General features: G+C 68.9%; 107 protein-coding genes, 2 tRNA genes and 4 pseudogenes (2 of these 113 cut by a window edge). 31 read left to right on the forward strand and 82 right to left on the reverse strand.

Features of this window, described 5'->3' with window-relative positions:
* From AC0KTM_RS16990 to AC0KTM_RS17005, 4 genes are all read right to left on the reverse strand, one after another.
* Positions 1-409, reverse strand: the beginning of a protein-coding gene (locus AC0KTM_RS16990; RefSeq protein WP_238956469.1) for a molybdopterin-dependent oxidoreductase. 1,082 nt of this gene lie to the left of the window's left edge; the window shows 409 of its 1,491 coding nt (coding positions 1-409); its start codon is at positions 407-409; its stop codon lies off the left edge, out of view.
* An 11-nt stretch (positions 410-420) separates the two neighbouring features.
* Positions 421-921: an oxidoreductase gene (locus AC0KTM_RS16995; RefSeq protein ID WP_472416213.1), complete on the reverse strand. Its 501-nt coding sequence runs from the start codon at positions 919-921 to the stop codon at positions 421-423.
* A gap of 134 nt (positions 922-1,055) precedes the next feature.
* Positions 1,056-2,234, reverse strand: a complete 1,179-nt coding sequence (locus AC0KTM_RS17000) for a phosphatidylserine decarboxylase (RefSeq protein ID WP_472416215.1) — start codon at positions 2,232-2,234, stop codon at positions 1,056-1,058.
* A gap of 327 nt (positions 2,235-2,561) precedes the next feature.
* The gene (locus AC0KTM_RS17005; RefSeq protein WP_225328564.1) at positions 2,562-2,975 is read right to left on the reverse strand and encodes a ChaB family protein; all 414 of its coding nucleotides are present in this window, start codon (positions 2,973-2,975) and stop codon (positions 2,562-2,564) included.
* 131 nt (positions 2,976-3,106) lie between these two features.
* Between AC0KTM_RS17005 and AC0KTM_RS17010 the strand changes: the two genes are divergently transcribed.
* Entirely contained in the window at positions 3,107-3,523 is a 417-nt protein-coding gene (locus AC0KTM_RS17010; protein WP_225328565.1) for a MarR family winged helix-turn-helix transcriptional regulator, read from the forward strand.
* 9 nt (positions 3,524-3,532) lie between these two features.
* On the opposite strand, the gene AC0KTM_RS17015 is transcribed toward AC0KTM_RS17010, so the two are convergent.
* From AC0KTM_RS17015 to rpsB, 3 genes are all read right to left on the reverse strand, one after another.
* Complete coding sequence (locus AC0KTM_RS17015) at positions 3,533-4,939, reverse strand: amidase (protein WP_472416218.1); 1,407 nt, start codon at positions 4,937-4,939, stop codon at positions 3,533-3,535.
* A gap of 88 nt (positions 4,940-5,027) precedes the next feature.
* The gene (gene tsf, locus AC0KTM_RS17020; RefSeq protein WP_472416220.1) at positions 5,028-5,843 is read right to left on the reverse strand and encodes a translation elongation factor Ts; all 816 of its coding nucleotides are present in this window, start codon (positions 5,841-5,843) and stop codon (positions 5,028-5,030) included.
* A 12-nt stretch (positions 5,844-5,855) separates the two neighbouring features.
* On the reverse strand, positions 5,856-6,701 hold the full coding sequence (gene rpsB, locus AC0KTM_RS17025; protein WP_225328568.1) for a 30S ribosomal protein S2: 846 nt from the start codon (positions 6,699-6,701) through the stop codon (positions 5,856-5,858).
* 339 nt (positions 6,702-7,040) lie between these two features.
* On the opposite strand from rpsB, the pseudogene AC0KTM_RS17030 reads away from it, so the two are divergent.
* Positions 7,041-7,496: pseudogene (locus AC0KTM_RS17030) on the forward strand (M23 family metallopeptidase); the annotation flags it as partial.
* A 6-nt stretch (positions 7,497-7,502) separates the two neighbouring features.
* Here the strand turns inward: AC0KTM_RS17030 and AC0KTM_RS17035 are convergent.
* Genes AC0KTM_RS17035 through dprA form a run of 4 tightly spaced genes read right to left on the reverse strand, consistent with a single transcriptional unit; the run spans position 7,503 to position 11,696 of the window.
* Positions 7,503-8,399 carry a tyrosine recombinase XerC gene (locus tag AC0KTM_RS17035; protein ID WP_472416222.1) on the reverse strand — a complete coding sequence of 299 codons (897 nt, stop codon included), beginning with the start codon at positions 8,397-8,399 and terminating at the stop codon, positions 7,503-7,505.
* 33 nt (positions 8,400-8,432) lie between these two features.
* Positions 8,433-9,593 carry a lactate 2-monooxygenase gene (locus AC0KTM_RS17040; RefSeq protein ID WP_472416224.1) on the reverse strand — a complete coding sequence of 387 codons (1,161 nt, stop codon included), beginning with the start codon at positions 9,591-9,593 and terminating at the stop codon, positions 8,433-8,435.
* A 24-nt stretch (positions 9,594-9,617) separates the two neighbouring features.
* Entirely contained in the window at positions 9,618-10,487 is an 870-nt protein-coding gene (locus AC0KTM_RS17045; protein ID WP_225328571.1) for a siderophore-interacting protein, read from the reverse strand.
* A gap of 33 nt (positions 10,488-10,520) precedes the next feature.
* The gene (gene dprA, locus AC0KTM_RS17050; RefSeq protein WP_472416226.1) at positions 10,521-11,696 is read right to left on the reverse strand and encodes a DNA-processing protein DprA; all 1,176 of its coding nucleotides are present in this window, start codon (positions 11,694-11,696) and stop codon (positions 10,521-10,523) included.
* Positions 11,697-11,809: 113 nt separating this feature from the next.
* On the opposite strand from dprA, the gene AC0KTM_RS17055 reads away from it, so the two are divergent.
* A complete protein-coding gene (locus AC0KTM_RS17055) occupies positions 11,810-12,079 on the forward strand; it encodes a DUF4190 domain-containing protein (RefSeq protein ID WP_238956477.1) in 270 nt (89 codons plus the stop codon).
* A gap of 26 nt (positions 12,080-12,105) precedes the next feature.
* Here the strand turns inward: AC0KTM_RS17055 and AC0KTM_RS17060 are convergent, their stop codons facing one another.
* From AC0KTM_RS17060 to AC0KTM_RS17080, 5 genes are all read right to left on the reverse strand, one after another.
* Positions 12,106-13,617, reverse strand: coding sequence for a YifB family Mg chelatase-like AAA ATPase (locus AC0KTM_RS17060; protein ID WP_238956478.1), 1,512 nt, complete (start codon positions 13,615-13,617; stop codon positions 12,106-12,108).
* Positions 13,617-13,991, reverse strand: a complete 375-nt coding sequence (locus tag AC0KTM_RS17065; protein WP_238956479.1) for a YraN family protein — start codon at positions 13,989-13,991, stop codon at positions 13,617-13,619. The genes AC0KTM_RS17060 and AC0KTM_RS17065 overlap by 1 nt, the downstream gene beginning before the upstream one ends.
* A 113-nt stretch (positions 13,992-14,104) precedes the next feature.
* Positions 14,105-14,926: a formate dehydrogenase accessory sulfurtransferase FdhD gene (fdhD, locus tag AC0KTM_RS17070; RefSeq protein WP_225328576.1), complete on the reverse strand. Its 822-nt coding sequence runs from the start codon at positions 14,924-14,926 to the stop codon at positions 14,105-14,107.
* The gene (locus AC0KTM_RS17075; protein ID WP_472416228.1) at positions 14,926-17,265 is read right to left on the reverse strand and encodes an FdhF/YdeP family oxidoreductase; all 2,340 of its coding nucleotides are present in this window, start codon (positions 17,263-17,265) and stop codon (positions 14,926-14,928) included. Before AC0KTM_RS17075 ends, fdhD begins: the two co-directional genes overlap by 1 nt.
* Positions 17,266-17,310: 45 nt before the next feature.
* Positions 17,311-18,300: an NAD-dependent epimerase/dehydratase family protein gene (locus AC0KTM_RS17080; RefSeq protein ID WP_225328578.1), complete on the reverse strand. Its 990-nt coding sequence runs from the start codon at positions 18,298-18,300 to the stop codon at positions 17,311-17,313.
* Between the two features lie 191 nt (positions 18,301-18,491).
* On the opposite strand from AC0KTM_RS17080, the gene AC0KTM_RS17085 reads away from it, so the two are divergent.
* The gene (locus tag AC0KTM_RS17085; protein ID WP_238956481.1) at positions 18,492-19,262 is read left to right on the forward strand and encodes a GAF and ANTAR domain-containing protein; all 771 of its coding nucleotides are present in this window, start codon (positions 18,492-18,494) and stop codon (positions 19,260-19,262) included.
* Positions 19,263-19,268: 6 nt separating this feature from the next.
* On the opposite strand, the gene AC0KTM_RS17090 is transcribed toward AC0KTM_RS17085, so the two are convergent.
* The 4 genes and pseudogenes from AC0KTM_RS17090 to rplS form a co-directional block, all read right to left on the reverse strand.
* Entirely contained in the window at positions 19,269-19,574 is a 306-nt protein-coding gene (locus AC0KTM_RS17090) for a DUF2469 domain-containing protein (RefSeq protein ID WP_003875077.1), read from the reverse strand.
* A gap of 15 nt (positions 19,575-19,589) precedes the next feature.
* Positions 19,590-20,361 (reverse strand): annotated as a pseudogene (locus tag AC0KTM_RS17095) (ribonuclease HII).
* A 2-nt stretch (positions 20,362-20,363) separates the two neighbouring features.
* Positions 20,364-21,269 (reverse strand): signal peptidase I, encoded by a 906-nt coding sequence (gene lepB / locus AC0KTM_RS17100; protein WP_238956482.1) that lies wholly within the window; start codon positions 21,267-21,269, stop codon positions 20,364-20,366.
* A 94-nt stretch (positions 21,270-21,363) separates the two neighbouring features.
* Positions 21,364-21,705 carry a 50S ribosomal protein L19 gene (gene rplS / locus AC0KTM_RS17105; RefSeq protein ID WP_064877853.1) on the reverse strand — a complete coding sequence of 114 codons (342 nt, stop codon included), beginning with the start codon at positions 21,703-21,705 and terminating at the stop codon, positions 21,364-21,366.
* A gap of 361 nt (positions 21,706-22,066) precedes the next feature.
* On the opposite strand from rplS, the gene AC0KTM_RS17110 reads away from it, so the two are divergent.
* Positions 22,067-23,056: a serine hydrolase gene (locus AC0KTM_RS17110; protein WP_238956483.1), complete on the forward strand. Its 990-nt coding sequence runs from the start codon at positions 22,067-22,069 to the stop codon at positions 23,054-23,056.
* An 8-nt stretch (positions 23,057-23,064) separates the two neighbouring features.
* On the opposite strand, the gene trmD is transcribed toward AC0KTM_RS17110, so the two are convergent.
* The 5 genes from trmD to AC0KTM_RS17135 all read right to left on the reverse strand — a co-directional run bounded on the left by trmD (position 23,065) and on the right by AC0KTM_RS17135 (position 25,679).
* Positions 23,065-23,778, reverse strand: coding sequence for a tRNA (guanosine(37)-N1)-methyltransferase TrmD (gene trmD, locus AC0KTM_RS17115; protein WP_238956484.1), 714 nt, complete (start codon positions 23,776-23,778; stop codon positions 23,065-23,067).
* A gap of 9 nt (positions 23,779-23,787) precedes the next feature.
* The gene (gene rimM, locus AC0KTM_RS17120) at positions 23,788-24,303 is read right to left on the reverse strand and encodes a ribosome maturation factor RimM (RefSeq protein ID WP_225328584.1); all 516 of its coding nucleotides are present in this window, start codon (positions 24,301-24,303) and stop codon (positions 23,788-23,790) included.
* Positions 24,304-24,326: 23 nt separating this feature from the next.
* Positions 24,327-24,569, reverse strand: a complete 243-nt coding sequence (locus AC0KTM_RS17125; RefSeq protein WP_003878715.1) for an RNA-binding protein — start codon at positions 24,567-24,569, stop codon at positions 24,327-24,329.
* An 8-nt stretch (positions 24,570-24,577) separates the two neighbouring features.
* Positions 24,578-25,099: a 30S ribosomal protein S16 gene (gene rpsP, locus AC0KTM_RS17130; protein ID WP_238956485.1), complete on the reverse strand. Its 522-nt coding sequence runs from the start codon at positions 25,097-25,099 to the stop codon at positions 24,578-24,580.
* A 160-nt stretch (positions 25,100-25,259) separates the two neighbouring features.
* Positions 25,260-25,679, reverse strand: a complete 420-nt coding sequence (locus AC0KTM_RS17135; RefSeq protein WP_238956486.1) for a nuclear transport factor 2 family protein — start codon at positions 25,677-25,679, stop codon at positions 25,260-25,262.
* Between the two features lie 59 nt (positions 25,680-25,738).
* Between AC0KTM_RS17135 and AC0KTM_RS17140 the strand changes: the two genes are divergently transcribed.
* Positions 25,739-26,626 carry a D-alanyl-D-alanine carboxypeptidase family protein gene (locus tag AC0KTM_RS17140; RefSeq protein WP_238956487.1) on the forward strand — a complete coding sequence of 296 codons (888 nt, stop codon included), beginning with the start codon at positions 25,739-25,741 and terminating at the stop codon, positions 26,624-26,626.
* A 16-nt stretch (positions 26,627-26,642) separates the two neighbouring features.
* Here AC0KTM_RS17140 and AC0KTM_RS17145 read toward each other — a convergent pair whose 3' ends face one another.
* From AC0KTM_RS17145 to ffh, 4 genes and pseudogenes are all read right to left on the reverse strand, one after another.
* Positions 26,643-27,236: a TetR/AcrR family transcriptional regulator gene (locus AC0KTM_RS17145; RefSeq protein ID WP_238956488.1), complete on the reverse strand. Its 594-nt coding sequence runs from the start codon at positions 27,234-27,236 to the stop codon at positions 26,643-26,645.
* A 1-nt stretch (position 27,237) separates the two neighbouring features.
* Positions 27,238-29,034 carry an N-acyl-D-amino-acid deacylase family protein gene (locus AC0KTM_RS17150; protein WP_338341719.1) on the reverse strand — a complete coding sequence of 599 codons (1,797 nt, stop codon included), beginning with the start codon at positions 29,032-29,034 and terminating at the stop codon, positions 27,238-27,240.
* A gap of 140 nt (positions 29,035-29,174) precedes the next feature.
* Positions 29,175-30,363 (reverse strand): annotated as a pseudogene (locus AC0KTM_RS17155) (metal-dependent hydrolase family protein).
* Positions 30,364-30,405: 42 nt separating this feature from the next.
* A complete protein-coding gene (gene ffh, locus AC0KTM_RS17160) occupies positions 30,406-31,971 on the reverse strand; it encodes a signal recognition particle protein (protein WP_225328589.1) in 1,566 nt (521 codons plus the stop codon).
* Positions 31,972-32,166: 195 nt separating this feature from the next.
* Here ffh and AC0KTM_RS17165 point away from each other — a divergent pair, with 195 nt between their 5' ends.
* The 4 genes from AC0KTM_RS17165 (at position 32,167) to AC0KTM_RS17180 (ending at position 35,702) form a co-directional block, all read left to right on the forward strand.
* Positions 32,167-32,961 carry an alpha/beta hydrolase gene (locus tag AC0KTM_RS17165; protein WP_472416229.1) on the forward strand — a complete coding sequence of 265 codons (795 nt, stop codon included), beginning with the start codon at positions 32,167-32,169 and terminating at the stop codon, positions 32,959-32,961.
* A 101-nt stretch (positions 32,962-33,062) separates the two neighbouring features.
* Complete coding sequence (locus AC0KTM_RS17170; RefSeq protein WP_225328591.1) at positions 33,063-34,826, forward strand: DEAD/DEAH box helicase; 1,764 nt, start codon at positions 33,063-33,065, stop codon at positions 34,824-34,826.
* A gap of 57 nt (positions 34,827-34,883) precedes the next feature.
* Positions 34,884-35,312, forward strand: coding sequence for a DUF6188 family protein (locus AC0KTM_RS17175; protein ID WP_225328592.1), 429 nt, complete (start codon positions 34,884-34,886; stop codon positions 35,310-35,312).
* Between the two features lie 21 nt (positions 35,313-35,333).
* Entirely contained in the window at positions 35,334-35,702 is a 369-nt protein-coding gene (locus AC0KTM_RS17180) for a VOC family protein (protein ID WP_472416232.1), read from the forward strand.
* A 37-nt stretch (positions 35,703-35,739) separates the two neighbouring features.
* On the opposite strand, the gene AC0KTM_RS17185 is transcribed toward AC0KTM_RS17180, so the two are convergent.
* From AC0KTM_RS17185 to AC0KTM_RS17215, 7 genes are all read right to left on the reverse strand, one after another.
* On the reverse strand, positions 35,740-38,202 hold the full coding sequence (locus AC0KTM_RS17185) for a [protein-PII] uridylyltransferase (RefSeq protein ID WP_472416234.1): 2,463 nt from the start codon (positions 38,200-38,202) through the stop codon (positions 35,740-35,742).
* Between the two features lie 45 nt (positions 38,203-38,247).
* Complete coding sequence (gene glnB, locus AC0KTM_RS17190) at positions 38,248-38,586, reverse strand: nitrogen regulatory protein P-II (protein WP_003878721.1); 339 nt, start codon at positions 38,584-38,586, stop codon at positions 38,248-38,250.
* Positions 38,583-40,004, reverse strand: coding sequence for an ammonium transporter (locus tag AC0KTM_RS17195; protein WP_225328601.1), 1,422 nt, complete (start codon positions 40,002-40,004; stop codon positions 38,583-38,585). Before AC0KTM_RS17195 ends, glnB begins: the two co-directional genes overlap by 4 nt.
* 155 nt (positions 40,005-40,159) lie before the next feature.
* Entirely contained in the window at positions 40,160-41,485 is a 1,326-nt protein-coding gene (gene ftsY, locus AC0KTM_RS17200; protein WP_472416236.1) for a signal recognition particle-docking protein FtsY, read from the reverse strand.
* 61 nt (positions 41,486-41,546) lie between these two features.
* Positions 41,547-45,137 carry a chromosome segregation protein SMC gene (gene smc / locus AC0KTM_RS17205; protein WP_472416238.1) on the reverse strand — a complete coding sequence of 1,197 codons (3,591 nt, stop codon included), beginning with the start codon at positions 45,135-45,137 and terminating at the stop codon, positions 41,547-41,549.
* Positions 45,138-45,297: 160 nt separating this feature from the next.
* Complete coding sequence (locus AC0KTM_RS17210) at positions 45,298-45,591, reverse strand: acylphosphatase (RefSeq protein ID WP_225330624.1); 294 nt, start codon at positions 45,589-45,591, stop codon at positions 45,298-45,300.
* Positions 45,578-45,991: an OsmC family protein gene (locus tag AC0KTM_RS17215; RefSeq protein ID WP_225330623.1), complete on the reverse strand. Its 414-nt coding sequence runs from the start codon at positions 45,989-45,991 to the stop codon at positions 45,578-45,580. Before AC0KTM_RS17215 ends, AC0KTM_RS17210 begins: the two co-directional genes overlap by 14 nt.
* 52 nt (positions 45,992-46,043) lie before the next feature.
* Between AC0KTM_RS17215 and AC0KTM_RS17220 the strand changes: the two genes are divergently transcribed.
* Positions 46,044-46,817: a PIG-L deacetylase family protein gene (locus AC0KTM_RS17220; RefSeq protein WP_238956495.1), complete on the forward strand. Its 774-nt coding sequence runs from the start codon at positions 46,044-46,046 to the stop codon at positions 46,815-46,817.
* A gap of 50 nt (positions 46,818-46,867) precedes the next feature.
* On the opposite strand, the gene AC0KTM_RS17225 is transcribed toward AC0KTM_RS17220, so the two are convergent.
* The 5 genes from AC0KTM_RS17225 to sepIVA all read right to left on the reverse strand — a co-directional run bounded on the left by AC0KTM_RS17225 (position 46,868) and on the right by sepIVA (position 51,199).
* On the reverse strand, positions 46,868-48,133 hold the full coding sequence (locus AC0KTM_RS17225; protein WP_238956496.1) for an IS30 family transposase: 1,266 nt from the start codon (positions 48,131-48,133) through the stop codon (positions 46,868-46,870).
* A 103-nt stretch (positions 48,134-48,236) separates the two neighbouring features.
* The gene (gene mutM, locus AC0KTM_RS17230; RefSeq protein WP_238956497.1) at positions 48,237-49,085 is read right to left on the reverse strand and encodes a DNA-formamidopyrimidine glycosylase; all 849 of its coding nucleotides are present in this window, start codon (positions 49,083-49,085) and stop codon (positions 48,237-48,239) included.
* A gap of 4 nt (positions 49,086-49,089) precedes the next feature.
* Positions 49,090-49,797: a ribonuclease III gene (gene rnc, locus AC0KTM_RS17235; RefSeq protein WP_008258944.1), complete on the reverse strand. Its 708-nt coding sequence runs from the start codon at positions 49,795-49,797 to the stop codon at positions 49,090-49,092.
* On the reverse strand, positions 49,794-50,393 hold the full coding sequence (locus AC0KTM_RS17240; RefSeq protein ID WP_238956498.1) for a YceD family protein: 600 nt from the start codon (positions 50,391-50,393) through the stop codon (positions 49,794-49,796). Before AC0KTM_RS17240 ends, rnc begins: the two co-directional genes overlap by 4 nt.
* Positions 50,394-50,461: 68 nt before the next feature.
* Positions 50,462-51,199, reverse strand: a complete 738-nt coding sequence (gene sepIVA, locus AC0KTM_RS17245) for a cell division protein SepIVA (RefSeq protein WP_067168872.1) — start codon at positions 51,197-51,199, stop codon at positions 50,462-50,464.
* A gap of 436 nt (positions 51,200-51,635) precedes the next feature.
* On the opposite strand from sepIVA, the gene AC0KTM_RS17250 reads away from it, so the two are divergent.
* Complete coding sequence (locus AC0KTM_RS17250) at positions 51,636-52,802, forward strand: permease (RefSeq protein ID WP_225329091.1); 1,167 nt, start codon at positions 51,636-51,638, stop codon at positions 52,800-52,802.
* Positions 52,803-52,808: 6 nt separating this feature from the next.
* Here the strand turns inward: AC0KTM_RS17250 and AC0KTM_RS17255 are convergent, their stop codons facing one another.
* From AC0KTM_RS17255 to AC0KTM_RS17280, 6 genes are all read right to left on the reverse strand, one after another.
* The gene (locus AC0KTM_RS17255; RefSeq protein ID WP_472416240.1) at positions 52,809-54,518 is read right to left on the reverse strand and encodes a thiamine pyrophosphate-requiring protein; all 1,710 of its coding nucleotides are present in this window, start codon (positions 54,516-54,518) and stop codon (positions 52,809-52,811) included.
* A gap of 228 nt (positions 54,519-54,746) precedes the next feature.
* On the reverse strand, positions 54,747-55,229 hold the full coding sequence (coaD, locus tag AC0KTM_RS17260) for a pantetheine-phosphate adenylyltransferase (RefSeq protein ID WP_064936260.1): 483 nt from the start codon (positions 55,227-55,229) through the stop codon (positions 54,747-54,749).
* 23 nt (positions 55,230-55,252) lie between these two features.
* The gene (gene rsmD, locus AC0KTM_RS17265; RefSeq protein ID WP_472416242.1) at positions 55,253-55,807 is read right to left on the reverse strand and encodes a 16S rRNA (guanine(966)-N(2))-methyltransferase RsmD; all 555 of its coding nucleotides are present in this window, start codon (positions 55,805-55,807) and stop codon (positions 55,253-55,255) included.
* Positions 55,808-55,817: 10 nt separating this feature from the next.
* Positions 55,818-56,450, reverse strand: a complete 633-nt coding sequence (locus tag AC0KTM_RS17270) for a vitamin K epoxide reductase family protein (RefSeq protein ID WP_472416244.1) — start codon at positions 56,448-56,450, stop codon at positions 55,818-55,820.
* Positions 56,447-57,214: a DsbA family protein gene (locus tag AC0KTM_RS17275; protein WP_238956503.1), complete on the reverse strand. Its 768-nt coding sequence runs from the start codon at positions 57,212-57,214 to the stop codon at positions 56,447-56,449. Before AC0KTM_RS17275 ends, AC0KTM_RS17270 begins: the two co-directional genes overlap by 4 nt.
* A gap of 95 nt (positions 57,215-57,309) precedes the next feature.
* Positions 57,310-58,428, reverse strand: coding sequence for an alpha/beta hydrolase (locus tag AC0KTM_RS17280; RefSeq protein WP_238956504.1), 1,119 nt, complete (start codon positions 58,426-58,428; stop codon positions 57,310-57,312).
* Between the two features lie 145 nt (positions 58,429-58,573).
* On the opposite strand from AC0KTM_RS17280, the pseudogene AC0KTM_RS17285 reads away from it, so the two are divergent.
* Both AC0KTM_RS17285 and AC0KTM_RS17290 read left to right on the forward strand, forming a co-directional pair.
* A pseudogene (locus AC0KTM_RS17285) lies at positions 58,574-58,751 on the forward strand (aldo/keto reductase); the annotation flags it as partial.
* Positions 58,752-58,756: 5 nt separating this feature from the next.
* Positions 58,757-59,602 (forward strand): aldo/keto reductase, encoded by an 846-nt coding sequence (locus tag AC0KTM_RS17290; protein WP_238956505.1) that lies wholly within the window; start codon positions 58,757-58,759, stop codon positions 59,600-59,602.
* Positions 59,603-59,608: 6 nt separating this feature from the next.
* On the opposite strand, the gene AC0KTM_RS17295 is transcribed toward AC0KTM_RS17290, so the two are convergent.
* The 3 genes from AC0KTM_RS17295 to AC0KTM_RS17305 form a co-directional block, all read right to left on the reverse strand.
* Positions 59,609-60,322 carry an HNH endonuclease family protein gene (locus AC0KTM_RS17295; protein WP_238956506.1) on the reverse strand — a complete coding sequence of 238 codons (714 nt, stop codon included), beginning with the start codon at positions 60,320-60,322 and terminating at the stop codon, positions 59,609-59,611.
* A gap of 79 nt (positions 60,323-60,401) precedes the next feature.
* Positions 60,402-62,621 (reverse strand): ATP-dependent DNA helicase RecG, encoded by a 2,220-nt coding sequence (gene recG / locus AC0KTM_RS17300; RefSeq protein WP_472416246.1) that lies wholly within the window; start codon positions 62,619-62,621, stop codon positions 60,402-60,404.
* 2 nt (positions 62,622-62,623) lie between these two features.
* On the reverse strand, positions 62,624-64,273 hold the full coding sequence (locus AC0KTM_RS17305; RefSeq protein WP_225329100.1) for a DAK2 domain-containing protein: 1,650 nt from the start codon (positions 64,271-64,273) through the stop codon (positions 62,624-62,626).
* A 321-nt stretch (positions 64,274-64,594) separates the two neighbouring features.
* Between AC0KTM_RS17305 and rpmB the strand changes: the two genes are divergently transcribed.
* On the forward strand, positions 64,595-64,786 hold the full coding sequence (gene rpmB, locus AC0KTM_RS17310; RefSeq protein ID WP_225329101.1) for a 50S ribosomal protein L28: 192 nt from the start codon (positions 64,595-64,597) through the stop codon (positions 64,784-64,786).
* 15 nt (positions 64,787-64,801) lie between these two features.
* On the opposite strand, the gene AC0KTM_RS17315 is transcribed toward rpmB, so the two are convergent.
* Both AC0KTM_RS17315 and AC0KTM_RS17320 read right to left on the reverse strand, forming a co-directional pair.
* Positions 64,802-65,623 (reverse strand): mycofactocin-coupled SDR family oxidoreductase, encoded by an 822-nt coding sequence (locus AC0KTM_RS17315; RefSeq protein ID WP_238956509.1) that lies wholly within the window; start codon positions 65,621-65,623, stop codon positions 64,802-64,804.
* Between the two features lie 2 nt (positions 65,624-65,625).
* Complete coding sequence (locus tag AC0KTM_RS17320) at positions 65,626-66,516, reverse strand: SDR family NAD(P)-dependent oxidoreductase (protein WP_238956510.1); 891 nt, start codon at positions 66,514-66,516, stop codon at positions 65,626-65,628.
* Between the two features lie 99 nt (positions 66,517-66,615).
* Here AC0KTM_RS17320 and AC0KTM_RS17325 point away from each other — a divergent pair, with 99 nt between their 5' ends.
* The 4 genes from AC0KTM_RS17325 to AC0KTM_RS17340 are packed head-to-tail and all read left to right on the forward strand — an operon-like array spanning position 66,616 to position 70,323.
* On the forward strand, positions 66,616-67,059 hold the full coding sequence (locus AC0KTM_RS17325; protein WP_225329104.1) for a nuclear transport factor 2 family protein: 444 nt from the start codon (positions 66,616-66,618) through the stop codon (positions 67,057-67,059).
* Between the two features lie 5 nt (positions 67,060-67,064).
* Complete coding sequence (locus AC0KTM_RS17330) at positions 67,065-68,255, forward strand: sulfotransferase family protein (RefSeq protein WP_238956511.1); 1,191 nt, start codon at positions 67,065-67,067, stop codon at positions 68,253-68,255.
* Positions 68,248-69,492, forward strand: coding sequence for a hypothetical protein (locus tag AC0KTM_RS17335; RefSeq protein WP_238956512.1), 1,245 nt, complete (start codon positions 68,248-68,250; stop codon positions 69,490-69,492). The genes AC0KTM_RS17330 and AC0KTM_RS17335 overlap by 8 nt, the downstream gene beginning before the upstream one ends.
* Entirely contained in the window at positions 69,493-70,323 is an 831-nt protein-coding gene (locus AC0KTM_RS17340) for an oxidoreductase (RefSeq protein WP_472416249.1), read from the forward strand.
* Between the two features lie 8 nt (positions 70,324-70,331).
* Here AC0KTM_RS17340 and AC0KTM_RS17345 read toward each other — a convergent pair whose 3' ends face one another.
* Genes AC0KTM_RS17345 through AC0KTM_RS17355 form a run of 3 tightly spaced genes read right to left on the reverse strand, consistent with a single transcriptional unit; the run spans position 70,332 to position 72,939 of the window.
* Positions 70,332-71,261 carry an NADP-dependent oxidoreductase gene (locus tag AC0KTM_RS17345; RefSeq protein WP_238956514.1) on the reverse strand — a complete coding sequence of 310 codons (930 nt, stop codon included), beginning with the start codon at positions 71,259-71,261 and terminating at the stop codon, positions 70,332-70,334.
* Between the two features lie 5 nt (positions 71,262-71,266).
* Positions 71,267-71,950, reverse strand: coding sequence for a uracil-DNA glycosylase (locus AC0KTM_RS17350; protein ID WP_225329109.1), 684 nt, complete (start codon positions 71,948-71,950; stop codon positions 71,267-71,269).
* A 41-nt stretch (positions 71,951-71,991) separates the two neighbouring features.
* The gene (locus AC0KTM_RS17355) at positions 71,992-72,939 is read right to left on the reverse strand and encodes a thiamine-phosphate kinase (RefSeq protein WP_238956515.1); all 948 of its coding nucleotides are present in this window, start codon (positions 72,937-72,939) and stop codon (positions 71,992-71,994) included.
* A 45-nt stretch (positions 72,940-72,984) separates the two neighbouring features.
* On the opposite strand from AC0KTM_RS17355, the gene AC0KTM_RS17360 reads away from it, so the two are divergent.
* A complete protein-coding gene (locus tag AC0KTM_RS17360) occupies positions 72,985-73,569 on the forward strand; it encodes a DUF3515 domain-containing protein (RefSeq protein ID WP_238956516.1) in 585 nt (194 codons plus the stop codon).
* A 3-nt stretch (positions 73,570-73,572) separates the two neighbouring features.
* On the opposite strand, the gene AC0KTM_RS17365 is transcribed toward AC0KTM_RS17360, so the two are convergent.
* Complete coding sequence (locus AC0KTM_RS17365) at positions 73,573-74,718, reverse strand: D-alanine--D-alanine ligase family protein (protein WP_238956517.1); 1,146 nt, start codon at positions 74,716-74,718, stop codon at positions 73,573-73,575.
* Positions 74,719-74,749: 31 nt separating this feature from the next.
* Positions 74,750-75,793, reverse strand: coding sequence for an NAD(P)H-dependent glycerol-3-phosphate dehydrogenase (locus AC0KTM_RS17370; protein WP_238956518.1), 1,044 nt, complete (start codon positions 75,791-75,793; stop codon positions 74,750-74,752).
* 155 nt (positions 75,794-75,948) lie between these two features.
* On the opposite strand from AC0KTM_RS17370, the gene cofC reads away from it, so the two are divergent.
* The 3 genes from cofC to mutT1 all read left to right on the forward strand — a co-directional run bounded on the left by cofC (position 75,949) and on the right by mutT1 (position 79,967).
* Positions 75,949-76,620 (forward strand): 2-phospho-L-lactate guanylyltransferase, encoded by a 672-nt coding sequence (gene cofC, locus AC0KTM_RS17375; RefSeq protein ID WP_238956519.1) that lies wholly within the window; start codon positions 75,949-75,951, stop codon positions 76,618-76,620.
* A 122-nt stretch (positions 76,621-76,742) separates the two neighbouring features.
* On the forward strand, positions 76,743-78,944 hold the full coding sequence (locus AC0KTM_RS17380) for an RNA degradosome polyphosphate kinase (protein WP_225329115.1): 2,202 nt from the start codon (positions 76,743-76,745) through the stop codon (positions 78,942-78,944).
* 84 nt (positions 78,945-79,028) lie between these two features.
* Entirely contained in the window at positions 79,029-79,967 is a 939-nt protein-coding gene (mutT1, locus tag AC0KTM_RS17385; protein ID WP_238956520.1) for an 8-oxo-(d)GTP phosphatase MutT1, read from the forward strand.
* A gap of 89 nt (positions 79,968-80,056) precedes the next feature.
* Here the strand turns inward: mutT1 and AC0KTM_RS17390 are convergent, their stop codons facing one another.
* From AC0KTM_RS17390 to leuC, 3 genes are all read right to left on the reverse strand, one after another.
* Positions 80,057-80,704: an HU family DNA-binding protein gene (locus AC0KTM_RS17390; RefSeq protein ID WP_225329130.1), complete on the reverse strand. Its 648-nt coding sequence runs from the start codon at positions 80,702-80,704 to the stop codon at positions 80,057-80,059.
* 210 nt (positions 80,705-80,914) lie between these two features.
* On the reverse strand, positions 80,915-81,511 hold the full coding sequence (gene leuD, locus AC0KTM_RS17395) for a 3-isopropylmalate dehydratase small subunit (protein WP_008259008.1): 597 nt from the start codon (positions 81,509-81,511) through the stop codon (positions 80,915-80,917).
* Positions 81,512-81,537: 26 nt separating this feature from the next.
* Positions 81,538-82,980 (reverse strand): 3-isopropylmalate dehydratase large subunit, encoded by a 1,443-nt coding sequence (gene leuC / locus AC0KTM_RS17400; protein ID WP_225329117.1) that lies wholly within the window; start codon positions 82,978-82,980, stop codon positions 81,538-81,540.
* Positions 82,981-83,065: 85 nt separating this feature from the next.
* Here leuC and AC0KTM_RS17405 point away from each other — a divergent pair, with 85 nt between their 5' ends.
* Positions 83,066-83,767 carry an IclR family transcriptional regulator gene (locus AC0KTM_RS17405; RefSeq protein WP_225329118.1) on the forward strand — a complete coding sequence of 234 codons (702 nt, stop codon included), beginning with the start codon at positions 83,066-83,068 and terminating at the stop codon, positions 83,765-83,767.
* A gap of 52 nt (positions 83,768-83,819) precedes the next feature.
* Entirely contained in the window at positions 83,820-84,332 is a 513-nt protein-coding gene (locus AC0KTM_RS17410; RefSeq protein ID WP_225329119.1) for a pyridoxamine 5'-phosphate oxidase family protein, read from the forward strand.
* 16 nt (positions 84,333-84,348) lie between these two features.
* Here the strand turns inward: AC0KTM_RS17410 and AC0KTM_RS17415 are convergent.
* From AC0KTM_RS17415 to AC0KTM_RS17430, 4 genes are all read right to left on the reverse strand, one after another.
* Positions 84,349-84,421 (reverse strand) — tRNA-Glu (locus AC0KTM_RS17415).
* Between the two features lie 73 nt (positions 84,422-84,494).
* Positions 84,495-84,566: transfer RNA gene (locus AC0KTM_RS17420), tRNA-Gln, on the reverse strand.
* A 151-nt stretch (positions 84,567-84,717) separates the two neighbouring features.
* Entirely contained in the window at positions 84,718-86,184 is a 1,467-nt protein-coding gene (gene gltX, locus AC0KTM_RS17425; protein ID WP_238956521.1) for a glutamate--tRNA ligase, read from the reverse strand.
* Positions 86,181-86,987, reverse strand: coding sequence for a fumarylacetoacetate hydrolase family protein (locus tag AC0KTM_RS17430; RefSeq protein ID WP_225329121.1), 807 nt, complete (start codon positions 86,985-86,987; stop codon positions 86,181-86,183). Before AC0KTM_RS17430 ends, gltX begins: the two co-directional genes overlap by 4 nt.
* Before the next feature lie 229 nt (positions 86,988-87,216).
* Between AC0KTM_RS17430 and AC0KTM_RS17435 the strand changes: the two genes are divergently transcribed.
* Both AC0KTM_RS17435 and AC0KTM_RS17440 read left to right on the forward strand, forming a co-directional pair.
* A complete protein-coding gene (locus AC0KTM_RS17435; protein WP_472416251.1) occupies positions 87,217-88,539 on the forward strand; it encodes an MFS transporter in 1,323 nt (440 codons plus the stop codon).
* A gap of 30 nt (positions 88,540-88,569) precedes the next feature.
* On the forward strand, positions 88,570-89,730 hold the full coding sequence (locus AC0KTM_RS17440; RefSeq protein ID WP_472416253.1) for an MFS transporter: 1,161 nt from the start codon (positions 88,570-88,572) through the stop codon (positions 89,728-89,730).
* Here the strand turns inward: AC0KTM_RS17440 and AC0KTM_RS17445 are convergent.
* Positions 89,727-90,737, reverse strand: coding sequence for a 3-isopropylmalate dehydrogenase (locus AC0KTM_RS17445; protein ID WP_225329123.1), 1,011 nt, complete (start codon positions 90,735-90,737; stop codon positions 89,727-89,729). The genes AC0KTM_RS17440 and AC0KTM_RS17445 overlap by 4 nt on opposite strands.
* Positions 90,734-92,320: a phosphoglycerate dehydrogenase gene (serA, locus tag AC0KTM_RS17450; protein WP_225329124.1), complete on the reverse strand. Its 1,587-nt coding sequence runs from the start codon at positions 92,318-92,320 to the stop codon at positions 90,734-90,736. Before serA ends, AC0KTM_RS17445 begins: the two co-directional genes overlap by 4 nt.
* A gap of 29 nt (positions 92,321-92,349) precedes the next feature.
* On the opposite strand from serA, the gene AC0KTM_RS17455 reads away from it, so the two are divergent.
* Both AC0KTM_RS17455 and wrbA read left to right on the forward strand, forming a co-directional pair.
* Entirely contained in the window at positions 92,350-93,777 is a 1,428-nt protein-coding gene (locus AC0KTM_RS17455) for a phytoene desaturase family protein (protein ID WP_472416255.1), read from the forward strand.
* A complete protein-coding gene (gene wrbA / locus AC0KTM_RS17460; RefSeq protein ID WP_225329126.1) occupies positions 93,774-94,376 on the forward strand; it encodes an NAD(P)H:quinone oxidoreductase in 603 nt (200 codons plus the stop codon). The genes AC0KTM_RS17455 and wrbA overlap by 4 nt, the downstream gene beginning before the upstream one ends.
* Positions 94,377-94,462: 86 nt before the next feature.
* On the opposite strand, the gene ilvC is transcribed toward wrbA, so the two are convergent.
* From ilvC to AC0KTM_RS17475, 3 genes are read right to left on the reverse strand one after another with little or no spacing between them, the layout of a single operon-like run.
* A complete protein-coding gene (gene ilvC / locus AC0KTM_RS17465) occupies positions 94,463-95,464 on the reverse strand; it encodes a ketol-acid reductoisomerase (RefSeq protein WP_472417498.1) in 1,002 nt (333 codons plus the stop codon).
* Positions 95,465-95,497: 33 nt separating this feature from the next.
* Entirely contained in the window at positions 95,498-96,004 is a 507-nt protein-coding gene (gene ilvN, locus AC0KTM_RS17470) for an acetolactate synthase small subunit (RefSeq protein ID WP_225329127.1), read from the reverse strand.
* A complete protein-coding gene (locus AC0KTM_RS17475) occupies positions 96,004-97,806 on the reverse strand; it encodes an acetolactate synthase large subunit (RefSeq protein ID WP_225329133.1) in 1,803 nt (600 codons plus the stop codon). Before AC0KTM_RS17475 ends, ilvN begins: the two co-directional genes overlap by 1 nt.
* A 406-nt stretch (positions 97,807-98,212) precedes the next feature.
* On the opposite strand from AC0KTM_RS17475, the gene AC0KTM_RS17480 reads away from it, so the two are divergent.
* Entirely contained in the window at positions 98,213-98,569 is a 357-nt protein-coding gene (locus AC0KTM_RS17480) for a PH domain-containing protein (RefSeq protein WP_238957346.1), read from the forward strand.
* 12 nt (positions 98,570-98,581) lie between these two features.
* Here the strand turns inward: AC0KTM_RS17480 and AC0KTM_RS17485 are convergent, their stop codons facing one another.
* Entirely contained in the window at positions 98,582-99,442 is an 861-nt protein-coding gene (locus AC0KTM_RS17485; RefSeq protein WP_238956525.1) for a DoxX family protein, read from the reverse strand.
* Positions 99,443-99,696: 254 nt separating this feature from the next.
* On the opposite strand from AC0KTM_RS17485, the gene AC0KTM_RS17490 reads away from it, so the two are divergent.
* Positions 99,697-100,827 (forward strand): PQQ-dependent sugar dehydrogenase, encoded by a 1,131-nt coding sequence (locus AC0KTM_RS17490; RefSeq protein WP_225329129.1) that lies wholly within the window; start codon positions 99,697-99,699, stop codon positions 100,825-100,827.
* A gap of 89 nt (positions 100,828-100,916) precedes the next feature.
* Here the strand turns inward: AC0KTM_RS17490 and gatB are convergent, their stop codons facing one another.
* The 12 genes from gatB to AC0KTM_RS17550 form a co-directional block, all read right to left on the reverse strand.
* Positions 100,917-102,428 (reverse strand): Asp-tRNA(Asn)/Glu-tRNA(Gln) amidotransferase subunit GatB, encoded by a 1,512-nt coding sequence (gene gatB, locus AC0KTM_RS17495; RefSeq protein WP_238956526.1) that lies wholly within the window; start codon positions 102,426-102,428, stop codon positions 100,917-100,919.
* A gap of 10 nt (positions 102,429-102,438) precedes the next feature.
* Positions 102,439-103,365: a MinD/ParA family ATP-binding protein gene (locus AC0KTM_RS17500; protein ID WP_308193083.1), complete on the reverse strand. Its 927-nt coding sequence runs from the start codon at positions 103,363-103,365 to the stop codon at positions 102,439-102,441.
* A 318-nt stretch (positions 103,366-103,683) separates the two neighbouring features.
* On the reverse strand, positions 103,684-104,715 hold the full coding sequence (locus AC0KTM_RS17505) for an ATP-dependent 6-phosphofructokinase (RefSeq protein WP_225330382.1): 1,032 nt from the start codon (positions 104,713-104,715) through the stop codon (positions 103,684-103,686).
* A gap of 44 nt (positions 104,716-104,759) precedes the next feature.
* Complete coding sequence (gene gatA / locus AC0KTM_RS17510; RefSeq protein WP_225330383.1) at positions 104,760-106,241, reverse strand: Asp-tRNA(Asn)/Glu-tRNA(Gln) amidotransferase subunit GatA; 1,482 nt, start codon at positions 106,239-106,241, stop codon at positions 104,760-104,762.
* Positions 106,238-106,537, reverse strand: coding sequence for an Asp-tRNA(Asn)/Glu-tRNA(Gln) amidotransferase subunit GatC (gene gatC, locus AC0KTM_RS17515; protein ID WP_009952003.1), 300 nt, complete (start codon positions 106,535-106,537; stop codon positions 106,238-106,240). The genes gatA and gatC overlap by 4 nt, the downstream gene beginning before the upstream one ends.
* A gap of 61 nt (positions 106,538-106,598) precedes the next feature.
* The gene (locus AC0KTM_RS17520; RefSeq protein WP_225330384.1) at positions 106,599-107,630 is read right to left on the reverse strand and encodes a tetratricopeptide repeat protein; all 1,032 of its coding nucleotides are present in this window, start codon (positions 107,628-107,630) and stop codon (positions 106,599-106,601) included.
* The gene (locus AC0KTM_RS17525) at positions 107,627-108,694 is read right to left on the reverse strand and encodes a vWA domain-containing protein (RefSeq protein WP_225330385.1); all 1,068 of its coding nucleotides are present in this window, start codon (positions 108,692-108,694) and stop codon (positions 107,627-107,629) included. The genes AC0KTM_RS17520 and AC0KTM_RS17525 overlap by 4 nt, the downstream gene beginning before the upstream one ends.
* Positions 108,691-109,791: a hypothetical protein gene (locus tag AC0KTM_RS17530; protein WP_238956529.1), complete on the reverse strand. Its 1,101-nt coding sequence runs from the start codon at positions 109,789-109,791 to the stop codon at positions 108,691-108,693. The genes AC0KTM_RS17525 and AC0KTM_RS17530 overlap by 4 nt, the downstream gene beginning before the upstream one ends.
* Positions 109,782-110,258, reverse strand: coding sequence for a hypothetical protein (locus AC0KTM_RS17535; RefSeq protein WP_238956530.1), 477 nt, complete (start codon positions 110,256-110,258; stop codon positions 109,782-109,784). The genes AC0KTM_RS17530 and AC0KTM_RS17535 overlap by 10 nt, the downstream gene beginning before the upstream one ends.
* A complete protein-coding gene (locus AC0KTM_RS17540) occupies positions 110,248-111,120 on the reverse strand; it encodes a DUF58 domain-containing protein (RefSeq protein ID WP_225330388.1) in 873 nt (290 codons plus the stop codon). The genes AC0KTM_RS17535 and AC0KTM_RS17540 overlap by 11 nt, the downstream gene beginning before the upstream one ends.
* 8 nt (positions 111,121-111,128) lie before the next feature.
* Positions 111,129-112,130: an AAA family ATPase gene (locus AC0KTM_RS17545; RefSeq protein WP_238956531.1), complete on the reverse strand. Its 1,002-nt coding sequence runs from the start codon at positions 112,128-112,130 to the stop codon at positions 111,129-111,131.
* 6 nt (positions 112,131-112,136) lie between these two features.
* Positions 112,137-112,299 carry the 3' portion of a nuclear transport factor 2 family protein gene (locus AC0KTM_RS17550; RefSeq protein WP_238956532.1) on the reverse strand. The gene runs 770 nt beyond the window's last position, so 163 of the gene's 933 nt are visible here — the last part of the coding sequence; its start codon lies off the right edge, out of view; it ends in the stop codon at positions 112,137-112,139.

Below are 112,299 nucleotides of genomic sequence, written 5' to 3' on the forward strand. Positions count from 1 at the left end.
AGGTGACGATGTCGTCCCACGCCTCACCGAAGATCGACCACGACGCCGGCCAGTACCGGTGCCACTGGCCGGTGGCGAACAACAGGATGTAATACGACAGCCCGACGAGGACCCAGCCGATCACCGAGAAGAAGTGCCAGTGCCGACCCATGCCCAGTTTCTTGTGGCCGGGCAACGAAAACAGCGAGTTGTAGTCCTCCTCCTCGTCGAGGGTGTCGTAGAGCTTGTTGATCGGCATTTCCTTGACCGTGAAGCGCGCCCACTCGGTGCCCGGCTTGCTGTCGTCGTGCCAGTACAACTTCGGGTGCGTGGACAAGATCTCGATGCCGCTGCGGATCACCAGCGTCAAAAACAGGACATTGAGCCAGTGGTCGATGCGCAGCCACGCCGGATAGTCGAGCACTGTCATGTCGTCACCGTTCAGTCGTGCCAGTTCTGTCGTTGCGGGTATGCCACGTTGATGCCGGACAGCACCGTGGTGTGTACGGCGATGAAGCCCCCGGCGAACGCCATGGCAAACGTCCCCGGCGCGAGGTCCCAGCGGCCGGTCACCGCCACCAAGCCCGGCAGGCTGACAAACCGGCTGACCAGATAGATCACCAGAAACGCCGCGCACATCAGGCTGCCGGCGAACCAACCCGATTGCGGCACAAGGGGTTTGACGGCAAACACCATCGCGGTGACCGCGCCCAGGCAGGCGGCGATCAGCACGGCAACATACACCCAGAAATAGAGCGGCAAACCCGGCCGGGTCGCCGCCACATAGGCATGCACCGCCACCAGGCCGATGAGCAGCGATGCGCCCAACGCGGTTACCGCGCGCGGCAAATCGAAGGCGACGTAGCCGTTGAGCGTGAGCAGGGGCGAGGACAGCACCTTGTGCCACGCTTTGAGCCCCAGTCGCCCCAAAAGACCGGCCATTGCGGCTGACTACCCCGCCTGATCGGCGCACAAACGGCGACAACGCGACCGCGACCGGCTCACTGCGCGGCGCGGGCGAAGCCCACTGCCCCCGCGGGCAGGGCCTTACCCGATCGGTGGCGTGATAATCACCCTCACTGCGCTTTTCGTGCCGCGGCGCAGCGCGCCACCGGCGAACCGACCAGCCGGAATTCCTCGCTCTTGTCGAGCTGGGGATCGACCCCCTCCTGGAAAAGGATGATGATGTCCGAGCCACCGAACTGGAAGTAGCCGAACTCCTCCCCTTTTGCCATGTGTTTGCCGGGCACCGCGGTGAGGACCACCGACGACACGTGGGCCATGCCGACCGGAATGACCGCCACGATGCCGATATCGCCGCAGTCCGACTGCGAGGTGTCGATGGTGACCACGCCGCGGGTCTGGGAGAACTCGTAGCCGCTGCTGGCGCTGTCGCTGGAGGCGAACTCGTGGTCTTTTAGGCCGACCCGCATGAAGACTTTCCCGTTGATCCGGAAGGACTCCCTGCCCAGTCCCGCGACCGGCAGGTGGTAGCGGTGATAGGCGTGCACCGGCAGCATGTAATGGACGAAGGTGCCGCGCGCGAAGCTCTCGCTGTATTGGCTGCCTTCGATGAGTTGCTTGATATTGCCGTACTTTTCGTTCTTGACGGTGGTCGCCGGGATGCTCGAGTCGGCGTCGATGTCGTAGGCGTGCTGGTATTTGCAGTCGGCCGGTGAGGTCACCACCAGGTTGGTGGCCGGCTCGGCGATCGGGCGCAGGCCCCCGTTGATCTCCCGCGCGATGAACTGGTTGGCGGTCAGCCATCCGCTCGGCGCGTTCGGCGCACCGTCGACCAGTGACTCATGGATGCGGTACTCCGGCGCATTGTCGATGAACGACTGCAGGGCTTCGGGGCTGAACGACTCCGGCGTGTCCAAAAAACTCCCCCACTGCCGGGCGAACTCGGTCAGCCATTCCCGGAAGTCCCCGGACCCCTGCGCGGGCTCGTCGCCCTGGTCGACGAGGAAGTAGAAGTGCGCCATGCGATCGCTGACCTCTTGCGCCTGCCGGTTTTCGTTCTTCCAGGCGTCGGCGTCCGACTCCTGCGGCACCCATCGGATGAAGCGCTTCAGGTAGGCCTCGTACTCGCCGACGTCGCGCGGCCACTCGAGCGCCGCATACAGGTCCGGGTTCAGTTCGGACCCGGCCCGCTCGCGCGCGGTCTGCAGCGACCGCTCGAGCCGATCGGCCAGGCCCTGTTCCTTGTCGAGGACGTCGCGAAGCGCCTTGATGACGGTGTCCGGCTCGCTCATATCACTGCTCCTTTGTCGTGGCCATAGGGCTCGACGCGCACCGAGCGCTTCGGAGCCACGTCGGCCGCGTACCCCCGCTCCCGGGCGGCAAACGGGCTGCGAGTCGCGGCGGTTCGCGCCCGGTTCGCGGCGCCGAACATTGAGTGTTTGGTTCGGCGCCTAGCGGGGTGGGCACGGCGCTCGGGTGGATCTGATGCGTCGGCTTCACCTACTCCACCCGTATCGCTGCTCGCCGCCAAACAACAAGGCGCGCCGGCAATTTGGTGTTCCGGCCCCGCGGTCGGCTTACGAGCGAACTCAAGGCCTGCGTCGCCGGACGATTCCCGCTCAGCGGCCGCGGACCCGGCGATTGTGCTTCTTGATCGCGTCGACCAGCTCCGACTTGTTCATCGTCGACCGGCCCGGAACGTCGAGCCGGCGGGCCACGTCGAGCAGATGCTTTTTGCTCGCGTTGGCGTCGACGCCCTCGGCCGACTCGCCGGACGGTCGTAGCCCACCACGCTCGGCGCGCTCGTCGGACGGGCCCTTCTGCTCCTTGGGTTCCCAGTGGTCCCCGACCTTTTCGAAACTGTGCTTGACGGCGGCGTAGGCCACTCGGTGGGCCCGCTCCTCGCTGCCGTACTGATCTGCGGCCGCATCGTGGGATTTCGCGAACGTGCGTTGGGCTTTGGCGTTGGAACGCCGCAAAGTGCTGGGCAATTCACTCTTTTTGGGCGCTCCGCCTTTCGTCGTCTTCGGCATCGAACCTCCTCGTGCGCCACAAGCGGTGCAGGAAACGTGTTACCGCAGTCGGTTACCCCGTTGCGGGCCGGGCAATCGCCGTCCGGGAAATGTGCGCGTCGGGCCGACGGAAATATGTCAACATGGTTGACATGAATCAGGACGACGCCCCGCTGGGTTATTTGCTCTACCGGGTGGCGACGGTGCTGCGGCCAGAGGTTGCCGCCGTGTTGAGTCCGCTGGGCCTGGCCCTGCCCGAATTCGTTTGCCTGCGCATCCTTTCGATGTACCCGGGAATGTCGAGCGCCGAGTTGTCCCGCCACGCGGGCGTCACCCCGCAGGCGATGAACACGGTGCTGCGCAAACTGGAAGACGTCGGCGCGGTGGCGCGGCCCTCGTCGGTGTCGTCCGGGCGCGCGCTACCGGCCAACCTGACCGGCCAGGGCCGCGCCCTGCTCAAGCGCGCCGAGGCGGCGGTCCGCGGCGCCGACGCGCGGATCCTGAGCAAGCTCACCGACACGCAGCAGCGCGAATTCAAAAGGATGCTCGAAAAACTCGGGACCGATTAGCGGGCCCCATCACCCGGCGTCCTGGACGCGCGCCCAGGGCCGCGCCTCCTCGAGCTCGTAGGCCAGTTCGAGCAGCAGCGACTCCTGCCCCATACCGGTCGACAGCATCATGCCCACCGGCATGCCGTGCGCGGACTGGGCCAACGGCAGCGAGATCGCAGGTTCACCGGTGACGTTGTGCAGCGGGGTGAACGACACCCACTCGATCAGCCGGGTGATGACCTGCTGATAATCGGTCGGCGCCAGGACCCCGATGCGGGGTGTCTCGTCGGCAAGGGTCGGCGTGAGCACCGCGTCGTAGGTGCCGAAGAACCGCGCGGTGCGCCGCCGCGCCCCCCGCAGGCGCATGATCGCCGACGGGAGCCGGTGCAGGTGGCGGCTGGTGTGTCGGGCAAGGCCCAGCGTCAGGCAGTCCAGCTTGGCGCGGTCGAACGTCGCGCCGAACATGTGCCGTCCGCTGCGCACTTGGGCCAGCGCCAAAAAGCCCCAATACAGCACGAAATCGTCGACGAAGCTGGCCGCCACCGGCGGTTGGTCGACGTGTTCGACCCGGTGGCCCAGCTCCTCGAGCAGGCCGGCCGACTTCAGCGTCAGCTCCCGCAGCGCGGGACTGCACTCGCGCTGTATCGAGCGGGTCACCACCGCGATCCGCAACCGCTGCCGGCCGGGGCCGGTGACGTCCCCGACCGGGGCCAGCTTGGGGTTGCGCCAGATCCGCTCGGCCTCCCGGTAGAACGCGGCGGTATCGCGCACCGAACGCGTCACCACGCCGTTGACGACGACGCCGACCGGCATCCGGCGCAGCGTCGCGTCCAGCGGTAGTCGGCCGCGCGACGGTTTGAGCCCGACCAGCCCGTTGCAGGAAGCCGGGATGCGGATGGAGCCGCCGCCGTCGTTGGCGTGCGCGATGGGCACCACACCGGCGGCGACGAACGCCCCCGACCCCGACGATGATGCGCCGGCACTGTATTCGGTGTCCCACGGGTTGCGGACCGGGCCCAGCCGCGGGTGTTCGGCCGACGCGCTGAACCCGAATTCCGACAACTGTGTCTTGCCCAGCGAGGTCAACCCGGTGGCCAGGTACAGCTGGGTGAACACGCTGTCGGTGAGGGCGTCCCGGCGCGTCCACGCATCGGTGCCGTGCATCGTGGGCTGGCCCGCGACGTCGACGTTGTCCTTGATGAACGTCGGGACGCCGCAGAAGTAGCCGCTCACAGCGTCCGACACGGCGGCCCGCGCTTGCTGAAATCCCGCGTACGCCAACCCGTTTAGGGCCGGGTCGACGGCTTCGGTGCGGGCGATCGCCGCCTCCACCGCCTCGGCCCGGCCGACCCGCCCGGAGCGGATGGCCTCGGCGAGGCCGACCGCGTCGAGATCGCCGAGCGCGTCGTCGCCGAAGGCGTGCACGTGTCGCATAGCAGTGACGCTAACGCGCCCACGCGACCGCCGGGAGGTTTCCCGGCTTGTTCGGCGGCGGGCCGGCTTGTTCGGCGGCGGGTGGCCGTTAGGCCTGACCCACCTCGAAGCGCACGAACCGCGTCACCGTCACACCCGCGTCGTCGAGCAAGGCCTTGACCGTCTTCTTGCTGTCGGACACCGAGGGCTGCTCGAGCAGCACGGCGTCCTTGAAGAAGCCGTTCAACCGTCCTTCGACGATCTTGGGCAGGGCCTGCTCCGGCTTGCCCTCCGCCTTGGCGGTTTCCTCGGCGATGCGGCGCTCGCTGGCCACCACGTCCTCGGGCACGTCGTCGCGAGACAGGTAGCGGGCCTTGAGCGCGGCGATCTGCAGGGCGACGGCGTGGGCGGCCTCTTTGTCCGATCCTTGGTACTCGACCAGCACGCCCACCGCCGGCGGCAGGTCCGCGGCCCGCCGGTGCAGGTACGCCTCGACGGTGCCGTCGAAGTTCGCCACGCGGCGCAACTCCAACTTCTCACCGATCTTGGCCGACAGCTCGGCGATCGCCTGCTCGACGGTCTTGTCACCGATCGCGGCGGCCTTGAGTTCGTCGAGGTCCTTGGCCTTCGACGACACGGCCGCGGCCACGATCTGGTCGGCCAGCGCCTGGAACTCCGCGTTCTTGGCGACGAAGTCGGTCTCGCTGTTCAGCTCGATGAGCGCGCCGCCCTGGGTTGCGACCAGGCCCTCGGCCGTGGCCCGCTCGGCACGCTTGCCGACGTCCTTGGCGCCCTTGATCCGGAGCGCCTCGACCGCCTTGTCGAAGTCGCCGTCGCTTTCGGCAAGCGCGTTCTTGCAGTCGAGCATGCCGGCACCGGTGAGTTCCCGAAGCCGCTTGACGTCGGCAGCGGTGAAGTTCGCCAATGTTCAGCCTTCCTAGGAGGATTCAGTAGTTGGTTCGGAGGTGCCCGCAGCGGCTTCGGTGGGGGCAGCCGATGGAGCGGTCGCAGCGGCCGAGGCCAGCAGTTCCTGCTCCCATTCGGGCAGCGGCTCGGCGGCCTCTGCCTCGGGCTTGCCGTCGCCGCGGCCGACCCCGGCGCGCGCTTGCAGGCCCTCGGCGACCGCCGAGGCGATGACCTTGGTCAGCAACGCGGCCGAACGGATCGCGTCGTCGTTGCCCGGAATCGGGTAGTCGACCTCGTCGGGGTCGCAGTTGGTGTCCAGGATCGCGATGACCGGGATGCCGAGCTTGCGGGCCTCACCGACCGCGATGTGCTCCTTGTTGGTGTCGACGACCCAGATCGCCGACGGCACCTTGGCCATGTCGCGGATACCGCCGAGGCTGCGGTCCAGCTTGTTCTTCTCGCGGGTCAGCATCAAGATTTCCTTCTTGGTGCGGCCCTCGAAGCCACCGGTCTGCTCCATCGCCTCGAGCTCCTTGAGGCGCTGCAGCCGCTTGTGCACGGTGGAGAAGTTGGTCAGCATGCCGCCCAGCCAGCGCTGGTTCACGTACGGCATGCCGACGCGGGTAGCCTCGGCGGCGACGGACTCCTGAGCCTGCTTCTTGGTGCCGACGAACAGCACGCTGCCGCCGTGGGCGACGGTTTCCTTGACGAATTCGTATGCCTGGTCGATGAAGGTCAGCGTCTGCTGCAGGTCGATGATGTAGATGCCGTTGCGGTCGGTGAAGATGAACCGCTTCATCTTGGGATTCCAGCGACGGGTCTGGTGCCCGAAGTGGGTGCCGCTGTCAAGCAGCTGCTTCATGGTTACGACGGCCATGGTTGTGCCTTACGTGTGTCGGTTGTCGCCTGGCATCGGGTGAAGCCGGGCCCTGGCGCCTGCTGCGATGCCGGACCCGGCCGGGAAACCCGGTCGAGACCGCCCGGCATGCGATTGCGTTCTCCTCGTGGAACCGGAGACGCGACGCGGACGCGCGAAGTCAGCCCGCGGACGAGCTGCGACCAGCAGTTTACACCGGTTCGGCGGGTGCTTTTGCCACGCTTCCCCAAGCGGGGGCGTCGTCCACAGAGCCGGCCGGGCCGGGTGGCCGCGCCGGGCGCGCCGCGGTGAACTGCCTGGATGCGGTGGATCGCGCTGGCGTTGAGTGCGGCCCTGGTCAGCGCGGTGCCCGCGGCCGCCGACGACGATCGCCTGGACTGGCCGCTGCGCCCGCCGCCGGCCGTCACCCGTTCCTTCGACGCCCCGGTGCAGGATTGGCATCCCGGCCATCGTGGTGTGGACCTGGCCGGCGCCGCCGGCCAGCCGGTGTACGCCGCGGGCGCGGCCACCGTGGTGTTCGCCGGGTTGCTGGCCGGACGGCCGGTGGTGTCGCTGGCTCATCCCGGGGGTTTGCGCACCAGCTACGAGCCGGTCCGGGCGGCCGTGCGGGCCGGGCAGTCGGTAACGGCCGGGACCGTGATCGGCGCGTTGGTGCCCGGCCATCCGGGGTGTCGGGCCGCGGCGTGTTTGCACTGGGGCGCGATGTGGGGTCCGGCGTCGGGGGCGCGCTATGTCGATCCGCTGGGCCTGCTGAAGTCGACCCCGATCCGACTCAAACCGCTACAGCCGCCGGGCGGCGCTTCAGGCCCGGGGATGGGCCTGATCGTGCACCGCGCGCAGCCGGGACACGGCGACGTGCGTGTAGAGCTGCGTGGTCGCCAGGCTGGAATGGCCGAGCAATTCCTGGACCACGCGCAGGTCAGCCCCGCCTTCGAGGAGGTGCGTGGCCGCGCTGTGCCGCAGGCCGTGCGGGCCCATGTCCGGTGCGCCGTCCACCGCGGCGACGGTCTGGTGCACCACCGTGCGGGCCTGGCGGACGTCGATGCGGCGCCCCCGCGCGCCCAGCAGCAGCGCCGGGCCCGATTCGGCGGTCGCCAGGGCGGGGCGCCCGTCGGCCAGCCACGCGTCGAGCGCTTCGGCGGCCGGCGCCCCGAACGGCACGCTGCGCTGCTTGTTGCCCTTGCCGAGGACGCGCACCAGGCGATGCCGGGTGTCCACGTCGTCGATGTCCAGGCCGCACAGCTCGCTGACGCGGATCCCGGTGGCATAGAGCATCTCGACGATCAGCCGGTCCCGCAGCGCCATCGGATCACCTTGTTGCGCACCGGATTTGGCGGCGGCCATGGCGTCGCGGGCCTGATCCTGGCGCAGCACCGCGGGCAGGTTGCGATGCGCCTTGGGGACCTGGAGGCGCGCGGCCGGATCCCCGGTCAGCAGGCCGCGCCGGGTGGCCCAGGCGGTGAACGCCTTGACCGCCGAGGTGCGTCGGGCCAGGGTCGTGCGGGCGACGCCGGCGGCGGCCGCGGCGGACAACCACGCGCGCAGCAGCGGCAGGCTCAATCCGTCCAGGCCGGCCTCGCGCTCGCCCGCGAACGCGAGCAGCGAGCGCAGGTCGCCGAGGTAGGCGCGCCGGGTGTGCGCCGAACGCCCGCACTGCAAATCCAGGTACTCGTCGAACTCGTCGAGGATCTCCCGCACTCCCCCACGCTCGCAGAAACCGGCCGGCCTGCCTCAGCCGACGCGCCGAAGCGTGTCCGGGGTGAGATCTTTGAGCGTCGGATAGCCGTCCACCGCCATGATGAGGTCCGCCTCGGCGAGGATCGAGCGCAGCACGTGCACGATGCCGTCGTCGCCGCCGAGCGCCAGGCCGTAGGCGTACGGCCGGCCGATACCCACGGCCGTCGCGCCCAGCGCGAGCGCCTTGATGACGTCGGCCCCGCTGCGCACACCGGAGTCGAACAGCACGGGCAGCCCGTCGGCCGCCTCCGCGACACCCGGCAGGCACTCGAGCGCGGGCAGGCCGCCGTTGGCCTGGCGCCCACCGTGCGTGGAGCAGTAGATGCCGTCGACGCCGCCGTCCTTGGCCCGCCGGGCGTCGTCGGGGTGGCAGATGCCCTTGATGATCAGCGGCAGGTCGGTCAGCGACCGCAGCCATCCGAGGTCGTCCCAGGTCAACGGGTTTCCGAACGTCGTGATCCACTGCAGCACGGCGGCTTGCGGGTCCTCCTCGGGCGGACGCTGCAGGCCGGCGCGGAAGACCGGATCGCTGGTGTAGTTGCTCAGGCAGAGACCCCGCAGCTGGGGGAAGTTGGCCGTGGACAAATCGCGCGGGCGCCACCCGGGAATCCAGGTGTCGAGGGTGACGACGATGGCCGCAAAACCGGCGGCCTCGGCCCGCTGCACGAGGCTGGCGGCCAGGTCGCGATCCTTCGGCGTGTACAGCTGGAAGAAGCCGGGGGTTTCGCCGAACTGCGCGGCGACGTCTTCCATCGGGTCGGCGGTCAGGGTGGAAACGACCATCGGGACACCGGTGGCCGCGGCCGCGCGGGCGGTGGCCAGGTCGCCGTGGCCGTCTTGGGCGCAGATGCCGATGACGCCGATCGGCGCCATGAACACCGGAGACGGCAACGTCAGGCCGAACATCTGCACCGACAGGTCGCGGTCGGCGGCGCCGACGAACATGCGCGGGATCAGGCCCCAGCGGTCGAACGCCTCCCGGTTTGCCCGCTGCGTGCGTTCGTCGCCGGCGCCGCCGGCGACGTACGACCACACCGACGGCGACATGGCCCGCTCGGCGCGGGCCTCCAACTCCGCGAAGGCCATCGGCAGCGCGGGCGCCACCCCGCCGAGGCCCTTGAAGTAGATCTCGTTCTGGTAGTCCGCGAATGCCATGGAAAGAGAATGCCAGTCGAGCCGTCAGGCGGACGAGTTCGCCGACTCCGCCTCGGACTCTGACTGGGCCAGTTCCTTCTTCCACTGGCGGAACGTCTCTTCGGTGCGGCCGCGGCGCCAGTAACCCGAGATGGACGACGCCCATTTCGCGTCCACGCCCCGCTCCTTGCGGATGTAGGGCCGCAGATTGTGCATGACGGCCTGCGCCTCACCGTGGATGAAGACGTGCACCTGCCCGGGCAGCCAGGGGGAGCTGGTGACGGCCTCGATCAGCGGCGCGTGATCGCCGGCGCGATCCTCGGGCACCAGGTCGGCGCGCCCGCCGCGGTACACCCAATGCACCTCGACGCCTTCCGGAGCGGTCAGCGGGATCTCATCCTCCTGTCCCGCCACCTCGATGAACGCCTTCCCGACCGCGCTGGGCGGCAACGCTTCCAGAGCCGCGGCGATGGCCGGCAGCGCCGATTCGTCGCCGGCCAGCAGGTGCCAGTCGGCGGCTGGGTCGGGCGTGTACGCGCCGCCGGGGCCCATCAGGTAGATCGGCTGGCCGGGTTGGGCCGTCGACGCCCACTGGCCGGCCGTCCCGTGCTCGCCGTGCACGACGATGTCCAGGGCGATTTGGCGGGCCTCGACGTCGACGTGCCGGACGGTGAGGGTGCGCACGGACGGCCGTTTCTCCGGGGGCAGGCCGGCGAAGCTGTCGAGGGTCAGCGGCTCGGGCAAACCGGCCACGTCCACGTCGTCGGCGACGAACGCCAGCTTGACGTAGGAGTCGGTGAACTTGCTGGGCACGAAGGCGTCAAAATTCTTGCCCCGCAGCACCACCCGCACCATGTGCGGGGTGAGTTGCTCGGTACCGACAACCTCGAAGCATTGCAGTGGTCGACCTGCCACGTGTCCTCCTGTCCGATGCCCGACTCGCCTCGACTATACGAGTCGCGGCGTTGATGCAGCGTGGCCTGCGGCGGCCCGGACGATTCGCCAGCGCCCGTCCTGGCGCTGCACCAACCCGGCCAGCTCGAGCATCGCCAGGGGCCCCAGCACCTGCTCGGGCATCAACCCCGACGCGACCGCGATCTCGTCGACCGAGGCGGCGCCGCGGCCCGGCAACGCCTCGTAGACCAGGCGCTCGGCGTCGCTCAGGCCGTCCAACGGCGTGACCGGGCGCGGCTCGTCGGAGGCCAACTCGCCGATGTGGCCGATGAGCTCGACGATGTGCTCGGCGCGGGTGACCAGCTCGGCGCCGTCGCGCAGCAGCGCATGGCAACCCGCCGACGCCGACGACGTCACGGGTCCGGGCACCGCGGCCACCACCCGCCCCAGCGCCCGCGCCCAGGCGGCGGTGTTCGCCGCCCCGCTGCGCAGACCCGCTTCGACCACCACCGCCGCCCCGGCGACGGCGGCCACCAGGCGGTTGCGGGTCAGGAACCGGTGACGGGCCGGGCGGACACCGGGGGCGTATTCGGTGAACAACAGCCCGTGCTGGCCGACGCGGTGCAGCAGCGCGGTGTGACCGCTCGGGTAGGGGACGTCGAGCCCGCCCGCGAGGACCGCCACGGTGATCCCGTCGCCGTCGAGCACGGCCCGGTGGGCGGCGCCGTCGATGCCGTAGGCGCCGCCCGAGACGACGGCGACGTCGCGTTGCGCGAGGTCGCCCGCCAGTTCTCCGGCCATCTGCTCGCCATACGCCGTCGCGGCCCGCGTCCCCACCACGGCGGCCGCCCGGTGCGCGACCTCGTCGAGCCGGGCGGGGCCCTGCGCCCACAACACCATCGGCGCAACCATCGGCGGGCCGCCGCGCCGTCGTGGTTCGGCGCCGCGGAATGCGGCGAACGCCAGCAGCGGCCACTCGTCGTCGTCGGGGGTGATCAACCGCCCGCCCCGCCGGGCGATCGTCTCGAGATCGGTTGCCGACGTGTCGATGTCACGCCTGGCCTCGGTGTGGCGGGCCACATCGTCGTCGACCGCTCCGCGCCGGACCCGCTCGGCCGCCTCGACGGGGCCGACACGGCGCGCCAGGGCGGCGAGCGCGGCGCAGGGCGGTTCGGCCACCCGGGACAGATAGGCCCACGCCCGCTGCGCGGCACTGTCGACCGCGGTCATCGCCGGGTTCCCGGCGCCAAGGATTCGCCAAGAATCCGACCAGCCGCGCGCACGAATGTGATGTCGTCCGCCACCGGGCGCCGCACACTCACCCGCACCGAACGGAGCGCACCATGATCCTGCCGATGGCGCACACGGCATCCGAGCGCCCCATAAACCCCTGGGCGGTCGCGGCGTTCGTGCTGAGCCTGGTCAGCTGGATCGGCTTTCCCACCCCCGTCATCAGCATCGGTCTCGCCTGCATCGCGTTGCGGGAGATGGAACAGCGGGGCGAAAGCGGGCGCGCCATGGCGCAATTCGCCCGCGCGTTCGCGATCCTGGTGAGCGTCGCGATCGCGTTGCGCGGCGGGCACACGGATTGGCTGACGATGGTGCGCCGGTGACCGGGGCGGCCGGGCGGTCGCGGCGCTCACCGCTGCGCCCCCGCCTGCCGGAAGCTCAGTGCGGTGGCGACCTCGTCGAGCCCGGGCGAGGTGTGGCCGGCCAGGTCGGCCAAGCTCCACGCGACCCGCAACGTGCGATCGAGGCCGCGGATGCTGAGCAGTCCACGGTCCAGCGCTCGTTGCAGCGGCTCCATCGCCGCGCTGCTGGGACGGAATTTTCGGCGCAGCAGGGTCCCGCTGACTTCGGCATTGGTGCGAAAGCCGTGCGGCAGCCAGCGCTGCGCGGCGGCCGCACGCGCGGCCGCCACCCGCTCACGCACCTGTGCGGTGGATTCGCCGTCGCGAGCCGAGAACGCCGTTGCCCGCACGGGATCCATCTGCACCCGCAGGTCCACGCGGTCCAGCAGCGGCCCGGACAACTTGCCCAGGTAGCGGCGTTTGGTCGCCGCCGGGCACATGCAGTCCTGCGGATTCGGCGGCGCGCACGGGCACAGGTTGGCGGCGAGCACCAGCTGGAACCGGGCCGGATAACACGCCACGCCGTCGCGGCGGGCAAGACGAATCTCGCCGTCCTCCAACGGTGTTCGCAAGGCCTCCAGGGCGCTGACCCGGATCTCGGCACACTCGTCGAGGAACAGCACCCCGCGATGGGCCCGGCTGACAGCGCCCGGGCGCGCCATCCCGGAGCCCCCGCCGACCAGCGCCGCGACACTGGAACTGTGATGGGGCGCCACGAACGGCGCCCGGGTGATCAACGGCGTGTCCCCCGACAGCAACCCGGCCACCGAGTGGATCGCGGTGACCTCCAGCGACTCGCTCTCCGAAAGCGGCGGCAGTAGGCCCGGAAGACGTTGGGCGAGCATCGTTTTGCCCACTCCCGGCGGGCCGGTGAGCATGAGGTGGTGCGCCCCGGCGGCGGCCACCTCCACCGCGAACCGCGCCTGCGTCTGCCCGACCACGTCGACCAGGTCGACCACCGGCTCCTCGGGTGTGCGGTCCGGATCGATCCTGTGGTCCAGGGCGCCGCTGCCGCCGAGCCACTTCTTCAGCTGCCCCAGGGTCCGCACGCCCCACACGTCGATGCCGTCCACCAGGCTGGCCTCGGCCAGGTTGTCCGCCGGGACCACCGCGGCCGGCCACCCGTCGCGTTTGGCGGCGAGCACGGCGGGCAGCACCCCGCGCACCGGCCGCACCCTTCCGTCCAGCGACAGCTCGCCCAGCAACACGGTTTTCTCCAGCCGGTCCCATGGGTTCCTTCGCTGCGCCGTGAGCACCGCCGCGGCCAGGGCGATGTCGTACACGCTGCCCATTTTCGGGAGCGTCGCCGGCGACAACGCCAGCGTGAGCCGCGCCTGCGGCCAGTCGTTGCCGCAGTTGGTGACCGCGGCCCGGACGCGGTCACGCGACTCCTGCAGCGCGGCGTCGGGCAGACCCACCAGGTGCACGCCCGGCAGTCCGGACGTGATGTCGGCTTCGATCTCGACGATCTCGCCGTCCACACCGCGCACCGCGACGGAGAACGCGCGCCCCAGCGCCATCAGCCGACGCCTTGCAGGTGGGTGATCTCCGGGGTACGCCGGCGTCCGACCCGCACGCCGATCACGTCGATGCGGATCGCCGCCCACCGCCGGTCCTGGCCGGCCAGCCACAGCCCGGCCAGCCTGCGCAGCCGCCGGACCTTGCGCGGGGTGACCGCATGCGCCAGTCCCCCGTAACCATCGCCGGTGCGGGTCTTGACCTCGACGAACACCACCGTGCCGGCGCGGTCGCAGGCGATGATGTCGAGTTCGCCGTAGCGGCAGCGCCAGTTGCGGTGCAGGATCCGCAATCCCGTGCGCGTCAGGTGATCCACGGCGAGCGCCTCGCCCATCGCCCCCAGTTGGATCCGGGTCATCGTCGTTTCGGTTGTCATGCGGGCCACGGTGCCCGCCGGGGCCGACGGGTCGGGCCGCCGTCGCGGGCTGCGGCCGCCCGCGCCCGCGGGTTATCCCCAGTGCGGCGTCCATCCACAGGCGGCGGAGAACCCTAGGTGATCCGGTCGGCCCTGGTGTAGATGTTCATCGAGTCCTCCCGCAAGAACGCCACCAGCGTCAGGCCGGCCTCCTCGGCCAGCGAAACCGCCAGCGACGACGGCGCGGACACGGCCGCCAGCACCGGAATCCCGGCCATCACGGCCTTCTGGGTCAGCTCGAACGAGGCCCGCCCGCTGACCAGCAACACCGAGGCTTCCAGCGGCACCCGCCGGTGCTCGAGCGCCCAGCCGATCACCTTGTCGACGGCGTTGTGCCTGCCGACGTCCTCACGCACCACCAGCATCGTGCCGTCGACCCCGAACAGCGCCGCCGCGTGCAGGCCCCCGGTGCTGTCGAAAACCTTTTGCGCGGAACGTAGTTGGTGGGGCATCGCCTTCAGTGTGGCCGCCGCGAGGGTGGCGGGATCGGCACCCGGGGTGAACCGGCTGCTCAGCCGCACCGCGTCCAGCGACGCCTTGCCGCAGACCCCGCACGACGAGGTGGTGTAGAAGTTGCGGGTGACATCGAGGTCGGGTTTGGCCACGCCGGCGGTCAGCGTCACGTCCAGCACGTTGTACGTGTTGGCGCCGCCGTCGTCGCGGCCCGCGCAGTAACGGATGCTGTGCACATCGTCGCGGCCGCCGATGACCCCTTCGGTGAGCAGAAAGCCTTGGGCGAGTTCGAAATCCGATCCCGGCGTGCGCATCGTCACGGTGACCGCCGCCCCGTCGACCCGGATCTCCAACGGCTCCTCGACGACCAGGGTTTCCGGTCGGGTGATCGCCTCCTCGGCGGTCAGATGCGTGACCCGCCGGCGCGACGTTACGTGCCCCACTACGCGGCTTCACCGCCGGCTGCGGGCTCCACGCGGATGACGACGGCCTTCGACACCGGGGTGTTCGATTTCGCCGCCGTGTGATCCAGCGGGACAAGCGAGTTGGTCTCGGGATAGTAGGACGCGGCGTTGCCGACCGGAGTCGAATACGCAACCACCAGAAAGTCTTTCGCGCGCCGTTCCTGAAGCCGGCCGTCGGCGTCCGTCCACTCCGACACCAGGTCGACGCGCCCGCCCGCGGTCAGGCCCAGCGCGTCGATGTCGGCGGGGTTGATGAACACCACGCGGCGCCCGCCCTTCACCCCGCGATAACGGTCGTCGAGCCCGTAGATCGTGGTGTTGTACTGGTCGTGGCTGCGCATGGTCTGCAGCACCAGCCGGCCCGGGGGCACCGGCACCCACTGCAGCGGGTAGACGGCGAAGTTGGCCCGCCCCGTGCTGGTGTGGAATTCGCGCGTGTCACGCGGCGGGTGCGGAAGCTGGAATCCGTCGGGCTGGCGCACCTTGCGGTTGTAATCGGCGCACCCGGGGACCACCGCGGCGATCGCGTCGCGGATGGTGTCGTAGTCCGCGGCGAAGCTCTCCCACGGAACCGGGTGCGCCGCACCGAGAAGCGTGCGGGCCAGCTGGCAGACGATTTCCACCTCGCTGCGCACCTGGTCGCTGGGCGGGTGCAAGCTGCCGCGGGACAGGTGCACCATCGACATCGAATCCTCCACCGAGACAACCTGTTTCCGTCCCCCGCGAATGTCACGGTCGGTGCGGCCGAGGGTGGGCAGGATCAGCGCGGTATTCCCGTGCACGAGATGGCTGCGGTTGAGTTTGGTCGAGATCTGCACGGTGAGCGCGCAATTGCGCAGGGCGGCCTCGGTGACGACGGTGTCGGGGGTGGCCGACGCGAAGTTGCCGCCCATGCCCATGAACACCTTCGCCCGCCCGTCGCGCATGGCCCGGATCGCGGCCACGGTGTCATACCCGTGCTTGCGGGGACTGGCGATACCGAACCGGCCGTCCAGGGCGGCGAGAAACTCCTCGGGCATCTGCTCCCAGATGCCCATCGTGCGGTCGCCCTGCACGTTCGAATGTCCGCGCACCGGGCACACCCCGGCGCCCGGCTTGCCGATCATGCCCCGCAGCAGCAGCAGGTTGGTGATCTCGCCGATGGTGGCGACCGCGTGGGCGTGCTGCGTCAGGCCCATCGCCCAGCACACCACCGTCCGCCGCGACGCCCTCAGCATGTCGGCGACACGGTCGAGCTGCGGCCGTTCGATGCCGGTGGCGGCGAACACGTCGTCGAGGTCGATGTCGAGCGTCCGGCGCCGGTATTCGTCGAACCCGGCGCAATGCGCCTCGACGAACGCGGTGTCGACGACGGTGCCGGGGGCGCGCTCTTCGGCCTCCAGCAGCAGTCTGCCCAGCCCGGCGAACAGCGCCATGTCACCGCCCAGGCGGATCTGCACGAATTCGTCCGCGATCGGGATGCCGTGGCCGACGACGCCGTGCACCTTCTGCGGGTCCTTGAACCGGATCAGCCCGGCCTCGGGCAGCGGGTTCACCGCAATGATGTTGGCGCCGTTGGCCTTTGCGTTCTCCAACACCGAGAGCATCCGGGGGTGGTTGGTGCCCGGGTTTTGTCCGGCGATCACGATCAGGTCGGCGAGCTCGACGTCCTCGACGGTGACCGAACCCTTTCCGATGCCGATCGACTCGGTGAGCGCCGAACCCGACGACTCGTGGCACATGTTGGAGCAGTCCGGCAGGTTGTTGGTGCCGAAAGACCGGACCAGCAGCTGGTAGCAGAACGCGGCCTCGTTGCTGGTGCGGCCCGACGTGTAGAACACCGCCTCATCGGGGCTGTCCAGGGCGCCCAGCTGCTCGGCGATCATCCGATAGGCGGCGTCCCAGCCGATCGGGCGGTAGTGGTCGTCACCGGGACGCAACACCATAGGGTGGGTCAGCCTGCCCTGCTGGGACAGCCAGTACTCGGGCTTCGCCGACAGCTCGGCGACCGAATGCCGGGCGAAGAATTCCGGTGTGACGGTGCGTTTCGTGGCCTCTTCGGCGACGGCCTTCGCGCCGTTCTCGCAGAATTCGGCCAACTTGCGACCGCCGTGCTCCTCGGGCCACGCGCACCCGGGACAGTCGAAGCCGTTGCGCTGATTGAGCCGGGCCAGCGCCGCCGCGGTGCGCAACGCGCCCATCTGCTCGAACCCACGCTGCAGCGAGACCATCACCGCCCGAACGCCCGCCGCCTCGCGCTTGCGGGGGGTGACCGTGACCGCGTGTTCGTCGTAGTCGGCGGCGGCGGGGCCGGACACGGCCGAACGGTGGGACCTCACAGCATCAAATTACCGCTTCGCGGGCGGGCCGCGCGCTCTCCGGTTTCAGACCGCTGCAGCCAACGCCGCCAGCGCCTGCGCCGAGGTGTAGACCGGCCGCCAGCCCAGCTGGGTCTTGGCCTTGGTGGTGTCCATGACCATCGACGTGCGCGCGGTGTGCAGCCATTCCAGCATCGCCGGCATCAGCGGAACGCGCGAAATCGCCGCCGAGGCCGCCGAGGCCGCGACGGCGGGAACCCGGACCGACCGCGCGCCCAGCGCCTTGGCCACGTCGGCGACCGCCACCACACCGTCACCGGCGATGTTGTACGCGCCCGGCGGCGCCGGGGCGGTCGCCGCCAGCGCGATCGCGGACGCGACGTCGTCGTGATGAACCAGCTGCAGCGGGAAACCCGGATCCGGCACCACCGGTTTCAGCAGGGGAACGGCCTTGAGCGCCTTGACGATGGCGCGGATCGGGCCGGGCAGCTGATTCCAGGGCATGGCGTCGGCCAGGGCGGTCGCGCTGGGCCCGGCGACCACGCACGGCCGCAGGACGAAGACCTCCAGCGGCGAATCCTCGGTGATGTCGGCGAGCATCGCCTCGCACGCGGCCTTCTGCGCGGAGTAGTAATGCTCGTCGGACCCCCGCACCGGCGCATCCTCGGTCAGCGGGACGGGGTTGTCGGAGTGGTAGCCGTAGGCCGCCACCGACGAGGTGTACACCAGGCGCCGCGGCCGCTCGGCGGCCACCGTCGCCTCGAACACGTTGCGGGTGCCTTGCAGGTTGACGCGGGCGCTCTCGTCGCGCGAACCCATGATGATGAAGGCCAGGTGGATCACCACGTCGGCCTGCGCGACGACGGCGTCGACGGCCTCGCGGTCCAAGATGTCGCCCCGCTGATAGGTAGTCTTGAGCCAGCCGCGTGACGACGGGTCAAACGGGCGACGCGCCATCCCGATGATGGCGTCGACGGCAGGTTCGCGCTCCAGCGCCGTCACCGCGGAGATGCCGATCTCCCCGGTGGGCCCGGTCACCGCGACGGTCACACCCATGTAGACGTCCTTCCCTCCCGTTCTCAGCCGAAACTTTGCGCGGAAATGCCGACGCGGTCAAAGGCGACCGACGGGACGCTCACCGATTCGCTGCGACCGGACCAAACCGCGTGTAAGGGTGGGGCCGGCGACCGATAATCTACGGCGACCGTAAGGTCACAGCGCCAACATCGCAGGAAACGAGGCACAGCATGGCGGACAACGCGAAAGCCCGCGCGGTCGCGCCCCCGACGGGTGGGGAGAAGGCCGACCCCTCGACCGTTTTCGCAGCTCTGGCCGAAATCATCTATCGGGGCTCGGACGCCAACGAGATGTACGCCGCCATCTGCGTCGCCGCCACCCTGGCCATCCGCGGCTGCGACCACGCCAGCCTGATGGTGCGCGAGAACGACCGATACATCACCGTCGGCGCCAGTGACCGGCTGGCGCAGCACGTCGACGAGCTGGAACGGCGCGCCGGCGACGGCCCGTGCATCGACGCGATCGAGGAGGAGACGCCCCAGATCGAGCCCGACCTGACCACGCCGTCGCTGTGGCCCAAGCTGGCGGCGGTCCTGGTCGCGGAGACACCGGTGCGGGGGGCGATGGGATTTCGCCTCCTGGTCGACAAACGCAAAGGGGCCGCGCTCAATCTGTTCAGCGACACCCCGAACATGTTCGACGCCGAGTCCGCCGGGCGGGCGGCGGTGCTGGCGGCGTTCGCCAGCGTCGCCATCAACGCGGTCGCCAAGGGGGAAGACGCCGCGAGCCTGCGACGGGGACTGCTCAGCAACCGGGAGATCGGCAAGGCGGTCGGCATGCTGATGCTGCTGCACGACATGAGCGAGGACGACGCCTTCGACCTGCTGCGCCGCCACTCCCAGGCGCTGAACATCAAGCTGGCCGAGGTCGCGCGCGCGGTCATCGAGCAGCGAGGTCAGCTGCCCGCCCTCGCCGACACGCAGCCCCCACCGAGCGCCTGACGGCGGCTATTCGGGGAGCCGCAGCTCGGGCTTCTCGACCTCTTCGATGTTGACGTCCTTGAACGTGACGACGCGCACCTGCTTGACGAACCGCGCCGGCCGGTACATGTCCCACACCCAGGCGTCGGACAACCGCAATTCGAAGTAGACCTCGCCGTCGGCGTTGCGCGGCGTCATCTCCACGCTGTTGGCCAGGTAGAAGCGCCGCTCGGTTTCCACGACGTAGCTGAACTGGCCGACGATGTCCTTGTATTCGCGGTACAGCGAGAGCTCCATCTCGGTTTCATACTTTTCGAGATCTTCTGCGCTCATCTGTCACTCATCCGCTCAGACGTCCTTCTCCCACATGCTGTCCCCGGGACCCTGGTCCCATCTTTCCTCACCGATATCCGTCGCGCTGCAGCGGTGGGTCCGGGGCGCAGTCCGCCACCAGCTTGGCACCCGAGGAGTTCGCGACGCGCCGCACGTTGATGAACGAATAACGATGCTCCGGGCAGGGGCCCAGCTGCGCGAGCGCCGCGCTGTGCGCCGGCGTGCCGTAGCCCTTGTGCAGGGCGAAGCCGTAACCGGGGTGATCGGCCTCCATGGCCACCATCAGCCGGTCCCGGCTGACCTTCGCCAGCACGCTGGCCGCCGCGATGCACGCCGCGACGGCATCGCCGCCGATGACCGGCAGCGACGGGACCGCCAAACCGGGGACGCGGAAACCGTCGCTCAGCACATACCCCGGCCGCACGGACAGCCCGGCGACGGCGCGGCGCATCCCCTCGATGTTGGCGACGTGCACGCCGCGCCGGTCCACCTCGGCCGGCGGGATGAACACCACGTGGTAGGCCAACGCATAGCGGCGAATCAGGGGGAACAACTTCTCCCGAGCGGCCTCGGTGAGCTTCTTGGAATCGTCAAGCGCGGCAAGGCTTTCCATTCGCCCCGGACCGAGCACGCAGGCGGCGACCACCAGCGGGCCGGCGCAGGCGCCGCGCCCGACCTCGTCGACGCCGGCCACCGGGCCCAACCCGCTGCGGTAGAGCGCCGACTCCAGGGTGCGCAACCCTGACGACTTCCGGATCACCGTCCGCGGCGGCCACGTCGTGGCCATGACTACCGGGTCTGCTGCGGGTTCACCGACTCCACGCCACCCCATCGGGACGGCGGCCACACGATGAACCTGGCCTTGCCGATCACGTTGGACACCGGCACGGTCCCCGAGGTGGGATCGCCCGTGCACAGCACGCCCTTGAGCGCCTCGGCCGGCACGCTGTTGCAGTGGGCGCGCGAATCCGCCGAGTGCGTCCGGTTGTCGCCCATCACCCACAGCCGCCCGGCCGGAACGGCGACCGGCCCGAACTCACTGCCCAGGCACGGGTAGACCGACGGGTCGGCCGCCATGGTGTTGCGATCCAGGTACGGCTCCTTCAGCGGCTTGCCGTCGACCGTCAGCCCGGTCTCGGCGCGGCACGCCACCGTCTGTCCCCCGACCGCGATAACCCGCTTGACCAGGTCGTTTTCGTCGGGGGGCACGAAGCCGATGAAGGACAGCGCATTCTGCATCCAGCGCAGCACGGTGTTGTTCGACCGGATCGACTTGTAGCCGAGGTTCCATGGCGGCGGCCCCTTGAAGACGATGACGTCGCCGGGGCTCGGCGCGCTGAACCGATAGCTGACCTTGTCCACCATGATCCGGTCGCCGACGCAGCCCGTGCAGCCGTGCAACGTGGGCTCCATGGATTCCGACGGGATCAGGTAGGGCCGCGCCACGAACGTCAACATGACGTAGTAGAGCACGATCGCGATCACCGCCAGCAGGGCGAATTCGCGCAGCGTGGAGTGCTTGGAGGCTTCGGCCTCGCCCGGCTCGGGCGCCGGGTCCGCGGCGCCTGGTTCGGGGACCGGCCCGTCGGCCGTACCGGCGTCGTCGGGGCGCGTCTCCGGATTGCGCGTAGAGACCTTCGGATCTGATTCGCCAGCGCGGGACTGGGGGTTGGATGAATCCGCGGTGTCGGTCACGAGATCAGCGTAGCCAGCGCGGGATGTGGCCCGGCAAGCCGGCGAGTGATCCGCGTCGGAAACCGAATCACCAGCGCCGCCAAGGCGTCCCGGCTCAGCGCTTCTCCTTGATCTTGGCCTTCTTGCCGCGCAGCTCGCGCAGGTAGTACAGCTTGGCGCGGCGGACATCGCCACGGGTGACGACCTGGATGTGGTCGATGTTGGGCGAGTGCACCGGGAAGGTCCGCTCGACGCCGACGCCATAGCTTTCCTTGCGGACGGTGAAGGTCTCGCGGATGCCACCGCCCTGGCGGCGGATCACCACGCCCTTGAACACCTGGATGCGCTCCTTGGCGCCCTCGATGACCTTGACGTGCACGTTGATGGTGTCGCCCGGGCCGAAAACCGGGATGTCGTCGCGCAGCGACGCCTGATCGACGAAGTCCAGCCGGTTCATCTGAGAGACACTTCCTTGAGGTCGCGGCCGACGGCAGCTACCCACACGCGGGTGTGGGGCGGTCGCCGAGCCGATGGGCTTTCTGGCGTATCTCGCAGCAGGCGGGAAAAGGCGCAGGCGGCCTGCAGCCGCTGGAGACAACTGGTCAATTGTGCCAGACGGTGCGCGTGCCGCGAAAATCACACGAAGTCGGCGGTTCGCGGCGAGCCGAACGCGCTGGTGAATGGTACATATGACTGGGGTCAGAACGCGCTACCCGCACCGTTGCGTGATGGCCGGGACAGGTGGCGCGAGTGATCCCGCCGTTGCACCGTGTCCACGTCAAGTCGAAGTCAAGTCGAAGTCACGCCGGAGGAGTCGCATGCGGGTACGGCCGCTGACGCTGCTCACCGCCACCGCGGCGGTGACGTTGCTGGTCGCCGCCGGGTCCGAGGCGCTGGTTCAGGCCAAGGTCTACAGCCTGCCGATCAACGCGCCCGTACGGGTCATCCCCCAGCGGCCGGCACCGGCGCCACCACCGCAGTCGGCGGCGCTGATGCTCGAGGCCGCCACGCCGCCGCAGGAGCCGCCGCCGCCCCTGGCGCTGCCGGGCGCGGGGTTCGCCCAGCTGCAGGCCCGCGTCCAGCAGGCCACCGACGAGGCCGCCGCCAGCGGCGCCGCGCTGTCGGTCGCCATCCTCGATCGCCGCACCCACCAGTTGGTTTCCAACGGCAACGGCCAGGTCGTGGGCACCGCGTCGGTGGCGAAGCTGTTCATCGCCGACGACCTGCTGCTGCACGAGGCCGAGGGCAAGGCCGCCCTGAGCGCCGACGACCGCCAGGCGCTCGACATCATGCTGCAGTCCTCCGACGACGGCGCGGCCGAGCGGTTCTGGGGGCAGGGCGGCGGGTCCGCCATCATCTCCGAGGTGGCGGCCCGTTACGGCCTGGCGTCCACCACCCCGCCCAGCGACGGGCGCTGGTGGAACACCATGAGCTCGGTGACCGACCTGATCCGCTATTACGAGATGCTGCTGGACGGGTCCGGTGGCCTGCCCGCCGATCGGGCCAAGATCATCGTGGGCGACCTCGCCCAGTCCACTCCCAACGGCCTCGACGGCTACCCGCAGCGGTTCGGCATCCCCGACGGCCTGTACGCCGAGCCGGTCGCGGTCAAGCAGGGCTGGATGTGCTGCATCGGCAGCGACTGGATGCACCTGTCGACGGGCGTGATCGGGGCCGACCACCGCTACATCATGGTGGTGCAGTCTTTGCAGCCCTCCGACGACGCCACCGCGCGGGACACCATCACCCGGGCGGTCAAGACGATATTTCCCGAGGGCCGCATCGACGTGCCGGCGCGCGGCCTCTAGCGGAGCGGTTAGTCGCCGGGCTCAAGCCGACGGCCCGGCTCAAGCAGCTCGGGGCGGCGTTCGCGGGTGCGCTGCAGGGAGATCTCCCGGCGCCACGCGGCGATTCGCGCATGGTCACCGGAGAGCAGCACCTCGGGGACCTCTAGCCCCCGCCAACTCGGCGGCCGGGTATAGCTGGGGCCCTCGAGGCGGCGGTCCAGGGCGGGCGAGTGCGAATCATCAAGGCGCGACGCGGGATTGCCGAGGACGCCGTCGAGGAGCCGCAGCACGGCCTCGATCATCACCACCGCCGCCGACTCCCCGCCCGGCAACACGTAGTCGCCGATCGAGACCTCTTCCACCCGCATCCGCCGCCCGGCGTTCTCGATGACCCGCTGGTCGATGCCCTCGTAGCGGCCGCACGCGAACGCCAGGTGCTTCTCGGTGCTCCAGCGCGCGGCGGTGGCCTGGGTGAACAGGGTGCCGGCCGGCGTCGGGACGACCAAAAGTGTTTCGCCGGAGCAGATTTCATCGAGCGCCTCGCCCCACACCGGCGCCTTCATCACCATCCCCGGGCCACCGCCGTAGGGCGCATCGTCGACCGAGCGGTGCACGTCATGCGTCCACCGGCGCAGGTCGTGCACGGCCAGATCGACCAGCCCGGACTGGATCGCCTTGCCGGGCAACGATTGCCGCAGCGGATCCAGGTAGTCCGGAAAGATCGTGACGACGTCGATTCTCATCTCGCGGGCCTACAGATCCAGCAGGCCTTCGGGCGGATCGATCTCGATGGTGCCGTCGCGCAGCGACACCGAGGTGACGATCGCGGTCACGAAGGGCACCAACACCTCGCCGGATTCGCGCCGGACCGCCAACAACTCCCCCGCGGCGGTATGCAGGACCTCGGCGACGACACCGACGTCCTCGCCCGTGATCGTCCGCACGTGTAGGCCTTCGAGCTGATGGTCGTAATAGGTGTCCGGCTCGTCGATCTCGGGCAGGTCCTCGGAATCGACGACGAACAGGGTGCCGCGCAGCGCGTCGGCGGCGTCGCGGTCCGTGACGCCGGCCAGCCGCACCAGCAGCCGCCCGCCGTGCTCGCGCGCGGTCTCGATCACGCAGCTGCGTTCCGCACCCCCACGGGAGGGCTTGGCCCGCAACGTGTTACCCGGCGAGAACCGGGCGGCGGGATCGTCGGTGCGGATTTCGACCACCAGCTCACCGCTGATGCCGTGCGCTTTCACCACGCGCCCGACGGTCAACTCCAAGGGAGTTCCATGAGAGCGCCGGCCTACTGGTCGGTGTCCACCACGTCGACGCGGATGCCGCGACCGCCGATGCCGGCGACCAGCGTGCGCAACGCGGTCGCCGTGCGACCGCCGCGGCCGATCACCTTGCCCAGGTCGTCGGGATGGACGTGAACCTCGACCGTGCGCCCCCGGCGACTGGTCACCATGTCCACCCGGACGTCGTCGGGGTTGTCGACAATCCCGCGAACCAGGTGCTCAACTGCGTCAACGACAACCGTGCTCATCGCCGCGGTCAGCTTTCGGTGGTCGACTCGGCCTGCTCGCCGCCCTCGGCGGGCGCCTCAGCCGGCTTGGTCTCGGCGGTCTCGGCGGCAGGCTCGGCGGCGGGCTCGGCCTCGCCCTCGGCGGCCTTGGCGGCCTTCTTGGCCGGGGACTTCTTCTTCGGCTTCGCGGCCTCGGTGGTCGGTCCGCCTTCGGCCTCGGCCAGCGCGGCGTTGAACAGCTCGAGCTTGCTGGGCTTGGCGGGCTTGACCTTCAAGCGGCCCTCGGCGCCGGGCAGGCCCTTGAACTTCTGCCAGTCGCCGGTGATCTTCAGCAGCTTGAGGACGGGCTCGGTGGGCTGGGCGCCCACGGACAGCCAGTACTGGGCGCGCTCGGAGTCGATCTCGATGAGGCTCGGGTCTTCCTTCGGGTGATACCGGCCGATGACCTCGATGGAGCGACCGTCGCGCCGGGTCCGTGCGTCGGCGACGGCGATGCGGTACTGGGGATTGCGGATCTTGCCAAGCCGGGTGAGCTTGATCTTGACAGCCATGGTTAAGCGACTTCTCCTGTGTGTGTCACGCTGCAATTCAGCGATCGGGGCGGGAATGCCCGGATCCGGTTTTGCCTCGCGTGTCTGACCACGAAGCGATGCGTGATCGCTCGGCGGACAGCCGCCTATTGTGCCAGACCAGTGGCGGCGATCAGAAATCTCACATCACCTTCTGGAAGACCTTGGTCTCCACCCGCCGCGTCATCCGCCAGCCCTCGGGGGTGCGCGCGAACTCGTCGTCGTACCAAAGGCCGCAGAACAGCACCTGATCCTGTTCGCCGCCGAGCACCATCGGGTTGAAGCAGATCACCCGCGACGACGCCGTCTCCCCGTCGATGCGCACCGAGAAGTTGCCGAGCATGTGCGCATACACCGGGAAGTTGGGCAGCACCTCGGAAAGCCACTTCTTGACCTCGGGATAGTGGCCCTCGATGCCGCCCAAGGCCGTGTAATCGATGTAGGCGTCAGGGGTGAACACCCGGTCCAGGTCGTCGAAGCGGCGGTTGTCGATCGCGGTGGAGTAATCCACCAGAAGCTGCTGGATCTCCAGGCGGTCGGATATCTCGGCCAGGCTCAACATGCATCGGACAGTAGACGAAAATCCCCGCCGAAAAGGGCCGGAAGTTAGACTTTCGGCCCATGCGCAAGCTCATGGCCTCGGTGTCCAGGATGGCCGCGGCGCTGGTCGTCGCCGGGGCGTGCGGTGCTACCGCGCCCACGTCCTGGGCCGACAGCAGCCAACCGGTCGGCTCGATTCCCATCCCCGACGGCCCGGCGCAGACCTGGATCATCGCCGACCTGGACAGCGGTCAGGTGCTGGCCGGCCGCGACCAGAACGTCGCCCACCCGCCGGCGAGCACCATCAAGACGCTGTTGGCCCAGGTGGTCCTGGATTCGGTGAGCCTGGATTCCACGGTGGTCGCCGACGTCGCCGACACCCAGGTCGAATGCAACTGCGTCGGCGTCAAACCGGGCCGCACGTACACCGCGCGCCAACTTCTCGACGGCCTGCTGCTGGTCTCGGGCAACGACGCCGCCAACACGTTGGCCCACATGCTGGGCGGCCCGGAGGTCACGGTCGCCAAGATGAACGCCAAGGCGGCCTCCCTGGGCGCCACCAACACCCATGCGGCGACGCCGTCCGGTCTGGACGGCCCCGGCGGGTCCGGTTCGTCGACGGCGCACGACCTGGCGGTCATCTTCCGCGCCGCGATGGCCAACCCGGTGTTCGCGCAGATCACCGCCGAACCGTCGGCGATGTTCCCCGGCGAGAACGGCGACCACCCCATCACCAACCAGGACGAGTTGCTGCAGCGCTACCCCGGCGCGATCGGCGGCAAGACCGGGTTCACCAACGCCGCCCGCAAGACCTTCGTCGGCGCCGCCGCGCGCGGTGGCCGCCGGCTGGTGATCGCCATGATGTACGGGCTGGTGAAAGAGGGCGGGCCGTCGTATTGGGATCAGGCGGCGACGCTCTTCGACTGGGGATTCGAGCAAAGCCCGCAGGCCGGCATCGGCTCGCTGTAATCGCCGCTCGCGCAACTCAATTCGGCAGCGCCGCGGTCAGCAGCGTCATCAATACCGGGATCCGCTGCGCCGCGATCTCCGGTTGGGGCAGCACCCCTTCCACCACGGCGGCGCCGTCGAACACGTTGGTCATCAGCGCCACGAACACCGGGAAGGTGTCGTCCGGAAAGTGCTCGGCTCCCGGCAGCGCCCGGGCGGCGTCGTGGATCTTCGCCGCATACTGCCCCAGCTCGTGTTGCAAAGTCTCCCTGAGCTTTTCGTCGGTGCGGGCGGCGACCAGGAGTTCGTAGATGACGGCATTGGTGGCGCCGCTGGTGATGTCGCGCAGGATCACCAGCGCCGCCTCGAGCGGCGGCTGGTCGGCGGGTATTTCGGCGACTCGCTTGGTGAAAGCCTCCACCTGGCGACGCAACACCTCGGACGCCGTGGCCGCCATGAAATCGCCCATGGTGTCGAAGTGCCGGAACAGCGCGCCGACCGACACGCCGGCCCGCTTGGTGATCACCGCGGCGGATGCCCTGGCGTAGCCGACCTCGATGATGGTGGCGATGCAGGCGTCGAGGAGTCGCGCGACCGTTTCTTCCCGGCGCTGTTGCTGAGTCCTCGCCATGTCAGGCGCTTCGCCTCGCGGCGCCCTGCGGCCGACGGGTGCGCTCACCGGCCCGCAGGTAACGGCCCGACTTGACCGTTTGCCCGTAGCCGTCCCGGAATTGGCCCCCGCCGAACACGACGACACCGCCCACGCCGGTGGCGACGACGGCGTGGTCGTTGCGGTTGACCATGCGGCGCAGGCCGCCGTAGAAGGGCACCGCTTCCTCGTGGTAGCCGTCGACGGACTCGTCGAGACCGGCCGGGTCGATCACGACGAAATCCGCACGATCGCCTTGCCGCAGCGTGCCGGCGTCGATGCCGAACCAGTCGGCCAGTTCGCCGGTGAGCCGGTGCACCGCGCGCTGGGTCGAGAGGAAGGGCGCGCCGGCCGCCTGCGCGTCCTTGGTGCGCTTGAGCATGCGCAGTCCGAAGTTGTAGAAGGCCATGTTGCGCAGGTGCGCGCCGGCGTCGGAGAAGCCCATGTGGATGCTGGGGTCGGCGGCGAGCTTGTCGAGCTGCTTGGGCCGGTGGTTGGCCACGGTGGTGGTCCACCGGACGTTACGCTCGCCGTTCTCGACGAGCACATCGAGGAACGCGTCCAGCGGGTGCAGGCCCCGCTCGTCGGCGATCGCGCCAAAGCTCTTGCCGATCAACGACTTATCGGGGCATTCGACGATCACCGCGTCGTGGAAGTCGCGGTGCCACAGCGACGGCCCGAGCTTGACGCGGTCGAACTCGCGGCGGAATCGACGGCGATAGGCCTCGTCGGCCAGGAGTTCGTTGCGCTGCAACTGATCACGCAGATGCAGCGCGGCGGTGCCCGCGCCGAACTCCTCGAACACCGGCAGATCGATTCCGTCGGAATACAATTCGAACGGCACCGGCAGATGCTGGAATCGCACGCTGGACCGCAGCAGCTTGTTGAGGACCCGGGTGCCGAACCCGAACGTGTGCACGGCGAGCGGCATCGACTTGGCGTCCGCGGAGACCAGCATGCTCATCCGGACTCCCTTGCCGCGACCGAAGATTCGGCTGCTGGTCAAGAAGAACATCAGCGACAGGATCGGGTTCTCCAGGTTCGGCGCGCTCTGCAGAATCCGGCCGCGCCTGCGCAGGACCTTGATCAGTCTGCGTCGTTCCCGCCAGGTCGCGAACGTGGACGGCAGGGCGCGGGACCGGAAGCGTTCGCCGTCGAGTTTGTCGATGGCCGCGTCCATCCCGGACATGCCGAGCACCCCGGCGTCGAGCGCCTCGTCGAGCAGCGCCGCCATCTTGTCCAGCTCGTCGTCGGTGGGCCGGACCGCGGGGTCGGTGGCCCGTTCCAGTCCGAGCACCGAGGTGCGCAGGTCCGAATGACCAAGCAGCGAACCGACATTCGGGCCGAGCGGCAGGGCATCGATCGCCTTGACGTATTCCGCCGCCGTCGACCAGGTCCTGCCCGAACTCAACGCGCCGAACACGTATTCGCGGGGCACCGCTTCCACCCGGCTGAACAGATCGGCGGCGTCCTCGGAATCGGCGTAGACCGTCGACAACGAGCAGTTGCCGAGCAGCACGGTGGTGACGCCGTGGCGCACCGACTCGCGCAGGCCGGGGTCCAGCAGCACCTCGGCGTCGTAGTGGGTGTGCACGTCGAGGAAGCCGGGCACGACCCACTTGCCGGCCGCGTCGATCACCTCGGGGCAGCCGGTCTCGTCCAGCGGCTCGGCCGACACCGCGGCCACGACGCCATCGCGGATGCCGAGCGTGCGGGTCAGCGGCGCGCTGCCGGTGCCGTCGAACCACAATCCGTCACGAACGATCACGTCGTAGGCCATTGGCTTCCCCCAAGTCGCGGTTGCCCGAACGCTAACATAGATAGCAAGCACTCGCAATCTTTTCCGAGCGCGGCAGCGGCGCCCCCGCCTGCTGGTAAGTCTGCGTCACCGAGCCGCGGCGACGACGGCGACGCGCCCGGCTACGCCGGTGAACGGAAAATCTTGCCGCGCAACATGATCAGATCGGGATTGTTCAGCACGGCGGGCCCCGACCGCGGGTCGCGGGCAAAGCACAGCAGGTCGGCCGACGCGCCGTGATCGAGCCCCGGGCGTCCGAGCCAGCCCCGCGCGTCCCAACACGCCGCGCCCAGCGCCTGCGTCGGGCTCATCCCGATGCCCTTGAGCGCTTCGACCTCGTCGGCGATGCGGCCGGGGGCGACCATGGTGCCGGCGTCACTTCCGGCGTAGATCGGCACGCCCGCTTCCCGGGCCGCCGCGATCCGCGACAGGCCGCGCGCATGCAGGTCGCGCATGTGGGCGGCGTAGGCCGGATACTTGGCGGCGGCCTCGGCGATCCCGGGGAAATTCTCGATGACGTTGACCAGCGTCGGCACCAACACGGTGCCGCGCTCGACCATCAGCTCGATGGTGTCGTCGGTCAGCCCGGTGCCGTGCTCGATGCAGTCGATGCCGGCGTTGATCAGGCCGGGCAGCGCGTCCTCGCTGAAGACGTGCGCGGTGACCCGGGCGCCGTGGGCGTGGGCGGTTTCGATCGCGGCCTTGAGCACGTCGTCGGACCACAGCGGCGCGAGGTCGCCGACGCCGCGATCGATCCAGTCGCCGACCAGCTTGATCCAGCCGTCGCCGCGGCGCGCCTCCTCGGCCACCGCCTCCGGCAGTTGCCACTCGTCTTCCAGCTCGCGCGAGAAGCCCGCCGCGTAACGCTTGGGTCTGGCCAGATGCCTGCCGGCGCGGATGATGCGGGGCATGTCGTCGCGCTCGTCGAGGCTGCGCGTGTCGGTGGGCGAACCGCAGTCCCGCAACAGCAGCGCGCCGACGTCGCGTTCGATCTCGGCCTGGGCGACCGCCTCGTCGAGGGGGATCTCGCCGTGCTGGCCGAGGCCGACGTGGCAGTGGGCGTCGACCAGCCCGGGCACGATCCACCCGCCGTCAAAGACGGTGTCGGCGCCGGCGACCGGTTCGGTGCTGATCCGCCCGTCGACGATCCACAGTTGGATCTCGGTCTCGTCGGGCAGTGCCACGCCCCGCACGTGCATGCGCACGGCGGCGGCTACCTGCTTCCGGTCCAATGGTGACGACCCGCTTCGCCCGGTCCCCCGCAAGCGGGAGGTGCCCCCGCCGCCGCGCTCGCGATCGTTCCGGTCCAATGGTGACGACCCGCTTCGCCCGGCTCCGCCGCGCTCGCGATCGTCACGACTTGCCCGGGAACTTCAGCTTGGACAGGTCGAAGTCGGCCAGCCCGGGCGGCAGCTCGTTGAGACCCTCGGGCATCTGCGACAGGTCGGGGAACCCGGCCGGCATGCCCGGCATCCCGGCGCCCAGCGGGTTGCGCACCTTGGGCGGGGTCGGGCCGCGTCCGCCCTTCTTGGCTTTTTTGCCCGCCTTGCCCTTGCCCGATTTGGCTTTGCGCGTCGCCGACTTGCGGCCCATCCCGGGGATGCCCATGCCGCCGAGCATCGACGACATCATCTTGCGGGCCTCGAAGAAGCGGTCGACCAGCTGGTTGACCTCGGACACCGTGACGCCCGAACCGTTGGCGATGCGCAGCCGGCGCGACGCGTTGATGATCTTCGGATCGGCGCGCTCGGCGGGCGTCATGCCGCGGATGATGGCCTGTAGGCGGTCGAGTTGACGGTCGTCGACCTGGGCCAGCGCGTCCTTCATCTGCCCGGCCCCGGGCAGCATGCCCAGCAGGTTGCCGATCGGCCCCATCTTGCGGATGGCGAGCATCTGTTCCAGGAAGTCCTCGAGCGTGAGCTCGCCGCTGCCGATCTTGACCGCGGCGGCCTCGGCCTGCTCGGCGTCGAAGACCTGCTCGGCCTGCTCGATCAGGCTGAGCACGTCGCCCATGCCCAGGATGCGGCTGGACATCCGGTCCGGGTGGAAGACGTCGAAGTCCTCCAGCTTCTCGCCGGTGGAGGCGAAAAGGATTGGCACACCGGTGACCTCGCGCACCGACAGCGCCGCCCCACCGCGGGCGTCGCCGTCGAGCTTGGTCAGCACCACACCGGTGAAGCCGACGCCCTCGCGGAAGGCCTCCGCGGTGGTGACGGCGTCCTGGCCGATCATCGCGTCCAGGACGAACAGGACCTCGTCGGGGTCGACGGCGTCGCGGATGGCCGCGGCCTGGGCCATCAGCTCGTCGTCGATGCCCAGCCGGCCGGCGGTGTCGACGATGACGACGTCGAAATGCTTGGCGTTGGCTTCGGCGATCCCCGCCGCGGCGACCGCGACCGGGTCGCCCGGCCCGGATTCCGGAGACTCACCGGGGTGCGGCGCGAACACCGGCACGCCGGCGCGCTCACCGACGACCTGCAGCTGGTTCACCGCGGCCGGGCGCTGCAGGTCGCAGGCCACCAGCAGCGGGGTGTGGCCCTGCCCCCGCAGCCAGGCGGCCAGCTTGCCGGCCAGCGACGTCTTACCGGAACCCTGCAGACCGGCGAGCATCACGACGGTCGGCGGCGTCTTCGCGAACGCCAGCTGCCGGGTCTGTCCGCCCAGGATGCCGACGAGTTCTTCGTTGACGATCTTGACGACCTGCTGCGCCGGGTTGAGGGCACCGGAGACCTCGGCGCCTTTGGCGCGGTCCTTGATCCGGGTGACGAAGGCGCGCACCACGGGCAACGACACGTCGGCTTCCAGCAGCGCCAACCGGATTTCGCGGGTGGTGGCCTCGATATCGGCGTCGGTCAGTCGACCCTTGCCGCGTAGCCCGGCAAGGGCGCCGGTCAATCGGTCGGACAGCGATTCAAACACCCCGCCAGCCTAGTGGTGATCGCCAGCCCCGCGCCGCGGGGCGCAGCGGGTCACCACTCATCGGGCCGAGTGAGCCCGGTGGGGCGGACTCGTCGTCGCCCCTCGACGCGACACTGCAACCACGCACACGACACGCCGCGAACGATGTTCGTAATTTCAGTCACGCGGGGACGGCGAGCGGGTTTGAATGGTCGAGTGCTCGAGGTGATCGACAAAGGGTCCTGCACCGAAGCGCATCCAGTGCCGCTGCTCTTCGTCCACGGCGGGTGGCACGGCGCATGGTGCTGGGAACACTTCCAGGACTTCTTCGCCGACGCCGGCTACCGCACGGTCGCGGTGAGCCTGCGCGGGCACGGCACCAGCCCCACGGCGAAGCCGTTGCGCAAGGTGTCCATCGCCGACTACATCGAGGACGTCCGTTCGGTGGCCGACGACCTGGGCGGCGGGCCGATCCTGATCGGACACTCGCTGGGCGGCTTCGTGATCCAGCGCTACCTCGAAGACCGCAGCGCCCCGGCCGCGGTGCTGGTGGGCTCCGTGCCGCCGCAGGGCGTGCTCACCTTGGCGTTGCGGGTCTGGCGCCGCCGGCCGTCGATGACGATGGAATCGTGGAGCGATCCCACGCTGCTGAAATTCCTCGCCACCCCGGCGCTGGCCCGCGAGTACCTGTTCTGCCCCGACACGCCCGAGGACGTCGTCGAGGCCTGCCGGCAACAGGCCGGGGCCGAGAGCGTTCGGGCCGCCATGACCGATCCGATCATCCGCCGCGTCAAAACCAAGCGGGTGACGACGCCGATCCTGGTCCTGGGCGCCGAGTACGACGGCTTCGTTAGCGTCCGCGAGGTGCGTAACACGGCGCGCGCCTACGGAACCGAGCCGGAATTCTTCCCCATGGGCCACAACATGATGCTCGAACCGGGCTGGGCCGACGTCGCCGAACGCATCCGCGACTGGCTGCAAGCCCACGAACCGGTGACCCACGCGCGATAGCGAGTCGAGTCGCTCCAACACCGAAAAGCGTTGGCGTGCTAGATTTCACAGCCGCCACTCAACCGAGCTGGCCGTGTCGAACAGCAACGATTGGGGGGCCTGTGTCGATGCCGGCCAGCAGCATCCAAGCGCGGACCGACACCGACCACAGCGACCACAGCGGCACCACCGTGCTGCGCGGCTGGCAGCGCAGGGCGCTCGTCAAATACCTCGCCGGCCAGCCGCGCGACTTCCTGGCGGTGGCCACCCCCGGATCCGGCAAGACGACGTTCGCGCTGCGGGTGGCGGCCGAACTGCTCGCCCAGCGCGCCGTCGAGCAGGTCACCGTCGTGGTCCCCACCGAACACCTCAAGGTGCAGTGGGCGCAGGCCGCGGCGCGGCACGGCATCGCCCTGGACCCGAGATTCTCCAACAGCAACCCGCGGATCGCGCCGGAGTATCACGGCGTCATGGTCACCTACGCTCAGGTCGCCGCGCACCCCACGCTGCACCGCGTCCGCACCGAGCAGCGCAAGACGCTGGTCATCTTCGACGAGATCCATCACGGCGGGGACGCCAAGACCTGGGGCGACGCCATCCGCGAGGCCTTCGACGACGCCACCCGCCGGCTCGCGCTGACGGGCACGCCCTTTCGCAGCGACGACAGCCCCATCCCGTTCGTGACCTACGAGGCCGGTCCCGACGGCATACGGCGGTCGCAGGCCGATCACACGTACGGCTACACCGACGCCCTGGCCGACGGCGTGGTCCGGCCCGTGGTCTTCCTCGCGTACTCCGGGGAGGCGCGATGGCGCGACAGCGCCGGCGAGGAGCACGCGGCCCGACTGGGCGAGCCGCTGTCCGCCGAGCAGACCGCGCGGGCGTGGCGCACGGCGCTGGATCCCGCTGGCGAGTGGATGCCCGCGGTGATCACCGCCGCGGATCTGCGGCTGCGCCAGCTGCGCACGCATGTGCCCGACGCCGGCGGCATGATCATCGCCTCGGATCAGACCGCGGCCCGCGCCTATGCCACCCTGCTGACGAAGCTGACCGGCGAGGCGCCGACGCTGGTGCTCTCCGACGACCCCGGATCCTCCGCGCGCATCAGCGAATTCGCGGCCAGCACCAGCCGCTGGCTGGTCGCGGTGCGCATGGTCTCCGAGGGCGTCGACGTGCCGCGGCTGTCGGTCGGCATCTACGCCACCAGCGCCTCGACCCCACTGTTCTTCGCCCAGGCCATCGGCCGCTTCGTGCGGTCACGGCGCCAGGGCGAGATCGCCAGCATCTTCGTGCCGTCGGTGCCCAACCTGCTGCAGCTGGCCAGCGAGCTGGAAACCCAGCGCAACCACGTGCTCGGCGAGCCGCACCGGGAATCCGAGGGCGACCCCCTCGACGGCGATCCGGCCACCAAGGCGCAGGACGAGAAGACCGACCTCGACAAGGGATTCACCTCGCTGGGCGCCGACGCGGAGCTCGATCAGCTCATCTTCGACGGATCGTCGTTCGGCACCGCCGCTCCGGCCGGCAGCGACGAGGAGGCCGACTACCTCGGCATCCCCGGCCTGCTCGACGCCGAGCAGATGCGCGCGCTGCTGCACCAGCGCCAGGACGAACAGCTGCAGAAGCGGGCCCGACTGCACCAGGAGGCCGGATCGCCGGGGTCCGTCGAACCCCCGTCGGTGACGGTGCACGGCCAGCTTCGGGAGCTGCGCCGCGAGCTCAACGCCCTGGTCTCGATCGCCCATCACCGCACCGGCAAGCCGCACGGCTGGATTCACAACGAATTGCGGCGCCGCTGCGGCGGTCCCCCGATCGCGGCGGCGAGCCGCGAACAGCTGCGGGCGCGCATCGACGCCGTGCGCCGGCTCAACGCCGAGCAGTCCTGAGCCGGGGCGTGCCCGGCACGCTTGTGCATGTGACAAATTGGGGCCAGAGTGGAATCTATGACCGAACAGAAAGTGATCGAGCAGTGGCTCGAAGGCTGTGCGGTGCAGCGGATCATGTTCCGCGACGGTCTGGTACTGAATTTCGAGGACTACAACGAACTTGTGATTACGGCACCGATGCGTCTGACCCTGCCGGCCATCGAAACCTCGCCCGCCGAAGTGATCGCGATCGACCCGAACGACCCGGCGAACCAACTGCGTCCGCTCTTCGATTTCTCCGGGTCAACCTGCACCGGTGCCGTCTGGAACGACGCCGGAGATCTCCATCTCGAGTTCTCCGACGGTCACCGGATCGACGTGCCGTCGAACGACAACGTCACCGCGTGGGAGCTGTATAGCAAGTACCACGGCTACGCCGCCTGCCTCGCGCACGGCAAAATGCGGGTCGTTCGCCTCGATACGGCCGGGGCCGACGGCGACCGCTGAGCCGGCGCGTGGGTGTATTTCATGCGTCGCGTGGACTACGTCATCCAGTATGTCGAATCGCTCAGCAGCTCGGTGGCGTTCTACCGCGACGTGATCGGGCTCGAGGTGCGCATCGAAGGCGATGGCTACGTCGAGTTCGAGATGGCGAACACCAAGTTCTCGCTGTTCGAACGGTCGAACCTTCCGTCGCTCATCGGCCGCGAGGGCGGCGACCCGCCGTGCGGCGAGATCGGGTTCCTGACCGACGACGTGGACAAGGAGGCCGAACGGTTGAGGGCCCTCGGTGTCGAGATCCTCACCGGACCGGTGGACCGGCCATGGCGGGAAAGGACGCTGCACATCGCCGACCCGGACGGCAACATCATCGAGTTCGCCCAGAAGTTGCACTGATCACCGGGCCGTCGTTGGGGCGCCGTCGTAATCGGGACTAATCGCCGACGGGTTCCTCGAGCACCTCGACCGCCGGGCTGCCGAGCGCGGCGAGCAGGCTCTGCTCGACCGCGTCTCGAGCGGCTTGCCCGCCCGATGCGGCCGTCACGCAGAAGACGTCGGCCGCCGTCGACCCGAACGTGTTGACCTTCGCCCAGACGATGTCGGTTCCCGCCCGTTCCAGCGCCCGGGTCAGCAGGGCGAGCAGCCCAAGGCGGTCCATGGCGCGCACCTCGACGATCAACTGGCCGGCGGTGGCCGTATCGACCCACAGGATGCGGGGCGGGGCGGTCGAGCGCGTCACGGGCACCCCGACCTGGACCTCACCGGCCCGCGTGGCCGCCGCGCCGGCGGCGTCGCTGTCGCGCTTCTCCAGTGTGCCCAGCACGTCGACATCACCGGCGAGCGCGCCGGTGAACTGCTGGCGCAGCAGGCCCGCCTCCGGCGGCGCGCCGAACAGCGGCGACACCACGAACTCGACGACCGCGAAGCCCGCGTCGGTGCTGGCCGATGCCGAATGGATGCGCAGCGAGTTCAGCGCCAGCACTGCGGCGGCCTTGGAGACCAGCCCCCGCTGATCCGGGGCGGCCATCACCACGTCCAGCCGCTCGCCGCCGCTGGGCTTGATCTCCACGTGGACCGCGCGTTCGGCGGCAAGCGAAAGGTATTGGGGCGCAGTCGGTTCGGCCTCGGGAAGTGGCTCCCCCGCCATCACCAGCCGGCAGCGCCGAACCAGCTCCTCGACCAGGGACGCCTTCCATTCGCTCCACACCCCCGGCCCGGTGGCCTTGGAGTCGGCTTCGGTCAGCGCGTGCAGCACTTCGAGCAGCAGCGGATCGCCGCTCAGCGATTTCGACACGCGCTCAATGGTTTTGGGGTCGTTCAGGTCACTGCGGGTCGCCACCACCGGCAGCAGCAGGTGGTGGCGGACCAGCTGCGCGAGCGTCTCGGCGTCGGCGGGCGAAAGCCCCAGCCGGGGCCCGATATCCAGGGCCAGCCCCGCGCCGAGCACGCTGTGGTCGACGCCGCGGCCCTTGCCGATGTCGTGCAGTAGCGCGCCGAGCGCGAGCAGGTCGGGCCGCGCCACGCGGGTCGCCAGCGGCGCGGCGTTGACGGCCGTCTCGATGACGTGGCGGTCCACCGTCCATTTGTGGGCGACGTCGCGCGGCGGCAGGTCGCGGATCGCGTCCCACTCGGGCAGCAGCCGGCCCCACAGGCCGGTGCGGTCGAGCGCCTCGACGGTGGCCACCGTCGTCGGGCCGGCGGACAGCACAACCAGTAAGTCGTCCAACGCTTCCTGCGGCCAGGGCACCGGCATCTCGGGCGCGCCGGAGGCGAGGCGGCTCAGCGTGGCGGCGCCGATCGGCAGCCCGGTGTCGGCCGACGCGGCGGCTACCCGCAGCACCAGGCCCACGTCGGTGTCGGGCCGCGCGTCGCGGGCGAGCACGATCTCTCCGGCGTATTCGACGACACCCCCGTCGAGCGGGCGGCGTTTGGGCCGGCGCACCAACGCCGAGACGCCGCGGCGCGGCAGCGCGTTCTCGGCGGTGCGCAGACCGGTCTCGGCGTGGTAGGCGATGGTGCGACCGGCGTCGGACAGCTTGCGGGCCAAGTCGAATCGGTCGCCGATGTGTAACGCGGCGCTGAGTTCGTCGCCGTATTGGGCCAGCAGCTGATCGCGACCGCGCCCCGACACCCGGTGCAGCTCGGTGCGCACGTCGAGCAGCGTCAGGTGGGCATCGTCCAGCGAGCCGCCCGGCGATTCCGGGCGGGCCATGCCGTGGCGGTCGATGAGCTGGGCCACGCCGAGCGCGTCCAGCAACTGCACATCGCGAAGGCCGCCGCGGCCCGACTTCAGGTCCGGTTCGGCCCGCTGCGCGATCCGGCCGCAACGCTGCCAGCGGGCGTTGGTCATCTCGACGAGCTCGTTCATCCGGGAGCGAATCGCGCTGCGCCACTGGCGCCTTGCGCCGGCGATCAATTCGTCGGACAGCCGCGCGTCGCCGGCGATGTGGCGCGCATCCAGCATGCCCAAGGCCGCGATCATGTCGCCATTGGCCACACCCAGGGCCCCGAAGACGGTCCGCACGCTGTGGTCGAGCCGAACGTTGGCGTCCCACAGCGGATACCACAGCTGGTCGGCGACCTTGACCAGCACGTCGTCGGACTTGTTGTCGTGCAACAACATCAGATCCAGATCCGAATACGGCAACAGCTCGTGGCGGCCCAGCCCGCCGATGCCGACGATCGCGAAGCCGCTCTCGTCGTCGATCTCGATCTCGGCCGCCTTGGCCATCAGCCACGATTCGTGCAGATCCAGCCAGGCGTGCCGCAGTTCGGCGGCGTGCAGCGCGCCGCCCTCGGACAGCAGTTGGCGCCGCGCGGCAGCCAAATCGTCTGCCCCGCCGGCACTTCCTGTCCCCGCTAGGTGCCCGGGCGGATCGGAGCCGTTCGGGGTCATGCCCGCGCGGCCCGCCCGGGTCGAATCAGCAATTGACGAAAAGTGTCATAGCGCATCGGTTCCACGCTCGCCGGTGCGCACGCGCACAATGGTTTCCACGGGACTGACCCACACTTTGCCGTCACCGATCTTGCCGGTGCGCGCCGCCCGCACGATGCTGTCCACGACCTTGTCGACGATGGAGTCGTCGACGACGACCTCGATCCGCACCTTGGGCACGAAGTCGACGGAGTATTCGGCACCGCGGTAGACCTCGGTGTGACCCTTCTGCCGTCCGTAGCCCTGGATTTCGCTGACCGTCATCCCCAGGACGCCCGCGTCCTCGAGGCTGGTCTTCACGTCATCGAGCGTGAACGGCTTTACGATCGCGGTGATCAGCTTCATGACTGCTCTGCCTCCACTTTGTCGCCCACTCGGTCCTCCTTCACGCCGTTGCGGGTGTCCGCGACAGCGACCCGGGGCGGGAGCACCGAGCCGGTAGCCACCGCGAAATCGTAACCACTCTCGGCGTGCTCGGCCTCGTCGATACCCGTGGCTTCCGCTTCCGGGTTGAGGCGAAGCCCGATGGTGTACTTCAGGATCAAAGCCAGGATCAGCGTAATCACCCCAGAGTAGATGAGGACGCTGAACGCGCCGATCGCCTGCCGCTCGAGCTGGGCCCAGCCGCCGCCGTAGAACAATCCCTTCGACACCCCGACCACACCGTTGATCGCCGGGCTCTCCGGGGCGGCGAGCAGGCCCACCAGCAGCGTGCCGGCCAGGCCACCGACCAGGTGCACCCCGACCACGTCGAGCGAGTCGTCGAAGCCGAACTTGAATTTCAGGCCGACGGCCAGCGCGCACACCACCCCGGCGACCAGGCCCACGACCAGCGCGCCCAGGACGTTGACCGACGAGCAGGACGGCGTGATGGCGACCAGGCCCGCGACGATGCCCGACGCCGCCCCCAGCGTGGTCGCCTTGCCGTCGCGGATGCGTTCGGTGAGCATCCAGCCGAGCATCGCGGTGGCCGTCGCGACCGTGGTGGTGATGAAGGTCGTCCCGGCGACGCCGTTGGAGCTGGTGGCCGATCCGGCGTTGAACCCGTACCACCCGAACCACAGCAATCCGGCGCCGAGCATCACGAACGGCAGGTTGTGCGGGCGGAACAGCGTGGTGGGCCAGCCGCGCCGCTTGCCCAGCACGATGGCCAGCATCAGGCCCGCCACACCGGAATTGATGTGGACCGCGGTGCCGCCGGCGAAGTCGATCGCGTGCAGCTTGTTGGCGATCCAGCCGCCGTGCTCGGAGGCGAAGCCGTCGAACGCGAAAACCCAATGGGCGACCGGGAAGTAGACGAATGTCGCCCACAGCCCGGCGAACACCAGCCAGGCGCCGAACTTCAGGCGGTCGGACACCGCGCCGGAGATCAGCGCGACCGTGATGATCGCGAACATCAGCTGGAACGCCACGAACACCGTGGCGGGCAGGGTGCCGGCGAGCGGAATGTCCGTTGCCGCAGTGCCTTTGCTCGGGTCGGCGGCCACCGCGTTGACACCGATGAGGCCCTTCAGGCCCCAGTAGGACGTCGGCTTGCCCATGAAGTTGCCGACGTCGTCGCCGAAGGCGACCGAATAGCCGTAGAGCACCCACAACACGGTGACCACGCCCATCGCGCTGATGCTCATCATGAGCATGTTCAGCACGCTTCTGGCGCGCACCATACCGCCGTAGAAGAACGCCAGGCCCGGCGTCATCAACAGCACCAGCGCGGAACTGGCCAGCATCCAGGCGGTATCGCCGGTGTTGGGCTGGCCCAGCATCGGGTATGTCACTCGCAATCTCCTCCGGTCGGGCCGCAATGGGACGTCAGACACGCGTCTGGTGACCTGATCCAGAAGATTGCGCAATGGTTGTTTCGGCGATGGTGCCGTCGTGTTTCGGCGGGATTAACGTCCCGCGCGCCGCCGCGGCGGTGTCAGCCGAGCAGCGCGTCGACGAAGGCGGCCGGTTCGAACGGCGCGAGGTCGTCGGGGCCCTCGCCGAGCCCGACCAGCTTGACCGGCACTCCCAGCTCCTGCTGGACCCTAAAGACGATGCCGCCCTTGGCCGTTCCGTCCAGCTTGGTCAGGACGGCGCCGGTGATCTCGACGACCTCGGCGAACACCCGGGCCTGGGCCAGGCCGTTCTGCCCGATGGTGGCGTCGAGCACCAACAGGACCTCGTCGACCGCGGCGCGCCGGGTCACCACGCGCTTGACCTTGTCGAGCTCGTCCATCAGCCCGACCTTCGTGTGCAGCCGGCCCGCCGTGTCGATGAGCACCACGTCGACGCCGGCGGCGATGCCCTTGTCGACGGCGTCGAACGCCACCGACGCCGGGTCGGCGCCCTCGGCCCCGCGCACCACCTCCGCGCCCACCCGCGACGCCCAGGTTTGCAGCTGATCGGCGGCCGCGGCCCGGAAGGTGTCGGCGGCGCCCAGGACGACGCGCCGCCCGTCGGCGACCAGGACACGGGCCAGCTTGCCGACGGTGGTGGTTTTCCCGGTGCCGTTCACGCCGACGACCAGCAGCACCGACGGATGGTCGGCGTGCGGCAGCGCCCGAATCGAGCGGTCCATGCCGGGCTGCAGCTCGGTGATCAGCACGTCGCGCAGCACGGCCTTCGCGTCGGCCTCGGTGCGCACGTCGCTGCCGGCCAGCCGGGCGCGCAACTGGGTGATGACCGATTCGGCGACGACGGGGCCCAGATCGGCGACGAGCAGGGTGTCCTCGACGTCCTGCCAGGCGTCTTCGTCCAGGTCGCCGCCGCCGATCAGGCCCAGCATGCTGCGGCCGAAGGCGCTCTGCGAGCGGGCCAGCCTGCCGCGCAGCCGCTCCAGGCGGCCCTCGGGCGGCGCGATCTCCTCGATCGCGGGGGCGGCCGGGGCTTCAGGGGCCGCCGGGGCCGCGGGGGGTTCGGGCTCGGGCTCCGGCGCCGGCGCCGGCGGCGTGACGGTCTCGGGTTCGGGGAGGTCGACGTCGGAGATGGTGCGCCGGGGGGCGTCGCGCGGGATGGTGGCGTCGTCGCCCACCCCGGGCAGTCCGGTGGTGTCGAGGCGCTCGGCCGGCGCCACGGTCGGTGTCTGGCTGAAGGTGATGCCCGAGGACGCGGTGTATCCGCCGGAGCGGTCGATCGCCCCGGGTTCGGTCCGGGTCGAGAAGCTGATCCGGCGCCGGCGGTACCGCAGCAGGCCGAGGACCAGCGCGACCAGGACGACGAGAACTATCAGGACCGCGAGCGCGATCCAAAGACCTTGGGACACGCTGACATTGTTTCAAGCGGGCCGGTGCCGGTCGGTCACCGGGGCGTGCCCGCCCCGCTGATCAGGTCGCGACCAGCTGCTCCACCTGCTGGCCGCGCATCCGCTGGGAGATCACCGCGGTGATGCCGTCGCCCTGCATGGTCACGCCGTAGAGCGCGTCGGCGACCTCCATCGTCGGCTTCTGGTGGGTGATGATGATGAGCTGCGAGCGCGCCCGCAGCAGCTCGAAGAGCGAGATCAGGCGGCGCAGGTTGGTGTCGTCGAGGGCGGCCTCGACCTCGTCCATGATGTAGAACGGCGACGGGCGGGCCCGGAAGATCGCCACCAGCATCGCCACCGCCGTCAGCGCCTTCTCGCCACCGGACAGCAGGGAGAGCCGGGTGACCTTCTTGCCCGGCGGGCGGGCCTCCACCTCGATGCCGGTGGTGAGCATGTCGCCCGGATCGGTCAGCCGCAGCCGGCCCTCGCCGCCAGGGAACAGCACGGTGAAGACCTCGGTGAATTCGCGCTCCACGTCGGTGTAGGCCTCGCTGAACACCTGCAGGATGCGGGCGTCGACCTCGTCGACCACGCCGAGCAGGTCCTTTCGGGCGGCCTTGACGTCCTCGAGCTGGGTGGACAGGAAGTTGTAGCGCTCCTCGAGCGCGGCGAACTCCTCCAGCGCCAGCGGGTTGACCCTGCCCAGTTCGGCCAGTTCGCGCTCGGCCCGCTTGGCCCGCCGCTCCTGGGTGGCGCGGTCGTAGGGAATGGGGGCCGGCGCGAACACCTGCTCGCCGCGCTCCTTGGCCTGCTCGTATTCGGCCATCTCCAGGTCGCTCGGCGGCAGCTCGTTTTGCGGGCCGTACTCGGCGATCAAATCGGCGGGCGCCATGCCGAACTGCTCGAGCACCATCTGCTCGAGCTGCTCGATCCGCATCGCCGCCTGGGCGTTGGCCACCTCGTCGCGGTGCAGCGAGTCGGTCAGGGCGGCCACCCGGGCGCCCAGCGCGTTCACCTCGTCGCGCACCGCCGCCATCGCGGTCGCGCGCTGCTGGCGTTCGGCCGCCAGGGCGTCGCGGATCTTGGACGCCGAGTCGACGACCCCGTTCAGCCGCTGCGCCAGCAGCCGGCCGGAGTCGGCCACCGCGGCCGCCACCGCGGCGGCGCGCAGCCGCGCCTCACGTGCTTGCTGGGCCCGCACCCGGGCTTCGCGCTCGGCGGCGGCCGCGCGGCGCAGCGAATCCGCCCGCCCGCGTACCGCGTTCGCGCGTTCTTCGGCGGTGCGCACCGCGAGCCGGGCCTCCACTTCGACGCTGCGCGCGTTGTCGGTGGCGGCGGCGATCTGCTGACGGTTCACGGGTTCTTCCGCCGGTGCGTGCTGGGTCTCCTGGGCGTTGCGCAGCCGGGTTTCCAGTTCGGTGACTTCGGCGACGGTCTGGGTCCGGCCCGCCTCGAGCTCCTCGCGTTGCCGCAGCAACCGGCTCCACTCGTCCTCGGACATGCGGGCTTCCTGGCCGAGCCGGCCCAGCTGTTCGTACATCCCCGAGATGGCGCTGTCGGATTCGTTGAGGGCGGCCAGCGCCTGCTCGGCGGAGTCCTGACGGGCGGCCTGCTCGGTCAGCGCGCCGGACAGCGCCGCGCTCAGCTGGGCAACCCGGGCCTCCGCGGCGGTCAGTTCGTCGCTGGCCTTGTCGATCTCGGACGTCACCTCGAGCGTGGACAGCTTGCGGTCGGAGCCGCCGCTCACCCAGCCGGCACCCACCAGGTCGCCGTCGAGGGTGACCGCGCGCAACCGGGGATGCTCCGCCACCAGGGCCAGCGCCCGGTCCAGGTCGTCGACCACCGCCACGCCCGAGAGCATCGCCGTGATCGCCCCGCGCAGCCGCGCGGGAGTGTCGATCAAGTCGAGCGCCCACAGCGCCCCCGCCGGGGCGGCCTGCGGCGCGGGGTGATCGGCGGGCCAGTCGCCGAGCACCAGCGCGGCCCGGCCGCCGTCGGCCTGTTTGAGCGCGGCGACCGCGGACCGGGCCGCGCCGAAGCTTTCGGCGGCCAGCGCGTCGGCCGCCGATCCCAGCACCGCGGCCAGCGCCGCCTCGTAGCCGGAGCGAACCTTCACCAGCTTGGCCATCGGACCCAAAAGTCCTGTGCCGGAATGGTTTTGGGTGAGCCAGGCGGCGCCGTCCTTGCGTTCGAGGCCGACGGCGAGCGCATCGATGCGGGCCCGCAGCGACGCGACCTGGCGTTCGGCGTCTCGCTCGGCGGACTGCAGTTCGGCCACCCGCGCGTCAGCCAACCGCAGCGCGGCCACGGTGCGTTCGTGGTGCTCGTCGAGGCCCATCTCGCCCTGATCGAGTTCCCCGACGCGCCCCTGCACGGTTTCGAATTCGGCCTTGGCCTGCTGGGCGCGGGCGGCGGCGGCTTCGATGCGTTCGGACAGCCGCGCGACGCTGTCGTCGATCGACTCGACGCGCGCCCGCATCGTCTCCACCTGACCGGCCAGGCGCGCCAGGCCTTCACGCCGATCCGCCTCGGCGCGCACCGCCGCCATGTGGGCGCGGTCGGCCTCGGCGGCCTCACGCTCGCGCTCGGCCAACTCGGCGCGGGCGCCATCGAGCCGGGTGCGCGCCGCGGTCAATTCCGCCAGCAGCCGCTGCTCGGCGACCGCGACCTGCTCGGCCTCGGCTTCCAATGCGTCGGGGTCGGTGTCGCTGGTCGCCACCGGCTCCACGTCGAGGTGCTGGGCCCGCTCGCTGGCGATGCGCACGGTCGCGGCCACCCGCTCGGCCAGCGCGGACAGCGCGAACCAGGTGTGCTGCACCGATTCGGCGCGGCTGGAGAGCTCCCCGACCGCGGTTTCGTGCGCGGTGAGCTCCTCGGACGCCACGGCCAGCCGCGCGGAGGCCTCGTCGTGCTCGCGCCGCATGGCGGCCTCGGCCTCGAAGATGGCCTCGCGCTCGCCCTTGCGGTTGACCAGGTCGTCGGCGGCCAGCCGCAGCCGCGCGTCGCGCAGGTCGGCCTGGATCGTCTGGGCGCGACGGGCCACCTCGGCCTGGCGGCCCAACGGTTTGAGCTGACGGCGCAGCTCGGTGGTCAGGTCGGTGAGCCGGGCCAGGTTGGCCGACATCGCGTCGAGTTTGCGGAGGGCCTTTTCCTTGCGCTTGCGGTGCTTGAGCACGCCGGCGGCTTCTTCGATGAACGCGCGGCGGTCCTCGGGCCGCGATTGCAGAATCTCGTCGAGCTTGCCCTGCCCGACGATGACGTGCATCTCCCGGCCGATCCCGGAGTCGCTCAGCAGTTCCTGGACGTCCATCAAACGGCAACTGCTGCCGTTGATTTCGTATTCGCTGGCGCCGTCGCGGAACATCCGCCGGGTGATCGAGACCTCGGAGTACTCGATGGGCAGCGCGTTGTCGGAGTTGTCGATGGTGACGGTGACTTCGGCGCGGCCCAGCGGGGCGCGCGACGAGGTTCCGGCGAAGATGACGTCCTCCATCTTGCCGCCGCGCAGGGTCTTGGCCCCCTGCTCCCCCATGACCCAGGCCAGGGCGTCGACGACGTTGGATTTGCCCGAGCCGTTGGGCCCGACCACCGCGGTGATGCCCGGCTCGAAACGCAGAGTCGTCGGCGAGGCAAAGGACTTGAAGCCCTTCAGCGTCAGACTCTTGAGGTACACGGCGAGCCAGACTACCGCTCAAAGCACCCCGGGCAGGCTCACCGAGGGGTGTCGGCCGGCCCGAAATATGCCGGCGGTGTCGCCGGGCGACGCACTGGTCACAGTAGTCACATCAGCCACGAGAGAGCGCTGCCTCGCCCCGCGACGGCGCGCGCCCGCGTCACCGCTCGACGAATCCCTCGAAGCGCTCCTGGGGCTCCGACCAATCGGCGACCACGTTGTCGACGCGTCCGGGCTGGGCGGGCCACGTCGCGCCGCCGCGCAGCAGCTCCAGCAGCTTTTCGCCGGCCTCCCGCGGCCCCTGGGCGACCACCAGCACGCGGCCGTCGGCCTGATTGGCCGCGTACCCGGTCAGTCCCAGCTCCAGCGCCCGGCAGCGCGTCCACCAGCGGAAACCGACCCCCTGGACGTTCCCGTGCACCCAGGCGGTCAGCCGGGCGTCAGGATCCGACATCGGTGACCTCGACGTCGACGGTGGTGCCGGACTTCAGGGTGCGCCCGACGGTGCACACCTGGTCGATGGCCCGGTTGACCACGACCAGCAGGCGCTCCTTCTCGTCTTCGGACAAGGCCGACAGGTCCAGCTCCAGCGTCTCCTCGAGCAGCGGATAGCGCTCCTGCTCGCGGTCGGCGGCGCCGGAAACCCTGATGACCGCCTTGTAGTCGTCGCCCAGCCGACGGGCCAGCGGCAGGTCGCTGGACATCCCGCTACAGGCCGCGAGCGCGATCTTGAGTAGCTCGCCGGGCGTGAACACGCCGTCGACGTCCTCGGAGCCGACGAGTACCTGCGCTCCCCGCGAGCTGTATCCCGTGTAGCGGCGAGTCCCGGTGCGCTCCACCCATAGTTCGGCCATGGCTCATTTCTACCGGGCGGCCACGTCGTGACGCGCGGGCATACTGTTTGGCATGGCCACCGTCGTCGCGTTCCACGCGCACCCCGACGATGAGGTGGTGCTCACCGGCGGCACCCTTGCGCGCGCGTCCGCGGCCGGACATCGCGTCGTCGTGGTCACGGCGACCGACGGGCGGGTGCACAACGAGGACGACAACCGGCTCGGTGAATTGCGGTCGAGCGCAAGCATTCTCGGGGCGCAGCGGGTGGAGTGTCTCGGCTACGCCGACAGCGGCTTCGGCCCGCTGTTCTACCCGGATCCGCCCGGGCGCACCCGATTCGGGCGGGCGGATCTCGACGAGGCCGCGGGGCGGCTGGCCACCATCCTTCGCGACGAGGACGCCGATCTGCTGCTGAGCTACCAGCCCAACGGCGGCTACGGCCACCGCGATCATGTGCAGGTGCATCGCGTCGGCAAGCGAGCCGCCGAGCTCGCCGCGATTCCCCGGGTCCTCGAGGTGACGATGCCGCGCGAAATGCTGCTTCGTGTCAGCGATCTCGCGCACCTGCTGCGGCTTCCCGGACCCTACGAACGCGACATCGTCCGGGGAGCGTATGCCCCACGCGCGACGATCACGCACCGGGTCAACGTCTTTCGGTTCGCGCGCCAGAAGCGGGACGCTTTTGCCGCCCACCGCTCCCAGATCGGCAGTTCGGGACTGGCGGCGCGCCTGTTCGGGCTACTGATGCGGTTGCCGCCCCAGGTGTTCGGCGCGCTGTTCAGCCACGAGTGGTTCGTGGATCCGGCGTTGCCCACGGGGACGCTGCGCCGCGACATCTTCGAGTGAATCTGTCTTGCCGCGAGAGTGCAGCTAGCGACGAGTTTCGCGAGGTGGTTTCACGCGGTGGATGCAACGGTGGGTGGTTTGGACAATAGTTCGTTGAGGGCTTCGGCGGGTGTATTCCAGTCCAGGGTTTGGCGTGGTCGTCCGTTGAGTTCGGCGGCGACGTAGTCCAGGTAGCCGGCGCCATAGACCGATAGGTCGGTGCCTTTCGGAAAGTATTGGCGCAAAAGCCCATTGGTGTTCTCGTTGCTACCGCGTTGCCACGGCGAGTGTGGATCGCAGAAGTAGATATCCAAGTCAGTGGCGTCAGCGATGGCGAGGTGGTTGGTCAACTCCTTGCCCTGGTCCCAGGTCAACGAGCGGCGTAGATGGTCGGGCAACTCGGCCATTTTGGCCACGATGGCGTTTTGCACCGCCAGGGCACCGTGGTCATCGGGCAGGTGCAAGAGCATGACAAAACGGGTGGTGCGCTCAACCAGAGTGCCAATCGCGGACCCCGATTTGGTGCTGCCCAGGATCAGGTCGCCTTCCCAGTGACCGGGGACGGCACGGTCGGCGACCTCGGGTGGGCGTTGGCTGATATTGACCATGTCGGGGATACGTCCGTGGCGGCGGGCCCCGGGCTGGTGCTGGGATCGGCGCACCGCGCGTTTGGTCCGCAGGCACCGATGCAGCTCGCGGCGCAACGAGCCGCGGCCCTGAACGTAAATGGCCTGGTAAATGGCCTCGTGGGACACCCGCATCTCCGGATCATCAGGGAAGTCGCGGCGCAGCCGCGCGGCTATCTGAGTTGGGCTATGCAACTGTTTTAACCGAGTCTGCACTTCGGCGTGCAGCCTGTCATTGATCGCGAGCTTGCGGGTCTTGGGGCGCCGCGCCCGATCAGCGGCACGGTCATGCGCCGACACGGCCAGATAGCGCACGCTCGCGGTCTTGCCGCTTTGGCGGGCCCCGAACGCCTCTTTGCGCCGATACCCCGATTTGCAGCCCGTATGGCGGTTACGCAACTCGCAGTTGCTGTCGATCTCACGCTTAATCGTCGATGCTGGCCGGCCCAACCGGCGCCCGATCGAGCGCAAAGATTCCTGGGCATGCACACCGGCCTGGATCTCGATGCGTTCCTGCAAGCTCAACCGCGGCCGGGGACCGCAGATATTCGGTGTCCTGAAACGGGGTTTCACCCCGCCAGCCTCACGGAACCACTGCCGACCCGTGCCTTGCGACACGCCGACGGCCACGCCCGCCGAGCCCGGATCAAGGCCCCGCCGAACACATTCCCAAAACACCGGAACCCGCGACCGCAACGTCCCATTGGCCATCGCAACACTCCTCACTCAGAAGATGTGTTGCATCCATCCCTTGAAATCAAGCGAGTGCAGGCGTCGCTAGTTGCACTCTCGCGGAAGATTCTTGGGCACTCACTCAAACACGCGGGCGCGGTTGACATTTCGGGCACGAGAACGACGAGCGGTTCATGAATTTCTCCCGGCGCATCACGGCGCCGCAGCGGCGGCAGCTCTCGCCTTCGCGGCCGTAGGCGTCCAGTGAGCGGTCGAAGTATCCGGATTCGCCGTTGACGTTGACGTACAGCGAATCAAACGAGGTCCCGCCCTTGGCCAGCGCATCACGCATCACGTCGGCGGCCGCGTCCAGCACGGCGGTCAGCTGCTTGCGGGTCAGCGTGTCGGCGATCCGCGCCCCGTGCACTTTGGCCCGCCACAGCGCCTCGTCGGCGTAGATGTTGCCGATGCCCGACACCACCTGCTGATCGAGCAGCTGGCGCTTGATCTCGGAGTGCTTGCGCCGCAAGACTTTTACGACGGCGTCGGCGTCGAACCGCGGGTCCAGCGGGTCGCGCGCCAGGTGCGCGACGGGTTCGGGGACCACGCTGCCGTCCACCTCGACCAGATCGGCGAGCATCCACCCGCCGAAGGTGCGCTGGTCGGCGAAGCTCAGTACGGTCCCGTCGTCGAGCAGCGCGGAGATCCGCACGTGGTCGGCGCGCGGCACCGTCCCGAGCAGCATCTGCCCGCTCATGCCGAGGTGCACGACGAGCGCCGCGTCGCTGTCGAGCAGCAGCCACAGGTACTTGCCGCGCCGGTCGGTGCCGGTGATCCGGTCATTCAGCAGCCGGGCGGTGAGGTCCGCGGGCCCCGCCTCGTGGCGGCGCACCGCACGCGGGTGGTGCACCCGGACGGCCGTGATCGTCTTGCCCACGACATGGGCGTGCAGGCCGCGGCGCACCACCTCGACTTCGGGCAGTTCGGGCATCGATTCAGCTGCCGGGAACGGTGTCCAGCGCTTCCAGCGCCTTCCAGGTCGCCGCGGCCGCCTTCTGCTCGGCTTCCTTCTTGGAGCGGCCCACGCCGGAGCCGTATTCGGTGTCCGCCACCACGACCACGGCGGTGAATTCCTTGTCGTGGTCCGGGCCGGTGGAGGTGACGACGTAGGACGGCGCGCCCATGCTGCGCGCCGCGGTCAGCTCCTGCAGGCTGGTCTTCCAGTCCAGCCCGGCCCCCAGCGTCGGCGCGGCATCCAGCAGCGGGCCGAACAACCGCAGGATCACTTCGCGCGCCACGCCGATCCCGTGCTCGAGGTAGATCGCGCCCAGCAGCGATTCCATGCCGTCGGCCAGGATGCTCGACTTGTCCGCGCCGCCGGTGTTCGCCTCCCCGCGCCCCAGCAACAGGTGCACCCCGAGGCCCCCCTCGCACAGCTTTCGCCCGACATCGGCCAGCGCCTGGGTGTTGACGACGCTGGCCCGCAGCTTGGCCAGGTCGCCCTCGCTGCGGTCGGGGTGGCGGTGGTAGAGCTCGTCGGTGATGGTCAGGCCCAGCACGGCGTCGCCGAGAAACTCCAGCCGCTCGTTGGTCGGCAGCCCGCCGTGTTCGTAGGCGTAGCTGCGGTGCGTCAGCGCCAAGGACAGCAGTTCGTCGGGCAGCTCAACCCCGAGGGCGTCGAGCAGAGCCTGCCGTGAGCTCACCGCTCACCCCGCGATTCGTCCGAATCGGGGGTGAACATGCCCGCCAGCTTGGCCCACCGCGGGTCGATGCTGTCGTGCTGATGGCCGGGCTCGGCGGACAACGCCACCCCGCATTCGGGGCACAGCCCCGGGCAATCCGGCGTGCACACGGGCGAGAACGGAAGTTCCAGCCCCACCGCGTCGACGATGGACTGCTCGAGGTCGATGGTGTCGTCGACGATGTGGCCGACCTCGTCTTCCTCGGTGGTCGCCTCGGTGGTGCTGTCCGGGTAGGCGAACAGTTCGGTCAACCGGACCTGCACCTGGCCGTCGAGCGGGGTCAGGCAGCGCGCGCATTCGCCGGCGGTGGGCGCGGTCACCGTCCCGGTCACCAGGACGCCCTCCGACACCGACTGAACGTGCAGGTCCAGTTCCAGGGGCGCGCCGGCCTCGATCGCGATCATGTCCAGCCCGATGCGTGCCGGGCTGGGCACGGTGTTCCGCAGGGTCACCATCGCCCCGGGCCGACGCCCGAGCCGGGTGATGTCGAACGTCATCGGCCCAGACAGCCGTGGCGCACCGCCGCGAGTCGATGATGTGCTGTGCCGGCGCGTCATATCCGAAATCCTACGGCGCCGGCCGCACAATTCCAGGGCGCGCCCGCCGGGTGAACGGGCCGGGGACGCTAGCGCACCGCGTAGTCGTGCGTGCCGGCCGCCGTCCGCAGTTGGTGGCGGCCGCGCCCCACCGACCGAAGGGTGCCGTTGAGGAATTCCTCGAACTCGGCGAGCTTGTTGTCGACGTAGATGTCGCATTCGCCCCGCAGCCGGTCGGCCTCGGCGTGCGCCGAGTCGATGAGCCGGGTGGCCTCGGCGTTGGCCGCCTCGACCACGCTGTTCTGCGAGACCAGGCGCTGCTGTTCTTTGATGCCCTCTTGCACGGCCTTCTCGTAGGAGATGTTGCCGTTTTCGAGCAGCCGGTCGGCCTCGGCCTGGGCGCGGCCGACGCTGGCCTCGTAGTCGCGTTTGGCCGCGGTGGCGATGCGCATCGACTCCTCGCGGGCCTCGCCGACCATGCGTTCGCTGTGCTGGCGGGCTTCGCTCACCATCCGGTCGGCCTGCGCCTTCGCGTCGGACAGCAGCCGGTCGGCCTCCGCGCGGGCGTGGTTGAGCATCGACTCCGACTCGGTGGTCGCCGAGTCGACCATGGACTCGGAATGCGTCTTGGCGTCCTGCAGCATGGAATCGCGCGCGTCCAGCACGTCCTGGGCGTCATCCAGCTCGCCCGGAATGGCGTCCTTGATGTCGTCGATCAGCTCCAGCACATCGCCGCGGGGCACCACGCAGCCGGCCGTCATCGGGACGCCGCGGGCTTCTTCGACAATGGCGCTCAATTCATCCAGCGCTTCAAACACTCGATACACGGCCGTACCCTCCTGGCGTCTGCAAAACTCCTGTTGTTACCAGTGTGCCTGGTGTTGTCTCTGTGACAGCGGTGGCGACGCCGGTGTGTCGGGTATTTGCCCGTTCGCGGCGCCCTAAACGCCCTGGCGCGGCGGCCCCGGTGGGGGCATGGTGAGTGAGTTTCATGCGAAAGCGCCCGTTCACGCTGTTTTCGCGGCGGCGACGGCCGCGCGAGATGGTTCGTCCATATTCGTCGCCGGGCCCCGCCGCTGAAGCGTTTGCCCGGGTGTGGGTTTTGCGTCGACGCGCCCGGACTCGGCTATTTGCCAGCGATTCTAGGTGGCCGCGAGCCGCCCCACCCGCGGACCCTGCTCCCTAATACCCCCAAGGGGTATAGTCCGATGCGTCGGAACAGGCTCACCTCGCGCCAGCGGCTCACCGCAGGAGGTTTCAGCGATGACGGTGCTCTCGGCGGTCGGGCACGCCCTGACGCTCGCGGGTTCGATGACGTGGGAAATCCTGTGGGCACTGATCGTGGGCTTCGGCCTCTCGGCGGTGGTGCAGGCCGTCGTGCGGCGCTCGACGATCGTGGCCCTGATGGGTGACGACCGCCCGCGCACCCTCGCGGTCTCCGCCGGGCTGGGGGCGGCCTCGTCCTCGTGCTCGTATGCCGCGGTGGCCTTGGCGCGATCGCTGTTCCGCAAGGGCGCCGACTTCACCGCCGCGATGGCGTTCGAGATCGGTTCGACAAACCTGGTGGTGGAGTTGGGCATCATCCTGGCGCTGCTGATGGGCTGGCAGTTCACCGCCGCCGAATTCGTCGGCGGCCCGTTGATGATCGTGGTGCTCGCGGTCCTGTTCCGGCTGTTCGTGCGTTCGCGACTCGTCGACGCCGCCCGCGAGCAGGCCGAGCGGGGAATCGCCGGGTCGATGGAAGGCCATGCCGCCATGGACATGTCGATCAAAGGGGACGGTTCCTTTTGGCGGCGGCTGTTTTCCGCCGACGGCTTCACCTCGGTCTCGCACGTGTTCGTGATGGAGTGGCTGGCGATCCTGCGTGACCTTGTTCTGGGCTTGCTGATCGCGGGTGCCGTCGCGGCGTGGGTTCCCGAAACATTTTGGCAGAGCTTCTTTTTGGTGGATCATCCGGTCTGGTCGGCGCTGTGGGGTCCCATCGTGGGGCCCGTCGTGGCGATCGTGTCTTTTGTGTGCTCGATCGGCAATGTCCCGCTGGCCGCGGTGTTGTGGAACGGGGGCATCAGCTTCGGCGGCGTCATCGCGTTCATCTATGCCGACCTGTTGATCCTTCCGATCCTGAACATCTACCGCAAGTACTACGGCACCAGGATGATGCTGACCTTGCTGGGCACCTTCTACGCGGCGATGGTCGTCGCCGGATACCTGGTCGAATTGATCTTCGGCACAACCCATCTCATTCCGGCACAGCGCAACGCGACCGTGCTGGAGGCGTCGATCTCGTGGAACTACACGACCTTCCTCAACATTGCCTTCGGCGCGCTCGCGGTCATCCTCGTCGTCCGGTTCATCACCTCCGGGGGCCTGCCAATGCTGCGCATGATGGGCGGGTCCCCCGACGCCGAGGAATCCGGGCATCGGCACTGATCCGCTTCAGGGTTGCGGCAACTGCACGTCCAGCACCGCGCACCGGCCCTGGTCGGTCTCGGCGAGCGCCCATCCGACGGCCTCACGCATCTCCGCCTGCGTCGCCACGCTGCGCCCGCTGCCCCCGCACGCGCGCGCCAGGGCGGCATAGTCGGTGTCCGGCGTGAGCCGGGTCTCGGGAAAGTCGTTCTCCCGCACCGATGTTCCGTGCCGGTACAGCTCCATCACGGGCAGCTTGGAGGCCAGGTACGAGTGGTTGTTCAGGACGACAGTCACGAAGGGCGCGCCGTGGCGATGCGCCGACCACAACGCGGCGGTGGGCACCCCGAAGTTGAACGAACCGTCACCGCAGATCGCGACGACGGGCGCCTGTGGCCTGGCCAGTTTGACCCCGAACGCCCCGCCGAGCGCCCAGCCCAATGCCGGTGCGCCCGTGTCGAAGAACTGCCCCGGCGGCCGTTGCACCTGTCGGGCCACGGCGGGGCGGTTGGTCACCGCCTCCTGGACCACCACGGCGTTCTCCGGCAGCGCGGCTCCCAGCGCGGCCAGCATCGCGTCGGGTGCGTCCGCCGGGCGATCGGATGCGGCCCGGCGAATCGCCTCCCGGCGGCGTTGCGCCACATCGGATTCGGCCGCCTGCCGCCGCGCGCCCCACTTCTCGCGCAGCTCGTCGGTGGCCAGCCTCAGCAGGGTCTGCTCGAGCAGCAGCAGCGCCACCCGGGTGTCGGCGGTCAGCGCGATCTCGACCGGGTAGGACCACAACGGCATGCTGGCCTTGACCGGGTCCGCGTCGATCTGCACCACGCGGGCGTCCGCGGGCGGGGCCAGCTGCGCGGGCACCCAGGGCACCTCGCAGTCCAGCAGCAACACGGTGTCGGCCGTCTCCAGCGGGGCCGCGTCGCCCACCGCGTGCAGGGGGTGCCCGAGCGGCAGGTTGGCGCGGTCGCCCTGATCGATCACCGGCGCGCCGAGCAACTCGGCGATGCGGGCCAGCACGGTCGCGGCCCCGGGTTCCGCGGCGGTCCTGGACGTGACGATCACGACCCGCTGCCCGGCGACCAGGATCCCGGCCAACCGGCCCAGCGCGCCCGGGTCCGGGCCGGGCGGTATGGCCGGCGCCAGCCGTCGCGGCAACGCTCGGCTGCCGGGCTCCATCAAGGCTTCTCGCGGCAGCATGACGTAGGCGGGTCCGGACGGGCTGGACTGGGCGACCTGGAACGCCCGCCGGACGATCGGGGCCAGCTCGCGGCCGCGCGGCACCTCCATGTGCCATTTGGCGTAGTTGCGCACGACGGCCGGCTGGTCGAGTTGCTCCTGCTGCCAATGGATGTAGGCGTCGCGGTGGCCGCGGACCTCCGGCGCCGAACTGTAGGGGGTGCGCCCGGCGAACACCACCACCGGGGTCCCGTTGCGCTGGGCGTTGTGCAGCTGACAGCCCAGGTTCAGCGTCCCGGCATCGACGTGCACCATGACCGCCTGCGGTCGGCCGCTGGCCATGTGGTGGCCGATGGCCGCCGCCAAGGCGACGCTCTCGTGGACACACAGCACCGCCCGCGGGCTCGGTGTGCCCGCCGCGCGCGCCGCCGCCAGCGCTTCCTGGATCGGGGCGGAATCGGTTCCGGGGTTGATGAAGAAGTGCGTGACTCCCTCGTCGGCGAGCAGGGCGATCAGATCGGTCGCGGCCTCGGGAACGTCGAACAGGTTCTCTACCGTCATGGCTGCCGTTCTCCTATCGACGTCGGCGACCGCGCGAACCCCCCTCTTCTTCCGATCAGATCTTCAACATACGTTCCGCGTTGGCGTATGTGATCTTTTCCGGCCGACTGGGCGTGGCAATACGCGCTCGGAGCCATCGGGTACCCGCGCAGCGGGCGGCTACTCCAAACCATCGGCGCATTGTCAACGACCTTGCCGCCCAACGTTTTCGGCGGCAAGCGGCGGCGCTCAGGACCGGCCGGAACGCTTTTCGCGCAGGCGACGGTTGACCGCCTCGGGCAGCAGCTCCGACACGTCGCCACCGAGCATGGCGACCTCTTTGGCCAACGACGACGACACGAACGAATACCGCGGCGCGGTCGCGACGAAAAAGGTGTCGACCCCGGCGACGTGCTTGTTCATCTGCGCCATCTGCAGCTCGTATTCGAAGTCGGTGCCGGTGCGCAACCCCTTCACGATGGCGGTCATCCCCCGCGACCGGACGAAGTCGACGACCAGGCCCTGCCCGGCCTCCACCCGCAGATTGGGCAGGTGCGTCGTCGATTCGTTGATCATCGCGATCCGCTCGTCGAGGTCGAACATGCCCTTCTTGGCGGGATTGGTCAGGATCGCCACCACCACCTCGTCGAATTGAGCCGACGCGCGCTCGAAGACGTCGATGTGGCCCAACGTCACCGGGTCAAACGAGCCCGGGCAAACCGCGCCGCTCATAGCGGATGACGGTACACGCCCCCTCACGGCCGCTCGGCCAGCTCCAAACGGGTGTCGCCGTAAACACGTTGCGGCCAGACCGACCAGCCAGCCGGCCAGGTGAGCGGCGCGCCGCCGGCCGCGCGCTCGACGACCGCGACGGCCCCCTCGCGCATCCACCCGTGCGCGCTCAGCGCCGCCATTACGGCCTCGACCTCGGCGGCCCCGACGTCGTAGGGCGGGTCGGCGAGGACGAGGTCGACGGGAGACGCGGTCCCGGCCGCCAGCACGGCCGCCACCGCGCCGCGGCGCAGCGTCGCGCCCGGCAGCCCCACGGTGTCGATGTTGCGCGCGATGACGGAGGCGGTGCGCGCGTCGGACTCCACGAAGAGCGCGGTGGCGGCCCCCCGGGAGAGCGCCTCCAAACCCAGGGCGCCCGAACCCGCGTACAGGTCCAGCACCGCAAGGCCGCTCAGCTCGCGCCGCGCGGTCAGGATGTTGAACAGCGACTCGCGGACCCGGTCGGTGGTGGGCCGGGTGCCTCGCGGCGGGACCGCGATGCGCCGGCCCCCGGCCACGCCGCCGATGATCCGGGTCACGTCCCAACCCCTACAGCAGCGTCGACCAATAGTCCCAGAACCGCGCCATGCACAGCAGAAACACCGCGGTGAACCACAGCGCGGCGATCGACCATCGCCATTGGTACACCACCCAGGCCGGGCCGGATGGGCGGGCCTGCAGCGCGGGGCGATACGCGATCGAGGCGACCACCACCAGCAACGACATGGTGATGACCCACACCACCATGCAGTACGGGCACAACGCGCCGATGCGATACAGGCTCTGGAAGATCAGCCAGTGCACGAACACCGCACCGATCAGCACCCCGGCCGTCAACCCCAGCCAATACCATTGGGGCAGAGCAACTTTCGCCAATGCCAACAGCCCGGTGACGATCACCACGGTGAAGGCCACCAGGCCGAGCAACGGATTGGGGAACCCCAGCAGCGACGCCTGCGGCGTCATCATCACCGAGCCGCACGACAGGATCGGGTTGATGTTGCACGACGGCACATACGACGGGTCGAGCAGGATGTCGATCTTCTCGACCGTCAGCGTCATCGACGCCACCAAGCCGATCACCCCGGCGATCAGCAGCCACCAGGCGCTGAGCGCCGGCACCCGGGCCGGGATCAGCTCGCCGCCGGGATCGGCCGATTCCGTCGACACCGCCCCGGTCACATGGCGGCCGGCGCGACCGCGCCGTCGAGGCCCGGGATGTTGCCCACGATCTCTTTGATCTTGTTGACCAGCGCGTCGGGTGTCGACGGGTCGTAGTCCTCGCCGTTGATCTTGATCGTCGGCGTGGCTTTGATCTGTGCGGCCGCCGCTTCGCCGGTGACCTTGTCCAGGTACTTGCCGCTGTTGATGCAGTCCGGCACCTTGCCCGCCGCGCCGGCCTCACGGGCGAGTTCGATCAATCGCGCGTTGTCGGGGAAACTCTTGCCGGTTTCGCTGGGCTGAATGTCGGTGGTGAACAGCGCGGTATGGAAACGGCGGAAGGCGTCGAGGGATTCGTCGGCGACGCAGCGGGCCGCGTTGGCGGCGCGCGACGAATAGTTGTGGTTCCGCGAGCTGTCCAGGATCGACACCATGGAGTAGTCGGCCGCGATGGCCCCGACGTCGATGAGCCGCGACACCGTCGGCCCGAAGGTGCGCTCGAAGTTACCGCAGGCCGGGCACAGGAAGTCCTCGTAGAACGTGACCACGGCCTTGGGGTTGTTGCTGCCGGGCTGGGTGACCAGCTTGCTCGACGTCACCCGCACGGTGTCGCCCGCGCCGGTGGTGGCGGGCTTCTTGTGGTTCGACGTCACGATGTAGAAGACGAGGACGACCGCGAAGATCACGACGAACGCGGTACCGCCGATCTGGACGAGTCGGCTGGACTTACCGCCGGAGGCCGACTTCATGTCGAATCGTGGGGGGCGTTTGGGTTTGTCGGCCACAGGTTCCCTGATCTTTCGGTACTCGAGTTGTCGGTCTGCTGACAAAGCGATCGGACAAGGCGCCTCTAGATTACCGGCGCCGGCGCCGCAACGACTCAGACCCGGCTCAGGTGTGCGCGCAGGGCCGAGATCAACTCGGTGGTCGCGACCATGCTGTCGCCGCCCAGCTGGAACAGATTGGCGAAGCCATGGGTCAGCGAGCCCAAGTAACGCAGGTCGACCGCGGTCCCGGCGGCACGCAGCGCCTCGGCGTAGCTCTCGCCTTCGTCGCGCAGCGGGTCGAACCCCGCGACCGCGATCAGCGCGGGGGCCAGCCCGGCCAGCGATTCGGCCAGCGCCGGTGACACGCGCGGATCCGTCCGGTCCAGATCCGACCGCCGCAGGTACTGGGATTCGAACCAGTCGATGTCCCGTTTGGTCAGCAGGAAGCCGCGCGAGAAAAGGCTCAGCGACCGGGTCTTGGCGGTGAAGTCGGTCCGCGGATAAATCAGCCACTGCAACACCGGCGCGGGGCCGCCCTCGTCGCGCGCCAGCTGGCTGACGACGGCGGCGAGGTTGCCGCCGGCGCTGTCGCCGCCGACCGCGACTCGTCCGGGGGTGGCGCCCAGCTCGCCGGCGTGCTCGTATGCCCACGTGAACGCCGCGTAGGCGTCCTCGATCGCGGCCGGCGCCGGGTGCTCGGGAGCCAGCCGGTAGTCGATCGACAACACGTGGACCCCGGCATCACGGCAGGTCAGCCTGCACAGGGTGTCGTGGGTGTCGAGGTCGCCGATCGACCAGCCGCCGCCGTGGTAGAAGACCAGCAGCGGTGCCGCCGCGCCGTCGGCCGGACGGTAATGCCGCGCCCCGATGCCACCGGCCGGGCCGGGCAGTGACAGCTCGTCGACGTCGACGTGGATCTGCGGGCCGGGGAACCCCACCGTCGACTCGTGCATCAGGGCGCGGGACGCCTCCGGGTCGTCGTCGACCACGAGCCCGTCGATGCCGACGGCGCGCAGGCCCGACAACATCAGCTGCAACGTCGGGTCGAGGGTGTTGCCGTCGATGATCACCGATCGGCCGCGGACCAGCCCTCGCCGCACCGCGGTCGGGATCCACGGGATGACCTTGACCCCGACGCCGGTGACGGCGCCCTGGATGCGATTGGCCAGGGGCACCGATGCGCGTTGCGCTCCGGAGTGAACGTCGGGCGCAGCCGACAGCGGCTTGGTCATGGGCAACCCCCTTTGGACAACGCGGTACCCCTCGCGGACGAAGGTTATTCCACCCCCGCCGCCCGCCACATCGAGCGGAAGGCCGGACGAGCGGCCCGAACTCCCGTGCGCCGCGCGACTCACTGTACGTGGTGGCACACGCGGTGCCGAGGCGCGCGGATGGACACCTGCCCAGGTGTTGATTAGGTTGCATTTACTGACTCGGTAATATCGTGATCCCCAAGTCGGTAAAGCCTTCACGGATTGCGGGCAATTTTCGACGAGTTCGATTTCGAACCCGGCTCGGTGCACAATCTCGAACCTTCAATTTCACAGGCAGGTGAACGAATTGACTGGCGAGTCGGGCTCCGCCATCCCCTCGATTGCTCTCAACGACGAAAACACGATGCCGGCCCTGGGCCTGGGCGTCGCGGAATTGTCGGACGACGAAACCGAACGCGCGGTGTCGGCGGCGCTGGAAGTCGGCTGCCGGCTGATCGACACCGCCGCGGCGTACGGCAACGAAGCCGCCGTCGGGCGCGCCATCGCCGCCTCCGGGATTCCGCGCGCCGAGCTGTTCGTGACCACCAAGCTGGCCACCCCCGACCAGGGTTTCAAGGGGGCGATGGACGCCTGCAACGCCAGCCTGGAACGGCTCGGGCTGGACTACGTCGACCTGTACCTGATCCACTGGCCGGCCCCGTCGCTGGGCACCTATGTGAACTCCTTCGGTGGCATGATCCAGTCCCGCGGGGAAGGCCAGGCCCGCTCGATCGGTGTCTCCAACTTCACCGAGGAGCACCTGACGACGGTCATCGACCTCACGTTCGTCACCCCGGCGGTCAACCAGGTCGAGCTGCACCCGCTGCTCAACCAGGAAGCGCTGCGCAAGACCAACGCCGAGCACAACGTGGCCACCCAGTCCTACACGCCGCTGGCGCTGGGCAAGCTGATCGACAACCCGACGGTGAACTCGGTCGCCGGCGAATACGGCAAGTCCGCCTCGCAGGTGCTACTGCGATGGAATCTTCAGCTGGGCAACGCGGTCGTCTTCCGGTCGGCCAACGCCGAGCACATCGCCACCAACCTGGACGTGTTCGACTTCGAGTTGGCCGCCGAGCACATGGATGCGATCAACGGGCTCAACGACGGCACCCGGCTGCGCCCGGACCCCGACACCTACGAGGGCTCGTAACGGGCCCTACCCCGCGGGGCAGGTCGCCGCGGCTTGGCGCAGGACACCGGTCGACGCCTGATCCACCGGCAGCGCATAGCCGCGCAGCACGGCGATGAATTGCATGGCGTACTGGCAGGCGAACGCCGCGTTCGGCGGCATCCACTGCCCCGGCGGCGCATCGCCCTTGTCCTGGTTGGCCGCCCCGTCGACGGCCAGCAGGTTGGCCGGATCGTTGGCGAAGCGCAGCCGCTCGGGCGCCGGCCAGTTGTAGGCGCCCATGTCCCAGGCGTACGCGAGCGGGACGAGGTGGTCGATCTGCACCGATTCGCCGACCTTGGGGCCGCGCCGGAAGGTGATCGTCTTGCTGGTGTACGGGTCGTGCAGCGTGCCGCTGGCCACGGCGTCCGGACACCGCTTGATCGACACGTACGTCTTGTCGACGAGATCGCGGTTGAGAATGTCGTCGCGGGTGTCGCACCCGTTGTGCCCCAACGGGGCGTCGTTGTCGTCGTCCCAGGCGTCGCCGAACGCCGCCCGCAGGTAGTCGTAGCGGTGCAGCCGCACCGGCACCACCGCAATGCCCGCGAGCACGTCGGCGCCGGGCAGCACGGTCGGAACATCCGCGCGCGCAGCGTATTCGGCGGAGTGCCGGGCCGCCGAGGACCCCACCGTCTGGTAGGCCACCACCACCGCCAGCGCCGCCGCCGCGGCCAGCCACAACAGCACCTTGCGGTTCACCAGCGCCGCTCCTCTCCCCCGCAAGCGGCAGGTGCCCCCGCATCGCTTTTTCGCTCTGCATGGTCGCCGGCGGTCGCGGTCAACTCTTGTCCAGGTATTCGATGCGGTCGGTGTCGGTGAATCGTGCGGACAGCAAGGCTAATCCGGGATCGGAGGCGTCCTCGGCGTAGGCCTGGATGGCGAAGTCCCGGGCCGCCTCGATGTACTCCAGGTGGTCCGCCAAGGACAGCAGTCGCAGCGTGATCGCCCTGCCGGACTGGTTGCGGCCCAACACATCTCCCTCGCGTCGCTCCTTGAGATCCAGGTCGGCGAGGGCGAAGCCGTCCAGTGTCCCGGCCACCGCGCGCAGCCGCCGCCCGGCCGACGAGTCCGGCGAGGCCCAACTGGCGAACAGGCACAGGCTCGGATGCTGGCCACGGCCGATCCGGCCGCGCAGCTGGTGCAACTGGCTGATCCCGAACCGGTCGGCGTCCATCACCAGCATCACCGTGGCGTTGGGGACGTCGACGCCGACCTCGATGACGGTGGTGCACACCAGCACGTCGACCTCGCCGGCGCGGAAGGCCGCCATCGCCGCGTCCTTTTCGTCGGCGGACAGCCGCCCGTGCATCAGCCCCAGCCGCAGGTTCGCCAGCTCACCGGAACGCAGTCGGGCGTAAAGACCTTCGGCGGTCTCCGGCGCCCTGGCGCTGTGCTCCTGCGCGCCCGGATCGTCGTCCTCGTCGATGCGGGGCGCCACCACGTAGGCCTGCCGGCCGGCGGCGACCTCTTCGCCGATGCGCTGCCAGGCGCGGCCGAGCCAGGTGGGTTTGTCCTTGACGAAGATGACGTTGCTGGTGATCGGCTGGCGTCCGCGCGGAAGTTCGCGCAGCGTCGACGTTTCCAGGTCCCCGTACACGGTGAGCGCGACGGTGCGCGGGATCGGCGTCGCCGTCATCACCAGCAGGTGCGGGGTCACCCCGGGACGGGCCTTGGCCCGCAACTGATCTCGCTGCTCGACGCCGAAGCGGTGCTGCTCGTCGACCACCACCATGCCCAGGTTGTCGAACTCCACCGCGTCCTGCAGTAGCGCGTGGGTGCCGACGACGATGCCGACCTCGCCGCCGGCGATCTCGGCCCGGATCTCTTTCTTCTGCGCGGCGGTCATGGAACCGCTGAGCAGCGCCACCCGGGTTGCCCGATCGGCCCCGCCCAGCTGGCCCGCCATCGCCAGCGGGCCGAGCACGTCACGGATCGATCGAAGATGTTGTGCGGCAAGCACTTCCGTTGGCGCCAGCAGCGCGCACTGATAGCCGGCGTCCACCATCTGCAGCATCGCCAGCACCGACACGATCGTCTTGCCCGAGCCCACCTCCCCCTGCAGCAGGCGGTTCAGCGGGCGATTCGACGCGAGCCCGTCGGACAGCACGCCCAGCACTTCACGCTGCCCCGCGGTCAGCTCGAAAGGCAACCGCCCCAACAGTTCCGCGGCCAAACCATCCGGGCGGGGTGGGGCCGGGGGCCCGGATTCCGAGAGCTCGCCGTGGCGGCGGGCCACCAGCGCCCACTGCAGCCCGACGGCCTCGTCGAAGGTCAGCCGCTCGCGGGCCCGCTGCCGCCGGGGCTCGCTTTCGGCGAGGTGGATGTCGCGCAACGCTTGATCTTCGGAGACCAGGCCGAATTTCGCGCGCAGGTCCTCCGGTAGCGGATCGGGCACCGGGTCGAGCACGTCGAGCACTTGGCGCACGGTGGAGAAGATGGTCCAGCTCTGCAGCTTGGCGCTGGCCGCATAGATCGGGAAGAAGTGGCGTTGGTAAGCGTCCGCGATGTCTTCGCCGGTGGTGGCGTGCGAGGCGTTGGCGATGCTCTTGAGGGACACGGTGCCGCGGTTCTTCCCGTCCGGCGCGTCGAGGAGCAGAAACGCGGGGTGGGTGAGCTGCATGACGTTCCTGAAGAACCCGACCTCGCCGGAGAGCATCACCTTGGTGCCCGTGGCGAGGTCCTTTTTGATGTAGTTCGCGTTGAAGAACGTGGCGGTCACCCTGCTGCGCCCGGAGCCGAGAGTGATGCGGTGACACATTTTCTTCGGGTTCTTCTTCATCGGAAACGTCTCGGTGTCGGTGATCGTGTCGATGATGGTGACGTGTTCACCGGCCGGCGGCCGTTCGTCGTCGGCGTCCCACCGGCTGGCGCCCTCGGTGTAGCTGCGGGGGTAGTGGCGCAACAGGTCGTCGACGGTGCGGATGCCGAACACCTCGTCGAGGAGCCCCACGACCTTCCCGCCGACGGCGTAGTCCAGCCGGTCGCGCAACGACACCATCGCTACTCGACCCCGATCAGCAGCGCGTCACCGTGATGGCCGGTGCGGTAGGTGACGAGTTCGGTCCCCGGGTGGTGGTCGTGCATGTGCTCTTCCAGGATGTCGCCGACGGCGCCGACGTCCCCATCGGTCTCGATGCCCGCACCCAGCAGCACGGTCACCAGGTCGCCGCCGGAGGCCAGCAGGAGATCGAGCAGGCCGATCGCCGCCCCGACCGCATCGGCGGCCACGATCAGCACCTCGTCGCCCGCGATGCCCAGGCCGTCGCCCGGATGACAGCGGCCCGCCCAGGTCAACGCGCTCTCGGTGGCGATGCGCACCGATCCGTGCCGTGCCGCGCCGGCCGCGCGGGCCATGGTGTAGCCGTCGTCGACGGCCTGCCTGTCGTTTTCGTGCACGGCCAGCGCGGCCAGCCCCTGGACCATTGACCCGGACGGGATCGGCACCACGTCGATCCCCCAGCCGATGGCCGCCGTGCAGCCGGCGACCAACTCCTCGGCCGCCACATAGCCGTTCGGCAGCACCATCACCTGCGCGGCGCCGGTGTCGACGACGGCCCGCATCAGCTGGTGCGCGCTGATGTTGGTGACAGCGTCGTGCGCGGCGGTGTCGCGTTGCAGCACGCAGGCGCCCTCCCCGGCGAACAGCTCGGCGGCGCCGTCGCCGTCGACGACGGCCAGCACCGCCCGTTCCCGGGTCCAGCCGCCCGCGGGCAACCCGGGGGCGCCCGAGCTCAGGGCCGAGATGACGATGCGGCTGAGTTGTCCGGCCGCCAAACCCGCCTCGACGGCGGCGCCGGCGTCGTCGGTGTGCACATGCACGGAATACGTGCGCCGCGCCGACGACGGCGCGGAGGCGATGCCCACCGAATCGCCCAGCTCCGCCAACCGGTCCCGCAGCGCGTCGGCCGCCGCGGGCTCGCAACCGTCCAGCCGGTACATCACCTCGAACTGGGGCGCCGGGCGCGGCGCGGAGGATTCCGTTTGCTGCTCGCGCGGCGAGGGCTCGTACACCGTGCGCGGCGGCGCCTGTCCCGTGACGGTGGTCCGCAGCGCGTCCAGCAGGACCAGCAGGCCCCGCCCGCCGGCGTCCACGGCTCCGGCGTCGGCGAGCACATCGAGCTGCTCGGGGGTCTTCTCCAGGGCGACCACCGCCGCGTCGCCGGCGGCGATGACCGCCGGCGCGAGCCCGTCGCCGGCCCGGGCGCACTGCTGGACGGCGGTGGCGGCTGCCCGCAGCACCGACACGATGGTCCCGGGGACCTCCTCGCCCCCCATCGAGGTGATGACCAGCTCCACGCCGCGCTGCAGCGCGGCGCCCAGCACGGCAACGTCGACGTGGGGCAGGTCGCCGCCGGCGTCGGTTGCGGCGATCGCGGTGACGTCCGCGACGCCGCGCAGGATCTGCGACAAGATCACCCCGGAGTTGCCGCGGGCGCCGTTCAGCGCTCCGGCCGACAGCGCCGCCGCGGCCCGGGCGACGCAGGCCGAGCCGCCCTGCGCGTTCAGCTCCGCCAGGGCCGAACGCATGGTGAACAGCATGTTGGCGCCGGTGTCGGAGTCGGCGACGGGGAAGACGTTGAGCCGGTTGACCTCGTCGATGTGGGTGATCAGGTCGCTGACGGCCGTGTGCGCCCAGTCCCGCAGGGTCATCGCGTCCAGCAGACGATCCTGCGATGTCCACGACGTGGCCAGGGGTACCCACCTCCTCCGCGCCCTTCGGTGCCTCCAGCGACCGGCACCCGGTGGGCGCCAGCGTAGCCCGGCGACACGCGCGACGGCTGTCGGTGACCACCACCGCCGGCGGGCCGAACCGGCCCATTGAGCCTAGCCAGAGGGGGCGACAGCGGGGGTCACCGTTTTGGTGGTTGCCACGACAATCGGTATCCTCAGTGGGGCCCGGGTGAACCCGGACTGTCCCGGCCACGTGTCAGACCGCCGAGCCGGACCCCCGAGATTTGAGGAGCTTGAACAATGGCCGCTGTGTGCGAGATCTGCGGGAAAGGCCCCGGCTTCGGCAAGTCGGTGTCGCACTCCCACCGCCGCACCAGCCGCCGGTGGGACCCCAACGTCCAGACCGTGCACGTCGCCCGTCCGGGCGGCAACAAGCAGCGCCTCAACGTCTGCACGTCCTGCATCAAGGCCGGCAAGGTCGTCCGGGGCTAGACGGCAGCCCGCCGCTCACATGACGACGTGGCCGGCGTCCACCGGGATGGCGACGCCCGTCACGTAGCGCGACCGCGGTCCGGCCAGCCACAGCACCGCCTCGGTGACGTCTTGCGCCTCCACCAGCGGCACCTCGGGTAGCAGGGTCTGCGACAGGGCCGGGTTGGGGTTCTCCAGCATCCGGTTCACGACGAAATCGTTGAGTATCATCGGCGTGGCGACGCCACTCGGGTGGATCGAATTCACCCGAATCTTATGTGGCGCATAGGCATTCGCCGCCGAGCGCATCAAACCCACCACACCGTGCTTGGACGCGGCGTAGGCGAACATCGCGGCGCTGCCGTCGCCGCCGCGGCCGGTGAGGCCCTGTGACGAACTGACCAGCACCACCGAGCCGCCCCGGCCCTTGCGCACGATCGAGGGAACCGTCGCCAGCATCGTGTGCCACACACCCTTGAGGTTGGTGTCGACGATCGTGTTGAACACCGGTTCGGCGTCGGGCTCGGTGACGCCGATCGCCACCACCCCGGCGTTGGCGACGACGACGTCCACATCGCCGAGTTCGTCGATGCCCGCCCGCACCCCGGCCTGCAGACCCGCGAGGTCGCGGACGTCGGCGATCACCGGAACCGCCTTGCGGCCCGCGGATCGGACCAGCTGGACGGTTTCGGCCAGCTCGGCTTCGGTGGCCAGGGCGTAGGGAATCGCCTCGAGGTCGGCGCAGATGTCGACGGCGATGATGTCGGCGCCGTGGGCGGCCAGCGCGACGGCGTGGCTGCGGCCCTGTCCGCGCGCGGCGCCGGTCACGACGGCGGTCATGTTGTCGAATTCACCCATGGTCAGACCTCCAGTGTGGTGCCGGTCTCGCGCTCGGCGAAGGCCACCAGCCGCGCGGCCGTGTCGTAGTCGCATGCCAGCGGCGTCCGGCCGATGAGCACCGGGCCGCCGCGCAGCCCGAACCGGCCGCTGACCCCGACGTAGCTGCCCGGCGGGACGGGCTCGCTGATGCAGTACAGCGTGGGCGCCGCGCCCTCGTCGATGTCGTTGGCCAGCCGGTCGGCCACCACCTTGACCGCCTTGTGGGCCAGCGACATCAGCGGTGCGTCGCCCACGTTGGACAGGTTCGACGCCACCCAGCCGGGGTGGGTGAGGTGGGTGACGAGCGGCGACCCGGCCGCGCGCAACCTGCGGTCCAGCTCGAGCCCCCACAGCATGACCGCGAGCTTGGACTGCGCGTAGGCGCCCAGCCTCGTCCATTTGTGCCGGCGCAGGTGCGGGTCGTCGAGGTGCAGCGTCGCCGACCGGTGCGCGTCGGAGCCGACGTTGATGATCTGCGAACGCACCCTGGATATGAGCAGGTTGGTCAGGGCGAACGGCCCGAGCAAATTGGTGCCCAGCGTCATCTCGAATCCGTCGACCGTGTCGGTGCGGCGGTCGGTGAGGGCGCCGGCGTTGTTGATCAGGATGTCGACCGGCCCGTCGATCAGGTCGGGGAACGCCCGCACCGACGACAGGTCGGCGAGGTCGAGCCTGACCACGGAGGTCGAGCCGCCGATTTCAGCCGCTCGCTGCGCACCGAGGTCGGTGTTGCGCACCGCGAGGATCACGTGCGCGCCGGCGTTGGCGAGCGCGCGCGAGGTGCCCAGCCCCACCCCGTTGGTCGCCCCGGTCACGATCACGCGCTTGCCGGTCAGGTTGCCGAGCCGGCTCGGCGTCCACGGTAAGGTCACGGCGACTAAGAGTAATCGTCGGTTCTATGTAAGTTGGACCGGTTCTGCCAACATTGGTCGCGGAAGCACAGCGGACGGACTTTCCCGAGGCGGTTCGACATGAGTGACAGCGCCACCGAGATCACCAACCTCATCTACACCTATGCGCAGCTGCTCGACGGCGGCGACCTGGACGGGGTGGCCCGGCTGTTCGAGCACGGCCGCATCTGCGGCGTGGAGGACGGCCCGCCGGAGACGGTGTTCGCGGGTTCGGCGAGGGTCCGCGAGATGTACGAGATGGCCACGCGCATCTACGAAGACGGCACCCCGAAGACCAAACACCACACCGCCAACGTGCAGCTGTACATCGACGAGGCGCAGGGCACCGCGACCAGCACGTCCTACTACTGCGTCACGCAGGCCACCCCCGACCTGCCGCTGCAGGTCATCGTGACCGGGCACTACAAGGACACCTTTCACCGGGTGGACGGCGCCTGGTGTTTCGACAGCCGCACCATGTTCGTCGACCAGGTCGGCGACGTCAGCCGGCACCTGAAGTTCTGACCGTCATGGCATCCCCCAGCGTCTTCGAGCCGGCCGCCGTCCTGGCCGACGCGCAACGCAAGGAAGGGCTCACCGACTGGGGCCCGGGCGAATTCGAAGAGCCGCTGACCGTCCTGCTGCGCGATTATGCGCGCGCCGACCTCAACGCGATCGGCGCCCACATCCTGCGGTCGGGCATCGTGCACAGCCTGCGGATGCGACTGCGCACCCAGGAGTGGATCCGCCGCCATCCGGAGATTCTCGACGAGCGGGTGGCCGCGCCGATCGTGGTCGTCGGGATGATGCGCAGCGGGACCACGCTGTTGCAGCGCCTGCTGGCGGCCGACCCGCGCTTCGTCTGCGCGTACGGGTGGGAGGTCGTCGAGGTCGCGCCGCGACTGAACCATCAGTTCGCCGGGGTGGATCCGCGCATCGCCATCGCCCAAGCGCGAGAAGCGAAATCGCGCGAACTGGCGCCCGAACTGTTCTCCATCCACCCGATGTACGCCACCGAAGCCGAGGAGGAGATCGTCTTTCTGGCGGACGCCTTCCTGTCGCACGTCCCCGAGTCGGGCGCGCACCTGCCCCGCTACCGGACCTGGCTCGACGACCAGGACTTCTCCCCCGCCTACGCCCACCTGCACCGCATGCTGCAGTTCCTGCAATGGCAGAAACGCCGGCGCGGGCTGGTCGGTCAGCGCTGGGTGCTCAAATCGCCGGCGCACCTGGGGTATTTGGGCCTGCTGCGCGCCCAGTTCCCCGACCTGCACGTCGTGCACATGCACCGCGACCCGCGCACCACGATTGCGTCGGGGGCCGGCCTGAACGCCACCCTGCACGCGATGCACGCCGACGCCGTGGATGCGCACCGGGTCGGCGCGCAATGGTTGGCGCGGATGGGCTGGACCAACGACCGGGCGATGGCGACCCGCGACGGCTGGTCCGACGACGGTGATCGCGTCACCGACATCGGGTTCCACGAGGCGGTGGCCGACCCGATCGGGCAGGTGGCCCGCGTCTACGACGCGATCGGGCTGCCGCTGACCGCCGACGCCGAGGACGCGATGCGCCGCTGGCTGCGTGAGCGTCCGCGGGAGGCGGCGCGCCCGCCCTACGGTCTGGAGAACTACGGCCTGCTGCCCGAGCAGGTCGACGAGCGATTCACGTTGTACAACAAGCGTTTTGCGCAATTCATCGGAGGAACAGCACATGCCTGATGACCCGGTCGCGACGGCGTCCCAGCATGAACAAGAACTGGCGGCGCTCGACCTGATCGAGCATCCCACCGTCAAGGCTGCGTACCGCACCGTGGCGCAGACCTGGCTGGGCCGGGCCAGGGCGTCCGACGCGATGCGCGAACGCTTCGACGACGCGTTCGCCGAGGTGATGTTCTCGGCGGCGATGTGGTCGTCCAACCAGGACAAGCTGCGGCCCAAGGTCAGTTGCATCACCCGGCTCGCGCACCCTGTGGACGGGCGCCGGATCCCCGGATCGCGTTGGGGCATCGACAATCCCGACAGCGTGTACCGGGTGATCCCCATCTCCGGAGACGAGCGCTACGAGATCCACGGCCGGGTCGGCGAACACCGGATGACCGAGAACTACTTCACCCTCTGGGATGCGAACATGGGCACCGTCGACGTGCTCAACGGCCGCACCATGCGGGTCGACTCCGACGGCAGCTTCACCATCACCGTCGACTCCGAACCCGCCAACGGCCGGCCCAATCACGTGCGGACATCCCCGGCGGCCCACGAGTTCTACATTCGCGACGTGCTGCTGGACTGGGGCCGCGACGACCCCAATCACCTTGAGGTGCAACGGCTTGGCGGCCCCGCGGTGACGCCGCCACGCACCCTTGATGAGCAGGCCGAGGCCACCGCCGCGATGATGGATTACTTCGCGAACTTCACCGGCAAGCTCAGCCACGGCGTGTACAAGATGCCGGCCAACCATTTCAACCTGGCCTGGTCGGCCGACAAGATCGGGGCCATGCGCAACCAGGTGTATGTGATGGGCCGCTTCGATCTCGCCCCCGACGAGGCGTTCGTCGTCGACCTGAATGACGGTGGCGCCGAATACTTCACCGTCCCGCTCAGCAACATCTGGGGCACCACGCTCGAACTCGTCGACCGCACCGGCAGCCTCAACAAGGCGCAGTCGGTCCCGAACGAGGACGGCACCTACACCTACGTGATCTCGCCCGTCGACCCCGGCGTGGCCAACTGGATCGACTCCGACGGCCTGCGCGAGGCCATCCTGACCCTGCGCATGGCGGAGTTCGGCGAGAATGGTCCCCGCGAAGACCTCGGCGCGCGGGGCCGCGTCATCAAGCTGGACCAGCTCGACACCGAGGTGCCGCACCTGGCGCGGGTGAGCCCGCGGCAGCGGGCCGCCCAGCTCGCCGAGCGCCGCACGGCCTATCTGCGCCGCCTACCGGAAGGAACAAGCTAGATGGCTCGCTGGCAGATCACGGGATGCTCCACCGGCTTCGGACGCGAGATCGCCCGCGCGGCCCTGGAAGCCGGCCACAGCGTGGTGGTGACGGCGCGACGGGCCGAGGCCGTGCAGGACCTCGCCGACGAGTTCGGCGACCGGGCGCTGGCGGTCGCGCTCGACGTGACCGACACCGGCCAGGTCGCGGCCGCGGTGGCGGCGGCCGACGAGGCCTTCGGCGGAATCGATGTCCTGGTCAACAACGCCGGACACGGCTACCTGTCGGCGGTGGAAGAGGGCGAGGACGCCGAGGTCCGAAAGCTGTTCGACGTGAACTACTTCGGCGCCGTCGACATGATCAAGGCGGTGCTGCCGGCGATGCGCGCCCGCGGATCGGGCCACATCATCAACATCTCCTCGATGACCGGCCTGGTGGCCAACCCGCCCAATGCCTACTATTCGTCGACCAAGTTCGCGCTGGAGGCGGTCACCGAGGCGCTCGCCACCGAGGTCCGCCCCCTGGGCATCAAGGTGACCGCCGTCGAACCGGGCGCCTTCCGCACCGATTGGGCGACGAGGTCGATGAAGGAATCCGAGTCTCCGATAACCGATTACGCCGACGTGGCGGCGCGCAAGGACCTGATCAAGCAGTTCGCCGATCACCTGCCCGGCGACCCGCGCAAGGTGGCCGAGGCGGTGCTGATGGTGGCCAAGCTCGATGACCCGCCGCTGCGGCTGCTGCTGGGCCGCGACGTGCTCAAGGCCATGCGGGACAAGATCGCCGCGTTGTCGGCATCGATCGACGAATGGGAAGCCGTCACCAAGGACGTCAACTTCCCGGCGTCGTAGCGCGGCCCTCAGTCGCGCACGACGAGGACCGTCTTGCCGGCGCGGCCGCCGTGCTCGCGGCTTTCGAACGCCGCCCGCCCCTCGTCGAGCGGGAACGTCTGGGCGATCGCGACGTGTAAGCGGTCGCTGTCGACGAGCGCGGCGAGCTCGGCGAGCTGATCCCGATTCGGCGTGACGATGAAAAACGTTGCGCTGACGCCGAATTCGTCAGCCCTGCCGTCGGGCGGCGGCGCCGACAACGTCACCAGCCGGCCGCCGCGGCGCAGCACGGCGTATGACCGCTCCAGCGTCTGGCCGCCGACGGTGTCGACGACGACGTCGCAGGCGGCGCCCGTTTCGTCGAATGCCTCCGTGCGCGTGTCGATCACCCGCTGCGCGCCGCAGCCGCGCAGGAGGTTCGCGGTGTCGCTGCGCACGGTCGCGGTGACGCGCGCCCCGCGCAGGGCGGCCAGCTGAACGGTCAACAGGCCCACTCCGCCGGCGCCCCCGTGCACCAGCACGGACTCTCCGGGCTGCACCGCGGCATGGTCGACCAGAGCCTGCCACGCGGTCAGGCCGGCCAGCGGCAGCGCGGCGGCGACGACGTGGGAGACCGTCGACGGTTTGGCGGCCAGATCGGCCGCGGGTACGGCGACGAAATCGGCGGCCGCGCCGTCGCGGTCGAAATCGATTAGGCCATAGACCTCGTCGCCGGGCACGAAATCCGTGACGCCGTCGGCCACCGCGGACACCACGCCGGAGACCTCGTGGGACGGGATGACGGGGGTCCGGCTGACCCCGTCGCGGGTCCACGTCTCCTCCCACGTCAGCTCGTCGAAGGTGATGGCGGCGGCGTGCACGGCCACCAAGGCTTCGCCGGCGCCCGCCACCGGCACGGGCGCCCGCTCGATCACCAGCTGTTCCGGGCCGCCGCGCCGGTTCGCCCGTAGCGCGGTCATCTTGTTCAGGGCAGCCGCCAATCGATCGCGTCCGCACCCATCCCGGCCAGCAGTTCGTTGGCGCGGCTGAACGGGCGGGAGCCGAAGAATCCCCGCGACGCCGACAGCGGCGAGGGGTGCGGCGACTCGATGGCCACGCAATTGCCCTGAGCGAGAATCGGTTTGAGCGTCGACGCGTCGCGGCCCCACAGGATGGCCACCAGGGGCAGCGAGCGTGCGGTCAGCGCCCGGATGGCGCATTCGGTCACCGCTTCCCAGCCCTTGCCCCGATGCGACGCCGGATTGCTGGGACGCACGGTGAGCACCCTGTTCAACAGCAGCACGCCGCGCTGCGCCCACGGCGTCAGGTCACCGGATGAGGGCGGGGGGTGGCCCAGGTCCGCGGTGTACTCCTGAAAGATGTTGGCCAGGCTGCGGGGCAGCGGCCGCACCTCGGGCGCCACCGAAAAGCTCAGGCCCACAGCGTGTCCGGGCGTCGGATAGGGGTCCTGCCCGACGATCAACACCCTGACCTGGTCGAAGGGATAGGTGAAGGCGCGCAACACATTCGACCCGGCGGGCAGATACCTGCGCCCGGCCGCGATCTCGTCCCGCAGGAATTGCCCCATTTGGGCGACCTGCCCGGCCACGGGTTGCAGCGCGCTCGCCCAGCCCGGCTCGACCAATTCGCTCAACGGGCGCGCCGTCATCATCGGCCCTTCGCGATCGGGTAAACGGTCACCGCGCCACCCTAGTACGACTGCCAGCCGGCGTGGCCGCTCCACTCCTGATCGTCGACGAGCACCCGGGCCGGCCCGTCGAGAACCCGCCCGATGACACGCCATCCGGCCGGCGCGGGTCCGGCGAAACACGCCACCAGGGCGTGGTCTTCACCGCCGGCCAGCACCCACGGCCAGGGATCGGCGCCCGCGGCGGCCGCCGCCGCGGCAAGCGCGTCGCGGTCCGCGGCCAGCGCCGCGGTGGACAGGTCGATGCCCACCCCCGACGCGTCGGCGACGTGGCGTAGGTCGGCGATCAGGCCGTCGGAGACGTCGATCATCGCCTGCGCTCCCCCGGCGGCCGCGACCGAGCCCTGACCGTACGGCGGCTCGGGCACCACATGCCGGCGCCGCAACTCATCGAACCCACCAATGCCGTTGTGCCACAAGGCGAAACCCGCCGCGGAGCGGCCCAGGTCCCCGGCAACGGCGACCAGCGAGCCGGGCTGTGCGCCCGATCGCCGCACCGGATCGCGCCCGCCGAGGTCGCCCAGCACCGTCACCGAGATCACCCACTGCGGGCAGCCGACCAGGTCGCCGCCGGCGATGCCGGCGCCGACGCGCTGCGCCTCGTCCCACATCCCGTCGACCAGCGCGTCCACCGCCGCCGCCGGCGTCGCACCGGGCGCCCCGAAGGCGACGACGAACGCCGTGGGCCGCGCGCCCATCGCCTCGATGTCCGCGGCGTTCTGGGCGATCGCCTTGCGGCCGATGTCGTGGGGCGCCGACCAGTCCAGCCGGAAGTGCCGGTCCTGCACCAGCATGTCGGTCGACACCACGGCGCGGCCGTCGCCGGCCGCCACCAGCGCCGCGTCGTCACCCGGCCCGAGCACGACCGCGGCGGGCTGCCGGCGGCCAGCCACCAGGCGGTCGATGACAGCGAACTCGCCGAGTTGCTGCAGCGTCGATTCGTCCCGCACGCCACCCACGATAATTGGCCATCGGGGTGAGCTGAGGCGATAGTGATGTGGGGACAGGAGGTGTGCGCGGTGGCAACCGGATCGGACGCCGACGGCGGGCCGCCGCGAGCGGTGATCATCGTCGCCGTAGCGCTGGCCGTCGCGACCATCGGGGTGATCCTGGCGATCGCGGCCACCCGGGAGGCTCCGCCGCAACCGGTCGCCGTTCCCGCCGTCCCGGCGCCGCAGGCCGAAAGCGCCGCGTGCCGGGCGCTGATGGACGCGCTGCCGCAGCGCCTGGGCGACTACCAGCGGGCGGCGCTCGAGCAACCGGAACCGGTGGGGGCGGCGGCCTGGCGGACCGGACACGGCAGCGAGCCGGTGGTGCTGCGCTGCGGGCTGGACCGCCCGGGCGAGTTCGTCGTCGGCGCCCCGATCCAGGTGGTCGACCGGGTGCAGTGGTTCCAGGTGCGTTCCGATCAGCAGTCCGCCGGTGACGCCGGCCGATCCACCTGGTACGCGGTGGATCGCGGAGTCTATGTGGCGCTCACGCTGCCCACCGGGTCGGGCCCGGCACCGATCCAGCGGCTGTCCGAGGTGATCGAACAGCGCATCGCGGCCGCACCCATCAACCCCGGGCCCGCGCGTTAGCGCCTAACGCAGGCCGACCCCGCGGGCCAACGCCGTCTCGACCATCGTCGCCAGCAGGGTCGGGTAGTCCACGCCGCTGGCCGCCCACATCCGCGGATACATCGAGATCGTGGTGAATCCCGGCATCGTGTTGATCTCGTTGAGCACGGGCCCGTCGTCGGTGAGGAAGAAATCCACCCGGGCCAGCCCCTGGCAGTCAATGGCCTTGAACGCGCGGATCGCCAATTGGCGCACGGCATCGGCGGTTTCGTCGTCGACCTTTGCGGGCACATCCAATTCGGCTGCGTCGTCAAGGTATTTGGTGGCGAAGTCGTAGAACGAGTCCTCGCGGCCCCGCACGCCGGCCAGCCGGATCTCGCCCAGCGCGCTGGCTTCGACTGTGCCGTCGGGCATTTCGAGCACGCCGCACTCCAGCTCACGGCCGACGATCGCGGCCTCGACGATGACCTTGGGATCGTGGCGGCGCGCGGCGGCGACGGCGGCGTCCAGCTGGTCCCGGCTCGATACCCGGCTCACACCGATCGAGGAACCGCCCCGGGCTGGTTTGACGAACACCGGCAACCCCAGCCGCTGGCACTCCTCGGGCCGTAGCCGCGCGCGTGACGGGCGCAGCACCGCGTAGTCGCCGACCGGCAATCCCTCGGCGGCGAACAGCTTTTTGGTGAATTCCTTGTCCATGCCGGCGGCGCTGGCCAACACACCGGCGCCCACATACGGCACGCCGGCGAGTTCGAGCAGCCCCTGAATGGTGCCGTCCTCGCCGTAGGGGCCGTGCAGCACGGGGAACACCACGTCGACGGACGCCAACACCTCACCCGCGCGGGGGGGCAGGGACACCAATTGGCCGCCGCGCCGCGGATCGGCCGACAGCGCCAGCTCGGTTCCCGATTCGGCGGTGACCTCGGGCAGTCGCCGGTCGGTGATCGCCAGCGCGGCCGGGTCGCCGTCGGTGAGCACCCAGGAACCTTCCGGGGTGATGCCGATCGCGACCACCTCGAAACGCTCGGGGTCGAGGTTGCGCAGGATGCTGCCCGCCGAGACGCACGAGATGGCGTGCTCGTTGCTGCGCCCGCCGAAGACGACGGCGACACGCGCCCGCTCACCGCCCCCTGAGCCGGGGTGCGGCGTCGACCGATCGCTGGCATTCACAATGTCAAGAGGCTACCGGGTAGGCGGCGGCTCATTCGGGCTTGGTGCGGCGGCCCAACAGCAGCGCCATCGCCTCGTCGACCGACAACCCTTTGTGGCAGACCCGGTGCACGGCGTCGGTGAGCGGCATTTCGACGTCGTAGCTGGCGGCCAGCGCCAGCACCGACTCGCAGGACGTCACACCCTCGACGACGTGCCCGTCGCCGCCGTCGGGCGTGCCGGAAAGAACCGATTCGATGGTTGCTCCGCGGCCGAGCCGTTCGCCGAACGACCGGTTGCGCGACCGCGGGGAGCTGCAGGTGGCCACCAGGTCGCCCACCCCGGCCAGCCCGGCCAGCGTCGCGCCCTTGGCGCCCAGCGCGATCCCCAGCCGCATGATCTCGGCCAGGCCACGGGTGATGATCGCCGCCGCGGTGTTTTCGCCGAGCCCCACACCGGCCGCCATCCCGCAGGCGAGCGCGATGACGTTCTTGCACGCGCCGCCGATCTCGGTGCCGACCACATCACTGTTGGTATAGGGGCGAAAGTATCCGCTGTTCAGCATGCGCTGCAGGGCGACGGCCCGGCCCGAGTCACTGCAGGCGACCACCGTCGCGGCCGGCTGGCAGCCCGCGATCTCGCTGGCCAGGTTCGGACCCGATATCACCGCGACCTGAGCCGGGTCGGCGCCGGTCACCGCCACGATCACCTGGCTCATCCGCATCAGGGTGCCCAGCTCGATGCCCTTGGCCAGGCTGACCAGGGTGGCGCCCTCGCGCAGCAGCGGCGTCCAGCGCTCGAGGTTGCTGCGCATCGTCTGCGCGGGCACGCCGAGCAGCACGGTGGACGCGCCGTGCAGCGCCTCGGCGGCGTCGGCGGTGGCGCGGACGCCCGACGGCAGCGACGTGCCGGGCAGATAGTCCGGGTTTGATCGGGTGGCGTTGATGCGCTCGGCGAGCTCGGGCCTGCGCGCCCACAGGGTGACCTGTGTTTCCGGTCCGCCGGCCTCGACGAGCACCTTGGCCAGCGCCGTTCCCCACGCCCCGGCGCCCATGACCGTGACGGAGCCCGCTGAACCGCCATGCGTGCTGGTCATGTTCACCCCCTGCGGTGGTCGGTGTTGCTCACGCGGCGCGTGCAGCCGCTACACCCTAGATCAGCGACGGACCGGGCGTCACGCGCGCCAGCGTGTCCCCGCGCGCCGGGGCCATGACGCCGGCGCGCGCGGCGCCGCTGGCAGGATGACATCTCATGAGCGGCATACGACCCGACGGCGCACACAGCGGCGTGGGCAACGGGGGTGATGTCGCGTTGATCATCGCCGTCAAGAGGTTGGCCGCGGCCAAGACCAGACTGGCGCCGGTTTTCTCGGCCCGCACGCGCGAGAGCGTGGTGCTGGCGATGTTGATGGACACCCTGGCCGCCGCGGGGCGCGTCGAATCGCTGGGCTCGATCACCGTGATCACTCCCGACGACGCGGCGGCCGCCGCGGCCACGGAGCTGGGCGCCGATGTGCTGGTTGACCCGACGCCCGAGGGCCATCCCGATCCGCTGAACAACGCGATCGCCACCGCGGCGCGCTCGGTGGCCGGTTCGTTCTCCAATGTCGTTGCGCTGCAAGGCGATTTGCCGGCGCTGCAAACCCAGGAGCTGGCCGAGGCCGTCGCCGCCGCGCGTCAGCACCGGCGCAGCTTCGTCGCCGACCGGCTGGCGACCGGAACCGCGGCGCTCTTCGCATTCGGGGGCCCGCTCGATCCCCGGTTCGGTACCGATTCCTCGGCGCGGCACCGCAGTTCGGGTGCGATCGAGCTGACCGGCGCGTGGCCCGGCCTGCGCTGTGACGTCGACACCCCGACCGACCTCGCGGCCGCCCGTCGCCTCGGGGTGGGGGCCGCGACGGCCCGCGCCCTCGCCGCGCACTGATTCGGTCACGCGAGGCCAAGCCGTCCGGAACGTGAACGTCGGCCCAACGGCGAATGGATGTCCCGCGTGCGCAAGCGCCACCCGCTTCGCCCGCTCGCGATCACCACTGGCAGCACCCGCGCGTGATGAGCGATGATCGCAGGGTGACTGAAATCGAAGCTGAGGCGCGACCCGACGAGAATCTGTGGCATTCAGGCGACTCGGCCGTGGCGGCTCCACCGGCCGCGACCCCCACCGCGATGACCGATCTGCCGGACGAGCGTTACCTCAACCGGGAACTGAGCTGGCTGGACTTCAACGCCCGCGTGCTGGCGCTGGCCGACGATAATTCGTTGCCGCTGTTGGAACGGGCCAAGTTCCTGGCGATCTTCGCCTCCAACCTCGACGAGTTCTACATGGTGCGGGTCGCCGGCCTCAAGCGCCGCGACGAGATGGGCCTGTCGGTGCGCTCCGCCGACGGTCTGACGCCGCGCAAGCAGCTGGCCTTCATCGGGGAACAGACCCAGCGGATCGCCACCCGGCACGCGCGGGTGTTCCTCGATTCGGTGCGTCCGGCGCTCGCCGAGGAAGGCATCCACATCGTCACGTGGGCCGACCTCGACCAGGCCGAGCGCGACGAACTCTCGACCTATTTCACCGATCAAGTCTTTCCCGTCCTGACTCCGCTGGCCGTCGATCCCGCGCACCCGTTCCCGTTCGTCAGCGGGCTGAGCCTGAATCTGGCGGTCATGGTGCGCCAGCCCGAGGATGGTGGCCAGCACTTCGCCCGAGTCAAGGTGCCCAACAACGTCGATCGCTTCGTCGAACTCGGCGCGCTCAAGGCGGGCCGCGACACCGCCGCGGGCCAAAGCCGCTCCATCGTCCGCTATCTGCCGCTGGAGGAACTGATCGCGGCCTTCCTTCCTCTTCTGTTCCCCGGCATGGAAATCGTGGAACACCACGCATTCCGCATTACCCGCAACGCCGACATGGAAGTCGAAGAGGACCGCGACGAAGATCTGCTGCAGGCCCTCGAAAGGGAATTGGCGCGCCGGCGGTTCGGTCCGCCGGTGCGACTCGAGATCGCCGACGACATGACCGAGGGCATGCTGGAATTGCTGCTGCGCGAACTGGACGTGCATCCCGGCGACGTCATCGAAGTCCCCGGGCTTCTCGATCTTTCGTCGCTGTGGCAGATCTACGACCTGGACCGCCCGGCGCTCAAGGACCCCGCGTTCGTTCCCGACACGCACCCCGCCTTCGCCGACCGCGAATCCCCCAAGAGCATCTTCGCGACGCTGCGCGAGGGCGACGTGCTGGTGCACCACCCGTATGACTCCTTCTCCACCAGCGTGCAGCGATTCATCCAGCAGGCCGCGGCCGATCCCAACGTGCTGGCGATCAAACAGACGTTGTATCGCACCTCCGGTGATTCGCCGATCGTTCGCGCGCTGATCGAAGCGGCCGAGGCTGGAAAGCAGGCCGTGGCGCTCGTCGAGATCAAGGCGCGCTTCGACGAACAGGCCAACATCCGCTGGGCGCGCGCACTCGAACAAGCGGGCGTGCACGTGGTTTACGGGCTCGTCGGGCTCAAGACGCACTGCAAGACCTGCTTGGTGGTGCGTCGCGAAGGCTCGGCGATCCGGCGGTACTGCCACATCGGAACCGGCAACTACAACAGCAAGACCGCCCGTCTCTATGAGGATGTCGGCCTGCTGACAGCCGCCCCCGACATCGGTGCGGACCTCACCGACTTGTTCAATTCGCTTACCGGATATTCGCGTAAGGTCTCCTACCGCAATCTGCTGGTGGCGCCGCACGGAATTCGCACCGGCATCATCGAACGCGTCGAACGCGAGATCGCGGCGCACCGCGAACGCGGAGACGGGCGAATTCGTCTCAAGATGAATGCGCTGGTGGATGAACAGGTCATCGATGCGCTGTACCGGGCGTCGCAGGCGGGCGTGCGGGTCGAGGTGGTCGTGCGTGGCATCTGCGCGCTGCGCCCGGGCGCGCAGGGCTACTCCGAAAACATCTTTGTGCGCTCCATTCTCGGGCGTTTCCTGGAGCACTCGCGGATCATCCATTTCCACAGCATCAATGAATTCTGGATCGGCAGCGCCGATATGATGCACCGCAACCTCGATCGTCGGGTGGAGGTGCTGGCTCAGGTCAAGGACCCCAAGCTCACCGCGCAGCTGGATGAATTGTTCGAGTCCGCATTGGATCCGTCCACGCGCTGCTGGGAACTCGGGTCCGACGGGCAGTGGACCGCGTCGCCACACGAGGGCCATACGGTGCGCGACCACCAAGTATCGTTGATGGAGCGGCATCGCAGTCCCTAGACCTGTGCGGTGATTTCCGGTTGTTTCCGGGCCGCAGCGTGATTGAACGTGCGACTCTGACCGAATTGACCTGCAGGAGTTGAGGTGCCGCCCCCGAACTCGTCCAACGCTCGGCGCTCCGCAAGCCGAATCGTCCCTGCCGCCGGCGCGGTGCTGTGGCGACCGGGCGATGCCGGCCACGATGTCGAGATCGCTGTCATCCACCGCCCCCGCTACGACGATTGGTCACTGCCCAAAGGCAAGGTGGACCCCGGCGAGACGGCGCCCGCGGCGGCGGTGCGGGAGGTGCACGAGGAGACCGGACAGCACGCGGTCCTCGGCAGGCGGCTCAACACTGTGAGCTACCCCATCGAGGCGGGCGTCAAAAAAGTCTTCTACTGGTCGGCGCGCGCCGTCGGCGGCGAATTCGTTCCCGGCGACGAGGTCGACCGGTTGCTCTGGTTGCCGGCGGCCGAGGCCATGCAGAAACTCGACTATGCGCAAGACCGAAAAGTGTTGCGCCACTTCAACAAAAAGCCGGCGGATACCCACACCGTGCTGGTGGTCCGGCACGCCACCGCGGGGCGCAAATCGCGCTTTTCGGGCGATGACACCAAGCGGCCGCTGGACAAACGGGGGCGTGCGCAGGCCAAGGCGCTGGTTCCGCAACTGCTGGCCTTCGGTGCCTCGCGGGTGTATGCGGCCGACCGGGTCCGCTGCCACCAGACCGTGGAGCCACTCGCCGAGTCTCTCGGCTCGGCCGTGCACAACGAGCCGACCCTCACCGAAGAGGCCTACGCCAAGAACGCCAAACGCAGCCGCCACCGGATGCTGGATATCGCCCACGAGCACGGCACACCGGTTGTCTGCACGCAGGGCAAGGTGATTCCGGACCTGATCGCGTGGTGGTGTGCTCGGGATGGAGTGCGGCCGGACAAATCGCGCAACCACAAAGGCAGCACCTGGGTGCTGTCATTGTCCGGGGGCCGGCTGGTGACCGCCGACCACATCGGCGGTGCGCTGGCCGCCAACGTGCGGGCCTAGCGTGCTGGCGGCGGCCCGCCGCTAGCACACGAATACCCTCCGGGGCACCGGTGCCGCCGAAGGGTATTCGTGTCTAGAACGTGCTCTGCCTACCGGCGGCCGCGACGCGCGGTCGTCTTCTTGGCGGGAGCCTTGCGGGCCGTCGACTTGCTCGCGGCCTTCTTGGCCGGAGCCTTGGTCGCGGCCTTGCGGGCCGGAGCCTTCTTTGCCGCAGTCTTCTTGGCCGGAGCCTTGGTCGCGGCCTTGCGGGCCGGAGCCTTCTTCACTGCGGCCTTCTTGGCCGGAGCCTTCTTCACTGCGGCCTTCTTGGCGGGAGCCTTCTTGGCCGCAGTCTTCTTGGCGGGAGCCTTCTTGGCCGCGGCCTTCTTCGCCGGAGCCTTCTTGGCCGCAGTCTTCTTGGCCGCGCCCGTGCCACCTACCACGCCGCGCTTGACGGCCGGGCCTTCCGACGGGAGACGCTGTGCGCCAGACACAACCGCTTTGAATTGGGCACCGGGACGGAACGCGGGGACGGACGTCGGCTTCACCTTCACCGTCTCACCGGTACGCGGGTTGCGGGCCACGCGCGCTGCGCGGCGCCGCTGTTCGAACACACCGAACCCGGTAATCGTGACGCTGTCGCCCTTGTGTACCGCACGCACAATGGTGTCGACAACGTTCTCGACCGCAGCGGTCGCCTGCCGACGGTCCGTGTTCAATTTCTGTGTGAGCACATCAATGAGCTCTGCCTTATTCATCAATCCCTCCGACACTAGTGGTCCTCGATTTGAACCGACTAGTGGACACGGTAAACCCTCACCCAGCAAATTTCCAAGAGCCACGCGCAATTTCACGGCAAGGCGTACGGCGTTTTCGCAATCCGGTTGCCGCCCTTGACCGGTGGGGGATCTTGAAATCGGCCCGGTTTAGTTAGCCGATCGAGCAGAAATTCGGCTGGGTCCGACCGTTCAGGAAGTGGACAGAGTGCGCGGTTTCCAGTCCGGATAGGCCGCCTCGAAAGACTCGATTTCGTCGAGTTTCCGCAGCGTAAGGGCTATATCGTCGAGGCCTTCGAGTAGTCGCCACGCGGTGTGGTCGTCAATCTTGAACGGCAGCACCGTCGTTCCCGCGGTGATATTTCGATCTTGAAGATTGGCAGTGATTTCCAAGCCGGGGCTCTGCTCGATCAGCTTCCAGAGGAGCTCCACCCCGTCTTGGGAAACTTCGGCCGCCAAGAGCCCCGCCTTGCCGGCGTTGCCCCGGAAAATGTCACCGAACCGAGACGAGATGACTACTCGGAACCCGTAGTCCATCAGCGCCCACACCGCATGCTCGCGCGACGAGCCCGTCCCGAAATCGGGTCCTGCGACGAGGACTGAGCCCCGGTCAAAGGGGCTGAGGTTGAGCACGAATGACGGATCCGACCGCCAGCTCGCGAACAGCCCGTCCTCGAAACCGGTTCGGGTGACACGCTTCAAATACACCGCCGGAATGATCTGATCGGTGTCGACGTTGGAGCGCCGCAGCGGCACACCGATACCGGTGTGGGTGTGAAAAGCTTCCATGCTCATCCCTTCAGACGTCGAATTCGTCAGCTCAAATCGGCCGGAGCAGACAATGTGCCGCGAACCGCTGTCGCCGCGGCAACGGCCGGAGACACCAAATGCGTGCGGCCGCCTTTACCCTGGCGCCCTTCGAAGTTGCGGTTGGACGTCGCCGCGCACCGCTCGCCCGGCGCCAACTGGTCGGGATTCATTCCCAGGCACATCGAGCAGCCCGCCTGCCGCCATTCGGCACCGGCGGCGGTGAAAACCTCGCCCAGCCCTTCGGCTTCGGCCTGCGCGCGCACCCGCATCGACCCCGGGACGACGAGCATCCGCACCCCCGGCGCGACCTTGCGCCCGCGCAGGATGTCGGCCACGACCCGCAGATCTTCGATACGACCGTTGGTACAAGAGCCCACGAACACCGCATCGACGGCGACGTCACGCATCGGTGTACCCGGTCGAAGGTCCATGTATGCCAACGCTTTCTCAGCCGCCTGGCGCTCGCCGTCGTCGGTCATCAGCTCGGGATCGGGGACGGCGGCGGACAGCGGCACACCCTGGCCGGGATTTGTGCCCCACGTCACGAACGGGCTCAGCGACTCGGCATCGAGATACACCTCGGTGTCGAATTCGGCGCCCGGGTCGGTGCGCAGTTGCTGCCAATAACGCATGGCCGCATCCCATTGCGCGCCTTTCGGGGCGTGCGGGCGGTCCCGCAGGAACTCGTAGGTGGTGTCGTCGGGAGCCACCATCCCCGCCCGGGCGCCGGCTTCGATGCTCATGTTGCAGACGGTCATCCGGCCTTCCATCGACAGCGATTCGATGGCGCTGCCGCGGTATTCGATGACATGCCCCTGCCCGCCGCCGGTGCCGATCTTGGCGATCAGCGCCAGGATGATGTCCTTGGACGTCACGCCCGGCGGCAATTTCCCGTCGACATTGACCGCCATCGTCTTGAACGGGCGCAGCGGCAAGGTCTGAGTCGCAAGCACGTGCTCGACCTCCGAGGTGCCAATTCCCATGGCCAGCGCGCCGAATGCGCCGTGCGTCGAGGTGTGACTGTCCCCACAGACGATCGTCATGCCCGGCTGGGTGAGGCCCAGCTGCGGCCCGACGACGTGCACGATGCCCTGCTCGAGATTGCCCATTGGATATAGCCGCACACCGAATTCGGCACAATTTCGCCGTAATGTCTCGACCTGCGTGCGTGACACCGGGTCGGCGATCGGCTTGTCGATGTCGACGGTCGGAACGTTGTGATCCTCGGTGGCCAGCGTCAGATCGGGGCGCCGCACCGGGCGGCCGGCCAGGCGCAGGCCGTCGAAAGCCTGCGGGCTGGTGACCTCGTGCACCAGATGCAGATCGATGTAGATCAGGTCGGGCGCCGCCGCCTGCCCCGAGGCGCTCCCGGAGACCACAACATGGTCGTCCCAGACTTTTTCGGCCAGTGTGCGCGGTTTGGTCGCCGCCCCTGTGTCGATCCCCATATCGAGCTCGCCTCAATTCGCTTCATCCGCGGCTCGCTGATCATTCAGGCTGTGATCTCAGAATGCGAGACGCTAGTATCTTCCTGTGAGACAGCATAGCGGTATCGGCGTCCTGGACAAAGCCGTGGGTGTCCTGCACACCGTCGCCCAATCCCCCTGCGGATTAGCCGAACTGTGTGAGCGCACCGCGCTGCCCCGGGCCACGGCCTATCGGCTGGCGGCGGCCCTCGAAGTGCATCGCCTGCTGGCGCGCGACGAGGAGGGGCGCTGGCGGCTCGGCCCGGCCGTCACCGAACTCGCCGCTCACGTCAACGATCCGCTGCTGGCCGCCAGCAGCGCGGTGCTGCCGCTGTTGCGCGAGACCACCGGCGAAAGCGTGCAGCTGTACCGACGTGAGGGCACCGACCGGGTCTGTGTGGCCGCCCTGGAACCCGCTGCGGGCCTTCGCGATACGGTTCCGGTCGGGGCGCGACTGCCCATGACGGCGGGGTCGGGCGCCAAAGTGCTGCTGGCCCACAGCGACGCGGCCACCCAGAAAGCGGTACTGACGACGGCGAAGTTCACCGAACGAACGCTGGCCGAAGTGCGGCGGCGTGGCTGGGCCCAAAGCGTGGCCGAGCGCGAGCCGGGGGTGGCCAGTGTGTCCGCGCCGGTGCGCGACGGCCGCGGCGCCGTCGTCGCCGCCATCTCGGTGTCGGGCCCCATCGACCGGATCGGCAGGCGTCCGGGCGCGCGTTGGGCCGCCGAGCTGCTGTCCGCGGCCGACGCGATGGCCCGCCGGCTGTAGTTCCCCGAGTCCTCCCGCGAGCAGACGCAGCGGGCCTGACAGACTGACCGGCATGGGAACCAATCAGCGCGCGAGCATCGTCATGTCGGAAGACGAGATCGCCGACTTCGTCGTCAAGAGCCGCACCGGAACGCTGGCAACCATCGGCCCCGACGGCCAGCCGCATCTGACCGCCATGTGGTACGCCGTGGTCGACGGCGAGATCTGGCTGGAGACCAAGGCGAAGTCTCAGAAGGCCATCAACCTCAAGCGGGACCCGCGGGTGAGCTTCCTGATCGAGGACGGCCACACCTACGACACGCTTCGCGGGGTGTCCTTCGAAGGGGTTGCGGAGATCGTGGACGATCCCGACGTCGCGCACCGGGTGGGGGTCAGCGTCTGGGAACGCTATACCGGCCCCTACACCGACGACATGAAGCCGTTCGTCGAGCAGATGATGAACAAGCGGGTCTGTGTTCGCATTGTGGCCCGACGCGCTCGTTCGTGGGATCACCGCAAACTCGGTTTGGCGCACATGCCGGTGGGCGGATCGACCGCGCCGGCCGCACTGGGGACCGACCAGTAACTGCGGCTTTAATTTGTAGCCCCGATGGGATTCGAACCCACGCTACCGCCGTGAGAGGGCGGCGTCCTAGGCCGCTAGACGACGGGGCCAGAAACGATCCGAGCAGTCAGCATAGCTCACCGCGCTAAGCCCACCTAATCGCTTGAGGTGGCGAGAATTTTGCTGGGGTACCAGGACTCGAACCTAGAATGGCTGAACCAGAATCAGCTGTGTTGCCAATTACACCATACCCCATTGGCTGCCTAAAACTGCTGGTCAGCGTCGATTGCGGGCCTGTACAAGCTCTTTGGGGACCGCCGCTGCCAGTCGTTGTCGGCTTTGGTAAACCGCAGTGCAGACTACCAAAGTCTCGCGGGCCAGTCCGCACGCGTGGTCTGGGTCTGTCCTAACCGGTCGTCGCGCGCGCGGCGCCCAGCCGCTGCACGCTGCGGTCCCGGCCGAGCAGCTCCAGCGACTCGAACAACGGCGGGCTGATCGTCGTCCCGGTGGCGCCCACGCGGATCGGGCCAAACGCCTTGCGCGGTTTGAGGCCCAGCTCGTCGATGAGCGCGGTTTTGAGGGCGGCCTCGATCTGGGGCGTCGTCCAGTCCGCGACGTCGTGCAGCGCGGCCAGCGCCGCATCGAGCACCGCGGCCGCGTCCGGACCCAGCTCCTTGGCGGCGGCCTTGGGGTCGATCGCGTACTCGTCGTCGTTGAGGAACTTCAACAGGTCCCAGGCGTCACCGAGCACCACGATCCGGGTCTGCACCAATTCGGCGGCCGTGGCGAAGGCGGCGTCGTCGAGCTCGAGGCGATGACCGTGGACGCCGAAGTAATCGCGCAGCCTGGCGGTGAAGTCCTCGACGGTCAGCATCCGGATGTGCTCGGCGTTGAGCGCGTCGGCCTTCTTCTGGTCGAAGCGGGCCGGATTGGAGTTGACGTTGACCACGTCGAACGCGGCCACCATCTCATCGAGACTGAACACATCGTGGTCGTCGGCGATGGCCCAGCCCAGCAACGCCAGGTAATTGAGCAGCCCTTCGGGGATGAAGCCGCGGTCGCGGTGGGCGAACAGATTCGACTGCGGGTCGCGCTTGGACAGCTTTTTGGTGCCCTCCCCCAATACCGTTGGCAGGTGCGCGAACTGCGGCGTGCGCTCGGCGACGCCGATCCGGATCAGCGCCTGATACAGCGCGAGCTGGCGCGGTGTCGACGGCAGCAGGTCCTCGCCGCGCAGCACATGGGTGATCTTCATCAGCGCGTCGTCACAGGGATTGACCAAGGTGTACAACGGATCTCCGTTGGCGCGGGTCAGCGCGAAGTCGGGCACGGACCCGGCCGCGAAGGTGGTGGTGCCGCGCACCAGGTCGTCCCAGCCGAGGTCGTCGTCGGGCATCCGCAGCCGCACCACCGGCTGGCGCCCCTCCGCGAGGAACGCCGCGCGCTGCGAATCGGTGAGCTGCCGGTCGAAATTGTCGTAACCGAGCTTGGGATTACGGCCCGCGGCGATGTGGCGCGCCTCGACCTCCTCCGGCGTCGAGAAGGCGTAGTACGCCTCCCCCGCTTCGACCAGCTTGGCCACCACGTCGCGATAGATCTCGCTGCGCAGCGATTGGCGGTACGGGCCGTAGGGACCGCCCACCTCGGGTCCCTCGTCCCAGTCCAGGCCGAGCCAGCGCAGCGCGTCCAGCAGTGCCAGATAGCTTTCCTCACTGTCGCGTTGGGCGTCGGTGTCCTCGATGCGAAAGACGAAGGTGCCCCCGGTGTGTCGGGCGTAGGCCCAGTTGAACAGCGCCGTGCGGACCATCCCGACGTGCGGGGTGCCGGTGGGCGACGGGCAGAATCGGACGCGTACGTTCGCGGGTGCAGTCACGATTTTCCTTTGCGGAGCACGGGATTGGTGAGGGTGCCGATGCCCTCGATGGTGATGGAGACGGTGTCGCCGTCCTCGATGGGGCCGACGCCCGCCGGGGTGCCGGTGAGGATGAGATCGCCGGGTAGCAATGTCATCACCGCCGAAATCCACTCGACGATCGCGCCGATGTCATGGATCAGCAGCGACGTGCGGCTGTGCTGCTTGACCTCACCGTTGACCTCGGTGCGCAATTCGAGATCGCCCGGGTCCAGCGGCTTGAGGTCGGTGACGATCCACGGCCCGACCGGGCAGAAGGTGTCGTGGCCTTTGGCCCTCGTCCATTGGCCGTCGGCTTTTTGTTGATCGCGCGCCGACACGTCGTTGCCGATGGTGTAGCCAAGGATGTTCTCCGCGGCCTGGGCGGCCGAGACGTCCTTGCAGGGCCGGCCGATGACCACCGCCAGCTCGCCCTCGAAGTGCACCGGTGATGCGTTGGCCGGCAAGCGAATCGGCACGTTGGGCCCGATGATGGCGGTGCTCGGCTTGAGGAAGATCACCGGCTCGGCCGGCGCGGGTCCGGTCATCTCTTTCATCTCGGCGATGTGGTCGGCGTAGTTCTTGCCGACGCAGACCACCTTGCTGGCGAGTATCGGGGCGAGCAGCCGGACGTCGGCCAGCGGCCATGATCGGCCGGTGAAGTTCGGCGTGCCGAAGGGGTGCTCGGCGATCTCGCGGGCGATCATCTCGGCTGGGTCGTCGAGTTCGCCTTCGATGCTGACGAAGGCGACACCGTCCGGGCTGGCGATTCGACCAAGGCGCATTCAGTTGAGCCTAGTGACGGTCGCGAGCGCGGCGTAGCCGGGCGTGGCGGGCCGTCACCGTCGGGCCGAGTCGGGCGACGATTCGGGCCGGGACGGCCCGAGGAGGAGCCAGACAATCCCACCTAGTGAGGGTCGCGAGCGCGGCGCAGCCGGGCGTGGCGGGGCAGGCAATGACCAGCAACGGCAACGTCCTGCGGCGAAATTTCCAAGCGGTATGCAAGCATGGGGAATGCAGACCGACTCGACCGCTACGCGCGAAATCGGCGCGGGCGCGCGCTGGTCGATCATGATCGTTTCGCTGCTGGCGACGGCGAGTTCATTCCTCTTCATCAACGGCGTCGCGTTTTTGATCCCGTCGCTGCGGGCCTCGGGCGGAATCCGGCTGGACGAAGCCGCTCTGCTGGCCTCGATGCCCAGCTGGGGCATGGTGGTGACGCTGTTGCTGTGGGGTTATGCGCTGGACCGGGTGGGCGAACGGGTGGTGATGGCCACTGGGTCGGCGCTGACCGCGGCGGCGGCCTACGCCGCGGCGTCGGCGCATTCGATGGTGCTGATTTCCGTGTATCTGTTTCTCGGCGGCATGGCCGCCGCCAGTTGCAACACGGCGGGCGGCCGGCTGGTGTCCGCCTGGTTTCCGCCACACCAGCGCGGCCTGGCGATGGGTATCCGCCAGACCGCGCAACCCTTGGGAATCGCGTTGGGCGCGATGGTAATTCCCGAACTCGCCGAACGGGGAGCGCAGCACGGCCTCAGATTCGCCGCCCTGGCGTGCGCGGTAGGGGCGATAGCGAGCGTGGTCGGAATCGTCGACCCGCCGCGGAAACCGCGCGCGAGCGCAAGCCATCAAGAACTCGCCAGCCCGTATCGAAGGTCGTTGACGCTGTGGCGGATTCACGCGGTGGCGGGCCTGATGATGATACCCCAAACGGTGACGGTGACGTTCATGCTGGTGTGGCTGATCAGGAACCTGCACTGGTCGGTTGCGGCCGCAGGCGGGTTGGTCACCCTGTCACAGCTGCTGGGCGCGCTCGGCCGGGTCGCCGTGGGCCGCTTGTCCGATCGAGTCGGCTCACGGATGCGGCCCGTCCGCTACATCGCGGCGGTCGCCGTGCTGACGCTTCTCCTGCTGGCGTGGGCCGACTACATGAATTCGCGGTGGCAGGCCGGGCTCATGGTGGTCATCGCCGTGATCTCGGTGCTCGACAACGGGCTGGAGGCCACTGCCATCACCGAATTCGCCGGGCCCTACTGGAGCGGGCGCGCGCTGGGCATCCAGAACACCACCCAGCGCATGATGGCGGCGGCCGGCCCCCCGCTGTTCGGCGCGTTGATCTCGGCCGCGAAATATCCACCGGCATGGACGTTGTGCGCATTGTTCCCACTGGCGGCGGTTCCCCTGGTGCCGACGCGGTTGCTCCCGCCCGGTTTGGAGACCAGAGCCCGGCGGCAAACCGTTCGTCGCGTCCGTTGGTGGCGGACGGTGCGTTCCCACGTAGTGCCGGATAAGCCGCAGCGACGTTTGCCGCAACGATCCGGTGAGAACTATCAATAGGTGCACACGACATCGACACGACGATGGGTGATGCTGGGAACGGGACTGATCGCGACGTTGAGCGCGACGGTCTTCATCAACGGCATCGCCTTTCTGATCCCCGCCCTCAACGACGTACGCGGCATCAATCTGGCCGAAGCGGCGCTGCTCTCGGCCATGCCCAGCTTCGGCGTGGTGGTCACGCTGATCGCCTGGGGCTACGTCCTCGACATCGTCGGCGAGCGGATCGTGCTCACGGCGGGCTTGGCCCTCACCGCGGCGGCGGCGCTTGCCGCGGCGGCCGTGCCGGAATCCATGCTGACGGAAGGGGTGGCCCTGTTCGGTGGTGGCATGGCCGCGGCGAGCGCCAACACCGCCAGCGGCCGGCTGGTGACGGGGTGGTTCCCCCCGCAGCAGCGCGGCCTGGCGATGGGGATTCGACAGACCGCGCAGCCGTTGGGAATCGCGTTGGCCGCCTTGGTACTTCCCGAGCTCGGCGAGCGCAGCATCTCGGTTGCGCTGTTGTTCCCGGCGGCCGTGTGCGCGGTGTCCGCGGTGCTGTGCGCCGTGTGGGTGCGCGATCCCGCACGCCCCGAACGGTCGGCCGCCGACAAGGCTGAATTGGCCAGCCCGTACCGCGGCAGCGCCGTGCTGTGGCGCATTCACTTCGCGTCGGCGCTGCTCATGGTGCCGCAGACCGTGGTCCTGACGTTCATGCTGGTCTGGTTGATGAAGAGCCAGCACTGGTCGATCGCGACGGCCGGCATCTTGGTGAGTTTCTCGCAGCTGCTGAGCGCGCTGGGTCGCATCGCCGTCGGTAGATGGTCGGACCGCCTGGGATCGCGAATGCGCCCGATCCGCATCATCGCGGTGACCGCCGCTGTGGTGATGATATTGCTGGCGATCGCCGATCACGCGCACTCGGTGGTGGCGGTGACGCTGATGGTCGCCGCGTCGGTGATCACCGTGCTGGACAATGGATTGGCGTTCACCGCCATTCCGGAAGTGGCCGGGCGCTTTTGGAGCGGGCGCGCCATGGGCGCGCAGAACACCACCCAGCGGCTCACCGCGGCGGTCGGGCCGCCGGTATTCGGCGAGGTGATCGACGCGACGGGGTACCCGCTGGCGTTCGCGGTGTGCGCGCTGTTTCCGGTGTTGGCCTTGCCGTTGGTGCCGTCGGAGGCGCGCTCGCGCGCGGCCGCCCGCGATTAAAGCCCGGCGGCAATCCGTTCGCCGACCTCGCGGGTGGAGAGCCGTTCGCTCCCGCGCGTTGCCAGGTGCCGCTCGACGGCCCGGTCCACCCGGGCGGCGGCCTCGTCCTCGCCGAGATGGGCGAGCAGCAACGCCACCGACATGATCGCCGCGGTCGGATCGGCGATGCCCTGCCCGGCGATATCCGGCGCGCTGCCGTGGACGGGCTCGAACATCGAGGGGTTGGTCCGGGTGGCGTCGATATTTCCGCTGGCGGCCAAGCCAATTCCGCCACATACCGCCGCCGACAGGTCGGTGATGATGTCGCCGAACAGGTTGTCGGTGACGATCACGTCGAAGCGACCGGGGTCGGTGACCATGAAGATGGTGGCCGCGTCGATGTGCTGATAGGCCACCTCGACGTCGGGATAGTCCTGGCCGACCTCGGCCACGATGCGCGACCACAACCTGCCGGCGAAGGTCAGCACGTTGGTTTTGTGCACCAGTGTCAAGTGCTTTCGGCGCCGCTGAGCGCGCTCGAACGCGTCGGCGACCACGCGTCGCACACCGAATGCGGTGTTCTGGCTGACCTCGGTGGCGACCTCGTTGGGCGTTCCGACGCGGATGGCGCCGCCGGTGCCGGTGTAGGGACCTTCGGTCCCCTCGCGCACCACCACGAAGTCGATCTCGGGGTTGCCGGCCAGCGGGCTGTTCACTCCCGGATACAGCCGCCCGGGCCGCAAGTTGATGTGATGGTCCAGCTCGAAACGTAAGCGCAGCAACAAACCTCGCTCCAGCACGCCGCTGGGCACCGACGGGTCACCGATGGCGCCGAGCAGGATGGCGTCATGCGCGCGCAGCTCGTCGACCGCCGAGTCCGGCAGCAGCTCGCCGGTGGCGTGGTAACGGCGCGCACCCAGGTCGTAGCTGGTCTTCTCCACCCCGGGCAGCACCGCGTCCAGGACTTTGATGGCCTCGGACACGACCTCCGGCCCGATACCGTCGCCCTCGATCACCGCGAGTCTCATGAAAGATCAACCACCTCAAGCTTGTTCGCGCCGACGGCCGCACCGATTTCCGACCGCACGTCGCCGGGCACGTCTCGGTCCAGGCGCAGCAGGATCGTCGCCCCCGGGCCCTCGGCGTCCTCGGAGAGTTGCGCGGCCTGGATATTCACCCCGGCCGAGCCCAGCAGGGTGCCGATCTTGCCCAGCGCGCCGGGCTGGTCGACGTAGTTGATCACCAGATTGATGCCGCGGGCGCGCAGGTCGAAGTTGCGGCCGTTGATCTGCACGATCTTCTCCACCAGCTGCGGCCCGGACAGCGTGCCGGCGACGTTGACCGCGCTGCCGTCGTGCGCGACCGCGCGCACGTCGACCACGCTGCGGTGGTTCGGGCTTTCCGAGGCCGTGCCGATCTCGGCGGTGACGCCGCGCTCTTCGGCCAGCCCCGGCGCGTTGACGAACGTCACCGGACCCTCGACGACGGCCGAGAACAACCCGCGCAGAGCCGAAAGCTTCAGCACCTCAACGTCTTCGGAAGCGAGCTCACCGCGCACCTGCACCGACAACGACACCGGCGGGCCGTCAGACAGCGTGGCGGCCAGCACGCCGAGCTTGCGCACCAGATCCAGCCACGGCGCCACCTCTTCGTTGACCACCCCGCCGCCGACGTTGACGGCGTCGGGAACGAATTCCCCGGCCAGCGCGAGCTTCACGCTCGCTGCGACATCGGTACCGGCCCGGTCCTGGGCCTCCTCGGTGGACGCCCCGAGATGCGGCGTGACCACCACCTGCGGCAGCTCGAACAGCGGGCTGTCGGTGCACGGCTCTTTGGAGAAAACGTCGAGGCCGGCCGCGCGCACGTGGCCACTGCGCACCGCGTCGGCCAGCGCCCCCTCGTCGACCAGGCCACCGCGGGCGGCGTTGACGATGATGACGCCCGGCTTGGTTTTCGCCAGCGCGTCCTTGCCGATCAGCCCGGCCGTTTCGGGCGTCTTCGGCAGGTGCACCGAGATGAAGTCGGCGCGGGCCAGCAGTTCGTCCAGCGTCAACAGCTCGATGCCCAGCTGCGCCGCGCGGGCCGGCGACACGTAGGGGTCATAGGCGATCAGGTGGGTGCCGAAGGCGCTGAGCCGCTGGGCAACCAGCTGCCCGATCCTGCCCAGCCCGACGACGCCGACCGTCTTGCCGAAAATCTCGGTGCCCGAGAACGACGACCGCTTCCAGGCGCGCTCGCGCAGCGAGGCGTCGGCCGCCGGGATCTCGCGGGCCGCGGACAGCAGCAGCGCCAGCGCATGCTCGGCGGCGCTGTGAATGTTCGACGTCGGCGCGTTGACCACCAGGACACCGCGCTCGGTGGCGGCATCCACGTCAACGTTGTCCAGGCCAACCCCGGCGCGGGCGACGATCTTCAGCTTGGGCGCCGCCGCCAGCACCTCGGCGTCGACGGTGGTGGCCGAGCGCACCAGCAGCGCGTCGGCCTCCGGCACGGCCGCCAGCAGCTTCTCCCGATCGGGCCCGTCGACCCAGCGCACCTCGACCTGGTCGCCCAGGGCCGCGACGGTTGATTCAGCGAGCTTGTCGGCAATGAGTACAACAGGCAGATTCACCCGGCCAGCCTATCGGCTGTAATTGACGGGTGGACATCACCATCGTCGGCAGCGGACCCAACGGGTTGACCGCCGCCGTAATCTGCGCCCGGGCAGGCCTGAAAGTGCAGGTCGTCGAAGCTCAACCGACGTTTGGCGGGGGTGCGCGCACCGCGGCCGACCCGGATTCTGCGGGAGTCTTGCACGACATCTGCTCGGCGGTGCACCCGTTGGCGCTGGCATCGCCGTTCTTCAAAGAGTTCGACCTGCCCGCGCGCGGCGTGCAATTGGCGGTGCCCGAGATTTCCTACGCCAACCCGCTGCCGGGCCGCCCGGCCGCCATCGCGTACCGCGACCTGGACCGCACCTGCGCCGAATTGGACCGCGGCGCGTCCTTCCGGCGCCTGCTCGGCCCCTTGGTCGAGCGCTCCGACGACGTGGTGGCCCTGCTGCTGGGCGACAAACGGTCGGTGCCGAACTCGGTGCCGTCCGCGTGGCGGCTCGGGCTGCGGATGCTGGCCCAAGGCACCCCCGCATGGGGGTCGCTGGCCGGCGAAGACGCCCGCGCCCTGTTCACCGGCGTTGCCGCCCATATCATTTCGCGGATGCCGTCGTTGACGGCGGCCGGCGCCGGGATGATGCTGGCAACCCTCGCGCATTCGGTGGGCTGGCCGATCCCGGCGGGCGGCAGCCAGGCGATCACCGACGCGCTGATCGCCGACCTGCGCGCCCACGGCGGCGAACTGACCGCCGGCACGGAGGTCACATCTCCGCCTGGCGGAGTCGTCGCCTTCGACACGGCGCCGACCGCGCTGCTGCGGATCTACGGCGACGCGCTCCCGACGCGCTACGCCAAGGCGTTGCGGCGCTACACATTTGGTCCCGGGGTCGCCAAGGTCGACTTCGTGCTGAGCGACGAGATCCCCTGGGCGGACCCGCGGCTACGGCAGGCCCCCACCCTGCATCTCGGCGGCACGCGAGCGCAGATGGCCCGCGCCGAGGCCGACATCGCCGCGGGCCGCCACGCGCAATGGCCGATGGTACTGGCCGCCTCCCCGCACATCGCCGACCCCGGCCGCATCGACGCCGCCGGACGCCGCCCGTTCTGGAGCTATGCCCACGTGCCGTCGCGGTCCACCGTCGACCCGACCGAAGCCGTGACCGCGGTGGTCGAGCGGTTCGCGCCCGGCTTCCGCGACGTCGTGGTGGCCGCACGCGCGGTGCCCGCCGCGCGGCTGTGCGACCACAACGCCAACTATGTCGGCGGCGACATCGGGATGGGCGGCAATTCGGCCTGGCGGGCGATCGCGGGCCCGACACCGCGGCTAAACCCTTGGCGCACACCCATTCCCAAGGTGTACCTGTGTTCGGCGGCCACACCGCCGGGCGGCGGCGTCCACGGCATGGCCGGCTACTACGCCGCGCGCACCCTGTTGCGCCGCGAATTCGGGATCGGCATGCCTAAGCTGGCCCCGTGACCAAACTCGCGATCATCTATTACTCGGCCACCGGCCACGGCACCACGATGGCGCAGCGCGTCGCCGCGGCGGCCGAATCGGCCGGGGCCGAAGTCCGCCTGCGCCACGTCGCCGAAACCCAGGACCCCGCCTCGTTCGCCCACAACCCGGCCTGGACGGCGAACTACGAGGCCACCAAGGACCTTCCGGCGGCCACCGGCGACGACATCGTCTGGGCCGACGCGGTGATCTTCGGTTCGCCGACGCGATTCGGCTCTCCGGCAGCGCAACTGCGCGCGTTCCTCGACTCGCTGGGCGGGCTGTGGGCGCAACGCAAGCTCGCCGACAAGGTGTACGCGGGCTTCACGTCGTCCAACACCGTGCACGGCGGTCAGGAAACCACCCTGCTCTCGCTGTACATCACGCTGATGCATTTCGGCGGCATCATCGTGCCCCCGGGCTACACGGATCCGTGCAAGTTCGTCGACGGCAATCCGTATGGGGTCAGCCTGGTCACCACCCACGACAACATCACCGAATTCGACGAGCCCACTGACAAGGCCCTCGAGCACCTGGCCCGCCGAGTGGTCGAAACGGCGGACCGCCTCACCTCGTCCTGAGCCGCCTCGCCTCTTAGCCCGCCGAACGTGCACTCACGGCGAAAAAATCGAAAACTCGCCCCGAGTGCACGCTCGGCGCCGAAAAGCTAAGCCGTCTCGGTGATCGGCCGGTCCACCCAGCTCATCAGGTCGCGGAGCTTCTTGCCGGTGACCTCGATGGGGTGCTCGGCGTTCTCCTTGCGCAGCTGCTCGAGTTGCTTGTTGCCGCCCTCGACGTTGGCGACCAGCTTCTTGACGAAGTCACCGTTCTGGATGTCGCGCAGGATCTCCCGCATGCGGTCCTTGGTGCCGGCGTCGATGACGCGCGGCCCCGACAGATACCCGCCGAACTCCGCGGTGTCGGACACCGAGTAGTTCATCCGGGCGATGCCGCCCTCGTACATCAGGTCGACGATCAGCTTGAGCTCGTGCAGCACCTCGAAGTACGCCATCTCCGGCGGGTAGCCCGCCTCGACCATCACGTCGAAACCGGTCTTCACCAATTCCTCTGTGCCACCGCACAAGACGGCTTGCTCACCGAACAGGTCGGTTTCGGTCTCGTCCTTGAAGGTGGTCTTGATGACGCCGGCGCGGGTGCCGCCGATGGCCTTGGCGTAGGACAGGGCGAGCGCCTCACTGTTGCCGGACGGGTCCTGGTCGACCGCGATCAGGCAGGGCACGCCCTTGCCGTCGACGAACTGCCGGCGCACCAGATGCCCGGGGCCCTTGGGCGCGACCATCGCGATGGTGACGTCGGCCGGCGGCTTGATCAGGTCGAAGTGGATGTTGAGGCCGTGACCGAAAAACAAAGCGTCACCGGGCTTCAGGTTCGGCTCGATGTCGTTCTTGAAGATGTCGGCCTGCGCGGTGTCGGGCGCCAGCAGCATGATCACGTCGGCCCACTTGGCGACCTCGGCGGGGGTGTCGACGTCCAGGCCCTGCTCGGAAACCTTGGCGCGGGACTTCGAACCCTCCTTCAGGCCCACCTTCACCTGCACGCCGGAGTCGCGCAGGCTCAACGAGTGCGCGTGCCCCTGGCTGCCGTATCCGATGACCCCGACCTTGCGACCCTGGATGATGGTCAGGTCCGCATCGTCGTCGTAGAACATTTCTAGTGCCACTGTTGAATATCTCCTTGTGTGTTACTTGGCCGTGCCGATTCCGCGGGGACCGCGAGACAACGACACCACTCCCGATTGGACGATTTCACGGATACCGAACGGTTCCAGGATCCGCAGCAGCGCCTCGATCTTGCCGCGGTCGCCCGTCGCCTCGATCGTCAGCGCCTCCGTTGATACGTCAATCACCTTGGCGCGGAACAGGTTCACCGCTTCGATCACCTGACTGCGGGTACCGGCGTCGGCGCGCACCTTGATCATCGCCAATTCCCGCGACACCGAGTTGCCGTCGTCCAGCTCGACGATCTTGATGACATTGATCAGCTTGTTGAGCTGCTTGGTGATCTGCTCGAGCGGGGTCTCCTCGGCGGAGACCACGATCGTCATCCGGGACATGTCCTTCTGCTCGGTCGCGCCGACAGCCAGCGACTCGATGTTGAAGCCGCGCCGCGAGAACAGCGCGGCCACGCGGGCGAGCACACCGGGTTTGTCTTCGACCAGCACCGAGAGAGTGTGCGTCTGCGGACTCATCAGGCGTGTCCTTCACTCTCGTCGTCGAACAGCGGGCGGATCCCCCGGGCCGCTTGAATCTCGTCATTGCTGGTGCCGGCGGCCACCATCGGCCACACCTGCGCGTCCGCTCCGACGATGAAGTCGATCACCACCGGGCGGTCGTTGATCGCACGCGCCGCGTTGATCACGTCGGCGACGTCTTCCTCACGCTCGCAACGCAACCCGACGCAACCCAGCGCCTCCGCCAGCTTCACGAAGTCCGGGATGCGGTGCGAATGCGTGGCCAGATCCGTTTGCGAGTAACGCTCTTCGTAGAACAGCGTCTGCCACTGGCGGACCATGCCCAGGTTGCCGTTGTTGATCAGCGCCACCTTGATCGGCACGCCTTCGATTGCGCAGGTGGCCAATTCCTGATTGGTCATCTGGAAACAGCCGTCGCCGTCGATCGCCCACACCTCCGCGTCCGGGCGGGCCATCTTGGCGCCCATGGCGGCCGGGATGGCGAACCCCATGGTGCCCAGACCGCCGGAGTTGAGCCAGGTGCGCGGTTTCTCATACGAGATGAATTGCGCCGCCCACATCTGGTGCTGCCCGACGCCGGCGACGTAAATGGCGTCCGGACCGGCGATCTGGCCCAGCTTCTCGATGACGTATTCCGGGCCGAGGCTGCCGTCGCTCTGCGGCCCGTAGCTGAGCGGGTACGTGGACCGAACCCCGTCGAGGTAGGCCCACCACTCGGTCATGTCGATCTTGCCGGGCACCCCGTCGTGGCGCAGCTGCTCGAGCAGCTCGGCGATGACGGCCTTGACGTCGCCGACGATCGGCACGTCGGCATGGCGGTTCTTGCCGATCTCGGCCGGGTCGATGTCGGCGTGGATGACCTTGGCGTCGGGCGCGAAGGTGTCCAGCTTCCCGGTCACCCGGTCATCGAAGCGGGTCCCCAGCGCGATCAGCAGGTCGCTGCGCTGCAGCGCGGCCACCGCGGCGACGGTGCCGTGCATGCCGGGCATGCCCATGTGCTGACGGTGGCTGTCCGGGAACGCGCCGCGCGCCATCAGCGTGGTCACCACGGGGATGCCGGTCAGCTCGGCCAGCTCGCGCAGCTGCTCGGTCGCGTCCCCCCGGATGACGCCCCCACCCACGTACAGCACCGGTTTGCGGGCGGCCGCGATCAGCTTGGCGGCCTCCCGGATCTGCCGGTTGTGCGGTTTGGTGTTCGGCTTATATCCGGGCAGGTCGATGCGCGGCGGCCAGCTGAACGTGCATTGGCCCTGCAGCACGTCCTTGGGGATGTCGACGAGCACCGCGCCGGGGCGGCCCGACGAGGCGATGTGGAAGGCCTCGGCGAGCACCTGCGGGATCTCGTTGCCGGAACGGACCAGGAAGTTGTGCTTGGTGATCGGCATCGTGATGCCCGAGATGTCGGCTTCCTGGAAGGCGTCGGTGCCGATCAGCGTGCGCCCGACCTGGCCGGTGACGGCGACCACGGGGATCGAGTCCATCTGGGCGTCGGCCAGCGCGGTGACCAGGTTGGTGGCCCCAGGGCCGGACGTCGCCATGCAGACGCCGACCTTGCCGGTGGCGTGCGCGTAGCCGCTGGCGGCGTGACCGGCACCCTGCTCGTGGCGGACCAGCACGTGACGCAGCTTCTTCGAGTCGAACAGCGGGTCATAGACCGGCAGCACGGCGCCGCCGGGAATGCCGAAGATGACCTCGACGTCGAGTTCCTCCAGCGAACGGATCACCGACTGCGCGCCGGTAAGTTGCTCGGGCCCAATGCGTTTCGGCTTGCCGTTCGCAGACTTCGCGGCGGGCTTCACCGCGTCGGTGGCGATGTCGGCGGCGCCCGGTGTGTCGGGGGCGGGCCGCCTGGTGGGAGCGCTCACTGGCTTTCAGTCCTTATTCACTCTGGGAATCTCGCGGGGGCAACAAAAAACCCCCGACAGCTCATCTGCTGCACGAGGGTTGCGCGTTGGTGCTGGATTGCTTCAAATGCTGACGGGCAAGTCAGGCACCAACGCGCCTAATTACTACGAGCATCCCGGGCTTTCCGGCGGTATCCATAGCGCTCGACGGTAGTCTTCGCACAGCTCAGCAGTCAAATCCGTCACCGTCACCAGCCGGGTTGGGCGCGGCGCCGCCGCGGGAGCGCTCGCGGGATCGTCCGGGCGCCCCGGGTGAAATGATGGTCGGGTGGCTACCGGTCCGTCTTCCCGAACACCTCTCGTGATCAAGGTGTCGCCCATCGCGCATCTGGCCGTCGGATTCTTGGCCCTGGGGTTGCTGATCCCGGTGATGCTGTGGCCGCCGTCCGCGCTGCTGCTGCTCGTTCCGGTGGTGCTGTCGGCGATGATCGTCCGGCTACGGACCGTCGCCGACGACCGCGGCGTCACCGTCCGGACGCTGCTGGGCAGCAAGACCGTGAACTGGGACGACATCGACGGACTGCGTTTCTACCGCGGTTCGTGGGCACGCGCCCGCCTCAAGAGCGGCGCCGAGCTGCGATTGCCGGCGGTCACCTTCTCGACGCTGCCGGAGCTGACCGCGGCCAGCTCGGGACGGGTTCCCAACCCCTATCGGTGAGGGCGGCCCGGTTCAGCCGATCGGGTTCACGCCATTGAGCGCCACCCACACGCCGATACCGGCGGCGACGCCGGCCAGCAGCGCGACGAAGGACCCGATGAACGGCCGATGGGCCCAGCCCCGGCGCGCGTCGAGACCGTAGCGGCCGGGTCCGCACAAGATGACCGCGGCGGCCATGGCGATGAGGGTGAGCTGGTATTCGTGCCCCTCGGGCAGGAAGAACGAGAAGGTGTGGGTGTGCGGCCGCGCCGAGACGGTGGCCAACAGACCGTTGATCAAAAATGCCAGCGCGCCGGCCGCGGCCAGCGGCGTGAACAGGCCCAGCACCAGCAGCACACCGGCCACCAGCTCGCCGCCGGCGCTCACGTAGGCGAGGATGTCGGCGTGCTGGTAGCCGACGTCGGACAGTGAGTTCCTGAAGCCGGTCACTCCCGAGCCGCCCCACCAGCCGAACAGCTTCTGCAGACCGTGGGCGCCGAGCACCACTCCCAGCCCGACCCGCAACACCAGCAAACCGAGGTGCTGGGTTCCGCGCCGGCCGACGTCGTGCAACCGGTCGTCGTGCTCGTCCTCGTCGATCTCCACGGAGTCGGGCGCCGCGTGCCGGGCGGCCGAATGCGGCTGGACATACGGCAGCGGCTCCTGGTGTTCCAGCAGGTTGTAACCCCCGGCCCCGGACCCGGCCATCGCCGCGGCGGCGCCGTAGGGGATGACGGTGGTGGTCCCCGTTGACGGGTTGAAGTCGCCGGGGTAGCCGACCGGCGTCAGATCATCTTCGGGGTCGACCAGACGCGCCGAGGCGGGGCGTCCCGGGGTCGGCTCCGGGGATTCGCCGGGCCGCTGCCAATCTGCGTCATTCGGTTGACTGGTCACGGGAGTCAGGGTAAGGGCAGATGGCCCCCGAATTGGGGATTTGAGCGGCGCTTTCGCCAGGCAATCGGCGGTTTGACCGCCAAATACGCCCGGATCGGTCCGAAATTGGCCCCCGAGCCGGTCTGGAGGGCCCCGACGGCACGATTCGACGCCCGGCGGCGACGGCCGGAAAGTGGGACCCGATCGAGTTTTCGGCGGCGGGCAAGCGGGACGTGTGTGGCGGCGGCGCAGGCGATGTCCGTAGCCTGACGGTCATGCGACTAGGGCGATCGGGGCGGTCGGTTCGGCGCGGGCTCGCCGCGCTGTGTGCCCTCGTGCTGGTGACGAGCGGGTGCGCGCGCTTCAACGACGCGCAATCACAACCGTTCACCACCGCCCCGGAATTGAAGCCGCAGCCCAGCTCGACGCCTCCCCCGCCGCCGCCGCTGCCGCCCACCCCGTTCCCGAAGGCCTGCCCGGCGCCGGGCGTCATGCAGGGCTGCCTGGAGAGCACCAGCGGCCTGATCATGGGGCCCGACAGCAAAACCGCGCTGGTCGCCGAGCGCACCACCGGCGCGGTCAAGGAGATCTCGGTCAGCGCCGAGCCGAAGGTGAAGATGGTCATTCCCGTCGACCCGTCCGGGGATGGCGGGCTGATGGACATCGTGCTCTCACCCACCTACACCCAAGACCGCCTGATGTACGCCTACGTCAGCACTCCGACCGACAACCGGGTCATCCGGATCGCCGACGGCGACATCCCGAAGGACATCCTGACCGGAATCCCCAAGGGCGCCACCGGCAACGCCGGGGCGTTGATCTTCACCAGTCCCACCACGCTGGTCGTGCTGACCGGCGACGCCGGTAACCCGGCGATGGCCGCCGACCCCAATTCGCTGGCCGGCAAGGTGCTGCGCATCGAGCAGCCGACCACCATCGGTCAGGCGCCGCCGACCACGGCGCTGTCCGGCGTGGGTTCGGGCGGCGGCTTGTGCATCGACCCGGTGGACGGCTCGCTGTATGTCGCCGACCGCACGCCGACCGCAGATCGGTTGCAGCGCATCACCAAAACGTCGGACGTCTCCACGGTGTGGACCTGGCCGGACAAACCCGGCGTGGCCGGATGCGCGGCGATGGACGGCACGGTGCTGGTCAACCTGATCAACACCAAACTGACGGTGGCGGTCCGGCTGGCTCCGACCACGGGTGCGGTCACCGGTGAACCCGACGTCGTCCGCAAAGACACCCACGCGCACGCGTGGGCGCTACGCATGTCACCCGATGGAAACGTCTGGGGCGCAACCGTAAACAAGACGGCGGGCGACGCCGAGAAGCTGGACGACGTGGTGTTCCCGCTCTTCCCGCAGGGCGGTGGCTTCCCCCGCAACAACGACGACAAGACGTAGCGCGGGCCAGCCCATTTTCGCGAAAGTGCAACTGGCGACGCATTTGCGAGAAGCGCCGTCGACAACCGCACTTTCGCGAGGTGGTGGGGCTAGCCCTGGCCGCAGGCCGCCAGGACAAGTTCGCGCACCCGGGCGGCGTCGGCCTGCCCGCGGGTGGCCTTCATCACCGCCCCGACGATCGCGCCCGCCGCGGCCACCTTTCCGCCCCGGATCTTCTCCGCCACATCGGGATTGGCGGCCAGCGCCTCGTCGACGGCGGCCTGGGTGACCGAGTCGTCACGCACCAGCGCCAGGCCGCGGGCGGTCATCACTTCCTCGGGCTCGCCCTCCCCGGCCAGCACACCCTCGACGACCTGGCGCGCCAGTTTGGTGGACAGCTTGCCCTCGTCGACCAAAGCCACCACCGCGGCGACCTGCGCGGGCGTGATGGCTAGCTCGTCGAGCGCGACGTTGGCCTCATTGGCCTTCTGCATCAAGAAGTTTCCCCACCAGGCGCGCGCCTGCTCGCTGGATGCGCCGTGTTCGATGGTGGCAGTGACGAGTTCGATCGCGCCGGCGTTGACCAGGTCGCGCATCACCTCGTCGGAGATTCCCCACTCTTCCTGAATTCGCTTGCGGCTCAACCACGGTAGCTCGGGGATGGTCTGCCGTAGCCGCTCGACCAGTTCGCGGCTGGGCGCCACGGGCTCCAGGTCGGGCTCGGGGAAGTAGCGGTAGTCCTCGGCGGTCTCCTTGACGCGGCCCGGGCTGGTGTAGCCCGACTCGTGAAAGTGCCGGGTTTCCTGGGTGATCTGGCCGCCCGAGGCCAGAACCGCGGCCTGACGCTGCATCTCGTAGCGCACGGCCACCTCGACGCTTTTGAGCGAGTTGACGTTCTTGGTTTCGGTGCGGGTACCGAACTCGGCCTGACCGGTCGGCTTCAGCGACACGTTGGCGTCACAGCGCATCGAACCCTGATCCATCCGGACATCGGATACGTCCAAGGCGCGCAACAGGTCCCGCAACGCCGTCACGTAGGCCCGGGCGATCTGCGGCGCCCGGTCCCCGGCCCCGACGATGGGCTTGGTGACGATCTCGATCAGTGGCACCCCGGCGCGGTTGTAGTCGATCAGCGACGTCGTCGCGCCGTGAATGCGACCGGTCTCGCTGCCGATGTGGGTGAGCTTGCCGGTGTCTTCCTCCATGTGCGCGCGCTCGATCTCCACCCGCCAGGTGCTGCCGTCTTCCAGCGGGGCCTCGAGGTAGCCGTTGATGGCGATGGGCTCGTCGTACTGCGAAATCTGGTAGTTCTTCGGCATGTCCGGGTAGAAGTAGTTCTTCCGGGCGAAGCGGCACCAGGGCACGATCTCGCAATTGAGCGCCAGCCCGATCCGGATGGCCGACTCCACCGCGGTCTGGTTGAGCACCGGCAGCGAGCCGGGCAGCCCGAGGCACACCGGGCACACCTGGGTGTTGGGCTCGGCGCCGAACGCGGTGGTGCAGCCGCAGAACATCTTGGTGACGGTGGACAGCTCGACGTGCACCTCGAGGCCCAGGACGGGGTCGAAACGCGCGATGACGTCGTCGTACTCCATCAGGTCGGCGCTGGCGGCAACACTCATGCGCTCGATCCTAATGGTGGTGGCGGTCGTGCTCCCCTCCCCTGCCCGGGAACATCCCGGCCAGCACGGCGGCCATCTCGAGGTAGCTGCGCCGGCTCTCCTTGCTCATTCGGTCCAGCGCGATCTTCCTGCCCTCGTGCACGTGCCGGTCGAACGGCAGCACCACCGTGGCGGCGACGCGCGCGGACAGTCGGTCGAGTTCCGTGACGGCCACGCCTTCCACCTTGGCAGGCTCGAGGTGATTGACCGCGAGCACGGTCGACGTCATCAGTCGTTGATACCCGTTGTGGCACAGCCACTCCAGGGTCGTCTGGGTCTTGCGTATCGCATCGATGGAGGTGCTCGTGACCACCACGAGGGCCCGCGACTCCGGCAGAACCGCCTCCATCACAGTGGAATTGAGCGACTTCACGCAATCGACGAGCACCACCGAATACTGATTTCGCAGCATCGAGAACACCCGCAGGACGTCACGGCGCTCCAGGCGCCAGTCGGTGCGCGCGTAGTCCGGCAATCCGAGCACTTCCAGCCCGAAACCGTTCATATAGGTCAGCGCCCGGATGTCCTCGTAGCGGGTTGCCGGGCCGCCGCGGAGCAGGTCGGCCATGCTGTGCGGGTTGTGACGGCCGTGGCGTTCCGCCAGGTCGCCCGCGTCGATGTCGAGGGCGAGCACCCGGTCGTTGCGCACCGCGGCGAAGGTCGAGCCGAGGCCCTCGACCACGGCGGTCTTGCCGACCCCGCCTTTGAGGTTGAGGACGGCGATCGGGAAGGCGCCCCCCACGGTCGCGCGGATGCGATCCCGCAGCTCGTTTTCGTAGGCGGTGTTTTTGCCGGGTCCGAGATCGATCCCGGTGACCTTGTGGATCAGCCCTCGCCAGTTGAGCCTGGCGTCGGTATCGGGGTGGTCGAAGCGGTCCAGCGCCGTCTCGCCCAGCATCGGCCCCGGGTGGGGCGGCGGTCCCGGGCGACGGCGGGCGGGATCGCGGGGTTGCGGCACCGTGGTGTCCGACGGGCCGGCGCCGGCGCGCCACCCGGGCGGACGCGGGTCGTGGTGTGGCGGGCCCGGCGGTCCCGCCGATCCCATAGATTGCTGAACGTCGCCGCGACTTGCACCACGGTTGCTCATACCCTGGTATAGCCGCTATGCACGGGTCCGGAAACCACCAAGATGCGCTGATTGCGCACCACATAGGCCATTTGCCGGCACGTTCACGCCGCGGCCGATCCCCCGCCACCGGTTGTTCGCCCGGAGGGCCTAACCGAAGAAAGCGGCGGCGTCGTCGTAGCGGCTCTCGGGTACCAGCTTGAGCTGGCGTACCGCATCGGCCAACGGCACCCGGCCGATGTCCTGGCCCCGCAGCGACACCATCTGGCCGTATTCGCCGGCATGCGCCGCGTCGGCCGCGTTCACGCCGAACCGGGTGGCCAGCACCCGGTCATACGCCGTCGGGGTGCCGCCGCGCTGGACGTGGCCCAGCACCGTCACCCGGACGTCCTTGTTGATGCGCTTCTCCACCTCGGCGCCCAGCTGCGCGGCCACACCGGTGAATTTCTCGTGGCCGAATTCGTCAATTCCGCCCTCCCGCAACGCAATCGAGCCAGGTATCGGTTTGGCGCCCTCGGCGACCACGCAGATGAAGTGTGAATCTCCGCGCTGGAAGCGGCGTTTGACGAGCCGGCAGACCTCTTCGACATCGAAGGGTTGCTCGGGGATCAGCGTCATGTGCGCGCCGGAAGCCAGGCCCGCGTTCAGCGCGATCCAGCCCGCGTGCCGGCCCATCACCTCCACCAGCATCACGCGCTGGTGGGACTCGGCGGTGCTGTGCAACCGGTCGATCGCCTCGGTGGCGACGGTCAACGCGGTGTCGTGGCCGAAAGTCACGTCCGTGCAATCGATGTCGTTGTCGATTGTCTTCGGGACGCCGACCACGGGCACGTTCTCCTCCGAGAGCCAGTGCGCGGCCGTCAGCGTGCCTTCCCCGCCGATCGGGATGAGGACGTCGATCCCGTTGTCGTCGAGAGTCTGCTTCACCTGGTTGAGCCCGGCCCGCAGCTTGTCGGGATTCACGCGGGCGGTGCCCAGCATCGTTCCGCCCTTGGCCAGCAGGCGGTCGTTGCGGTCGTCGTTCTGCAGCTGGACGCGCCGGTTCTCCAGCAACCCGCGCCACCCGTCCTGGAATCCGACCACCGAGGAGCCGTACCGGGAGTCGCACGTACGCACCACCGCCCGGATGACGGCGTTGAGCCCGGGGCAGTCGCCGCCTCCGGTGAGCACTCCGATCCGCATACGTCCTATCTTGCCGGGCGGCGGCCTAGTGGCGCGAGCAAACCTCAGATCGCGGTTGGCAGCGGCCCGCGGGCCGCTTCGTAGGCGGCGCCGACCCGGTACAGGCGGTCGTCGGCCAGCGCGGGCGCCATGATCTGCAAGCCGACCGGCAAGTCGTCGTCCGGCGAGAGGCCCGAGGGCACCGAAATACCGCAATGACCGGCCAGGTTCAGCGGCAGGGTGCACAGGTCGAACAGGTACATCGCCAGCGGATCGTCGACCTTCTCCCCGAGGCCGAACGCCGTCGTCGGGGTCGCCGGCGACACCACGACGTCCACGGACCGATAGGCCTCGTCCAGATCGCGGGCAATCAGGGTGCGCACCTTCTGAGCCTGGTTGTAGTAGGCGTCGTAGTAGCCGGCCGAGAGCGCGTAGGTGCCGATCATGATGCGCCGCTTGACCTCCGGGCCGAAGCCGGCGGCGCGGGTCAGTGCCATCACCTCCTCGGCGCTGTGGCTGCCGTCGTCGCCGATCCGCAGCCCGTAGCGCATCGCGTCGAAGCGCGCCAGGTTGCTCGACACCTCCGACGGCAGGATCAGGTAGTAGGCCGACAGCGCGTACTCGAAGTGCGGGCAGTCGACTTCGCTCACCTCGGCGCCCAGCGCGGTCAGCTGCGCGACGGCGGCCTCGAACGAGGCCAGCACTCCGGGCTGATACCCCTCGCCGCGCAGCTGCTTGACCACGCCGACGCGCACACCCTTGAGGTCGCCGGCCGCCCCGGCCTTCGCCGCGCCGACCACGTCGGGAACGGCCGCGTCGACGGACGTCGAGTCGCGGGTGTCATGCCCGGCGATCACCTGATGCAGCAGCGCGGTGTCCAGCACAGTGCGCGCGCACGGGCCGCCCTGATCCAGCGACGACGCGCACGCCACCAGGCCGTAGCGCGACACCGTGCCGTAAGTCGGTTTGACGCCGACGGTCGCGGTCAGCGCGGCGGGCTGCCGAATGGAACCGCCGGTGTCGGTCCCGATGGCCAGCGGCGCCTGGAATGCGGCCAAGGCGGCCGCGCTGCCGCCGCCGGAGCCGCCGGGCACCCGGTCGACGTTCCACGGGTTGCGGGTGGGGCCGTACGCGGAGTTCTCGGTCGAGGAGCCCATCGCGAACTCGTCCATGTTGGTCTTGCCCAGGATCGGGATGCCCGCGGCGCGCAACCGCGAGGTGACGGTGGCGTCATAGGGGGCGCGCCAGCCCTCGAGGATCTTGGACCCGCAGGTGGTGGGCATGTCGACGGTGGTGAAGACATCCTTGAGCGCCAGCGGCACCCCGGCAAGCGGCGACGGCAGCCGCTCGCCCGCGGCCACCGCCTCGTCGACGACGGCGGCCGCGCCGAGCGCCTCGTCGGCCGCCACGTGCAGGAAGGCGTGGTAGCGATCGTCGGTCGCCTCGATCTGGTCCAGGCACGCCTGGGTGACCTCGACCGACGACAGCTCCTTGGCGGCGATCCGGGCGGCCAGCGTGGCGGCGTCGGATCGGATGACCTCGTTCACTCGCTGTCCCCCAGGATCTGCGGGACCGCGAAGCGGCCGTCGACGGCCGACGGCGCCTCGGCCAGCGCTTCGGCCTGCGTCAGGCAGGGGGCCGGCTCGTCGGGGCGGGTGACGTTGACGTCCTTGAGCGGGTTGTCGGTCGCCTCGACGCCGGTGACGTCGACCGCCTGCACCTGGCTGACGTGGGTCAGGATGGCGTCGAGTTGGCCGGCGAAGCTGTCGAGCTCGCTGTCGGTCAACGCGAGCCTGGACAGCCGGGCCAGGTGCGCTACCTCGTCGCGGGAGATCTGGGACACGACTGCAAAGCCTAATCCGAATCCGGTCATGGACTCGTCGTGGGTTTCCTTCAAGAACAATTCATTCCTGGTTGCCGCCGTAGGCGTTGGAGTTGTCGAGCAGACGTCGCAGTAGGTCCATCGGATCGCCAGTGCCGAGGCGATGCCCGACAACGCCCCCGTTGCCGGCGATGGGAATCCTGTCCGGCGAGACAGGGTTCAGCACGCCGCCCGCGTTCGGATCGTCATTTGGGTTATCGGGCCCTATCACCGGGATGTCTGCCGTGCCGGTTTGCGGCAGTTCGGGCATGTTCGGCCCCGGACCGTTGTCTGTCGCGGGCTGCGATGGCGGCGGGCTCGACGGTGCGGAGCTCGACGGCGGTGTCGAAGGCGGTGGGCTCGACGGTGGCAGACCGGGTATGGACGGCGCCGGACTGGCAGGGGTGAGCGAGGTGGGCGGCGGCTGGCGCGTCACCGTGGCGGCCGGCGGGAGCGGCGCACCTGGTGGCGCGTGGAGCAGGTCCAATTTCTGCTGCAACCGGGTTGTCGCGGAATTTCTGATCGCGCGCCGGTCGGGATTGGGGTCGGTGTTGCCTGCGAAGCATGCCGGGGGGGCATCGCTGGCCAACGCCATCGCCTTCGTGTAGAACCGTTCGGCCTCGTCGCGGTTTCCGGAGCGAGTAGCCAAGTCCCCTAACGCTTCTCGTACCAGAAGTAGGTTGATCCGCACGGGACAGGATTGTGCCGTGTCGGTGCGAGTCAAAGATTTCGAGAAATGCCCGTCGGCCTCGTGCAGGCGACCCTCCAAGACGTTCAAATCGCCGGCCGCAAATGACGTCTTGGCCGGGTCGATCACGTCGAAGATGCCGAGCGAAGACAGGTCGTGGCGCAGCGCCTCGATGTCATGGCGGTCGAAATCGGCTATCGTCCTGTCCCCGACGACGCCAACGGCAATCATCTTGAATGCGATCAACAGCACCAGGATGGCCACCGGCGCGGAGAATACATACAGCCTTCTGCGAAGCCGGATACGCGCGGACGACGGGCGAAACGCGGCGATCACACGCTCGCCGAGGTTGCGCAGCGCCGCCCGCGGCGCCTTTCTCAGCATCATCGTGCGACGTCCCGCCGCGACATACGATTTCGTCGATACTCACGAATCGTCAGGGCGATCTCCGTCAGTAGCAGCGCAGCGGCGGTCAGTGTAAAAACCCAGTACATTTCGCGGCGGTCGAGCAACTGCGCCGTCACTTTGTGACCGTCATGTCGCACCATCGCGTTGTGGTCCACCGGCGGCAAGACCCCGCCGATGGGCTGTCCTTTTTCGCGATGAAAGTAGGGCACGCCGAGTTGCGCGGCGATGTTTTTCAGCCGGGCTTCGTCGACCACCGAATTCAGCGCCGCACCGTTGCCGCTGGGGTCGCTCTGATACGCCTTCGTGCCGTCCACCCACCCCGCGGGGATAGGGCCGCCCGCCAGGGTCCCGTAACCGAGCACCGCACCACCGGCGACCTGGCCGCGATCGACGTTGAACGGCGCCATCGGCACGCGCGAACCCGCCGCCCCCTCGCCGAAATAAAACACCAGCGACTTCGAACCGGAATATATTGTCGCCGCGTCTTTCAGCTTGTCGCTCAACAATTCTCGGGCGATGACAGGGTCAGTTTGGTATGCCGCGTCCGGCGCCACCAGCGTATAGGGCGACAGCCCGTCCACCATCGATTGCAAGCTCCACGCGTCGTCGGAAAGAGGCCAGTCCAACGAGGCCTTACTGGCAAACGAGATCAACGAGAAGCGCGCGTGCGGGTATTCGTCGATCAGGGCACGGATGTCTGCGCGGATGCCCGACATGCGAGATTTTCCATCGCCGAAGTCCTCGACCCGCGAGTTCACGGATCGGTCAACGACAAAGAACACGTTCAGGTTTGGGTCAAACTTCGCCGACGGGTTCAGGTCTACCGAATACGAGCCGCGATCGTTGTCGAACCCGGGTCGTAAGGCCGCGAGCAGAAGCAGGATGACCGCGACTGTGAGCCCGCTCCAGCGGATCGCTACTCTCCTATATCGTCCGGTACCCGTGCGAAGTAGCAACCGGTACAGCGCGGCCATGCGGATGGCGAGCAGCACCGCGGCGATCACCAGCAGCAACACCGTCGGCAGTACGGGGTAGAAAGTCATCGCCGCAACACCGCCAGCGAGACGCAAAGCAACGCGGCGGCCACGACCCCGGCGATCAGCAGGGGCTCGGGTGAATCCCAAGATCGGCTGCTGATGACTTGGCCGCCAGGCAGTTCGGCCTTGGGGGCGTTGGACCGAATCTGGTCGAGGTAGCGGATCAGGGTGGGGTCGGTGCCATTGTCGGCTTGAGCGGCCCCCACCGGGTTGTAGAGGAAAAACTTGCCGCCGCTGGCTTCGGCAATCGCGCGCAAGGAATCGTTGTCCTTGGTCGACAACGCGGCGATATCCGATCGTGCGACGGCATTGATCTGGACGCCCGCCTGCTCGGCCATGTGTCGGACGGCGTCATCGGAGAACAGCGGCGGACGATGATCTGAGGAATCGCGCAAGGCGCTCGGACCGAGGTAGATCAACTGCCGGCGATGTTCACTGCGTGTTTCGTGCGACGGAAAGCCCGTCATACACAGCGCGAGCACATCATTGAGGCTCGGGGCGTAGTCGACATAGTCGACCGGGCGGGAAAATTCGTCGACTCCACGTTGAAGCGCTGCGCGTCGTGCATTAGATACCGGTTTTCGACCATCGAGGTCTTGTTGTATCGGGGCAAGTCCCGCCAAAGATTTGAGCCGGTCGGCGACATAGTGATAATCGCGGGTGAGCGGGACGACGCGCAATGTTGTTGAGGTGAGCCCGATCCGGATCGCGTCGGTTTGCTTCAATTGGGCCGCATATGCGACGTAATGGTTGAGAAAATCAGCCGTGGTGCGATCGCTTACGGATTCGCCGACGCACAGCATTACGTCCTCGGGGTAGGCAGTGTCGAAGGCGCGAGTCGATGACGACATCCCGGCCGGTCGGGCGCTGGCGGTTAACGCGGTGAGAAATGTCGCCAGCAGCAATACCCCGGTCACGATCACGGAAAAGAAGTACAGCCGGTAGACACGCGCATACTCCGGTAATCGGGTGAGCCGGTCGATGTGCGCGAGGGGTCTAAGGGCCCGGCGCACTTGGGCCATCGGTAGCAGCGCAGCCGCCGCAGTTGAGGCCGCCAGGCTTAACAGGCCGATCACGACCACCGGCCACCATTTCAGATCCACGAGGAGACCAACTCCTCTGCCGAGCGGCTCAACGCGGCCACATCAACCCGCGCTTCGGGGTTGAATTGGGAATCGTTGCAGCCGTCAAGAATTGGTGCGGCCGCGGCAAGCCGGCCACCGGCCAGCTCCTCGACATGCAGGTATTGGGCCCGGACCCCGGTCGCGACATAGAGGAAACTGCGCACCGCTCGGCTGATTTGCGCGCTGGCCTGGGCATGGGTCAGGCCGCCGTCGCGGTAGTGGGCATCGACCTTACGTATCGAGGTAAGAAATCGACGGCGATTGATCCACCGGTGGATGACCCGGATTCCCGGTAGCCGACGCAACCGCGACGGCGGCAACGTCCATACGAAAATAGCTGCGTACCAGGCGATCACCGCGAGTACCAAGACGACGCCGAGCACGCGCCACCACGACGGGAAGGGCAGCGGACCCCCGATGAAGCGGAGCAGATCGTCACCCGGCATTGCGATACGCCTCGGTGAGCTCGACCATCTTCGGGCGTATTTCGGCACTGGCGGCGATTCGGGCCCAACGTACCTGGCGTGCGGTCAGGAATGCGTCGAGCTGTGCGGCCCTGCGTTGCTCGGCCGCCTGGTAGGCGGCCACCACACGCGGTCCCAAGGCCGCTCCGCCGAGCACGAAGCGCCCGGTGGCCACGTCGAAGCCGTCCTGCTCGCCGTCCATCGACCCGGTCGCCGGCATGTCTGCGATCATGAGCCAGATGAGTTCGTGCCTCCCGCTCAGCTGCTTGAGAGTGTCATCGAGGGCGGGGGTGATGTCGGGCTCGTCGGATACGACGACGAGCAGCAGGCGCCGGCGCTGCGCTCGCGCCACGAATTCGAGCTGGGTGGTGATGTTGCTGGCGCCGACGTCGCCAATGCTGTTCTGGTAGAAGCGCTCCAGGATGCTTTCGATGTGCGTCTCGCCACGTTGGCTACGAATCGCCGCGGAGCCTCGTGAATCCCCGTATATGATGCCGATTTCGTCGCTTCGCCCCATAGCGATGAGTCCCACAGCACCCATCACGTTGGCGGCCACATCGCGCTTCAGCTCGCCGCCCGCGGCCAGCGCCGACATGTTCCGGCCAGCGTCGGCCACCAGCAGGATCTTGTGATGCTTTTCCGAGACGAATCGCTTGATGAGCACGGAGCCCGACCGCGCCGAAGCCTTCCAATCGATATCGCGCACATCGTCCCCGGGGACGTATGGCCGTAGGTCGTCCAGCTCCAGGCTTCTGGTGTGCAGCAAGGCATACCGGCCGCCTTCGAGCATTCGACGGGTGTCCGTCCCGAAGTACGATTTGGCTCGGTTCAGGTGTCGGCCCATGGCAGGCGTCAGGGCACCCGGACCGATTGCAGCACGGCGTCTATCACCATTTCGGGAGTGACGTCGACGGCGACAGCCTCGAATCCGAGGATCAGCCGGTGGCGCAACACTCGATGCGCCAGCTTGCGGATATCGTCGGGCATGACGTGGTTACGACCCGACAACACGGCCAATGCCCGAGCCGTCCTACAGAAGGCGATGGTCGCGCGCGGGCTGGCACCGTACTGCACCAGGCGAGCCTGTTCGGGTGGCAGAAATTGATTGGGGTTCCTGGTCACGTGCACGAGCTGGCTCGCGTAGCGAATCAGCACCGGATCCATGTGGACATTGCGAACGATGTACTGCAGCCGCACGATTTCATCGAGAGTGACCACGGCAGGCGCCTTTTCGCCTCGGTCGTAAACTCCCGCGTCCATCCTTGCGATCACCTCCACCTCGTCATCGGGTGACGGGTAGCGAAGCACCTCCTTGATCATGAACCTGTCGGTCTGCGCCTCGGAGAGTGGATACGTGCCCTCCTGATCGACCGGGTTCTGCGTGGCGATCACGAGAAACGGGTCGGGTATGGGGTGCACCTGACCGGCAATGGTGGTCTGTCGTTCCTCCATGGCTTCCAGCATCGCGCTCTGTGTCTTCGCGCTCGAGCGGTTGATTTCGTCCAGGAGCACGATGTTGGTGTGCACTGGACCCAACTGTGTGCTGAAGGAATTGGTCGAAGAGTCATAGATCTGGGTTCCGATGATGTCGCTGGGCAGCAAGTCAGGTGTGCACTGGATGCGACGAAAACCGCCGGAAATGGCGTCGGCGATCACGCGCGCCGCCGTTGTCTTAGCCAGTCCCGGAACGCCTTCCAGCAGGATATGGCCCCCGGCGAGCATGCCGAGCAACAACGACTCGCGCAGATAATCCTGGCCCACAACTTTGCGCGCGAAGGTTTGTGAGATGGCGGTGACCACGCGGTAGACGTGTTCCATCTCCTGTTGATTGGGCTGGGTGCGAGTCGTGGTCATGTTCACCTATCGAAGTGGCCCTACGGTGGGCGGCTCTTTGGCCAGATTGACTGCCATTTCGAACGAAACTGTGTCTTGGAAGTTTGCCGTTGTGCCACTTGAGGTTTGCGCGGTGGCGCTGTAATTCGCGATTCCGGTGGTCAGCACACTTAGCGTCATCGGCATCAAG

This window comes from Mycobacterium sp. NTMscope_Eco_3 (genome assembly GCF_976985685.1).

Bases quoted from the DNA above. Each gene is read 5' to 3' on its own strand.
- AC0KTM_RS16995 (WP_472416213.1), bottom strand. From the start codon at position 921: ATGGCCGGTCTTTTGGGGCGACTGGGGCTCAAAGCGTGGCACAAGGTG.
- AC0KTM_RS17000 (WP_472416215.1), bottom strand. From the start codon at position 2,234: ATGAGCGAGCCGGACACCGTCATCAAGGCGCTTCGCGACGTCCTCGAC.
- AC0KTM_RS17005 (WP_225328564.1), bottom strand. From the start codon at position 2,975: ATGCCGAAGACGACGAAAGGCGGAGCGCCCAAAAAGAGTGAATTGCCC.
- AC0KTM_RS17010 (WP_225328565.1), top strand. From the start codon at position 3,107: ATGAATCAGGACGACGCCCCGCTGGGTTATTTGCTCTACCGGGTGGCG.
- AC0KTM_RS17015 (WP_472416218.1), bottom strand. From the start codon at position 4,939: ATGCGACACGTGCACGCCTTCGGCGACGACGCGCTCGGCGATCTCGAC.
- rpsB (WP_225328568.1), bottom strand. From the start codon at position 6,701: ATGGCCGTCGTAACCATGAAGCAGCTGCTTGACAGCGGCACCCACTTC.
- AC0KTM_RS17040 (WP_472416224.1), bottom strand. From the start codon at position 9,593: ATGGCATTCGCGGACTACCAGAACGAGATCTACTTCAAGGGCCTCGGC.
- dprA (WP_472416226.1), bottom strand. From the start codon at position 11,696: ATGACCGCGGTCGACAGTGCCGCGCAGCGGGCGTGGGCCTATCTGTCC.
- AC0KTM_RS17055 (WP_238956477.1), top strand. From the start codon at position 11,810: ATGATCCTGCCGATGGCGCACACGGCATCCGAGCGCCCCATAAACCCC.
- AC0KTM_RS17060 (WP_238956478.1), bottom strand. From the start codon at position 13,617: ATGGCGCTGGGGCGCGCGTTCTCCGTCGCGGTGCGCGGTGTGGACGGC.
- AC0KTM_RS17065 (WP_238956479.1), bottom strand. From the start codon at position 13,991: ATGACAACCGAAACGACGATGACCCGGATCCAACTGGGGGCGATGGGC.
- AC0KTM_RS17080 (WP_225328578.1), bottom strand. From the start codon at position 18,300: ATGGGTGTGACCGTCGCGGTGACCGGGCCCACCGGGGAGATCGGCATC.
- AC0KTM_RS17085 (WP_238956481.1), top strand. From the start codon at position 18,492: ATGGCGGACAACGCGAAAGCCCGCGCGGTCGCGCCCCCGACGGGTGGG.
- AC0KTM_RS17090 (WP_003875077.1), bottom strand. From the start codon at position 19,574: ATGAGCGCAGAAGATCTCGAAAAGTATGAAACCGAGATGGAGCTCTCG.
- rplS (WP_064877853.1), bottom strand. From the start codon at position 21,705: ATGAACCGGCTGGACTTCGTCGATCAGGCGTCGCTGCGCGACGACATC.
- AC0KTM_RS17110 (WP_238956483.1), top strand. From the start codon at position 22,067: ATGCGGGTACGGCCGCTGACGCTGCTCACCGCCACCGCGGCGGTGACG.
- trmD (WP_238956484.1), bottom strand. From the start codon at position 23,778: ATGAGAATCGACGTCGTCACGATCTTTCCGGACTACCTGGATCCGCTG.
- AC0KTM_RS17125 (WP_003878715.1), bottom strand. From the start codon at position 24,569: ATGAGCACGGTTGTCGTTGACGCAGTTGAGCACCTGGTTCGCGGGATT.
- rpsP (WP_238956485.1), bottom strand. From the start codon at position 25,099: ATGGCTGTCAAGATCAAGCTCACCCGGCTTGGCAAGATCCGCAATCCC.
- AC0KTM_RS17135 (WP_238956486.1), bottom strand. From the start codon at position 25,679: ATGTTGAGCCTGGCCGAGATATCCGACCGCCTGGAGATCCAGCAGCTT.
- AC0KTM_RS17140 (WP_238956487.1), top strand. From the start codon at position 25,739: ATGCGCAAGCTCATGGCCTCGGTGTCCAGGATGGCCGCGGCGCTGGTC.
- AC0KTM_RS17145 (WP_238956488.1), bottom strand. From the start codon at position 27,236: ATGGCGAGGACTCAGCAACAGCGCCGGGAAGAAACGGTCGCGCGACTC.
- AC0KTM_RS17150 (WP_338341719.1), bottom strand. From the start codon at position 29,034: ATGGCCTACGACGTGATCGTTCGTGACGGATTGTGGTTCGACGGCACC.
- AC0KTM_RS17175 (WP_225328592.1), top strand. From the start codon at position 34,884: ATGACCGAACAGAAAGTGATCGAGCAGTGGCTCGAAGGCTGTGCGGTG.
- AC0KTM_RS17180 (WP_472416232.1), top strand. From the start codon at position 35,334: ATGCGTCGCGTGGACTACGTCATCCAGTATGTCGAATCGCTCAGCAGC.
- AC0KTM_RS17185 (WP_472416234.1), bottom strand. From the start codon at position 38,202: ATGACCCCGAACGGCTCCGATCCGCCCGGGCACCTAGCGGGGACAGGA.
- glnB (WP_003878721.1), bottom strand. From the start codon at position 38,586: ATGAAGCTGATCACCGCGATCGTAAAGCCGTTCACGCTCGATGACGTG.
- AC0KTM_RS17195 (WP_225328601.1), bottom strand. From the start codon at position 40,004: ATGCTGGGCCAGCCCAACACCGGCGATACCGCCTGGATGCTGGCCAGT.
- AC0KTM_RS17210 (WP_225330624.1), bottom strand. From the start codon at position 45,591: ATGTCGGATCCTGACGCCCGGCTGACCGCCTGGGTGCACGGGAACGTC.
- AC0KTM_RS17215 (WP_225330623.1), bottom strand. From the start codon at position 45,991: ATGGCCGAACTATGGGTGGAGCGCACCGGGACTCGCCGCTACACGGGA.
- AC0KTM_RS17220 (WP_238956495.1), top strand. From the start codon at position 46,044: ATGGCCACCGTCGTCGCGTTCCACGCGCACCCCGACGATGAGGTGGTG.
- AC0KTM_RS17225 (WP_238956496.1), bottom strand. From the start codon at position 48,133: ATGGCCAATGGGACGTTGCGGTCGCGGGTTCCGGTGTTTTGGGAATGT.
- mutM (WP_238956497.1), bottom strand. From the start codon at position 49,085: ATGCCCGAACTGCCCGAAGTCGAGGTGGTGCGCCGCGGCCTGCACGCC.
- AC0KTM_RS17240 (WP_238956498.1), bottom strand. From the start codon at position 50,393: ATGACGCGCCGGCACAGCACATCATCGACTCGCGGCGGTGCGCCACGG.
- AC0KTM_RS17250 (WP_225329091.1), top strand. From the start codon at position 51,636: ATGACGGTGCTCTCGGCGGTCGGGCACGCCCTGACGCTCGCGGGTTCG.
- AC0KTM_RS17255 (WP_472416240.1), bottom strand. From the start codon at position 54,518: ATGACGGTAGAGAACCTGTTCGACGTTCCCGAGGCCGCGACCGATCTG.
- coaD (WP_064936260.1), bottom strand. From the start codon at position 55,229: ATGAGCGGCGCGGTTTGCCCGGGCTCGTTTGACCCGGTGACGTTGGGC.
- AC0KTM_RS17280 (WP_238956504.1), bottom strand. From the start codon at position 58,428: ATGACCAAGCCGCTGTCGGCTGCGCCCGACGTTCACTCCGGAGCGCAA.
- recG (WP_472416246.1), bottom strand. From the start codon at position 62,621: ATGGTGTCGTTGCGCGACCGGCTGGACTACGCCGTCGGCGGGAAGGTC.
- AC0KTM_RS17305 (WP_225329100.1), bottom strand. From the start codon at position 64,273: ATGACCCTGCGGGACTGGGCGCACACGGCCGTCAGCGACCTGATCACC.
- rpmB (WP_225329101.1), top strand. From the start codon at position 64,595: ATGGCCGCTGTGTGCGAGATCTGCGGGAAAGGCCCCGGCTTCGGCAAG.
- AC0KTM_RS17315 (WP_238956509.1), bottom strand. From the start codon at position 65,623: ATGGGTGAATTCGACAACATGACCGCCGTCGTGACCGGCGCCGCGCGC.
- AC0KTM_RS17325 (WP_225329104.1), top strand. From the start codon at position 66,616: ATGAGTGACAGCGCCACCGAGATCACCAACCTCATCTACACCTATGCG.
- AC0KTM_RS17330 (WP_238956511.1), top strand. From the start codon at position 67,065: ATGGCATCCCCCAGCGTCTTCGAGCCGGCCGCCGTCCTGGCCGACGCG.
- AC0KTM_RS17335 (WP_238956512.1), top strand. From the start codon at position 68,248: ATGCCTGATGACCCGGTCGCGACGGCGTCCCAGCATGAACAAGAACTG.
- AC0KTM_RS17340 (WP_472416249.1), top strand. From the start codon at position 69,493: ATGGCTCGCTGGCAGATCACGGGATGCTCCACCGGCTTCGGACGCGAG.
- AC0KTM_RS17345 (WP_238956514.1), bottom strand. From the start codon at position 71,261: ATGACCGCGCTACGGGCGAACCGGCGCGGCGGCCCGGAACAGCTGGTG.
- AC0KTM_RS17350 (WP_225329109.1), bottom strand. From the start codon at position 71,950: ATGACGGCGCGCCCGTTGAGCGAATTGGTCGAGCCGGGCTGGGCGAGC.
- AC0KTM_RS17360 (WP_238956516.1), top strand. From the start codon at position 72,985: ATGTGGGGACAGGAGGTGTGCGCGGTGGCAACCGGATCGGACGCCGAC.
- AC0KTM_RS17370 (WP_238956518.1), bottom strand. From the start codon at position 75,793: ATGACCAGCACGCATGGCGGTTCAGCGGGCTCCGTCACGGTCATGGGC.
- cofC (WP_238956519.1), top strand. From the start codon at position 75,949: ATGAGCGGCATACGACCCGACGGCGCACACAGCGGCGTGGGCAACGGG.
- AC0KTM_RS17390 (WP_225329130.1), bottom strand. From the start codon at position 80,704: ATGAATAAGGCAGAGCTCATTGATGTGCTCACACAGAAATTGAACACG.
- leuD (WP_008259008.1), bottom strand. From the start codon at position 81,511: ATGGAAGCTTTTCACACCCACACCGGTATCGGTGTGCCGCTGCGGCGC.
- leuC (WP_225329117.1), bottom strand. From the start codon at position 82,980: ATGGGGATCGACACAGGGGCGGCGACCAAACCGCGCACACTGGCCGAA.
- AC0KTM_RS17410 (WP_225329119.1), top strand. From the start codon at position 83,820: ATGGGAACCAATCAGCGCGCGAGCATCGTCATGTCGGAAGACGAGATC.
- AC0KTM_RS17430 (WP_225329121.1), bottom strand. From the start codon at position 86,987: ATGCGCCTTGGTCGAATCGCCAGCCCGGACGGTGTCGCCTTCGTCAGC.
- AC0KTM_RS17435 (WP_472416251.1), top strand. From the start codon at position 87,217: ATGCAGACCGACTCGACCGCTACGCGCGAAATCGGCGCGGGCGCGCGC.
- AC0KTM_RS17440 (WP_472416253.1), top strand. From the start codon at position 88,570: ATGCTGGGAACGGGACTGATCGCGACGTTGAGCGCGACGGTCTTCATC.
- AC0KTM_RS17445 (WP_225329123.1), bottom strand. From the start codon at position 90,737: ATGAGACTCGCGGTGATCGAGGGCGACGGTATCGGGCCGGAGGTCGTG.
- ilvC (WP_472417498.1), bottom strand. From the start codon at position 95,464: ATGTTCTACGACGACGATGCGGACCTGACCATCATCCAGGGTCGCAAG.
- ilvN (WP_225329127.1), bottom strand. From the start codon at position 96,004: ATGAGTCCGCAGACGCACACTCTCTCGGTGCTGGTCGAAGACAAACCC.
- AC0KTM_RS17490 (WP_225329129.1), top strand. From the start codon at position 99,697: ATGCGACTAGGGCGATCGGGGCGGTCGGTTCGGCGCGGGCTCGCCGCG.
- gatB (WP_238956526.1), bottom strand. From the start codon at position 102,428: ATGAGTGTTGCCGCCAGCGCCGACCTGATGGAGTACGACGACGTCATC.
- AC0KTM_RS17500 (WP_308193083.1), bottom strand. From the start codon at position 103,365: ATGCTGGGCGAGACGGCGCTGGACCGCTTCGACCACCCCGATACCGAC.
- AC0KTM_RS17505 (WP_225330382.1), bottom strand. From the start codon at position 104,715: ATGCGGATCGGAGTGCTCACCGGAGGCGGCGACTGCCCCGGGCTCAAC.
- AC0KTM_RS17520 (WP_225330384.1), bottom strand. From the start codon at position 107,630: ATGATGCTGAGAAAGGCGCCGCGGGCGGCGCTGCGCAACCTCGGCGAG.
- AC0KTM_RS17525 (WP_225330385.1), bottom strand. From the start codon at position 108,694: ATGACTTTCTACCCCGTACTGCCGACGGTGTTGCTGCTGGTGATCGCC.
- AC0KTM_RS17535 (WP_238956530.1), bottom strand. From the start codon at position 110,258: ATGCCGGGTGACGATCTGCTCCGCTTCATCGGGGGTCCGCTGCCCTTC.
- AC0KTM_RS17540 (WP_225330388.1), bottom strand. From the start codon at position 111,120: ATGGGCCGACACCTGAACCGAGCCAAATCGTACTTCGGGACGGACACC.
- AC0KTM_RS17545 (WP_238956531.1), bottom strand. From the start codon at position 112,130: ATGACCACGACTCGCACCCAGCCCAATCAACAGGAGATGGAACACGTC.